Origin of the sequence: Pseudomonas fluorescens (assembly GCF_001648775.1) — a bacterium.
Lineage (GTDB): Bacteria > Pseudomonadota > Gammaproteobacteria > Pseudomonadales > Pseudomonadaceae > Aquipseudomonas > Aquipseudomonas fluorescens_M.
Genome location: NZ_LVEJ01000003.1, coordinates 112,650 through 227,992, shown reverse-complemented (window position 1 = coordinate 227,992; position 115,343 = coordinate 112,650). Strand labels below are relative to the sequence as shown.

Sequence of the window (115,343 nt, the reverse complement as noted above, 5' to 3'; positions counted from 1 at the left end):
CGCTGCTACCGGCCCTGATCGGCCTGCACAGCGCGCCTAAGAATCTGAAAAACCCTTTGCCCCGGAGCTCGCGTGCCAATCGTTGAAATGGAATCCCGTCAGGTCGTGATCATCGGCGCCGGCCCGTCCGGCGCCATCGCCGCCGCACTGCTCAAGCGCAAGGGCCACGATGTGCTGGTGATCGAGCGTCAGCATTTTCCGCGCTTTTCCATCGGTGAAAGCCTGCTCAGCCATTGCCTGGATTTCGTCGAAGAGGCTGGCATGCTCGACGCCGTCAACGCCGCCGGCTTCCAGCGCAAGACCGGCGCCGCGTTCGCCTGGGGCGAGCGTTACAGCGCCTTCGATTTCGGTGACACCTTTACCGGCGGCAAGCCGACCACGTTCCAGGTGCAACGCGCCGATTTCGACAAACTGCTGGCCGATCAAGCGGCGTTGCAAGGGGCTGAAATACGCTATGGCGATGCCATCGTCAGCGTCGATTTCGAGCGGGCGAAACCGCAGCTGGAGGTGCATCGCGAGGACGGCAGCGAGTATCGCGTCGAAGCGGATTTCGTCCTCGATGCCAGCGGCTACGGTCGCGTGCTGTCACGACTGCTGGACCTGGAAGCACCGTCGAATTTCCCGCTGCGCCAGGCAGTCTTCACCCACGTCGAAGATCACATCGACAACCCGACGTTCGACCGCGAAAAGATCCTCGTCACCACCCATCCGGAGCACCGTGATGTCTGGTTCTGGACGATCCCGTTCAGCAATGGCCGCTGCTCGGTGGGCGTGGTCGCGGCCGAGGAACACTTCAAGGGCCGTGACAGCGATCTGGATGCCTGCCTGCGCAGCTTCATCGCCGAAACCCCAAGCCTTGCCGGCGTGTTGAACAACGCTGTGTGGGACACTCCGGCACGCACTCTCGGCGGCTACGCGGCCAATGTGAAAACCCTACACGGCCCGGGCTTCGCGCTGCTGGGCAACGCCGCAGAATTTCTCGACCCGGTGTTTTCCTCCGGCGTGACCATCGCCATGCGTTCGGCGAGCATGGCCGCCGCGGTGCTGCACCGTCAGTTGCAGGGTGAAACCGTCGACTGGCAAAGCGAATTCGCCGAACCGCTCAAGCGCGGCGTCGACACCTTCCGCTGCTACGTCGAGGGCTGGTACGCCGGCACCTTTCAGGACGTGATTTTCTATGAAGACAGCCAGGCGGAAATCCGTCGGATGATCTGCTCGATCCTCGCCGGTTACGCCTGGGATGAACGCAACCCGTTCGTCAGCGAAGCGCGGCGCCGCTTGAAGATGATTTCCGAACTCTGTGCAAAGGACGCCCCATGAATTACTTGAGCGACAGCTACGTCGAGGAGACCCGCTTCGGTTTCTGGTTCCTGCGCAGCCACACCTGGCAGCACCATGTGTTGCGCGTGGCGATCAATGATTTGCGCGGACTGTTCAGTGACGCTCTGCCGGAAAATCCGGTGCTGCTGGACGCCGGTTGCGGACAGGGCAAGTCGTTCGGCCATCTGCGCCAGACCTTTGCGCCACAGCGTTTGATCGGCGTCGATGCCGATCCGCACAGCCTTGAATTGAGCGGCGAAGAAGCGACACGTCTGGACCTCGACGTGGAACTGATTGGCAGCGATTGCGCGACGCTCAATGTGCCGGACGCCAGTGTTGATCTGCTGTTCTGCCACCAGACGTTTCATCATCTGGTCGAGCAGGAAAAAGCCCTCGCCGAGTTTTACCGGGTGCTCAAGCCGGGCGGTTATCTGCTGTTCGCCGAATCCACCGAGGCTTACATTGATACCTGGGTGATTCGCTGGCTGTTCCGCCATCCGATGCAGGTGCAGAAGAGTGCGGCGCAGTACCTGGAGATGATTCGCGGACAGGGGTTTGAGTTTGGCGAGAAGAATGTCTCGTACCCGTATTTGTGGTGGAGCCGCTCGAAGGATTTTGGCTTGCTGGAGCGGTTTGGGTTGCGTAAGCCGAAACCGTTTGGCGAGCGTGAAGAGACGTTGGTGAACGTTGTTGCGCGCAAGCCGCTGGCAGAGGCTTCCAGATGCTACCAATAACCTGTGGGAGCGAGCTTGCTCGCGAAAGCGATGTGTCAGTCACTAGAACTGGTGAATGTGAGACCGCATTCGCGAGCAAGCTCGCTCCCACAGTGACCTCAGCGCTGCGACTTTTGATGATCGGCGTGATGGTGTTGTTAAGTGGATGCGCCAGCCAGGCGCCGTTGCCGGCGGGCAACCCGACGTTGCCCCTGCCGCTGCAACTGCACATCGAACGCCAGCAAGCCGAACAACGCCAGGACTGGCTGCTGGTGATCCAGCGCGAAGGCCCCGGCATCCGTTGGTCGATGATGGACCCGTTGGGCATCCCCCAGGCCCGTCAGCAATTGATCGACGGCCACTGGCAAGCCGATGGCCTGCTGCCGCCGAACCCGGAGGCGCGGGAACTGTTCGCCGCGCTGTTGTTTGCCCTGACCCCGTCCGGCGAGCTGCTGCGCAACTATCCCAGCGCGCAGCAACAGGCCGGGCAACGTTCCCTGCCGGCGCGTTGGGAGATCCACTATGCACAACCGTTGAGCTTCGAATTGAACCTGCCCCAAGGCCCGCACTATCGCGTTTCTCCACTCGGTGAGTCGACGCCATGACTGCTTACCTGAATGCCCTCGGCGTGATCTGCTCGCTGGGCCGCAACAAGTCTGAAGTCGCGCGCAACCTGTTTGCCGGCGACTGTTCGGGCATGCGCCGCGAATCCGGCTGGGTGGCGGAACGTGAAATACCGGTAGCGGCGGTACACGGTGATCTGGCGCCGATTCCCGCAGAGCTCGCCGAGCAAAGCAGCCGCAACAATCAGCTGTTGCTCGAAGCCGCACTGCAGATTCGCGATGACATCGATCAAGCGATCCGCACCTACGGCCGCGAACGCATCGGCGTGGTGCTTGGCACCAGCACTTCGGGTATCGATGAGGCCAGCCGAGGCCTGGCGCACTACATTCGTGACCAGCAGTTCCCGGCGCAATACGATTACCGTCAACAGGAGCTCGGTGCGCCGGCGAATTTCCTCGCCGACTGGCTGCAACTGAGCGGCCCGGCCTATGTGATTTCCACGGCCTGCACCTCCAGCGCCCGCGCCCTGATGAGCGCGCAGCGCCTGCTCGATCTGGGCCTCTGTGATGCCGTGCTGTGTGGCGGTGTCGACAGTCTGTGCAAGCTGACACTCAATGGGTTTTCCTCGCTGGAAGCCGTGTCGAGCGAGCGCTGCAATCCGTTCTCGGTCAATCGCAACGGCATCAACATCGGCGAAGCCGCGGTGTTGTTCGTGATGAGCAAGCAGCCCGGTGACGGCCCGGCCATCGCCCTGCTCGGGGCGGGCGCCAGTTCCGACGCGCATCATATTTCCGCCCCTGAACCTACTGGACGCGGCGCCCTGCAATCGATGCGCAAAGCCTTGAGCCGAGCGCAACTGCAAGCCGCGCAAATCGATTATCTGAACCTGCACGGCACCGCGACCCAACATAACGACGCCATGGAAAGCCTGGCGGTGGCCACGCTGTTCCCCGAAGGCGTGGCCTGTTCATCGACCAAACCGCTGACCGGCCACACCCTCGGTGCGGCCGGCGCGCTGGAAGCGGCGTTCTGCTGGCTGAGTCTGAGCGCCGACAACCCCGCTCGCGCCCTGCCGCCGCACGTCTGGGATGGCCAGGCCGACCCCGTCCTGCCGCCGCTGAAGTGGGTGACCACAAGCGAGCATCTGACGTCCATTGCACCCCGCTACCTGATGAGCAACTCGTTTGCCTTCGGGGGCAACAACGTCAGCCTGATTATCGGAGACGCCCCATGATCACTTGGCCGCTCGCCGAATTGCTGCCCCACGCCGGCGACATGATCCTGATCGACACGATCCTCAGTTTCGACGATGAGCAGATTTTCACCCGTCTCACGGTCAAGCCTGATGGCCTGTTCAATCTGCCCGACGGCAGTCTGCCCGCCTGGCTCGGCGTTGAGTTGATGGCGCAGAGCGTCGCCGCGTTCGCCGGTTGCCACGCGCGACTGAAAGGCAATCCGGTGGAGTTGGGTTTCCTCCTCGGTACGCGCAAGTTCGAGTGCAATGTCGAGGCTTTTCCCGTGGGCAGTGAATTGACCATTCATGGCATTCGCTCGCTGGAAGATGACAATGGCATGGGCGTATTCGAATGCCATATCAACGCACCCGGCATCGAAGCGACGGCCCGGTTGAATGTGTTCCGGCCGCCTGCAGCGGCTGATTATCTTGTGCAAAAAAAGGAGTCGAAGGATGACTGAGTCCGTACTGGTCACCGGCTCAAGCCGTGGCATCGGCCGCGCCATCGCCTTGCGTCTGGCTCAGGCCGGGCATGACATCGTCCTGCATTGCCGCAGCGGTGTGACTGAGGCGCAAGGCGTTCAGGCTGAAATCGAAGCGCTGGGGCGCAAAGCGCGCATCCTGCAATTCGACGTCGCCGACCGCGAAACCTGCAAAACCATTCTCGAAGCCGACGTCGAAAGCCATGGCGCCTATTACGGCGTGGTGCTGAACGCCGGGCTGACCCGTGACGGCGCGTTTCCGGCGCTGAGCGACGACGATTGGGACGTGGTGTTGCGCACCAACCTCGACGGTTTCTACAACGTCCTGCACCCGGTGATGATGCCGATGATCCGCCGCCGCGCTGCCGGTCGCATTGTCTGCATCACGTCGGTGTCGGGACTGATCGGCAACCGTGGCCAGGTCAATTACAGCGCCTCCAAAGCTGGCGTGATCGGCGCGGCAAAGGCGTTGGCGATCGAGCTGGGCAAGCGCAAAATCACTGTGAACTGCGTCGCACCGGGCCTGATCGACACGGCGATGCTCGATGAAAACGTGCCGGTGGAGGAGTTGATGAAAATGATCCCCGCGCAACGCATGGGCACACCTGAAGAGGTCGCCGCTGCGGTGAATTTCCTGATGTCGGCGGAAGCCTCGTACATCACCCGTCAGGTCCTGGCGGTCAACGGAGGCTTGTGCTGATGAAGCGCGTCGTCGTCACCGGCATGGCCGGTATCACTTCGCTGGGCAGCGACTGGCAGACCATCGCCGGCAACTTCGCGGCCAACCGCAGCGGCATTCGGCGGATGGACGAGTGGGATCGCTTCAGCGAACTCAACACGCGTCTGGCCGGGCCCATCGATGACTTTCTGGTGCCGGCGCACTGGACGCGCAAGCAACTGCGCAGCATGGGCCGGGTGTCGCGTCTTGCCGTTGGTGCGGCGGAACAGGCCCTCGCCGACGCCGGCCTGCTCGGCGATCCGTCGATCAAGGATGGCCGCATGGGCGTGGCCTGCGGCTCGTCCACCGGCAGCACCGACGAGATCAAAGCGTTCGGCAACATGCTGCTCAATTCGGTGGCTGAAGGCCTTAACGCCAACTCCTACGTGCGGATGATGCCGCACACCACCGCTGCCAATATCAGCATCTTTTTTGGCCTCACCGGGCGCTTGATCCCGACGTCCAGCGCCTGCACCAGCGGCAGCCAGGGCATCGGCTACGCCTACGAGGCGATCAAGTTCGGTCGTCTGCCATTGATGCTCGCCGGCGGTGCCGAAGAGCTCTGTCCGACCGAAGCCATGGTCTTCGATGCGCTGTACGCCACCAGTCTGAAGAACGATGCGCCACAGACCAGCCCACGTCCGTACGACAAGGGCCGCGACGGCCTGGTGATCGGTGAAGGCGGCGGCATGCTGGTGCTTGAAGAGCTGGAACATGCGCTGGCACGCGGTGCACACATCCACGCCGAGATCGTCGGTTTCGGCAGCAACGCCGACGGCCAGCACACCACCCGCCCGGAACAGGTGACCATGCGCCGCGCGATGGAACTGGCGCTGGAAGATGCCGGGCTCACGCCCGACGCAATTGGCTATGTGAACGGCCATGGCACCGCGACCGAACAGGGTGACATCGCCGAAACACTGGCCACCAGCAGCCTGTTCGGTGCCCGCATGCCGATCAGCTCGCAGAAGAGTTTCCTCGGCCACACCTTGGGTGCCTGCGGTGCGCTGGAGTCGTGGTTCAGCATCGAGATGATGAATCGCGACCTGTATGTGCACACGTTCAATCTCGACGAGGTCGATCCGCACTGCGGCCAGCTCGATTACCTGCGCGGCGAATTCCGCCAGATGCATCACGACTATGTGATGAACAACAATTTCGCCTTTGGTGGCGTCAACACCTCGTTGATTTTCCGCCGCTGGCCGCAACCGAATTAATCCAGGTCAAGGAGACCTCCATGCACTTCAACAAACTCGCTGCCGCCACCCTGCTGCTCTGCGCCCTGCCTGCGGTCAGCCAGGCCCGTGACACGGCGGTTTACCTGCCGTTCGACAAAGCCGTCGCCGAAGCGACCCGCTCGGGCAAAATCGATGGCAGCGTGAAGTTCTACCTGGCCGGCAACACCCCGGCCGGCAAAGTCACCGTGGTCAGCCCCGGCGCCGTGACCAACAAGAAAACCAACGCCTTCAACAAGTCCGACACAGAGGCCTGCGAGTGGGTCGTCCAGTCGGCCATCATCAGCCTGCATCAGGCCGCGAAAAACGCCGGCGCCAATGCGGTGACCAACATCGTCAGCTTCTACAAGAGCAACGAGCGCAAGGATGCGCAGACCTACGAATGCCACGCCGGCGCGATCATGGCCGGGGTTGCGTTGAAGGGTGATCTGGCGAAGGTTCAGTAACCGCCAGAAACGACAAAGGGCGCCATTCGGCGCCCTTTTCATTTGTGATCGCTGGCACTAATTCGCGTCCATCGGCCGTTCGCAAAAACTCACCCGTCGGAATATCCATTGGGAATGCGCTGACCTTGTGGTCCATCGCGATCACCCTAAGTCCGAGCACCGCCTTGGCATTAGCAATAACTCCTATCGTCAAACATTCTAAAAAACTGGTAGTTCTTACAGGTGCTTCTTTTATGGATCAGACGGACGATGGTTAAGCGAAGTGTTTCATTCCTGACTGGGTGATCATCATGGAAAGCTTTACTGGCGAACAGCTTATGCAGATGTCTGATGACCAGGCGAAAACCCTTACCCTCGAGCACAGTCAGCAGCGCGATATTCTCAAGCAATTACAACTTCCACAGCAGCAGGAGGAAAAAGCGCCGACCGGGCGTTCACTGTCGAAAAATCCGGAAGGCAGTAGTGACTTCATTCCGCGCGATTAAGGGCAATAAACCCTCTAGCTTAAGTTTCGCAGCCACGATGCATAAACACAGCAACCATTTAACCCACATAAATGAAGGGAGATAGTCATGCCTACCGACGAGCTAAAGCAGAGGATCTTATTGCTGATGACATCAGTGACAGAAAACCACACTCTCGATAGAACAATGGCAACCAATGTTGACTACCAAGAATACGGTGAAGATAAAACCGTAGTTATATCAGTCTCTGCCGGAGGAATGGGAGCGCCTATATCGCTTGATGAATTCATGATCTCCCTTGAGGAATATCTAGATGCCCGCGATGGTTCTAGTTCGCACACCAGGTTCGTCACAAACACACTTAACAATCTGAAAATCAACTGCACAGTTACGGCCACCTGGACCTATCCTACTTCAGCAATAGAGGCAGATTAAAACATCAGCAAGTACAGGACCGGAGCATGCGTCGAGAACCAACGAAGAAAAGCCACAACCGGTTAATGCCTCGCAGCATCGGCGCCCTGCTCATTTCAGCATCTACACTCGTCCTGTCAGGCCGTCACACGCGCCTGCCGGAGCGGCGAGCCCAGTCAGCCCCAGACTCGCGTTCTCTTTCACCGTCAAGGAGATGACCATGCAAGTGAAAGCCCTGATCGCCGCCGCGCTTTTCGCTCTGTTGCCGAGCGCCAGCCATGCCACCAACCTCATGTACATGCCCTTCGAAACCGTGCTGTCAGACGCGATTCGCGCAGGGCGGCTGGATGGCAGTGTTAAGTTTTATCTGCTCGGCAACGGGCCGCAGGGCACTCAGCAGTTGCTGCGTCGCGGTGTGGTCAGTGACCTGAGTACCAACGGTTTCAACAAGAGCGATCACGATTCCTGCGAATGGGTGTTGCAGTCGAATCTGATCAAGCTGCAGGCCGATGCCAAGCGGATCGGAGCGAATGCGGTGGTGAATATCGTCAGTTATTACGACCAGCATGTGCGCAAGGATTTGAATACCTACGAGTGCCGGGCGGGGATTTTTGTCACGCGGGTGGCATTGAAGGGGGATTTGGTGCGGTTGCCCTGAGGGCGGTGGTGTTTGAGCGGACGCCTTCGCGAGCAGGCTCGCTCCCACAGGGGGAACGCATTCCAGGGTGGGAGCGAGCCTGCTCGCGAATGACTGCGCAGCAGTCAGCTTTTCAGTGGGTCGACCTTGCGCGTAAGCAGGTCAACAAACGCCTTGGCCATCGGTGATTTCTGATCCTTGCGCTGCACCAGCCACACCGCCGTCACTGCCTCGGGATCGAGCAGCGGTCGATAGACCACCCCGTCGATGCGCATCCGTTGATACGACGCCGGCATCACCGAAACGCCCAAACCTGCCGCCACCAGTCCGATGATGGTCATCGCCTCGCCGGCCTCCTGGGCAAAGTGCGGGCTGAACCCGGCGTCACGGGCCAGGCTCAACAACTGCGCGTATAAACCACTGCCGTAACTGCGCGGAAAGAACACAAACGGCTCATGGGCCAGCGCCGCGAGAAACAATCCCTCTTCCGAACCCTGCGCCAGCGGATGCTTGGAACTGAGCACCGCGACCAACGGCTCGCGCATCAACTCGACCACGCTCAGCGAATCCGGCAGCCCCAGCGGGCGCATGATCCCCACCTCAATCGACCGATCGACCAAGGCATCCGCCACCATCGTGCTGCTCATTTCGCGCAGGTTCAGGTGCACCGCCGGAAAGCGCTGACGAAAAGCAAAAATCGCCTGCGGAATGGTCGAGTTGAACGGCGCCGACGAGGTAAAACCAATCTTCAACTCGCCCAGCTCACCGAGTTGCGCACGCCGGGCAACGTCCGCCGCCTTATCGACCTGCGCCAGCACCAGCCGCGCCTCTTCCAGAAACAGCCGACCAGCCTCGCTCAGTTCGACCCGACGATTGGTCCGTTCGAACAACCGCGCACCCACCTCATGCTCCAGTGCCTGAATCTGCTGGCTCAGTGGCGGCTGGGAGATGCCCAGCACCTGTGCGGCACGGCCGAAATGCAGTTCTTCGGCGACGGCGATGAAGTAGCGCAAATGACGAAATTCCATGGATATCCCATTAGGTCGTAAAAGCTATCAAACAGGTCGAACAATATATTGGATAGAAACATTAGCCAGCTATATGATTTTTTCATTGCCTGCCTGGCCGTGCCCTCCGAGGTCTGAAGTGAAAACTGCTGTCGCGCCCCTAGCTCATGAAGTCCCGCCTGCTGCGGTGGACGATGTCGTCGCCGAGCTGCAAGAGATTTACATCGAAAAAGGCACGCCGATGTTCATGCGCACGGTGCTGGCGTTGTTCAGCGGCGGCTTTGCGACGTTTGCCTTGTTGTATTGCGTGCAGCCGATGATGCCGCTGCTGTCCCACGAATATGGGATCAACGCGGCGCAGAGCAGCCTGATCCTTTCGGTGGCCACGGGCATGCTCGCCATCGGCCTGCTGATCACCGGGCCGATTTCCGACCGGGTCGGACGCAAACCGGTGATGGTGACCGCGCTGTTCGCGGCAGCGCTGTGCACCATGGCCAGTGCAATGATGCCGAGTTGGGAAGGTGTGCTGATCATGCGCGCACTGATCGGGCTGTCGCTGAGCGGCCTGGCAGCGGTGGCGATGACGTATCTGAGCGAAGAGATTCATCCGCAGCACATTGGCCTGGCGATGGGGTTGTACATCGGCGGCAACGCGATTGGCGGGATGAGCGGGCGTTTGATCACCGGTGTGTTGATCGACTTCGTCAGTTGGCACACGGCGATGCTGGTGATCGGCGGTCTGGCAATGATCGCGGCGGCGGTGTTCTGGAAGATCCTTCCGGAATCACGCAACTTCCGCTCGCGTTCACTGCACCCGCGCAGCCTGCTCGACGGCTTCACCATGCACTTTCGCGATGCCGGTCTGCCGCTGCTGTTCCTTGAAGCGTTCCTGTTGATGGGCGCGTTCGTCACACTGTTCAACTACATCGGTTATCGCTTGCTGGCGGCGCCGTACAACCTTGATCAGGTGTTCGTCGGTTTGCTGTCGGTGGTGTACCTGTCGGGGATCTACAGCTCGGCGAAGATCGGTTCGCTGGCGGACAAACTGGGGCGGCGCAAAGTGTTGTGGGCGACCATTGCACTGATGTTTGCCGGTCTCGCGCTGACGATGTTTACGCCGCTGTTGCTGGTGATCGTCGGCATGTTGATCTTCACCTTTGGCTTCTTTGGCGCGCATTCGGTGGCGAGTAGCTGGATCGGCCGTCGCGCGACCAAGGCCAAGGGGCAGGCGTCGTCGTTGTATCTGTTCAGCTATTACGCTGGGTCGAGCATTGCCGGCACGGCGGGCGGGGTGTTCTGGCATCTCGGCGGCTGGAATGGCATCGGCCTGTTTATTGGTGCGCTGTTGCTGATTGCGCTGCTGGTGGCGTTGAAGCTGGCGAAGTTGCCGCCATTGCAGGGTGTTAAGGCCTGATACAAAACCCGTGTAGGAGTGGGCCTGCTCGCGATAGCGTTTTATCAGTTAATGCAAATGTTGCTGATCCACCGCTTTCGCGAGCAGGCTCGCTCCCACATTTGATCTATGTCTGACTTTGGATTGTGGAAACAAAAACGCCCGGCATATGCCGGGCGTTTTTTATTGGATCGCGATCACTCGTGATACTGCGCCGACAGCTCATGCACTGCGCGCAGGAACGCACCGGCATGCTCCGGATCAACCTCAGGGGTGATGCCATGGCCGAGGTTGAACACATGCCCACTGCCCTTGCCGTAGCTGGCCAGAATGCGTCCGACTTCAGTGCGGATCGCTTCCGGTTTGGCGTAGAGCACGGTCGGGTCCATGTTGCCTTGCAGCGCAACCTTGTCACCAACGCGGGCGCGGGCATTGCCGATGTCGCAGGTCCAGTCCAGACCCAGTGCGTCGGCGCCTGCGTCGGCGATGCTTTCCAGCCACAGGCCGCCGTTTTTGGTGAAGAGAATCACTGGGACCTTGCGACCGTCGTGTTCGCGGATCAGGCCGCTGACGATTTTCTTCATGTAGGCCAGCGAGAATTCCTGGTACGCCGCCGCCGACAGGTTGCCGCCCCAGGTATCGAAGATCTGCACCGCTTGCGCACCGGCCATGATCTGGCCGTTGAGGTACGAGGTCACCGACTGCGCCAGTTTATCCAGCAGCAGGTGCATGGCTTGCGGGTTGTCGTAGAGCATCGCTTTGGTCTTGCGGAAGTCTTTCGACGAGCCGCCTTCGACCATGTAGGTCGCCAGGGTCCAAGGGCTGCCAGAGAAGCCGATCAACGGCACACGACCGTTGAGCTCGCGACGGATGGTGCTGACCGCGTCCATGACGTAGCCGAGGTCTTTGTGCGGATCCGGGATCGGCAGGGCTTCGATGTCTGCGAGGGTGCTGACGACTTTCTTGAAGCGCGGACCTTCACCGGTCTCGAAGTACAGGCCCTGGCCCATGGCATCGGGGATGGTGAGGATGTCGGAAAAGAGGATCGCCGCGTCCAGTTGTGGATAGCGGTCGAGCGGTTGCATCGTGACTTCGCAGGCGAACTCCGGATTCATGCACAGGCTCATGAAATCACCGGCCTGGGCTCGGCTGGCGCGGTATTCCGGCAGGTAGCGGCCGGCCTGGCGCATCATCCACACCGGGGTGACGTCAACGGGTTGCTTGAGCAGGGCGCGGAGGAAACGGTCGTTCTTCAGGGCAGTCATGTCGGCATCCGGAAAAAAAGTGCGGGCATTTTCTCAGAGCGCGAGGCAAAAGGCACGGATGCAGGTCAGCCTTTTGTCTATCGGGTCAATTTATTGCGTTGGAATACAGAATTTGCAGCCCCCAAAAACAACTGTGGGAGCGAGCCTGCTCGCGAAGAGGCCGGCACATCCAACATTTAAGTTGGCTGACAGACCGCTTTCGCGAGCAGACTTGCTCCCACATTTTTGATCGCATTTCAGCTTGAAATGTAATCAGACGCCCAGGTAATCAAGAATCCCTTCGGCGGCGTTGCGGCCTTCGAAGATCGCCGTCACCACCAGGTCGGAACCGCGCACCATGTCGCCACCGGCGAAGATTTTCGGGTTGCTGGTCTGGTGCTTGTACTGACCTTGCTCAGGCGCAACGACGCGGCCCTGGCTGTCGGTCTGGATTTCGAACTGTTCGAACCACGGCGCCGGGCTCGGGCGGAAGCCGAAAGCGATAACCACGGCGTCGGCCGGGATGATCTCTTCGGAACCCGGGATCGGTTCAGGGCTGCGACGGCCACGGGCATCCGGTTCGCCGAGACGGGTCTCGACCACTTTGACGCCTTCAACCTTGTCTTCACCGACGATAGCGATCGGCTGACGGTTGTAGAGGAATTTCACGCCTTCTTCCTTGGCGTTCTTCACCTCTTTGCGCGAGCCGGGCATGTTCGCTTCGTCACGACGATAAGCACAGGTCACCGACTTGGCGCCCTGACGGATCGAAGTACGGTTGCAGTCCATCGCCGTGTCGCCACCGCCGAGTACCACGACCTTTTTGCCTTTCATGTCGACGAAATCTTCCGGCGACTTTTCAAAGCCCAGGTTGCGATTGACGTTGGCGATCAGGAAGTCCAGCGCGTCATACACACCCGGCAGATCCTCACCGGCAAAACCGCCCTTCATGTAGGTGTAGGTGCCCATGCCCATGAACACTGCATCGTATTCGGCGAGCAGTTGTTCCATGGTCACGTCTTTGCCGACTTCGGTATTCAGACGGAACTCGATGCCCATGCCGGTGAAGACTTCGCGACGATTGCTCAGCACGGTCTTTTCCAGCTTGAACTCGGGGATGCCGAAGGTCAGCAAACCACCGATTTCCGGGTTCTTGTCGAACACCACCGGGGTCACGCCGCCGCGTACCAGCACGTCGGCACAACCCAGACCCGCCGGGCCCGCGCCGATGATCGCGACACGTTTGCCGGTCGGTTTGACCTTGGACATGTCCGGGCGCCAGCCCATGGCGAACGCGGTGTCGGTGATGTACTTCTCGACCGAACCGATGGTCACCGCGCCGAAGCCGTCGTTAAGGGTGCAGGCACCCTCGCACAGACGATCCTGCGGACAGACCCGGCCGCAGACTTCCGGCAGCGTGTTGGTCTGGTGCGACAGCTCGGCGGCCTGGAGGATGTTGCCCTCGGCCACCAGCTTCAGCCAGTTCGGAATGAAGTTGTGCACCGGGCACTTCCATTCGCAATACGGGTTGCCGCAACCCAGGCAGCGGTGGGCCTGATCGGCCGACTGCTGGGGTTTGAACGGTTCGTAGATTTCGACGAACTCTTTCTTGCGTTGACGCAACAGTTTCTTCTTCGGATCTTTGCGCCCGACATCGATGAACTGGAAGTCGTTATTCAGACGTTCAGCCATTGTTAAAACCTCATCAAACTCTTCAGGCGCATATCACTGCGGGTTGGCACGAGTGCTGGAAAGCAACGATTTCAGGTTGGCAGCCTTCGGCTTGACCAGCCAGAAACGGCGCAGGTAGTCATCGAGGTTTTCGGCGAGTTCACGACCCCACTCGCTGTCGGTTTCCGCGACATACTCGTTCAGCACGTTTTGCAGGTGGCTGCGATAGGCTTCCATCGCCTCGCCGCTGATCCGCTGGATTTCCACCAGTTCGTGGTTGACCCGGTCAACGAAGGCGTTGTCCTGATCGAGCACGTAGGCGAAACCACCGGTCATGCCAGAGCCGAAGTTGTAACCGGTCTTGCCCAAAACGCAGACAAAACCACCGGTCATGTACTCACAGCAGTGATCGCCAGTGCCTTCCACAACCGTGTGGGCACCGGAGTTACGCACGGCGAAACGCTCGCCTGCGGTGCCGGCGGCGAACAGCTTGCCGCCCGTGGCGCCGTACAGGCAGGTGTTGCCGATGATGGCGCTTTCCTGAGTCTTATAGACGCTGCCTTTCGGCGGCACGATGGTCAGCTTGCCACCGGTCATGCCTTTGCCGACGTAGTCGTTGGCGTCGCCTTCCAGGTACATGTTCAGACCGCCGGCGTTCCACACGCCGAAGCTTTGACCGGCAGTGCCCTTGAAGCGGAAGGTGATTGGCGCTTTCGCCATACCCTGGTTGCCGTGCTTGCGGGCGATTTCGCCGGAGATCCGCGCGCCGATCGAACGGTCGCAGTTGCAGATGTCCAGATCGAACTCGGCGCCGCTCATGTCGTTGATCGCCGACGAAGCCATCTCGACCATTTTCTCGGCCAGCAAACCTTTGTCGAACGGCGGGTTGCGCTCAACGCCGCAGAACTGAGGTTTGTCTGCCGGAATGTGATCGCTGCCCAACAGCGGCGTCAGGTCCAGGTGGTTTTGCTTGGCGGTCTGGCCTTCGAGGATTTCCAGCAGATCGGTGCGGCCGATCAGCTCTTCGAGGGAGCGTACGCCCAGCTTGGCCAGCCACTCACGGGTTTCTTCGGCGACGTAGGTGAAGAAATTCACCACCATGTCGACGGTGCCGATGTAGTGATCCTTGCGCAGCTTCTCGTTCTGAGTCGCAACGCCGGTGGCGCAGTTGTTCAGGTGGCAGATACGCAGGTATTTGCAGCCCAGCGCGATCATTGGCGCGGTGCCGAAGCCGAAGCTCTCGGCGCCGAGAATGGCTGCCTTGATCACGTCGAGGCCGGTTTTCAGGCCGCCGTCGGTCTGCACCCGGACTTTGCCGCGCAGGTCGTTGCCGCGCAGGGTCTGGTGGGTTTCGGCGAGGCCGAGTTCCCACGGTGCGCCGGCGTATTTGATCGAGGTCAGCGGCGAAGCACCGGTGCCACCGTCGTAGCCGGAGATGGTGATCAAGTCCGCATAGGCCTTGGCCACACCGGCGGCGATGGTGCCGACGCCTGCTTCAGCTACCAGTTTCACCGAAACCAATGCCTTCGGGTTGACCTGCTTGAGGTCGAAAATCAGCTGCGACAAATCTTCGATCGAATAGATGTCGTGGTGCGGCGGTGGCGAAATCAGGGTTACGCCCGGCACTGCATAACGCAGCTTGGCGATCAGACCGTTGACCTTGCCGCCCGGCAGTTGCCCGCCCTCACCCGGCTTGGCGCCTTGCGCGACCTTGATCTGCAGCACTTCGGCGTTGACCAGGTATTCCGGGGTTACCCCGAAACGGCCAGTCGCAACTTGCTTGATTTTCGAGCTCTTGATGGTGCCGTAACGCGCCGGGTCTTCACCGCCTTCGCCGGAGTTGGAACGCGCACCCAGGCGGTTCATGGCTTCGGCCAGGGCTTCGTGAGCCTCCGGCGACAGTGCGCCCAGCGAGATACCGGCGGAGTCGAAGCGCTTGAGCACCGATTCCAGCGGCTCGATTTCACTGATGTCCAGCGGCGTATCGAGGGTCTTGACCTTGAACAGGTCGCGGATCATCGACACCGGACGGTTGTCCACCAGCGAGGTGTATTCCTTGAACTTGGCGTAGTCGCCCTGCTGCACGGCGGCTTGCAGGGTGTTGACCACGTCCGGGTTGTACGCGTGATATTCGCCACCGTGGACGAACTTCAGCAGACCGCCCTGCTGGATCGGCTTGCGCGGACTCCAGGCTTCGCTGGCGAGTGCTTTCTGCTCGGCTTCGATGTCGACGAAACGCGCACCCTTGATGCGGCTCGGCACGCCACGGAAGCTCAGGTCGCAGACTTCTTCGGACAGGCCGATCGCTTCGAACAATTGTGCTCCGCGGTAGGAGGCGATGGTCGAGATACCCATCTTCGAGAGGATCTTCAGCAGGCCTTTGGTGATGCCTTTGCGGTAGTTCTTGAACACCTCATAGAGGTCGCCCAGCACTTCACCGGTACGGATCAGGTCGCCCAGCACTTCGTACGCGAGGAACGGATACACCGCCGAGGCGCCGAAACCGATCAGCACCGCAAAGTGATGCGGGTCACGGGCGGTCGCGGTTTCAACGAGGATGTTGGAATCGCAACGCAGGCCTTTTTCGGTCAGGCGGTGGTGCACCGCACCGGTCGCCAGCGAGGCGTGGATCGGCAGCTTGCCCGGGGCGATATGACGGTCGCTCAGAACGATTTGGGTACGACCGGCGCGCACGGCTTCTTCAGCCTGATCGGCAACATTGCGGATCGCCGCTTCGAGGCCAACGTTTTCGTCGTAGTTGAGGTCGATGATCTGCCGCTCGAAACCCGGGCGGTCGAGGTTCATCAACGAGCGCCACTTGGCCGGGGAAATGACCGGCGAGCTGAGGATCACGCGCGAGGCGTGTTCCGGCGACTCCTGGAAAATGTTGCGCTCGGCACCGAGGCAGATTTCCAGCGACATCACGATCGCTTCACGCAGCGGGTCGATCGGCGGGTTGGTGACCTGCGCGAACTGCTGGCGGAAATAGTCATACGGCGTGCGCACGCGCTGCGACAGCACGGCCATCGGCGTATCGTCGCCCATCGAGCCCACGGCTTCGTAGCCTTGCTCGCCGAGCGGACGCAGGACCTGATCGCGCTCTTCGAACGTGACCTGATACATCTTCATGTATTGCTTGAGCTGATCGACGTCGTAGAACGCCGAACCGTGGTCGTTGTCTTCCATGGTCGCCTGAATGCGCAGGGCATTCTTGCGCAGCCATTGTTTGTACGGATGACGGGATTTCAGACGGTTGTCGATCGCATCGGTGTCGAGGATCTGCCCGGTTTCGGTGTCCACCGCGAAGATCTGCCCAGGGCCGACGCGGCCCTTGGCAAGCACGTCTTCGGGTTGGTAGTTCCACACGCCGATTTCCGAGGCAAGGGTGATGAAACCGTTTTTGGTGGTGACCCAGCGCGCCGGGCGCAGACCGTTACGGTCGAGCAGGCACACCGCGTAACGACCGTCGGTCATGACCACGCCGGCCGGGCCGTCCCACGGTTCCATGTGCATCGAGTTGTACTCGTAGAACGCACGCAGATCCGGGTCCATGGTTTCGACGTTCTGCCACGCTGGCGGAATGATCATCCGCACGCCACGGAACAGGTCGATACCACCGGTGACCATCAACTCGAGCATGTTGTCCATGCTCGACGAGTCGGAACCGACACGGTTGACCAGCGGGCCGAGCTCTTCCAGATCCATCAGATCGTTGCTGAACTTGGTCCGACGGGCCTGCGCCCAGTTACGGTTACCGGTGATGGTGTTGATCTCGCCGTTGTGGGCGAGGAAGCGGAATGGCTGCGCCAGCGGCCATTTCGGCAGGGTGTTGGTGGAGAAGCGCTGGTGGAACACGCAAATCGCGGTTTGCAGGCGCTCGTCGCTCAGGTCTGGATAGAACGCAGCCAGATCGGCCGGCATCATCAGGCCTTTATAGATGATGGTCTTGTGCGAAAAGCTGCAGATGTAGTGGTCGGAGTCGACGGCGTTGGCCACCGACGAACGACGACGCGCACTGAACAGCTTCACGGCCATGTCCTGATCGCTCAGGCCTTCACCGCCGATGTACACCTGCTCGATCTGTGGCAGGCGCTCAAGGGCCAAGCGGCCGAGGACGCTGGTGTCGATCGGCACTTTGCGCCAACCGATCAACTGCAGGCCTTCAGCGAGGATCTCGCGGTTCATGTTCTCGCGAGCGGCTTCGGCCTTGACCGGATCCTGGTTGAAGAAAACCATGCCCACCGCATATTGCTTGGGCAGCTCAACGCTGAAGGTTTCCTGGGCAATGGCGCGCAGGAAGGCATCAGGCTTCTGAATCAGCAGACCGCAACCGTCACCGGTCTTGCCGTCGGCATTAATCCCACCGCGGTGGGTCATGCAGGTCAGGGCCTCAATGGCCGTTGTCAAAAGGGTATGACTGGGTTCGCCCTGCATATGGGCTATCAGGCCGAAACCGCAGTTATCCTTGAATTCATCTGGTTGGTACAGACCTGCTTTCATAGACACTTTCTCACCAGGCTGCCTCTTTTCGAGGCAAATTTCTTTTCAATTCAACCACTTGCATCCCGCGCCGAACGTACGCCGACTTAGCAGGGGCAAAAGGGTGGTCATTGTACACAGCGACACAGAGGCTCACAAATTTGACGACGAACTGTCGCAAATTCATGTCGCATTTGTGAAAGGTTTAAAGCGATATGCTGTGCTAGTCAAAACTTTTTTAATTTTGACCGCAACGACTCAAAGACTACTGTGACGCAGACACCACAAGGCACGCGGCCTGTGAAGGCGGCGCGCACTCGTAGAAATTTTGAGGTGCTTGGAGAGGCGGCCTGGGTAAGGCCGCCGAATCTTCAGCGAGTTGTTGCCAGTTCCTGTTGGACGCTGGCGACAGTGCGAGGCCAAGGTTTACCAGCCTGAACCTTCGCTGGCAAGGCCTTGATGGCAGAAACGGCTGCATCACGATTGGCGAAGTTGCCGTAGGTGATCACGTAGAGAGGCTTGCCGTTGAGGACTTTCTTGAAATAACGGTACTCGCCGCCCTGCTCCTTGACGAAGCTTTGCGCGGCCGTTTCCGAGCTGGTGCCGAGGATCTGCACCACGTAGTTGCTGGTCGGCTGACCGGCGTACCAGCTGCCACCGGCGGCTTTGGCGACGGTAACCGGCTTCTCGGCCGGTTTGGCCGCAGCAACTGGCTTGGCTGGCGCTGGAGCGGGTTTCGCCGCTGGCGCTGCCGGAGCAGGTTTGGCGGTGGCAACCTGAGTCGGAGCCGGGGTCGGTTTGGCCGCAGGGGCTGGGACCGGTGTCGGTGCAGGACCGGCCGGAACACCCGCCGGTGGCGCCGAAGTCGTTACGGTTGGCGGCGTTGCGCTGGAGCCTTCGAGCGGCACGCCGTCGTCACCTTCAGTGATGCCACCGGCCGCTTCAGCCAACGGGCCGCGCATCACCGGTTGCGAGTTGCCGACCAGCGGCAGCGGCATCGGTTGTGTATTACCGGCGAATTCGACGTTCGGCGCGCCGCCATTGGCTGCGCCCTGGCCCAACGGCAACTGCGCCTGTTCATTGGCCGGTGCGCCGGTGGTTGGCGCCTTGTTGCGACCCGGCATCAGCCAGGCGGCGGCGACCGCGACCACAACGACGGCGGAAATCGCCAATACGTGTTTCTTCGGCATGTTGAACCCCATACTTGGACGCTTGACCGCAGAGCGGCTGGCAATCATGACTTCGATCAGAGCATCGCGAGCGACCTGGTTGATGTTGCCCGGCCAACCCTCGGCGCTTTCGTGAATATCAGAGATCTGATCCGCGGTGAAAAGTTCGACACCCCGGCCTGCACCTTCGAGCCGTTGGTCGAGATACTCGCGGGTCTCTTCTTCGGTGTACGGCTGCAATTCGATGACGTGGAAGCGCTCTTCCTCAAGCTGCAAGGCCTCGAGCTGAGCAATCAACGACGACTCGCCGAACAGGAATACGTGCGGGCGACCTTCCGGCGCGCCGGCACCCAGCGCCATCAGCGCTTCGAGGGCGGACTCGTCGAGCTGCTCGGCGTCATCCACCAGCAGATAGACTTCCTGGCCGGTCAGCGCGAGTTGCACCACCTGATCCAGAATCGCGCCGACTTCGGCTTGCGCCACGTTGAGTGCCTGAGCCACTTGGCGCAGCACGCCAGCAGCATCGCCGGCGCCACGGGCGGAAACCACCACGCTCTGCACCGACTGCTTGTTGGTACTGGCCACCAGTGCCTGACGCAGCAACGTTTTGCCACTGCCTTGCGGGCCAGTGACGACCAGCAGCAACTGGCTATAACGCGCCAGATGATGCAGTTGCCCCAGCACCGGTTTACGCTGGGCCGGGAAGAATTTGAAGCCCGGCACCCGCGGCGCGAAGGGGTCGTGGCTTAACTGGAAATGGCCGAGAAACGCCTCGTCGGCATGCAAACTAGTCATCGGAATCTTATTAACCTTTAAGCTGAGCCAGGGCGCGGTAATCCGCTCCCAGCGTGGCCTGTAGAACCTCTTTCGGATAATCGTCGGTCACTACCGCTTCGCCCATCCGGCGCAGCAGCACCAGGCGCAGACGACCGTCGATCACTTTTTTGTCGATTGCCATGTGTTGAAGAAAATCGGCTTCGCTCATTTCAGACGGCGGCACCACCGGCAGACCGGCGCGCTGGAACAGACGGATGCCGCGATCGCGCTCCGCATCACTGATCCAGCCCAGACGCGCGGACATTTCCAGCGCCATCACGGTGCCAGCCGCAACCGCTTCACCATGCAGCCAGACACCATAGCCCATGTGGGTCTCGATGGCGTGGCCGAAGGTGTGGCCGAGATTGAGCGTGGCGCGCACGCCGGTTTCCTTCTCATCGGCGCCCACCACAGCAGCCTTGGCCGCGCAGGAGCGCTCGATCGCATAAGTCAGGGCCTTCTGGTCCAGCGCGCGCAGGGCATCGACGTTGTCTTCGAGCCAGCTCAGAAACGGCTCGTCGCAGATCAGCCCGTACTTGATGACTTCGGCCAGACCGGCGGACAGCTCGCGCTCTGGCAGGGTTTTCAGGGACGCCGTATCGATCAGCACCACGTTCGGCTGATAGAACGCGCCGACCATGTTTTTGCCCAGCGGATGGTTGATGCCGGTCTTGCCACCCACCGACGAATCGACCTGGGACAGTAACGTGGTAGGAATCTGGATGAAGTCGACGCCGCGCTGGTAGCAGGCCGCAGCGAAGCCGGCCATGTCGCCGATCACACCGCCGCCGAGGGCGATCACCGTGGTGCGGCGGTCATGACGGGCGGTCAGCAGACCGTCGAAGATCAGTTGCAGGGTTTCCCAGTTCTTGAAGGCCTCGCCGTCCGGCAACACTACGGAAATCACCGAGAACTGCGCCAGGCTGCGGGTCAGACGTTCGAGATAGAGCGGCGCAACGGTCTCGTTGGAGATGATTGCCACTTGCCGCCCATGGATATGCGGCGCCAGCAACTCAGGCTGATCCAACAAACCTTCGCCAATATGAATCGGGTAGCTGCGCTCGCCTAGATCGACCTTGAGTGTCTGCATGTGTCCCCACAGTGAAGATGGAAGCAGGCGTCCTGCCCTGAATTATTGGTTGTCTGCGGCCTATAGCGGGTATGACGCCGCTCGCACGCCATCCGCCACAACCGCTACGGCTGTGACAGGACGCCGAGGATAGCGCATTTCGGGCGAGGCTTTAACGGGGTGGCAGCTGCGCGAGGCGATCAAGAATGTCGAGCACCACCATGCGTGGCGGCCGTTCGTCGGTTTCCACCACCAGATCGGCGATTTCCCGATACAGCGGATCACGGATCGCCAGCAGATCACGCAGGGTTTTTTCAGGATTGGCGGTGCGCAGCAACGGCCGGTTGCGGTCGCGCGCGGTACGGCCGACTTGCTGTTCGACGGAGGCATGCAGGTACACCACGCGCCCGCCCTCATGGAGGGCCTTGCGATTGGCATCGCGCATCACCGCGCCACCACCGGTCGCCAACACCACGCCATCGAACGCGCACAGCTCGGCGATCATCGCCTGCTCACGGTCACGAAAGCCGGGCTCGCCTTCCTTGTCGAAGATCCACGGGATATTGGCGCCCGTGCGCAATTCAATTTCCTTGTCGGAATCTTTGAACGGCAGGCGCAGCTCTTTGGCCAGTAACCGGCCGATGGTGCTTTTGCCAGCACCCATCGGGCCTACAAGTATCAAATTTCGCACAGAATCAACGACTCACAGCAATCGCCTGGTTATTCATGATACGTGGTGTGAGAAATACCAGCAGCTCGGATTTTTTCTCCGAAACCACATCACGCCGGAAAAGGCGGCCAAGATACGGCACATCGCCAAGAAATGGCACCTTATCTACAACCTTGCTTTGAGTATTTGAGAAAACGCCCCCAATCACGATGGTTTCGCCGTCGTTGACCAGCACTTTGGCGTTGACCTCGTTTTTCTTGATCGGCGGCACATCCTGCACTTTGTTCAGGTAGTCCGGCTCGTCCTTGGTGACCTTGACCTCCATGATGATGCGGTTGTCGGGGGTGATCTGCGGGGTGACTTCCAGCGACAGCGAGGCTTCCTTGAACGACACCGAAGTCGCACCACTGGAGCTGGCTTCCTGATACGGAATCTCGGTGCCTTTGAGGATCTTCGCCGTTTCTTTGTCGGAGGTAACGACTTTCGGCTGCGAGACGATTTCGCCGTTACCGGTTTTCTCCATCGCCGTCAGCTCAAGATCGAGCAGCACGTTGTCAGTAATGAAAGCGATGCCAATCCCGGAAGTGTTGCCCACGGTGCCCATGTCGACGAACGGCGAGTTGGTACTGGTGCTGCCCGGCGTACCGATGGTGGTCGATGTGCCGTTGCTCACGCCTGAAGTGTTCCAGTTGCCCTTGTTCTGGATCGAGCCGCCCCAGCGCACGCCCAGGCTCTTGTCGTAATCGACGTTGGCTTCGACGATCCGCGCCTCGATCATCACTTGCCGCACTGGAATGTCCAGCTGCGCCACGATGCGCCGCAGTTCGTCGAGACGATCCTGAGTCTGGTAGGCAATGATGTTGTTGGTCCGTTCATCGACGGTGATCGAACCGCGCTCATCGATTTTCGCCTCGGCACTGGTGACCGACTGGAACAGTTTGGCGATGTCCGCTGCCTTGGCGTAGTTCACTTGCAGCAGTTCGCGACGCAGCGGCGCCAGTTCGGCGATCTGTTTCTGCGACTCGAGCTCCTGGCGTTCACGGGCGGCGATTTCATCCGCCGGTGCCACCAACAGCACATTGCCGATCTTGCGTTTATCCAGCCCTTTGGTTTTCAGCACCAGATCCAGCGCCTGATCCCATGGCACATTTTGCAGGCGCAAGGTGATGCCGCCCTGCACCGTGTCGCTGGCCACCAGATTGAGGTTGGTGAAGTCGGCGATCAGTTGCAGCACCGAACGCACATCGATGTCCTGGAAATTCAGCGAAAGCTTTTCACCGACGTATGCCTGACGGTCGGCATTGCGCTTTTGCAGGTCGTCGACCGTCATCGGACGAATGCTGACGGTGAGCTTGTTGTCGGTCTGGAACGTGGAGTACTCGTAGGTGCCGCTGGGTTCGACGCTGATGACCGTGCGATCAGCGCTCACACCGGCATTGACGAACTGCACCGGGGTGGCGAAATCCTTGACGTCGAGGCGCACGCGCAGTTTTTCCGGCAACTGTGTACGGCTGAAACTGAGGATGATCTTGCCGTCATGCTCCTGAATGTCCGGGGCGATGGTCGGGTCGGACAGATCGATGACCACATTGCCCTCGCCTGCCGTCCCGCGCTGAAAGTCCACGCCGCGAATGGCCCGGGTTTTCGGCACGAACGCCTTGGCCGGCGCCGCAGCCGCCGTGGCAGGGCGCGGCACTGCGGCGGCAGGTCGAGGCGCGGCTGCCGACGCGCCCTGCCCCACCACCACGAACAGGTTACTGCCCTCGACCCGCGTGTTGTAGGGCGCAAGCTGCGTAAGACTGACGATCAGCCGCGTGCGGTCCTTGGCTTCGACCACCGTGGCCGTGCGGGCATTACCACTGCCCAGATCGAAGTTCTTGCTCGCCAACTGGCTGGCGACACCGGGCAGATCCAGCGCAATCCGCGCCGGCGATTCGGTGGTGTAACCCTTTGGCTGCGGCGGCGGGCCGTCAAACGACAGCTTCAATTCGACGCGGTCACCCGGCAACGCTGCCACATCGAGCGCCTTCAGATTGGCCGCGAGTACCATCGGCGACATCAGCGCTATCCATAGCGAAAAACCGAGGCGGGAGAAAATCCTGTTCATTGTTCGACTTCCACTATGAGTGCTCTTTCAAAGGAATGGTGCGCGGACGCTCCAGCCAGGCGCCTTCGCCGTCGGGAACGATTTCGACCACATCGACCTGCGTTGCGCTGATGGCCACGATGCGGCCGTCGTTGCGCCCCAGGTAATCGCCGACCTTCAACCGATGAACCCCGCCTGCCCCGCGCAACAACGCGAAAGAGCCGGAGGCATTGGCAATCGTGCCGACCATCTCGAACTGCTCGATGTTGAAACCTTCGAGGTATTGCTTGACCCGATTGGGGTCCGGTTTGACGTTGCGCGAGCCGTGTCTTTGTCCGGCCAGATCGACACGCACCTGCCGCGAGAACGGGCTGCGCAAGTTGGCAGCGCTGTAGGTAAAGGTTGGGTAGGAGCGGAAAGTCGGAGTGGGTTCGATCTTGCCCGCCGGGCGCAGGCGCACTTCATTCATGTAGGCGTCGAGGTCGCCAAAGTCATTGCCGCCACCGCAGCCGCTCAATGCCAATAGGGTCATCGGCAAGATCAAATAACGGATCGGGGTCATTTCTGCAGCCCCTTGTCGTTATAGCGGTAGGTCTTGGCAAGGATGCTCATGCGCAGCTTCGGCCCGCCCTCTTTATTGGCCGGCGCCAGTTCGAAATCATGCAAGGTGACGATACGCGGCAGCCCGGCCACGCCGCTGACGAACGTTGCGAGGTCGTGATAGGCGCCGGTGACGGTGATCTGAATCGGTAGTTCGATGTAAAACTGTTGAGTGACCTCCGGCAGCAGTTTGATCTCTTCGAACTCCAGACCGCTGCCAAGCCCGGTGCGGGTGATGTCTTCGAGCAATCCCGGGACTTCGGTATCACTGGGTAACTGCCGCAACAGCACGCCAAAGGTGTTTTCCATCTCCTTCATTTGCTGGGTGTACAACTCAAGGTTGGCTGAAAGGCGCGCTTTGCTGGCAAATTGCTCCTTGAGTGTGGCCTCCTCTTCGCGCTTGGCTTCGAGCTGGTTTTCCATGTCGCTGATGAAAAAGTTATAGCCAAGCGCCAGGACCAGCAGCATCAACAGCGCGCCGGCGATGGCTTTCACCGCGGCCGGCCAGGAGCCGATGTTGCTGGTGTCGAGATCGTTGAAATCGATGGCGCGCAGACTATCCAGCCATTCGGACGGCTTCATTGGGCGTCCTCCAGGGTTGGCGGCTGGGTCTGCCGTACGGTCAGTTCAAACGTATTGGTCTGGTCAACCTGACCGGCGGTCGTCGCCTTCACCTCATTGAGGCTCGGCGCGTCGAACCAGTCAGAGGCATCCAGATTGCGCATCAGCTCGGAAACCCGATTGTTCGACTCGGCGGCACCGCTGATCGACAGGGTCTTGCCGGCCATTTTCACGTCGGTGAAATACACGCCATCCGGCAGCGTGCGCGCCAGTTGATCGAAGATCCGCCCACTGATCTGCCGGTTGCCCTGCAAGTCCTGAATGATGCGCATGCGTTCGACCAGTTGCTGGCGGCGCGCCTTGAGCTCGCTGATCTGCTTGATCCGTTCGTCGACCACGGCGATCTGCTTGCCGATGTAGTCGTTGCGCGTCACTTGCCGTTCAATCGCAGCGCTGATGATCTGATCAGCTATGAATACCGCCCCCACCGAACCGACCAGTACACCGGTCAGCGCCAGCAGAAAGCGTTTGCGCCGCTCTTCGCGACGCTCCTCGCGCCAGGGTAAAAGGTTGATCCGCGCCATCAGTCAAAACTCCTGAGCGCGAGCCCGCAGGCAATCATCAGGGCCGGCGCGTCGCTGGCCAGCGCCCCGGCATTGACCTTGCTGCTCAGGGCCATATGGGCAAACGGGTTGGCGACCTGGGTCGGGGTGTTCAGGCGCTGCTCGATCAGCCGATCCAGCCCCGGCACGGACGCCGTGCCGCCCGCCAGTAGAATGTGGTCGACCGCGTTGTACTGCCCCGAGGCGAAGAAGAACTGCAGCGAGCGCGACACTTGTTGCACCAGCGCTTCGCGAAACGGCTGCAAGACTTCACTGACATAGTCGTCGGGCAGACCGCCCTGTTTTTTCGCCAGCCCGGCCTGTTCGATGGTCAAGCCGTAACGGCGCTGGATTTCTTCGGTCAGTTGCCGGCCGCCGAACAGTTGCTCGCGGGTATAGATAATCTTGCCGTTGTGCAGCACGCTGAGGGTGGTCATGGTCGCGCCGATGTCGACCACCGCCACCGTCAGTCGCTCCTGAGAAGCCGCCAGTTGCGTGGCGAGCAGACCGAACGAACGCTCCAGGGCGTAGGCCTCGACATCGACCACACGGGCCGTCAAACCGGCGAGCGCAAGTGCCGCCTCGCGAACTTCGACGTTCTCCTTGCGACAGGCAGCCAGCAGCACGTTGACCCGCTCGGGATTGCGCGCAGATACGCCCTGCACTTCGAAGTCGATGGCGACTTCGTCCAGCGGATAGGGAATGTATTGGTCGGCTTCGATTTTGAGCTGGTTTTCCAGTTCGTCGTCGGACAGTCCCGCGTCCATTTCGATGATCTTGGTGATCACCGCGGACCCGGCCACAGCCACCGCTACGCTCCGGAGCCCGGTGCGCGCCTTGACCAGCACGCGGCTCAGGGCCTGGCCAACGCCTTCGAGCTCGGCGATGTTTTTCTCGACCACGGCATTCGCCGGCAACGGCTCCACCGCGTACGCCTCGACCCGGTAGCGATCACCCTGACGGCTCAGTTCCAGCAGCTTCACTGACGTGGAGCTGATGTCGATCCCCAGTAACGTATTGGTCTTTTTATTGAAGAGTCCCAGCACTACCAATTCCCTATGACTTTCCGTGAGTTACGGACTCTGTAATACGCATTGCGTTCCTTCACCCCGTCTTGACAGAAGCGCAAATGACGCCCCCAGCAGAAAAGTGCTTATAATGCCCAGCGTTTTTTTCTGCTTTTTACTGCCTGCGCGGCCGTTCTGTGTGTAGCCGGAACGCCGTCGCCAAATTCATTCTTTGCCCTGGATGTCCAAACGCCTTGATTCGTCTGCTGAAATTTTTCGGTTGGTCCATCGTCGCCGTTTTCTGCGGACTGCTTTTAGGTCTCAGCGGCGCGTTTCTTTACCTTAGTCCGGGTTTGCCGTCTGTGGAGGCTCTGCGAAGCATTCAGTTGCAGATTCCGCTGCGGGTGTACTCCAGCGACAACAAGTTGATCGCAGAATTTGGCGAAATGCGCCGTACGCCGATCCGTTTCGCCGACATTCCCCCCAATTTCATTAATGCGTTACTAAGTGCTGAAGACGACAATTTCGCCAACCACTATGGCGTCGATCCGAGCAGCCTGATGCGTGCCGCGACCCAACTGGTCAAAAGCGGACACATTCAGTCCGGCGGCAGCACCATCACCATGCAGGTGGCGAAGAACTTCTTCCTGACCAGCGAGCGCAGCTTCTCGCGCAAAACCACCGAAATTCTTTTGGCCCTGCAGATCGAACGACAGCTGACCAAGGACGAAATCCTTGAGCTGTACGTGAACAAAATCTACCTGGGTAACCGCGCCTATGGCATCGAGGCGGCGGCGCAGGTGTATTACGGCAAGTCGATCCGTGACGTCAGCCTGGCGCAGATGGCGATGATCGCCGGCCTGCCGAAAGCCCCGTCGCGCTTCAACCCGCTGGCCAACCCGGCACGCAGCAAAGAGCGTCGCGACTGGATCCTCGGGCGCATGTACAAGCTCGGCAAGATCACTGAGGCGGACTACACCGCCGCGATCAACGAGCCGCTCAACGCCAGCTATCACGTGCCGACGCCGGAAGTGAACGCACCGTATATCGCCGAAATGGCCCGCGCCGAAATGGTTGGCCGTTATGGCAGCGACGCCTACACCGAAGGTTTCCGCGTCACCACCACGGTGCCGAGCAACCTGCAGGAAATGGCCAACACCGCACTGCACGAAGGTTTGATGACCTACGACCAGCGTCACGGCTACCGTGGCCCCGAGTCGCGCCTGCCGGGCAAGACCCGCGAAGCCTGGGCCAGCGAGCTGACCAAACAACGCACCATCAGCAGCCTGGAGCCGGCCATCGTCACTCAGGTCGACAAGAACGGCCTGCAAGTGCTGACTCGCACGGGCGAAGAACACGTCGCCTGGGACACCATGAAATGGGCGCGCCCGTTCCTCAACACCAACAGCATGGGCGCCAACCCGCGCCAGCCGTCAGATGTCGCGCAGGTCGGCGATCTGGTTCGCGTGCAGCGTCAGAAAGACAATTCGCTGAAATTCAGCCAGATCCCGCAGGCGCAAGGTGCGCTGGTATCGCTGGATCCGCAGAACGGGGCGATCCGCTCGCTGGTCGGCGGTTTCGCCTTTGAGCAGAGCAACTACAACCGTGCCATGCAGGCCAAGCGTCAGCCGGGGTCGAGCTTTAAACCGTTCGTCTACAGCGCCGCGCTGGATAACGGCTACACCGCCGCGACCCTGGTCAACGATGCGCCGATCGTGTTCGTCGACGAGTACCTGGACAAGGTCTGGCGTCCGAAAAACGACACCAACACCTTCCTCGGCCCGATCCGCCTGCGTGAGGCGCTGTACAAGTCGCGCAACCTGGTATCGATCCGCTTGCTGCAGGCGATGGGCGTGGGCAAGACCATCGACTACATCACCCGCTTCGGCTTCAACAAGCAGGATCTGCCGCCGAACCTGTCGCTGGCGCTGGGTACCGCGACGCTGACGCCGATGGAGATCGCCACCGGTTGGAGCACGTTCGCCAACGGCGGCTACAAGATCACCCCGTACATCATCGACAAGATCGAAAGCCGCAATGGCGATACGCTGTTTGTGGCCAATCCGCCGACCGTACCGCAGGGTGGCGCGGCGACGGACGGTATCGCCGCGCCAGACGCTCAATCGTTCACAGTCAATGCCGCACCGGTTCCAGGCGAGGCACCGGGCAACGCGGCAGTGCCGCAAGCACCGGCCGTGGCTGAGCGGATCGTCGATGGTCGCACCACCTACATCCTCAACAGTATGTTGCAGGACGTGATCAAGCTCGGCACCGGTCGTCGTGCGCTGGCCATGGGCCGCAGCGACATCGCCGGCAAGACCGGTACCACCAACGAATCGAAAGATGCCTGGTTCTCCGGTTACAACGCCGATTACGTGACCACGGTCTGGACCGGTTTCGACCAGCCGGAAAGCCTCGGTCGCCGTGAGTTCGGCGGCACCGTGGCGCTGCCGATCTGGATGAACTACATGTCGGCAGCGTTGAAGGACAAGCCGCCGCACGTACAGCCTGAGCCGGAAGGCTTGCTGAGCCTGCGCGTGGACCCGGTCAGCGGCCGTGCAGCGACGCCGAGCACGCCGGGCGCGTACTTCGAGCTGTTCAAGTCTGAAGACACACCGCCGTCGGTGAATGAACTGGGCAATGGCACAGCGCCGGGCAGCCCGCTGCCGGCGGATGAGCAGGCGCCGATCGATCTGTTCTGATCCAGCGGTATAGAAAAGCCCCGCCTTCGTGAGAAGAGCGGGGCTTTTTATTACCTGAAAATCAAAAAACCCTCACCCTAGCCCTCTCCCAGAGGAAGAGGGGACTGACCGAGTTGTCTAGCGCTCTACATCGACCTGAGAGAGCTGTGTCGATTATGGATTCAAAACAATACGTTCAGGTCGGCGTAACTCCCGAACATCCCCCAATCAGTCCCCTCTCCCCCTGGGAGAGGGTTAGGGTGAGGGCCCTTGTCGATATGAAATGCGATCCTGAGAATTCCCGAAAACAAAAAAGCCCCGACTCTCACGAGCCGGGGCTTTCGGTTGAAGCGCTACAACGGCTTAGCCGTTGAACACGTCATCCACGCTTTTCAGCGGGTAGTTCTTCGGATACGGCAGGGTAGCCACACCGGTCTCGATTGCGGCTTTGGCCACAGCGTCGGAGATCAGGGTGATCAGACGCTTGTCCATTGGCTTCGGAATGATGTACTCACGGCCGAATTCCAGCGGCGCGCCACCGTAGGCATCGCACACGTCCTGAGGCACAGGCAGCTTGGCCAGTTCACGCAGGGCGTTGGCGGCAGCCACTTTCATTTCTTCGTTGATGCGCTTGGCGCGAACGTCCAGGGCACCACGGAAGATGAACGGGAAGCCCAGAACGTTGTTGACCTGGTTCGGGTAGTCCGAACGGCCGGTGGCCATGATCACGTCGCTACGGGTGGCGTGTGCCAGCTCCGGGGAGATTTCCGGATCCGGGTTCGAGCACGCGAACACGATCGGGTTGGCCGCCATCGACAGCAGGCCTTCAGCGCTCAGCAGGTTCGGACCGGACAGACCGACGAACACGTCAGCGCCTGCCAGTGCGTCAGCCAGGCTGCGCTTGTCGGTAGCGTGAGCGAACACGGCTTTGTACTGGTTCAGGTCGTCACGGCCGGAGTGGATCACGCCGGTACGGTCAACCATGAAGATGTTTTCGATGCGTGCGCCCATGCTCACCAGCAATTTCATGCAGGAGATGGCGGCAGCGCCGGCGCCCAGGCAGACGATTTTCGCTTCCGGCAGGGTTTTGCCGGCGATTTCGAGGGCGTTGATCATGCCTGCAGCGGTCACGATCGCGGTGCCGTGCTGGTCATCGTGGAATACCGGAATGTCGCACTGCTCGATCAGAGCACGTTCGATCTCAAAGCACTCTGGCGCCTTGATGTCTTCCAGGTTGATGCCACCGAAAGTGATGGAGATGCGTTTTACGGTGTCGATGAAGGCTTGCGGGCTTTCCGAGTCGACTTCGATGTCGAACACGTCGATGCCGGCGAAGCGCTTGAACAGTACGCCTTTACCTTCCATCACTGGCTTGGAAGCCAATGGGCCGAGGTTACCCAGGCCGAGAATCGCGGTGCCATCGGAAATGACTGCAACCAGGTTGCCCTTGCCGGTGTATTTGTAGGCCAGTTCAGGATCGCGAGCGATCTCACGCACTGGTTCAGCTACGCCGGGGCTGTAGGCCAGCGACAAGTCGCGAGCGGTAGCAGTGGCCTTGGTGAGCTCGACACTCAGCTTCCCTGGACGAGGATTGGCATGATATTCGAGAGCGGCAGTTTTCAGATCAGACATTTTGGCATTCCGCTTTTTACTGTTGGACAGACTGGTCAGCGAGGATACGCGCCTCGCAAAGTCCCTACAAGACTGAGCGGTCACCCCTGTCAAGCGCCCTGTCCTACGACTTTGGGCCAAGAGCCACGGCGCACAAGGGCTTGACTGTTCACAATCGACAGAAAAAATGTCTACAATTTTTATTCAGCGAGAAGTTTTCAGCATGCTCGGATCAGTCAACGGCAGTAACCAGCGCGACTGACCCGATTGCAATCCACCGCGCCGCGAGCGATCGACGATCCAGCCGCGCGCCTCAACCTGCTTGCCTTTCAGCGCCTGCAATCGGACATTGTCGAATTGTCCGACCAGATTGGGTGCAACGCGCAATACAAGCGCGTCCTGCAACTCGATCCAGATTCCGCCGCGATTGCGCTGAACCTTGCTCACACGCCCACTGATCACGGCGAAACCCGAGCGCTGGATCTGCCCCGCTTTCAGTACAGGAGATTGCCGCCAGATGCCTCGTCCGGCTCGTCGTGCGACGTTTTCAGCGGCTTGCTGACAGGCGACAAGATCGACATTCGGCGCCACCGCGACCTGAAAACCAAAGCCATCGGCGAGCATTTGCGCTTCGAGATTGACGCCGCTGGCACTGTAAATGTGCGCAAGCGTACGTCCGTAATGGTCTTTGGCTTGCTTGCCGGGGCGCAAACCGACACGTCCACCGCTGGCATCGACCAGGGCTTGCAGCCGTTGGCGCGCCGCCACCGCGAGAGGTTCGTCGCTGCGCCCCTGCTTGCCCAACTCAGGCGTATTAAGGCCGATCATGCGCACGCTGCGACCGTCGCTCAGACGCACCGTATCGCCATCGACCACCCGTTGCACCGCGACGCTAGTCAGCCGCGAAGGCGCGGGACAGAAGGCCTGCGCGCCGGACAGCCAAATCGCGGACACAAAAAAGGCGCCCGCGAGGGGCGCCTTTTTCAGCAACGAGGAAAAGCCCACCGGGCCCTTCAACCTTACTCTGCAGCAGCAGGTTTCTTGCCGAAAGCACCGAAACGGTCTGCGAACTTCTGAACGCGACCACCGGTGTCCAGAGTCTTCTGCTTACCGGTGTAGAACGGGTGGCATTCGTTGCACACGTCGATTGGCAGAGCTTTGCCGAAAGTCGAACGGGTTTCGAACTTGTTGCCACAGCTGCAGGTAACAGCGATGACTGGGTAATTCGGGTGGATATCAGCTTTCATGGTGTCTTCCTCAGCTAGCGTGCCGCCACCCAACACTATTGTTGAATACCGCACGTAATTAGGCCGCGGATTCTACCAGACCTTTTCAAACACGCAAGCTGTCACCGAGACCGACCGTCTGCTAGGCTCCCGGCCTTGAACGCATTCCCCTGTGGGAGCGAGCTTGCTCGCGAATGCGTTGTGTCAGTCAGTCTTTAAGCGCCTGATACACCGCCTTCGCGAGCAAGCTCGCTCCCACAATTGATCTGCGCTCAACCCTTCTTTTGCGTTTATAGAGATCCCCCCGCGTGCCCGACGCCATTCTGCGCCTCGCCTTGCCTTCGCCCTTGCGCCGCCTGTTCGACTATCGGGCGCCGGCCGGCGTGCTGCGCGAGCAATTGCAGCCGGGCATGCGTCTGCGAGTGCCGTTTGGCCGCCGCGAGATGATCGGCATTCTGGTCGAAGTCACGGACACCAGCGAAGTACCGGTGGAGAAACTGAAACCGGCGCTGGCCCTGCTCGATGCCACGCCGCCGTTGCCGCCAGCCCTGTTCAAGCTGTGCCTGTGGACGTCGCAGTATTATCAGCACAGCCTCGGCGACACCTTGAGCTGGGCGTTGCCGGTGCTGCTGCGCCAGGGTGAACTGGCCGAGGCGCGACAGGAGCGCTTCTGGTCGATCACTCCCGGCGCCAGCCTTGATGACCCGCGCATTGCCCGCGCGCCGCGCCAGCGCGAAGCACTGGCGACGCTGGCCCAGCACCCGCACGGCGTCGCCCATCAGTTGCTGAGCAAATTGATGCTGAGCAAGGACAGCCTTGATCTGCTGCTGGCAAAGAACCTCGTGCAAGTGGAAATCCGCCGCCATGCACCGGGCGCGCGCCACGAACACTGGCTGGCGCAACCGGAATTGCCGCTCAACGCTGAACAGCGCGCCGCCTACGAGGCCATCCGCGCCGGATTCGACAGTTATCACGCGTTCCTGCTGGCCGGGGTCACCGGCAGCGGCAAGACCGAAGTCTATTTGCAGCTGATCCGCGAAACCCTCGAAGCCGGCAAACAGGCACTGGTGCTGATCCCGGAAATCAACCTCGGCCCGCAGACACTCGCGCGCTTCGAACAGCGCTTCAATGCGCGCATCGCCCTGCTGCACTCGGCGGTCAATGACCGCGAGCGCCTCGACGCCTGGCTCGCCGCCCGAGATGGCGAGGCCGACATTATTATCGGCACGCGTTCGGCGCTGTTCACGCCGATGAAAAACCCCGGGCTGATCATCATCGACGAAGAGCACGACGGCTCTTATAAACAGCAGGAAGGCCTGCGTTACCACGCCCGCGATCTGGCGTTGGTACGTGCACGGCAGGAAAACATCCCGATCGTGCTCGGTTCCGCCACGCCATCTCTGGAAAGTCTGCACAACGCCTACACCGGCCGTTACGGCCTGCTGCGCCTGAATGAACGTGCCGGCGGCGCCAAGCAGCCACGTTTCCTGCGGCTGGACGTGAAAAGCCGTCCACTCGACAGCGGGATTTCCGGGCCGATGCAGCAAGCCATTGGCCAGACGCTCGCCAATGGCCAGCAAGTATTGGTCTTCCTCAACCGTCGCGGTTTCGCGCCGACGCTGTTGTGCCACGACTGCGGCTGGATGTCCGAGTGTTCGCGTTGTGACGCAAGGATGACCGTGCACCAACGCTATGGCGAATTGCGCTGCCACCACTGCGGCTACGTGGAACGTACGCCGCGCCAGTGTCCGAAGTGCAACAAGGTCGATCTGCGGCCCGTCGGCGCCGGCACCGAGCGCGCCGAAGAACGTTTGGCGATTTTGTTCCCGGATTACCCGGTGCTGCGCGTCGACCGCGACAGCACGTCGCGCAAGGACGCAATGAATCAGCTGTTCGCGACGATTCAGAAGGGCCAGCCCTGCATTCTGGTCGGCACACAGATGTTGGCCAAAGGGCACCATTTTCCACGGGTGACGCTGGTGTCGATTCTCGATGCCGACGGAGGCTTGTTCTCCGGCGACTTCCGCGCCAGCGAGCGCATGGCGCAGTTGATCGTGCAGGTCGCCGGCCGTGCGGGCCGAGCCGAAGAGCCGGGCAAAGTGATCATCCAGACCCACCTCGCCGACCATCCCCTATTGGTGCAACTGACCGAGCAGGGCTATTTCGCCTTTGCCGAGCAGGCCTTGAGCGAACGCCGCGCCGCCGGGCTGCCGCCGTTTGCGCATCTGGCGCTGTTGCGTGCCGAAGCGCACAAGCCAGGGCAGGCGGAAGGTTTTCTCGATGAGGCGTGCAGCGAGGCTGAGCGCTTGTTGGCCGAACAGAATTTGACCGGCATCGAGCTGCTCGGGCCAGTGCCGGCGCCGATGGAGCGGCGGGCCGGGCGGTATCGCGCACAGCTGTTGTTGCAGGCGACCGCGCGGGCGCCGCTGCACCGGTTGCTGGCCAGTTGGTTGCTGGTGCTGGAGCAGATGCCGAGTGGGCGCGCGGTGCGCTGGTCGCTGGATGTCGATCCCGTCGATTTGTATTGATAGAAGGATCGTCTTCGCGAGCAGGCTCGCTCCTACAGGAATTGCACCGCCCTCGCTCGCGAAAGTGATCTATTTGTCACCACACATCCACATCCTGCCTGCTAAGGTTGGCAAGCCCGTCTTCGCAACGGATAATGCCCAGTTTTTCCACCCGCGCATCGATGCGCCCGCCGCGCTTGCGGTCGAAAGAGAAGACCATGAAAGACACCATTCGCCAGCTGATCCAACAAGCCCTCACCCAACTCGTCAACGAAGGTGTGTTGCCTGAAGGCCTGACGCCGGCGATCCAGGTGGAGAACGCCCGCGACAAGACGCACGGCGACTTTGCCAGCAACATCGCCATGATGCTGGCCAAGCCTGCGGGCATGAAGCCGCGCGATCTGGCGGAAAAAATCATCGCCGCGCTGCCGGCTGACGAGAACGTCACCAAGGCCGAAATCGCCGGCCCGGGCTTCATCAACTTCTTCCAGAACACCCAGGCTTTGGCTTCGCGTCTCGACGCCGCACTGGCCGACGCCAACGTTGGCGTGCGCAAGGCTGGCCCGGCGCAGCGCACCGTGGTCGACCTGTCGGCTCCTAACCTGGCCAAAGAAATGCACGTTGGCCACTTGCGCTCGACCATCATTGGCGACGGCGTGGCCCGCGTCCTCGAATTCCTCGGCGACGAAGTGATCCGTCAGAACCACGTTGGCGACTGGGGCACCCAGTTCGGCATGCTGATGGCGTACCTGCAGGAAAACCCGATCACCAGCGACGAGCTGTCCGATCTGGAAAACTTCTACCGCGCCGCCAAGCAGCGTTTCGACGAATCCGCAGAATTCGCCGACCGCGCCCGTGGCCTGGTGGTCAAGCTGCAGGCCGGCGACGCCGAGTGCCTGGCGCTGTGGACCAAGTTCAAGGACATCTCGCTGTCGCACTGCCAGAAGATCTACGAACTGCTCAACGTCAAACTGACCATGGCCGACGTGATGGGCGAAAGCGCCTACAACGACGACCTGATCAATGTGGTCAACGACCTGAAAGCCGCTGGCATGCTGGTCGAGAGTAATGGCGCCCAGTGCGTGTTCCTCGACGAGTTCAAGAACGCCGACGGCGACCCGCTGCCAGTGATCATCGTCAAGGCTGACGGCGGCTACCTGTACGCCACCACTGACCTGGCCGCCGTGCGCTACCGCAGTGGCAAACTGAAAGCCGATCGCGCGCTGTACTTCGTCGATCAGCGTCAGGCCCTGCACTTCCAGCAAGTGTTCGCCGTGGCGCGCAAGGCCGGTTTCGTCACCCATCCGATGGAGATGGAACACATGGGCTTCGGCACTATGAACGGCGCCGACGGCCGTCCGTTCAAGACCCGTGACGGCGGCACCGTGAAGCTGATCGACCTGCTGACCGAAGCGCAGGAACGTGCATACAGCCTGGTCAAAGAGAAGAACCCTACGCTGGCCGAAGACGAACTGCGCAACATCGCCAAAGTCGTCGGCATCGGCGCGGTGAAGTACGCCGACCTGTCGAAGCACCGCACCAGTGACTACAGCTTCAACTTCGACCTGATGCTGAATTTCGAAGGCAACACTGCTCCATACCTGCTGTACGCCTACACCCGTGTGGCCGGTGTGTTCCGCAAACTGGGCAAGGACTTCAGCGAAGTCGATGGCCAGATCGTGCTGGAAGCCGCGCACGAGCAAGAGCTGGCGGCGAAACTGGCGCAGTTCGGCGAAGTGCTGAACAACGTGTCCGACAAAGGCACGCCGCACATTCTCTGCACCTACCTGTACGACGTTGCCGGTCTGTTCTCCAGCTTCTACGAGAACTGCCCGATCCTCGCTGCCGAAACCCCGGCCCAGATGCAGAGCCGTCTGCGCCTGGCCGCGCTGACCGGTCGCACCCTCAAGCAAGGCCTGGAGCTGTTGGGTCTGGAAACTCTGGAGCGTATGTAAGTTGGCTGCCAAGAAAAAACCTGCACCCAAGCGTGGCGCCAGCCGTTACCAAGCTCCTGCAAAGCAACCGATTCCGGGTTGGCTGTGGATGGCCATCGGCCTGACGGTCGGCGCGTTCATCGTGTTTCTGATGAAGCTGGAGCCGGGCAAGGGCAGCGACACGGTCAAGCGTGAGAAGGTCGAGCAGGCGCAACAGCAGAAAGCGTCGAAAATCGCCGAGGCCAACAAGACCCCGCCGAGCCCGACTCAACCGGTGAAGCCGAAGTACGACTTCTACACCCTGTTGCCGGAATCGGAAGTGATCGTGCCGCCGGACGCCGTGCCGGAGAAGACGTTGCCGACGCCACAAGTGCCGGCCATCCCGACCACGCCAGTGACCCCGGCGGAAGCGGCGAAGATCGACACCGCCCGTGCTCAGGCTGCTCTGGCCGGGATTACCCCGCCGCCAGCACCGCCGGTGAGCAAAGCGGCGCCAGTGACCAAGTTCTTCTTGCAGGCCGGTTCGTTCCGTAAGGAAACCGATGCTGACAAGGTCCGCGCGCAGATCATTCTGCTTGGCCAGGCGGTGGCGGTTGAGTCCGGCACGGTGAAGGATGAAACCTGGTACCGCGTCTTGGTCGGCCCGTTCAGTAACCGTGAACAACTGACCACGGCGCAGAAACAACTGGCCGGTGCTGGCTTCAGCAACCTGTTGTTACAACAACGCCAGAGCCGCTGATTTCGTCAGAGTCACCGTGTCACCGTGTCATCGTTCTTCGCGAGCAAGCTCGCTCCCACAGGCTATGCGCTGTCCCTGTGGGAGCGAGCCTGCTCGCGAAGGCGTCATAACCAGCACCACAAAATTCTGATCTGCCCTCCGCCGTTCGTCCCTCCGCACCCTGCCCGGTTGAAATCCTCTCCAGCACCCCCATATGAATGGGCATAAGGCACTTTCGCCCCGCTGTGTGGAGACTCTTCCCTTGACCACCATCGTTTCAGTCCGCCGTCACGGCAAAGTCGTCATGGGCGGCGACGGCCAGGTTTCTCTCGGCAATACCGTGATGAAAGGCAACGCGAAAAAAGTTCGTCGCCTGTACCACGGCCAGGTCATCGCCGGTTTTGCCGGTGCCACCGCCGACGCCTTTACCCTCTTCGAACGCTTCGAAGGCCAGCTTGAAAAACATCAGGGCCACCTGGTGCGTGCCGCTGTCGAACTCGCCAAAGAATGGCGCACCGACCGCTCCCTGAGCCGCCTCGAAGCGATGCTCGCGGTCGCCAACAAAGACGCCTCGCTGATCATTACCGGCAACGGTGACGTGGTCGAACCCGAAGATGGCCTGATCGCCATGGGTTCCGGCGGCGGCTACGCGCAGGCTGCGGCCAGCGCCCTGCTGAAAAAGACCGACCTGTCGGCCCGTGAAATCGTCGAAACCGCACTGGGCATCGCTGCCGACATCTGCGTATTCACCAACCACACTCAGACCATTGAGGAGCAGGATCTCGCTGAATAAGCCTGACGCGGCCCTGTGCCACGGCTTGTTTCTGCTTGAGGACCGTCAACTACTATGTCCATGACTCCCCGCGAAATCGTCCACGAACTCAACCGCCACATCATCGGCCAGGACGATGCCAAGCGCGCCGTCGCGATTGCCCTGCGCAACCGCTGGCGCCGCATGCAGCTGCCTGAAGAGCTGCGTGTTGAAGTGACCCCGAAGAACATCCTGATGATCGGCCCGACCGGTGTCGGTAAAACCGAGATCGCCCGTCGTCTGGCGAAACTCGCCAACGCGCCGTTCATCAAGGTCGAAGCGACCAAGTTCACCGAAGTCGGTTACGTCGGTCGTGACGTCGAATCGATCATCCGTGATCTGGCTGACGCTGCGATCAAAATGCTCCGTGAGCAGGAAATGACCCGCGTGCGTCACCGCGCCGAAGACGCTGCCGAGGATCGTATCCTCGACGCGCTGCTGCCGCCGGCCCGCATGGGCTTCAGCAACGAAGAAGCACCGAGCTCCGATTCCAACACCCGTCAGCTGTTCCGCAAGCGCCTGCGCGAAGGTCAGCTGGATGACAAGGAAATCGAGATCGAAGTCGCCGAAGTGGCCGGCATCGAAATCGCCACGCCGCCCGGCATGGAAGAAATGACCAACCAGTTGCAGTCGCTGTTCGCCAACATGGGCAAGGGCAAGAAGAAAGCGCGCAAGCTCAAGGTCAAAGAAGCGCTGAAGCTGGTGCGCGACGAGGAAGCCGGGCGTCTGGTCAACGAAGAAGAGCTGAAAGCCAAAGCGCTGGAAGCGGTTGAACAGCACGGCATCGTGTTCATCGACGAGATCGACAAAGTCGCCAAGCGTGGCAATGTCGGCGGCGCCGATGTCTCCCGTGAAGGCGTGCAACGCGACCTGCTGCCGCTGATCGAAGGCTGCACCGTCAACACCAAACTGGGCATGGTCAAGACTGACCACATCCTGTTCATCGCGTCCGGTGCGTTCCACCTGAGCAAGCCGAGCGATCTGGTGCCTGAGCTGCAAGGTCGTCTGCCGATTCGCGTCGAACTCAAGGCCCTGAGCCCGGAAGACTTCGAACGCATCCTCAGCGAACCGCACGCTTCGCTCACCGAGCAATATTGCGCGCTGCTGAAAACCGAAGGCCTGAACATCCAGTTCCAGCCCGAAGGCATCAAGCGTCTGGCGGAGATCGCCTGGCAGGTCAACGAGAAGACCGAGAACATCGGTGCCCGTCGTCTGCACACCCTGCTGGAGCGTCTGCTTGAAGAGGTGTCGTTCAGCGCCGGTGATCTGGCCAGCACCCACGATGAGAAGCCGATTCTGATCGACGCCGAATACGTCAACAGCCACCTCGGCGAATTGGCGCAGAACGAAGACCTGTCCCGTTATATCCTGTAAGCCATACTTACAGCGGTAGCGGACCCTGTGGGAGCGAGCTTGCTCGCGAAGAGGCCGTGTCAGTCGACATCAACGTCGTCTGACACACCGCTTTCGCGAGCAAGCTCGCTCCCACATTTGTTCAAGGGTCGCCCACACATCGGACGCCAGCCCATGACTCAAATCCCCACCGACATCAAACTGCACAAAGCCTCGAAAACCCTGACGCTCACTTACGCGTCCGGCGAGGAATACACCCTGCCCGCCGAATTCCTGCGCGTACATTCTCCCTCCGCCGAGGTCCAGGGCCACGGCAAACCGATCCTGCAATTCGGCAAGATCAACGTCGGTCTGAGCAAACTGGAACCGGCCGGTCACTACGCACTGAAACTGACCTTCGACGACGGTCACGACAGCGGCCTGTTCACCTGGGATTATCTCTACGAGCTGGGGCGACGTCATGACGCACTCTGGGCCGATTATCTGGCCGAGCTCAAAGCGGCGGGAAAAACCCGCGACCCGAACGAGTCCATCGTCAAGCTGATGCTCTAGCCCGAGCCTTGCGCTCATTAGAGGGCATTTTCTAAATTCATCTATTTGAATGCTCTGCTGTGTGGCCGAGGATCGGCCTGCTTGCGAAAAAAATTAAACTCGGGTAACCAATGGAGCTGGCAAGTTCCCTGCAGTGCTCTACGACTGTAAAGCAGCTATGCAGAATTAACGGTCACCCGAGCAGTAGTACCTGGCATTGGCTGTGGAACTGCACAGCAGAAAACCGGGTACTCGTCTCAGGACAATGGAGCGTCGTAGATGAGTAACAAGAATAACGATGACCTGAAGTACCAAGCCTCGGAAAACACCCTGGGGCTTAATCCCGTCGTTGGGCTACGCGGAAAGGATCTGCTGGCCTCTGCTCGTATGGTGCTGAAACAGGCCATTAAACAACCGATCCATAGCGTCAAACACGTCACCCATTTCGGCCTCGAACTGAAGAACGTGTTGTTCGGCAAATCCGAACTGCAACCGGCTGGCGATGACCGTCGCTTCGCCGATCCTGCGTGGAGCCAGAACCCGCTCTACAAACGTTATCTGCAAACTTACCTGGCATGGCGCAAGGAACTCCATTCCTGGATCGATGACAGTAGTCTGTCACCCAAAGATATCGCCCGCGGCCACTTCGTCATCAACCTGATGACCGAAGCCATGGCCCCGACCAACACCGCCGCCAACCCGGCTGCGGTGAAACGCTTCTTCGAGACCGGCGGCAAAAGCCTGCTCGATGGCCTCTCGCATCTGGCCAAGGATCTGGTGCACAACGGCGGCATGCCGAGTCAGGTCAACATGGGCGCGTTCGAGGTCGGCAAGAGCCTTGGTGTCACCGAAGGCGCGGTGGTGTTTCGCAACGACGTGCTGGAGCTGATCCAATACAAGCCGATCACCGAGCAAGTCCACGAGCGTCCACTGCTGGTGGTGCCGCCGCAGATCAACAAATTCTACGTATTCGATTTGAGCCCGGACAAAAGTCTGGCGCGTTTCTGCCTGCGCAATAACGTGCAGACGTTCATCGTCAGCTGGCGCAACCCGACCAAGGCCCAGCGCGAGTGGGGCCTGTCGACGTACATCGATGCGCTGAAAGAAGCGGTCGACGTGGTTACCGCGATCACCGGCAGCAAAGACGTGAACATGCTCGGCGCTTGCTCCGGTGGCATCACCTGTACCGCCCTGCTTGGCCACTACGCGGCGATCGGCGAGAAGAAGGTCAATGCCCTCACGCTGCTGGTCAGCGTGCTCGACACGACGCTGGACAGCGACGTCGCCCTGTTCGTCGACGAGCAGACCCTGGAAACCGCCAAGCGCCACTCGTACCAGGCCGGCGTGCTCGAAGGCAAAGACATGGCCAAGGTCTTCGCGTGGATGCGCCCCAACGACTTGATCTGGAACTACTGGGTCAACAACTACCTGCTCGGCAACGAGCCGCCGGTGTTCGACATCCTGTTCTGGAACAACGACACCACACGGTTGCCCGCTGCGTTCCACGGCGACCTGATCGAGATGTTCAAAAACAACCCACTGATCCGCCCGAATGCACTGGAAGTGTGCGGTACGCCGATCGACCTCAAGCAGGTCACCGCCGACATTTTCTCGCTGGCCGGCACCAACGACCACATCACACCGTGGAAGTCCTGCTACAAGTCGGCGCAGCTGTTTGGTGGCAAGGTCGAGTTCGTGTTGTCGAGCAGCGGGCATATCCAGAGCATTCTGAACCCGCCGGGCAACCCGAAATCGCGTTACATGACCGGCGAAGAAATGGCCGCGAATGCCGATGAGTGGCAGGAAAACTCGACCAAGCACACCGATTCCTGGTGGCTGTACTGGCAGACGTGGCAGGCCGAGCGCTCGGGCAACCTGAAAAAGGCCCCGCTGAAACTGGGCAACAAGGCATATCCGGCGGGTGAAGCCTCGCCGGGCACTTACGTTCACGAACGGTAAAACCTGTGGGAGCGAGCTTGCTCGCGAAAGCGTCGTGTCAGTCACCATCAATGTTGAATGATTGATCGTATTCGCGAGCAAGCTCGCTCCCACAGTTATAAATTTGAGAAACAGACTCCATCCACAGGGCCTGACGCATGCCGCAACCGTTCATATTCCGTACCGTCGATCTGGATGGCCAGACCATCCGCACCGCGGTGCGCCCCGGCAAGCCTCACTTGACGCCCTTGCTGATTTTCAATGGCATCGGCGCCAACCTGGAGCTGGTGTTTCCGTTTGTCGCGGCGCTGGACCCGGATCTGGAAGTGATCGCCTTCGACGTGCCCGGTGTCGGCGGCTCCTCGACGCCTAACCGGCCGTATCGCTTTCCCGGGCTGGCCAAGCTGACGGCACGGATGCTCGATTATCTCGACTACGGTCAGGTCAACGTCATCGGCGTGTCGTGGGGTGGCGCACTCGCGCAGCAATTTGCCTACGACTACCCCGAGCGCTGCAAGAAACTGGTGCTGGCGGCGACCGCTGCCGGTGCAGTGATGGTGCCGGGCAAACCGAAAGTGCTGTGGATGATGGCCAGTCCGCGGCGCTACATTCAACCCTCCCACGTGATTCGCATCGCGCCGCTGATCTACGGCGGCTCGTTCCGTCGCGACCCGACACTGGCGGCCAGTCACGCGGCGAAAGTACGTTCGGCCGGCAAGCTCGGTTACTACTGGCAACTGTTCGCAGGTTTAGGCTGGACCAGCATTCACTGGCTGCACAAGATCCATCAGCCGACGCTGGTGCTGGCCGGCGATGACGATCCACTGATCCCGCTGATCAACATGCGCATGCTCGCCTGGCGCATTCCCAACGCCCAACTGCACATCATCGACGACGGTCATCTGTTCCTGATTACCCGCGCCGAAGCGGTGGCGCCGATCATCATGAAGTTTCTCCAGGAGGAACGTCAGCGGGCAGTGATGCACCCGCATCCGACACCGCTCGGCGGTTAACCCCGGCGGCAGGCTTTATGCAGGCCTTTGGCAAAGAGTGCGCGGCAGGACGCCGCGCAGGCAGCAACCCGCAACAGCGTCTATGGTGTTCTGGTTCGGTGAGTGTGTTTTTGGCCTGAAGACGAAGGAGTGTTGAGTCATGCGCGACAAACCAGCGACGGGCGTGGTGCCCAGCCCCGCCGTGTTCATCAACGCACAAAGTGCGATCACCGGCCTGCGTGGGCGCGATTTGATCTCGACCTTGCGCAGCGTGGCGGCTCACGGTTTGCGCAACCCGATCCACAGTGCGAAGCACGCCTTGAAACTCGGCGGTCAACTGGGCCGCGTGCTGCTCGGCGAAACCCTGCACCCGACCAATCCGAACGACAGCCGCTTCGCCGATCCGGCGTGGAGCCTCAACCCGTTTTACCGGCGCAGCCTGCAGGCGTACCTGGCCTGGCAAAAGCAGGTCAAAAGCTGGATCGATGAAAGCAACATGAGCGATGACGATCGTGCCCGCGCGCACTTCGCCTTCACTCTGCTCAACGACGCCGTAGCGCCGTCCAACACCCTGCTCAACCCGCTGGCGGTGAAAGAGCTGTTCAACTCCGGCGGCCACAGTCTGGTGCGCGGTCTCAGTCATTTGTTCGATGACCTGCTGCACAACGACGGCCTGCCACGCCAAGTGACCAAGCAAGCTTTCGAGGTCGGCAAAACCGTTGCTACTACCACCGGCTCAGTGGTATTTCGCAACGAGATGCTTGAGCTGATCCAGTACAAGCCGATGAGCGAAAAGCAGTACGCCAAGCCGCTGCTGGTGGTGCCGCCGCAAATCAACAAGTACTACATTTTCGACCTCAGCCCGCAGAACAGCTTCGTCCAGTACGCGCTGAAAAACGGCTTGCAGACCTTCATGATCAGTTGGCGCAACCCGGATGTGCGCCATCGCGAATGGGGCCTGTCGACCTACGTCGAAGCCGTAGAAGAAGCGATGAACATCTGCCGGGCGATCACCGGCGCGCGCGAGGTCAACCTGATGGGCGCCTGCGCTGGCGGTCTGACCATCGCCGCCCTGCAAGGGCATTTGCAGGCCAAACGACAACTGCGGCGGGTCTCCAGCGCGACCTATCTGGTCAGCCTGCTCGACAGTGAAATCGAAACCTCAGCCACGCTGTTTGCCGATGAACAAACCCTCGAAGCGGCCAAGCGCCGTTCGTATCAAAAGGGCGTGCTCGACGGTCGCGACATGGCCAAAGTCTTCGCGTGGATGCGCCCCAACGATTTGATCTGGAGCTACTTCGTCAACAACTACCTGTTGGGCAAAGAGCCGCCGGCCTTCGACATCCTCTACTGGAACAACGACAACACCCGTCTGCCGGCTGCCTTTCACGGCGACTTGCTGGACTTTTTCAAGCACAACCCGCTGACCCATCCGGGCGGTCTGGAAGTGTGCGGCACGCCGATCGATCTGCAGAAAGTCACCGTCGACAGCTTCAGCGTCGCCGGCATGAACGACCACATTACGCCGTGGGACGCTGTGTACCGCTCGACCCTGCTGCTCGGTGGCGAACGACGTTTCGTGCTGTCCAACAGCGGCCATGTGCAGAGCATTCTCAACCCGCCGAGCAACCCGAAAGCCGCGTATGTCGAAAACGGCAAGATGAGCAGTGACCCGCGCGCCTGGTATTACGACGGCAAACACGTCGACGGCAGTTGGTGGCCGCAGTGGCTGGAATGGATTCAACAGCGTTCCGGCACGCAGCACGAAACCTCGTTCACCCTCGGCAACCCGAACTATCCACCGATGGAGGCCGCGCCCGGGACTTACGTGCGTGTGCGCTGACGCTTAACCGAACTTTTCTAAGAAGACTGGATGAAAACCCGCGACCGGATTCTCGAATGTGCTTTGCAACTGTTCAACGAAAAGGGCGAGCCGAACGTCTCCACCATGGAGGTGGCCAACGAAATGGGCATCAGCCCGGGCAACCTCTACTACCACTTTCATGGCAAGGAGCCGCTGATTCTCGGGTTGTTCGAACACTTTCAGAATGAACTGGCACCGCTGCTCGATCCGCCGTCGGATGTCGAGTTGGCGCCGGAGGATTACTGGCTGTTCCTGCATTTGATCGTCGAGCGGCTGGCGCAGTATCGGTTTCTGTTTCAGGACCTGTCGAACCTCGCTGGGCGCTTGCCGAAACTGGCCAAGGGCATTCGCAATCTGCTCAATGCATTGAAGCGCACGCTGGCGTCGTTGCTGGCGCGATTGAAGGCGGGGGGTCAGTTGGTCAGTGATACCCAGGCGCTAGGGCAGCTGGTGGAGCAGATCACCATGACGCTGCTGTTTTCGCTGGATTATCAGCGGATTCTGGATCGTGAGGGCGAGGTCAGATTGGTGGTTTATCAGATCATGATGCTGGTGGCGCCGCATCTGTTGCCGCCGGTGAAAGTGGCGACTGAGCGGATGGCCCTGCAATACCTTGAAGATCACGACTGAATCAAAAGCCCCTCACCCTAGCCCTCTCCCGGAGGGAGAGGGGACTGATCCGGGGATGCTGATGAGCTACGCCGACCTGAAATTTCTCTGTTGAATCCATAATCGACTCGGTCTTTCAGGTCGATGCATAGCGAAAGACACCTCGGTCGGCCCCCTCTCCCTCCGGGCGGTCCGACGTTTCGGGAGGGCTGGGGTGAGGGTCAGCTTCAAAAACGCCACAAACAAAAACGCCCGACCTTCACAGGCCGGGCGTTTTGTTTTGCCCTGATGAATCAGGACTGACTGGTTGGCGTCGACGGCGTCGATGCAACAGTCGGGGTAGCCACCGGAGTCGGTGCCGCGGCGGAGTTCGACGCGCTGACCGGTGCTGCCGGGGTGGCAGGTTTGGCTGCAGCAGGCGCTGCTGGCTTCGGCGCAGCGGCTTTCGGCGCGGCCGGTTTTTTCACTGCCGGCTTCTTCGCTGCAGCGGGTTTCGCTGCAGGCTTGGCAGCCGGTTTGGCGGCCGCAGTTTTCGCGGCTGGCTTGGCGGCAGGTTTCGCTGCAGTTTTGGCCGCAGGTTTTGCAGCCGGCTTGGCAGCGGCTTTGGCGGCAACCGGTTTGGCTGCAGCTTTGGCTGCTGGCTTGGCCGCTGCGGTTTTCGCTGCAGGCTTGGCCGCTGCTTTAGCTGCAGGTTTAGCCGCTGCTTTAGCCAATGGCTTGGCAGCGGATTTTGCCGCTGGTTTGGCCGCCGCAGTTTTCGCTGCAGGTTTTGCTGCTGCGGTTTTCGCCGCCACAGGCTGAGCTTTCAGACCGGTGAGTTTCTCGATCTGTTTGGTCAGTGTGTCGACCTTGCTGTTGAGTGCCTTGACCTCATTGCGGCTCGGTACACCAAGGCGCGAAATCGCGCTGTTCAGGCGCTTGTCGAAAGCCCCTTCCAGCTCGTCCCACTTGCCCAGTGCGCGATCTTTCACGCCGCTGATGCGCGACTTGGCCGACGAAGCAGAGTCCTTGGCGGCATCGACTGTTTTGCCAACTGCGGACTTGGTGAGCTTCTCGGCTTTCTCGCCGTCTTTGACCAATGCATCGAAGAGCTTGCTGCCGTCAGTGTCGATCTTCGAGTACACGCCTAAACCAGCCAGCCAGATTTTGCGGGAGTAGGATTCGACCTTCCCGACCCACGAGCTGCTATCTTTTTTATCAGTAGTCTTTTTGCCAGCCATCCCGTTCTCCTTAAGATTTACGCGCGACGCGTTCGAGCAATGCCGTCAGCTCATCGAGCTTAGCAGAGAGTGTCTCAACGTCATGTTTAGACGGAATGCCGATACGATTCAAGGCGCTTGCTACGCGGGAGTCGAACGCCTTCTCGACCTTGTCGAGCTGAACTTCGACGCGACCTTTGAAAGAGCTCACTTCGCCCTTCGCTTCATCGATCTCGGCGTTGGCCGCTTCGAGTTTTTCGGTGACGGCTTTTTTGCCTTTCTTTTCAACAGTTTGACCAGCTTTGATCAGCTCTTGAAAGTACTCGCCGCCCTCTTGGCCGACCTTGGCGTAGGCACCCAGGCCTGCCAGCCAGATCTTGCGGGCATAGGATTTGACGTCGCTCAGAGCAGAAGTCGAAGCGTCGATTTTTTTCTTCAAAATTACTTTGGCCATGGTGCACCTCACGCGCAGAAGGTTTGAGGAACTGCCCGCGAAAGTGTCGGGCTCAGGCACAAAGTAGGTAGAAAAATTAGAAACGGCACCCTAACAACTGACATGAACCTCTGGCCGTACACAAAACAAATGTGGGAGCGAGCCTGCTCGCGAAAGCGGTGTATCAGTCAATATTCGAGTCGATTGACGCACCGCTTTCGCGAGCAGGCTCGCTCCCACAGGGGATCTCGGGTTACCGCAAAGTCGTGATCAGACCAGGGCTTTATCGAGGGCCTTCTCGATCTCGGCTTTGATCATGCCGCTCATGGCCGACATCATGATGCCCAGCTCAACGTCGACCTTGATCGAATCGTCCGCCACCTGCACCGCGCCTTTGACGCCCGAGCGCTTGAGGTTCAGGGTGTCGCCGGACCATTGCGGCTCCAGGCCATATTGCTCGGAGAGTTTCTGCGCCAGTTTGTCGGCCTTCTCGCGGGCCGCTTCCTTGCCCAGATTGTGAGCACGCTCAACAGTGATTTTGGCCATTGCATGACTCCTGATTTTTTAATGGGTGTCGGTAAATCTTGACCGCTGCTGCGGCAAATCGTCCCGAAGGTCGCCCATCTTACCTTTAGCCATTCCAAGACAAAGCATGGCTTGGGGATTAGAATGTCGCGCATTCTCTTTTGGTGACAGCGATATGACTGATCAGCGCAAAGGCAGCGATGCCGAACCCACCACGCACTTCGGCTTCAAAAACGTTCCGGAAAGCCAGAAAGCGGAAAAAGTCGCTGAGGTTTTCCACTCGGTAGCCGCCAAGTACGACCTGATGAACGACCTTCTGTCGGGCGGCATGCACCGTCTGTGGAAGCGTTTCGCGATCGAACTGTCGGGCGTGCGCAGCGGTAACCGCGTGCTGGACATCGCCGGCGGTACCGGTGACCTGACCAAAAAATTCTCGCACCTGGTCGGCCCGACTGGTCAGGTGGTGCTGGCCGACATCAACGAATCGATGCTTAAGGTTGGCCGTGACCGCCTGCTCGATCTGGGTGTCGCCGGCAACGTCGAATTCGTTCAGGCGGACGCGGAAAAACTGCCGTTCCCGGACAACCATTTCGACTGCGTGACCATCGCCTTCGGCCTGCGCAACGTCACGCACAAAGAAGACGCCCTGCGTTCGATGCTGCGTGTGCTCAAGCCTGGCGGTCGTTTGCTGGTGCTGGAATTCTCCAAGCCGACCAACGCACTGATGTCGAAAGCCTACGACGCCTATTCGTTCGCCTTCATGCCGTTGATGGGCAAGCTGATCACCAACGACTCGGAAAGCTATCGCTACCTGGCCGAATCGATCCGCATGCACCCGAATCAGGAAACCCTGAAGTCGATGATGGTCGATGCCGGTTTCGACCGCGTGACCTATCACAACATGACCGCAGGCATCGTCGCCCTGCACCGTGGCATCAAGCCCTGATGTTGCTCACCGGGCTGCTCGCCAGCGTTGAACTCGGCCTCAACCGGGTGCTGCGTCTCGACAGCACGGCGCTGCCGCGGCTGGCGCATTTGACCGGCAAAGTAATTGCCGTCGACTGCCGCAGCCCGGCGCTGCAACTGTTCATCCTGCCGAGCGACGAAGGTCTGATGCTAGCCTCACACTGGGAAACCGGCGTCGACTGCACCCTGCGCGCGCCGGCCTCCAGCCTGATCAAACTGGCCGTGAGCAAAGACAAGACCGCGGTGTTGCACGCCCCGGAAGTCGAACTCGATGGCGACAGCGGCGTGCTGCTGGAGCTGGCCGGCGTGTTGCAGGATCTTGAGCTGGACTGGGAGTACGAACTCTCGCGCTGGCTGGGACCTGTCGCCACGCAACTGATCGGTGGCCATCTGCGCAGTCGCGCACGCTGGTATCAACAAGGATTTGCCAGCCTCAACCAGAACCTCGCCGAATACCTCGCCGAAGAATCGCGCACCCTCGTCGGGCAGCGCGAAGCCGAAGCACGGTTCAGCGAACTGGACCGGATCAAACTTGATCTGGAACGTCTCGAGGCGCGTTTCGAGCGCCTTTCCCGATCCCTCGACCCAAGCGATAACGCATGAAGCTGCTTGCCGTCCGCCGTCTGTTGCGCATCCAGCGCGTCGTGATCCGCTACCGCCTCGATGACCTGCTGTTCGATCTGCCGTTGCCGTGGTTTCTCCTCGCATTGCGCTATGTGTTGCCGTGGCGCTGGTTCCCGCGCAAGCCGCTGGACCTGAGCCGCGGTGCGCGTCTGCGCCTGGCATTGCAGGATCTCGGGCCGATCTTCATCAAGTTCGGGCAGATTCTTTCGACCCGCCGTGACCTGCTGCCGGAAGACATCGCCGATGAGCTGATGCACCTGCAGGACCGCGTGCCTCCGTTCGATTCGCAGCTGTCGATCAAGCTGATCGAAGAGCAGCTCGGCAAGAAAATCAGCGACGTGTTCAGCCGTTTCGACGTTGAACCGCTGGCTTCGGCTTCGGTGGCGCAGGTGCATGCCGCGCAGCTGAAAACCGGTGAAGAAGTCGTGGTCAAGGTGATTCGCCCGGGCCTGAAACCGATCATCGCGCAGGATCTGGCGTGGCTGTTCATCCTCGCCCGCGCCGCCGAGAAGGTGTCTGCCGACGCACGTTTGCTGCACCCGGTCGACGTGGTCCAGGACTACGAAAAAACCATCTACGACGAACTCGATCTGTTGCGCGAGGCGGCCAACGCCAGCCAGTTGAAACGTAACTTCGAAGGTTCGCCGCTGCTGTATGTGCCGCAAGTCTATTGGGACTGGTGCCGGCCGAAAGTGCTGGTGATGGAACGCATCTACGGCATTCAGGTGACGGATCTGGCGACCCTCGCCGATCAGCGCACCGACATGAAAATGCTCGCCGAGCGTGGCGTGGAGATTTTCTTCACCCAGGTGTTCCGCGACAGTTTCTTCCACGCCGACATGCACCCGGGCAACATCTTCGTCAGCACCGTCAATCCGTGGAGCCCGCAGTACATCGCGATCGACTGCGGCATCGTCGGCAGCCTGACCCCGGAAGACCAGGATTATCTGGCGCGCAACCTGTTCGCGTTCTTCAAGCGTGACTACCGGCGTGTGGCGCAACTGCACATCGATTCGGGCTGGGTGCCGGCAGAAACCAAACTCAACGAATTCGAAGCGGCGATCCGTACCGTGTGCGAACCGATCTTCGAAAAACCGTTAAAAGATATTTCATTTGGCCAGGTGCTGATGCGCCTGTTCCAGACTGCGCGGCGCTTCAACATGGAAGTGCAGCCGCAGCTCGTCCTGCTGCAAAAGACCCTGCTGAACATCGAAGGCCTCGGCCGTCAGCTGTATCCGGACCTGGATCTGTGGAACACCGCGCAGCCGTTCCTCGAACGCTGGATGCGCGAGCGCGTCAGCCCGAAAGCCTTGCTCGGCAACGTGCAGAGCCAGTTTGAACAGCTGCCGCATCTGGCCAACATGGCCCGCGATCTGCTCGAACGCATGTCGCAACCGCACGCCTACGACCCGCCACCACCGTGGCACAAACGCAAGGACGACTGGTTCCTGCGCCTGCTCGGTTGTGCGCATCTGGCCGGCGGGGTGATCCTCGCCATCGGTGGCCAGCTCAACGAGTTGGGGCATTGGCCGGCGGGAATCATGGTGGCAGTCGGCTTGTATCTGGTCGTTCGCCGATAGCCAGTTTCGTGATCGGCTGGCACACTGTTTCAATGCCTGAACCCGACTATTGAAGTGTGGGGTTCGCTGTCGGAGTCGAAAATGAACAACTGGCTGGACGAGATCAAATGGGACGCTGATGGCCTGGTGCCGGCGATTGCCCAGGATCACAAGACCGGACGCGTGCTGATGATGGCCTGGATGAACCGCGAAGCGCTCGAACTGACCGCCGCGGAAAACCGTGCCATCTACTGGTCACGTTCCCGTGGCAAGCTGTGGCGCAAGGGCGAAGAGTCCGGCCATGTGCAGACCTTGCATGAGATGCGTCTGGACTGTGACGCCGACGTGATCATCCTGATGGTTGAACAGATCGGCGACATCGCTTGCCATACCGGCCGTCAAAGCTGCTTTTACCGTGTCTTCGAAAACGGCGACTGGAAAACCGTCGATCCGGTGCTGAAAGACCCGCACGCTATCTATTCCGCAGGACACAAACATGAGTGACACCCTGACCCGCCTGGCCGAAGTGCTCGAAGAGCGCAAAGGCGCAGCCGCCGACAGCTCGTATGTGGCTAGTCTGTATCACAAGGGTTTGAACAAGATTCTGGAGAAAGTCGGCGAAGAGTCGGTCGAAACCATTATTGCCGCCAAGGACGCCGCCATCAGCGGCGACTGCAGCGACGTGATCTACGAGACCGCCGACCTGTGGTTCCACAGCATGGTCATGCTCGCCCAACTGGGGCAGCATCCGCAGGCCGTGCTGGATGAACTGGATCGCCGCTTCGGCCTGTCCGGACACGTCGAGAAAGCCTCGCGTCCGTCCGCCTGAACAATTTTTAGAGAGGAACAGCAACATGGGCATTTTTGACTGGAAACACTGGATCGTCATTCTGGTTGTCGTGGTGCTGGTGTTCGGCACCAAGAAACTGAAAAACCTCGGCACCGACGTCGGCGAGTCGATCAAGGGCTTTCGCAAAGCCATGAACGACGACGAGAAACCGGCCGCTGATCCAACCGTGACGCCTGCGCAGCCGGTGCCACCGGTGCAGCCGCAAGCCACCGCTCAGGCCAACCCGCCGCACACCATCGACGTGCAGGCGCAGAAAGTCGAAGAGCCGATCCGCAAAGACGTGTGAGCACTGACTAATGTTTGGTATCAGCTTCTCTGAACTGCTGCTCGTCGGCCTCGTTGCCCTGCTGGTGCTCGGCCCCGAGCGTTTGCCGGGCGCTGCGCGTACCGCTGGCCTGTGGGTCGGACGGCTGAAGCGCAGCTTCAACGCGATCAAACAGGAAGTTGAACGTGAAATCGGTGCCGACGAGATTCGTCGGCAACTGCACAACGAGCACATTCTGTCGCTGGAGCAGGAAGCGCGGAAGATCTTCAGCCCGGTTCAGCAAGAGCCGACGCCGGTTGAGCATGTGGGCGAGCAGACGATTCACAACGTCGCCGCTCCGACTGCACCTGCAACTGCAGCTGTTGTAGCGCCGACAGAACCGGCGCCTGTTGCCGCAGAAGCTTCGGTTGAACACGTAGCCCCAACCGCCGCGCCGATCACACCAGCGCCTCACGACCCTACTCTGCCGCCGCGAGCCCCATGAGCGATCTCCCCGAAAACGACCAGCACATGCCGCTGGTTTCGCACCTCACCGAGTTGCGCACCCGCCTGCTGCGTTGTGTGGCGGCGATCTTCATCATCTTCGCCGGGCTGTTTGCGTTTACCCAGCAGATCTACACCTTCGTCTCGACGCCGCTGCGCCAGTACCTGCCGGTCGGCGCGACGATGATCGCCACCGACGTGTCGTCGCCGTTCCTGACGCCGCTTAAGCTGACGATGATGGTCTCGCTGTTCCTCGCGATCCCGGTGATCCTGCATCAGATCTGGGGCTTCATCGCGCCGGGCCTGTACAAGCATGAGAAGCGCATCGCGGTGCCATTGCTGGTGTCGAGCATCCTGCTGTTCTACACCGGCATGGCGTTCGCCTATTACTTCGTGTTCCCGCTGATCTTCAAATTCTTCGCTGCGGCCACCCCGGCCGGCGTGGAAATGATGACCGACATCGCCAGTTACCTCGATTTCGTCATGACGCTGTTCTTCGCCTTCGGCGTGGCGTTCGAGATTCCGGTGGCTGTTGTGCTGCTGGTGTGGATCGGCGTGGTCGACGTCAAATACCTGAAGAAAATCCGCCCGTACGTGATCATCGGCTGCTTCGTGGTCGGCATGATCCTGACGCCGCCGGACATCTTCTCGCAGACCCTGCTGGCCGTGCCGATGTGGATGCTGTTTGAAATCGGCATTCTGTTCGGTGGCCTGATCAGCAAGCGCGAACGCCCGGACGAAAACCCGGCCGACGATCACAACGATCAGCCGCCAGCGACCCAGGCATGAACCTGCTGTTGCTCGAAGAGGCTGATTTCATTGCGGCCGACCGTGTGGTGCTGCGTGATCGCCGCTTGACACATATGCAGGAGGTTCACCGCTCGGAAGTCGGTGACAGCCTGCGCGTCGGCCGCATCAACGGGCTGATGGGCTCGGCTGAGTTGCTGCGCCTGGAAGCGGGTGAAGCCGAGCTGCGCGTTAGCCTCGATCAGCCACCGCCGGCCAAGCTGCCGCTGACCCTGGTGCTGGCCCTGCCGCGCCCGAAGATGCTCCGTCGTGTGTTCCAGACCGTGGCGACCATGGGCGTGCCCAAGGTGATTCTGGTCAACAGTTATCGGGTCGAGAAGAGCTTCTGGCAGACGCCGTTTCTTGAGCCTGAAGCCATTCGCGAAAATTTGATCCTCGGCCTCGAACAGGCCCGCGACACCGTGCTGCCGGAAATCATCATCGAGAAGCGCTTCAAGCCGTTTGTGGAAGATCGCTTGCCCGCCATCACCGAAGGCACTCTGGGCCTCGTCGGCCATCCCGGTAACTACCCGCCATGCCCGCGCGCCCTCAGCGAACCAGTCACTCTGGCCATCGGCCCTGAAGGCGGCTGGATCCCCTACGAAATTGATCTGCTGGCCAAGTCCGGCCTGCAACCGGTGCAACTCGGCGAACGCATCCTGCGCGTCGAAACCGCCGTCACCGCCCTGCTCGCCCGCCTGTTCTGATTCTCCGCACCAGATAAATGGTGTTACAGATTGCCATCATTCGGCCGATACCCTCCCCATAAGTCCAATTAGTGGTCGGGGAGTCGTCGCATGTACCGTTGGTTAGCCGAGAATCTTGGGAACGTCAGCGTCAAACGCAAGCTGGGAATCGGTTTCGGCCTGGTGCTGTTGCTGACACTGTTGATCACCTTCACCGGCTGGACCGGCATGAGCGGCATTATCAGCCGCGGGGACAAACTCGGTTTTATCTCCAGCCTTAACGAGCTGACCAAGGACCTGCGCCTGGCACGTCTGGACTATGAAGCGCGCCGTGGCGAACAAGGTCCGGGGGCGGTCACCGATCTGCTGAACAAACTCGACAGCGGCCTGCAAACTGCGCGCAGCCTGATTGAACAGCCGTCCGACGCGGCGATGGTCGATCAACAACTGGCCGCCGTTGCCGAATACAAGCGCGCCTTTGCCGACATGACCCAGGCCACGGTGCAACGCGAAGACGCCCGCAGCAAACTCGGCGCCAGTGCCGACAATGCCGTGGCAAAAGTCGCCGAAGTGGAAAAATCCATGCTGGCCGGTGACAGCGTCGCGCAGTTCAACAGCGTCATCGAGCTGAGCAAACTGCTGCAACAGGCGCGCTATCAGGTGCGCGGCTACACCTACAGCGGCAAGGCCGATGCCGAGCAACCGGCGCTGGACGCCATCGACAACGCCCTGAAAAACCTCGACAGCCTGCCGGCCAAATTGCCAGAGCAGCACATCGCCAACCTGCAACAGGCTACCGATTCGATCAAAGCCTATCGCGCCGCGGTGGCGCAGTTCCGCGACTCGCAGGTCAACAACGCCAAGGCTGCAGCGCGCATGTCGACGCAGGGCGACATCCTCATCGACGTCAGCAAGAAGCTCACCGAATCGCAAACCGTGGTGCGTGACACCGATGCCGCACATGCCAAGAACATGTTGATCATCGCCACTCTGCTGGCCGTGGCGTTCGGTCTGCTCGCCGCTTGGGCGATCACTCGCCAGATCATCATCCCGCTGAACCAGACCCTGAAAGTCGCCGAGCGCGTCGCCGCCGGCGACCTGACCCACAATCTGGTTTCGCAGCGTCGCGACGAACTCGGTCAGTTGCAACGCTCAATGCAAAGCATGACCCAAGGCCTGCGCGAGTTGATCGGCGGGATCAGCGATGGCGTCACGCAGATCGCCAGCGCCGCTGAAGAACTGTCGGCGGTGACCGAACAGACCAGCGCCGGGGTCAACAATCAGAAGATCGAGACCGATCAGGTCGCCACCGCCATGAACGAAATGGCCGCCACCGTGCAAGAAGTCGCGCGCAACGCTGAAGAGGCTTCCGAAGCCGCTGTCGCCGCTGACCAACAGGCCCGCGAGGGCGACAAAGTCGTCGGCGAAGCCATCGCGCAGATCGAGCGTCTGGCCGTTGAAGTCGGGCATTCCACCGAAGCCATGGGCGAACTCAAGCGCGAAAGCGACAAGATCGGCAGCGTCCTCGACGTGATCAAATCCGTGGCCCAGCAAACCAACCTGCTGGCCCTTAACGCGGCCATCGAAGCGGCGCGCGCCGGTGAAGCCGGCCGAGGTTTTGCGGTGGTTGCTGACGAAGTTCGCAGCCTCGCCCAGCGCACACAGAAGTCCACCGAAGAAATCGAACAACTGATCGTCGGCTTGCAGAACGGCACCCAGCAAGTCGCGACGATCATGGACAACAGCCGCACCCTGACTGACAGCAGCGTTGAACTGACCCGTCGCGCCGGTGGCTCGCTGGAGAGCATCACCCGTACCGTGTCGGCCATTCAGGCGATGAATCAGCAGATCGCGGCGGCCGCCGAGCAGCAGAGCGCGGTGGCTGAAGAGATCAACCGTAGCGTGCTGAATGTGCGGGACGTATCGGATCAGACATCGGCGGCGAGTGAAGAGACCGCGGCGTCCAGCGTTGAGCTGGCGCGGTTGGGCACTCACCTGCAGATGCTGGTGGGTCGATTCAAGGTTTGAGGTGATCCGAAAACCTCGATCCATTCAGAATCGAGGTGATGCCTTCGCGAGCAAGCTCGCTCCCACAGGATTTGTGTCGATCACAAAGGTTGTATTCGACCCATTCACTGTGGGAGCGAGCTTGCTCGCGAAGGCTTACTGACAGGCGCTGAAATTACAGAACCTGGCGCAGGAAGGCCTGCGCACGCGGATCCTTCGGCGCATCAAAGAACTCTGCCGGCGCCGCATCTTCCAGCAATTTGCCGTGATCGAAAAACAACACCCGATCCGCCACTTCCCGGGCGAAACCCATCTCATGGGTCACGCAGACCATGGTCATGCCTTCCACGGCCAGGTTCTTCATCACATCCAACACCTCGCCGACCATTTCCGGGTCGAGCGCCGAGGTTGGCTCATCGAACAACATCACCTTCGGCTCCATCGCCAGCGCCCGGGCAATCGCCACGCGCTGTTGCTGACCGCCGGACAGGCGTGACGGAAACTCGTTGGCCTTCTGCGCGATACCGACCTTTTGCAGCAACTCCATCGCCTTGGCCTCGCGCTCTTTCTTGCCGCGCTTGCGCACGACTTTTTGCGCCAGACAGAGGTTTTCCAGCACGGTCATGTGCGGAAACAGGTTGAAATGCTGAAAGACCATGCCGACTTCACGGCGGTAGGCATTGACGTCGGTTTTCGGGTCGGCCAGTTGCAGGCCATCGATGCTCACCGAGCCGGAGTCGAACTCTTCCAGGCCATTGAGGCAACGCAGGAAGGTCGACTTGCCGGAGCCGGACGGGCCGATCACCACCAGCACTTCGCCCTTGGCCACCGTGGTGCTGACGTTATCCACCGCGCGCACCACTTGCCCACGGGTGTCGAAGACTTTTACCAATTCGCGGACTTCAATCACTTTGCGCGAGCCTCCGCTCAAGCCGGCTGGCGATTTTCGACAGCGGCAGGTTGATCAACAGGTAGAGGCCGGCAACGCAGAACAGGATTTCGAACGGCGAAAACGACGTGGTGATGACTTCACGGCCGCTTTTCAGCAGCTCAGTGATGGCAATCACCGACACCAGCGAGGTGTCCTTGACCAGACTGATGAACTGCCCGGCAAGCGGCGGCAGCACGCGTTTCAGCGCTTGCGGCAGAACCACGTGGCGCATCGACTGACCGGCACTCAGGCCGAGCGAGCGCGCCGCTTCGTTCTGGCCACGGGCAATCGATTGCACGCCGGAACGGATGATCTCCGCCACGTAGGCGCCGGTGAACAGCGACAGCGCGGCGATCCCGGCAAACTCGCGGGACAGGTTCATCACCGTGCCGATGAAGAAGTAGAAAATGAAGATCTGTACCAGCAGCGGCGTGCCGCGCACCAGTTCGACGTAGATCGTCGACAGGTCGCGCAGGGTCGGGTTGTTCGACAGACGGCAGAGACCGGTGACCAGACCGATCAGCAATCCCAGAATCCCGGAAACAACTGACAGCCAAAGCGTTGTCCACAGCCCCCACAGCAGCGGTCCTGCCGCCCAATGTCGAGTGACACCCACGACGTCGCCTTCGGCCACATCGTCGCCCTGAGCGAATTGCAGACTGTTCTCGTCGACCGTCAGGTGCTGCTCGTCACCGGCGTCATTGCGCAGGGTGACTTGCGCGCTACTGCCCTTGCGCACCAGCTCAGTGACAGTGGAAATGTCGGTGGCACGCTGGGTTTCTTCGGCCTGGTAGGCGAAGTACTGCGGCACGCGGTTCCAGCGCCATTCGTAGGACATCAGCGACGTCGCGTAATACAACGCGCCGGCCAGGCCGACCAGCACCAGCACGGTGAGGACGTGCCAGGGCCATTGGGCTTTTTTCTGTTTCATTGCAGGTTCCGGATTTTGTGTTGCTCTGGAGGGCCCCTTCGCGAGCAAGCTCGCTCCCACAGGGGAATGCATTCCAATGTGGGAGCGAGCTTGCTCGCGAATGGGGCGACTCGGTCTATCTGACCGGGCTTATTCCATGTCCTTGAGCCACTCGGTGCTCTTGAACCACTTGTCATGGATGCGATCGTAGGTGCCGTCTTCGTGGATCTGGTGCAGGAAGTTGTTGATGAAGTTGAGGCTGTCGTAGTCGCCCTTCTTCAGACCAAACGCCAAAGGCTCGTAGGTAAACGGCTTGTCGAGGAACACCAGTTTGCCGGCGCCGACCTTGGTCACCGCGACCACGTTGTACGGGGCGTCGTAGATAAAGGCGTCAGCCTTGCCGTTAACCACGTCGAGCACGGCTTCCTGCTCGTTGTCGTAGCCGTGGTACTTGGCTTTGGAGATCAGCTTCTTGGCAACCATCTCGCCGGTGGTGCCGAGCTTGGAGGTGATGCGGTAGTCGGCGGTGTTCAGGTCTTTATACGACTTGATGGTGCCTTCCAGTTCCTTGCGGATCAGCAGGGTCTGGCCGACAACGATGAACGGTTCGCTGAAGTTCAGGCGCAGGTTGCGCTCCTGAGTCAGGGTCATGCCGCTGCCGATCATGTCGAACTTGTCGGTCATCAGCGCCGGGATGATGCCGTCGTAACCGGTGGAGACCAGCTCCAGCTTGACGCCCATGGCCTTGGACATGGCTTTGAGGATGTCGACTTCGAAACCGATGATTTCGCCGCGCTTGTTGGTCATTTCGAACGGCATGTAGGTCGGATCCATACCGACTTTCAACGTGCCACGCTTGACTGCGTCATCGATCGCGCCGGCCTGCGCCGCATTGACTGCAACCAGTGCCGTGACGCCGACCAGCAGCATCGACAGATACTTCTTCATCTTCAAGTCCCCAAAACCATTGCGTGTGCGGCGCGAAAACCAACAGTGACGGGCAAAAAAGCCCGGGTGCGCCAATTCGGGGACGGATGCTAACGCACTCGTTTTTTTGCACAAGGTTTAATGGACGATTTGTTTAACAATCAAGAGCTACCCCCTCACCCCAGCCCTCTCCCGGAGGGAGAGCGGGCCGACCGGGGGATGCTTCAGGGGTACGCCGACCTGAATCGGATTTGCCGAATCCATAATCGACTCGATGTTTCAGGTCGACGGATAGCGCCAGACACCTCGGTCGGTCCCCTCTCCCTCTGGGAGAGGGGTAGGCGGGCGGCGTTCCGATGAGGGGCTTTTCAGCAGGTCAAAAAAAACCCCGCAACATCGCGGGGTTTCTTTATCAGGCCGGTTGCGCCTGCAGGCTCACCGGTCGCAACGGCAACAACGGCGCATGCGGATCGGCTTTCACCGAAGCGCGCCAGGCATCCAGCCACTCGGCGTGACCTTCTGCCCAGACCTGCTCATGCAAACGCGCCAAGGCAACAGGATCGCTCAGCAATTGCAGACGATCATGGTTGTTCAACCCCGCAGGGCCAACCTTCAGCGCGTGACGCACACGTTCCTGACGCAGCCACTCGATCGGCTCGGCCTGACCGTGACGCGAGGTCGCCAGCGAGCACGCCAGAGCGTTCTGCTGTGGATCGACCACCGCGCGGACAAAGCCGTCGTTGAGGGCGTGGTAACGATTTTCGTGGGTGTACTGGTCGGTCGCCAGCAGCGCCTGTGGCGGATTGTATTCCTCAGGGATGAGAAACAGGCTCTCGTCACGGGATTTGAGGCCCAGGCCAACACGGCTGGAGATCACCGACACCGGAATCGACAGCATCAGCGAACCGACGATCGGCACCAGCCACCAGAGGAAACTCGGGTTCAGCCAGATCACCAGCAGCGCCCAGCAGAAGCCCAGCAGGGTCTGCGGGCCGTGGCGTTTGACCGCTTCGCTCCACGGCGTCGAGTCGTCGTCACGTTGCGGCGAGTTCCAGGTCGCGGCCCAGCCAAGGAATGCGGCCAGCACGAAACGGGTGTGGAAAATCATCCGCACCGGCGCCAGCAGCATGGAGAACAGCATCTCCAGCAGCATCGACAAGGTCACCTTGAACTTGCCGCCGAACTCTTTCGCGCCCTTGGCCCAGATCAGGATGATGCTCAACAGTTTCGGCAGGAACAGCAGCACGATGGTCGTCGAGAACAGCGCAATCGCTTTGTCCGGGTGCCATTGTGGCCACAGCGGATAGAGCTGACGCGGTTCAAGGAAGTACTGCGGCTCCATCAGCGTATTCACCGCCAACAGCGCGGTCGACAGCACCAGAAAGAAGAACCACAACGGCGCCGACAGGTACGACATCACGCCGGTCAGGAACACCGCGCGGTGCACCGGGTGCATGCCTTTAACCAGGAACAGACGGAAGTTCATCAGGTTGCCGTGGCACCAGCGACGGTCACGCTTGAGTTCGTCGAGAAGGTTAGGCGGCAGTTCTTCGTAGCTGCCCGGCAAGTCGTAGGCGATCCACACGCCCCAACCGGCACGGCGCATCAGCGCGGCTTCAACGAAGTCGTGAGACAGGATCGCACCGGAGAACGCGCCTTTGCCCGGCAACGGCGCCAAGGCGCAGTGGTCGATAAATGGCTTCATGCGGATGATCGCGTTGTGACCCCAGTAGTGGGATTCACCCAACTGCCAGAAGTGCAGACCGGCGGTGAACAGCGGGCCGTACACGCGGGTGGCGAACTGCTGCATGCGCGCATACAGGGTGTCCATGCCCGACGCACGCGGCGCGGTCTGGATGATCCCGGCGTCCGGCGTGGCTTCCATCAAGCGCACCAGACTGGTCAGGCACTCGCCACTCATCACCGAGTCGGCGTCGAGTACGACCATGTACTTATAGTCGCCGCCCCAGCGACGGCAAAAGTCGTCGAGGTTGCCGCTCTTGCGTTTTACGCGACGGCGACGGCGGCGATAGAAGATCTTGCCGAAGCCTTTGGCTTCACGGCAGACGTCCAGCCAGGCCTGTTGCTCGGCGACGCAGATGTCGGTGTCGTTACTGTCGCTGAGGACGAAGAAGTCGAAGCGATCCAGATCACCGGTGGCAGCCACCGATTCGAACGTTGCACGCAAACCGGCGAAAACGCGCGGCACGTCTTCGTTGCAGATCGGCATTACCAGCGCGGTACGCGCGTCTTTGGCAATCGGCTCGTTGCCGGCGCTTTTGCCGGAGATACGGTATTTATCGTGACCGGTGAGCAACTCGAGGAAGCCCATCAGCGCGGTCCAGAAACCGGCCGACACCCAGCAGAACAGAATCCCGAACAGAATCAGGATGCTGGTTTGCAGCGCATACGGCAGCACTTGTGTGGCGGTTTGCATCAGTGGCTGGTGCAGGACTTCGTCCAGATCGACGAACGACCAGCCCTGGTACGGCATGATGCCTTTCATGTACCAGCCGGCGACGATGGTCTGGCCGAGCATCAGCAACAACAGAATGTAGCGACGGATCGAACCGACGGTGCGCCAGCGCGCAGCCGGCAGGACATTCTCGTCCTTCGGCGGCTGCGGCGGGTTGGTGCGACCGGTCATACGGCGCCAGCCACGCACCAGAATATTGGTGCGCCATGGCTCCGGCACGACTTTGGTCCGACGGATCGGCGGCGTCGCCTTCAGGCTGACGCGACCGCTGGCGTCGAGCACCAGCATCTCCGCGTCTTCCAGCTGTTCGGCAGTGCTCAGGATCAGGCGCTTGCCCACCGAAGCCTGGGCGGCTTCGGCAGGGGCGTCGAATGTCGAGGACGACAGGCGTTCATGCAACTCGCTGAACGACTGGCAACCCGCGAGTTCCGCGCGCTGCTCGTCGGTCATCGGCAGATGCGCCAGATACTCGGACAGAGTCTCTGGCTGTACTTGAGAGTTACTCATCGGCAGGCAACTGATAGCTCCAGGTCTCGGTCAGGACTTCTTCAGTCGGTGCCGATTCCGGTGTGGCTGGGGCCGCGTCCGCAGCCACTGGCTGCTTGGCGTCTTTATTAGCCTTGTCCTTGGCCTCTGCGGCTGGCTTGGCGTCGGCCTGTTTGGCCTCGGCGGCCTTGGCTTCCTTGTCGATTTTCTCTTGTTGCTTGGCGGCAACCTTGTCGGCCTTGGCGACGGACGAGTTGGACGCCGGCACCGATTTCGCCAGATCAGCGGTCACGACTGGCTGCACCAGCGCGGCACGCATCTCGGTGGACTTGCTCGCGTCTTTGATCTTCATGCGCAAGGTCAAACGCCAGCCCTTGGTTTCCGGGTTGTAGCGCACGCTGTTCTCGACCAGCTCGGCGTTGTCGCCGACGCTGACCTGACTGCGTACGTCAGCATCCGGAGTCAGAGCAGCCAGCGATGGACCTTCGAAGTCGACCAGGTAGGCAACGCTGCCATCCGGCTGACGGATCAGGTTCGATTGCTTGACGTCACCGGTCGAACGCAGCGTCTGCGAAACCCAGGCGCTGTCCGGCGCGTGAATCGCCGCTTCGTCCATGGTCCAGTGCATGCGGTAGGCGAAGTCCAGTGGCTGGCCCGGCTCCGGCATTTTTTCCGGGCTCCAGAACGCAACGATGTTGTCGTTGGTTTCGTCGGCAGTCGGAATCTCTACCAGATCAACAGTGCCTTTGCCCCACTCGCCCTTCGGCTCGATCCAGGCGCTTGGGCGCTTGTCGTAGCGATCGTCGAGGTCTTCGTAATGGCTGAAGTCGCGGCCACGTTGCAGCAGACCGAAACCACGCGGGTTCTCGACGCTGAAGTTGCTCACGGCCAAGTGTTTCGGGTTGTTCAGTGGGCGCCAGATCCACTCGCCGTTGCCGGCATGGATCGACAGACCGCTGGAGTCGTGCAGTTCACGACGGTAGTTGAGGACTTTCGACGGCTGGTTGGCGCCGAACAGGAACATGCTGGTCAGCGGTGCGATGCCCAGTTTGCCGACCTTGTCACGCAGGAACATCTGCGCTTTGACGTCGACGATGGTGTCGCTGCCCGGACGCAGGATCAGACGGTAGGCACCGGTGGCGCGCGGCGAATCCAGCAGCGCGAAGATCACCAGGTGTTTGTCGCCCGGCTTCGGCTGTTGAATCCAGAACTCGCGGAAACGCGGGAATTCTTCGCCCGACGGCAGCGCGGTATCAATCGCCAGACCACGCGCCGAGAGGCCGTAGGTGTGCCCCTTGCCGACAACGCGGAAGTAACTCGCGCCGAGCATGGTCATGATTTCGTCTTGCTTGTCGGCCTTGTTGATCGGGTACAGCACACGGAAACCGGCATAGCCCAGTTGTTCAGTGGCTTTCGGATCGAATTTCAGGTCGCCGAAATCGAAGCGGGTCGGATCGTATTTGATCTCTTCGACGGTGTTCGCTGTGATTTCGTTGATTTTCACCGGCGTATCGAAGTGCATACCCTGGTGATAGAAGGAAAGTTTGAACGGGGTCTTCTGATCAGCCCACTCAGCCTTTTCGGTGAGGAAGCGGATTTTCTGATAGTCCGCGAACTTCATGTCGCGAAATTCGTTCGGCAGGTTGCTGCGCGGGGCTTCGAACTTCTGCCCGGCCAGCTCTTTGGCCTTGGCCGATACATCGTCAAGATTGAACGCCCAAAGCTGACCGGCGCTGAGCAGGCACAGGAGCGCCGAACCCGCTACCAGGGCACTTCGCATGCGTTTGGCAGACATTTTTGCTGCATTACAGGGACTAACAATCACGAGCAACCCTCGCCGAAAACAGATCAATAAACCAACGGCCAGCAAGCCGTCTGTGTGGCCATTTTTGTCAGCTTATTTCGGTTCCAGGGAGCCAGATACTGCGTTGCTGCTCCTCCCCATAGCAAGCTATGAGTCGTCGCAGCGCCTTGTCTCTGACTCCCTGGCCCTCGAAATAATGCTGGCAAAAATGGCCGTACAGACCGCTCATACCAGGTTGGCGAGCATTGTTCCGACTCCGCTGGGGCAAAATGATTCCCCAATCGGATCCGGACAAGTCTCTACCTAAGTGAAAAATGGATCAGCGAACGCTGATCCCAGTGCGCGCGATTATCTAGTAGCCCGCATGACAACGCATCAGGGGTAACAAAGTATTTATCGCGAAAACACCCTAAAAACAGTCGAAATTTCCCAAAAAGGTGTTTCAAGCGCTTTCAGGTCTGTAACAAAAAGGTAACCGGGCCATCGTTGACCAAATGCACCTGCATATCGGCGCCGAATCTACCTGATGCCACAGTGCCATGCACCTGTTTCGCTCTGCTTAATAGATAGTCGAACAGTTCCTCGCCCAAAGCCGGTGGCGCCGCCGTCGAAAAGCTCGGTCGCAACCCGCTTTTGGTGTCGGCAGCCAGGGTGAACTGAGAGACCAGCAGCAACCCACCGCCTACATCGGCGAGGGACAAGTTCATCTTGCCCTCCGCATCGCTGAATACCCGATAGTTAAGCAGCTTATGCAGAAGTTTGTCGGCGCTGACACGCGTGTCGTCGGGTTCGACCGCCACCAGCACCAGCAAACCGTGATCAACCGCGCCAACCACCTCGCCCGCGACTTCGACTCGCGCACCTCGCACGCGCTGTAACAGGCCCTTCATGCTTCTTCGGGCGGCAGGTCGAGCAGGCGCCGAGCCATGTTGCTCGCTGCGCGCACCAATGCATCGGTGATGCCCGGTTCAGACGCGGCGTGGCCGGCGTCGCGGATCACCTGCAGTTCGCTGTTCGGCCAGGCTTGATGCAATTCCCAGGCATTGTCGAGCGGGCAGATCACGTCATAACGGCCGTGAATGATCACCCCCGGCAGATGGGCGATCTTGCCCATGTCGCGAATCAGTTGGTTCGGCTCAAGGAAGGCGTTGTTGGTGAAGTAATGGCATTCGATCCGCGCAATCGACAGCGCGCGCTGCGGTTCGGAAAAGCGGTCAACCACCAGCGGGTTCGGCCGCAGGGTCGCGGTGCGCCCTTCCCAGGTCGACCAGGCTTTGGCCGCGTGCATCTGCGCAATCTGGTCGTTGCCGGTCAGGCGTTTGTGGAAAGCGCTGAGCAGGTCGTCGCGTTCGTCCAGCGGAATCGGCGCGATGTAGTCCTGCCAGTAATCAGGGAACAGACGGCTGGCGCCGGCCTGATAGAACCACTCGATTTCCTGCGGACGGCAGAGAAAGATCCCGCGCAGAATCAGCCCGTGGACACGCTCAGGGTGGGTTTGCGCGTAAGCCAGCGCCAGGGTCGAACCCCACGAGCCGCCGAACAGCACCCATTTGTCGATGCCCAGGTGTTTGCGGATGCGCTCAAGGTCGGCGACCAGATCCCAGGTGGTGTTGTTTTCCAGGCTGGCGTGCGGTGTGGAGCGCCCGCAGCCGCGCTGGTCGAAGGTGACAATGCGATAGAGGTTCGGATCGAAATAACGACGGCTTTGCGCGTCGCAACCGGCGCCGGGGCCGCCGTGAATGAACACAACCGGCAAACCCTCCGGTGAACCGCTTTCGTCGACGTACAGCGTATGGGTGTCATCGACAGCCAGATCGTGCCGGGCGTGAGGTTTGATCTGCGGAAACAAAGTCTGCATTGCGCGCTCCGTAAGGGGTCGAGGTCATCCCTGGGGGGACTTCTATTATTCTGCCGTTGGGCATCATAAACCCGATTTACGTCAATGAGCATGCCTGTCCGCTGTTACCGCTTGTCAGCCATAAACCAAAGCTGTCTGGCCTAGCAAACAAACCTGTGGGAGCGAGCTTGCTCGCGAAAGCGGTGCGTCATTCAGCTCAGATGTCGAATGACCCTACGCCTTCGCGAGCAAGCTCGCTCCCACAGGGAACTGCGTGATTACTCGCTGTAGTGTTTTTGGCCCCACGCCAGATAGCCTTGCAGCAATTCTTTGAGCACCACCCGTGTCGGCTCGGCCAGATCGGTGCGATAGCGGAACGGTTCGAACTCTTCCATGTACGTGCACTGGCCCAGTTCCAGTTGCACCGCGTGGATGTTCTGCGCCGGGTTGCCGTAATGACGGGTGATATGGCCGCCCTTGAAGCGCCCGTTGAGGACATGGCTGTAATCGCCGTGGCGTGCGCAGATCGCTTCCAGTTGTGCAGCCAATTGCGGATCACAACTGGCGCCATTGAAGGTGCCGAGGTTGAAGTCCGGCAGTTTGCCGTCGAACAGGTGCGGGATGATCGAGCGGATCGAGTGCGCATCGAACAGCAGCGCGTAACCGAATTCGGCCTTCAACCGCGCCAGCTCTTCCTGAAGCGTGCGGTGATACGGCGTCCAGATCTGCTCCAGATAGGTTGCGCGCTCTTCTTTCGATGGCTCGTGCCCTTCGCGGAACAACGGAATGCCGTCGAACAGCGTCGCTGGATACAGCCCGGTGGTTGCACCGGCGTACAGCGGTTTGTCATCGGACGGACGATTCAGATCGATAACAAACCGCGAATACTCGGCGGCCAAGGTACTGGCGCCCAGTTCTTCAGCGAAATCGTAGAGCTGGGGAATGTGCCAGTCAGTGTCCGGCAGGCTTTTCGCGTCCGCGATCAGCCCGGCTTCTACCGCAGGCGTCAACCGCACACCGGCATGCGGCATGCTGATCAGCAGCGGCACGCGACCTTGTTTGAAATTCAGAACCTTATCCACAACCGCCCTCCTACAGACTTGATTCGACGCCGTGACGCACGACGCGTTTGTCCAGATCGCCGCCGAGCCAATAGGCCAGATCCGCCGGACGATCAATATGCCAGGCCACGAAATCCGCGACCTTGCCGACTTCCAGCGAACCGTGAGTATCAGCCATGCCCAGCGCTTGCGCCGCATGGATGGTGGCGCCGGCCAAGGCTTCTTCCGGGGTCATGCGAAAGCAGGTGCAAGCCATGTTCAGCATCAGGCGCAACGACAGCGCCGGCGAAGTACCGGGGTTGAGGTCGCTGGCGATGGCGATTTTCACCTTGTGCTTGCGCAGGGCTTCCATCGGCGGCAACTGGGTCTCACGCAGGAAGTAGAACGCGCCCGGCAGCAGCACCGCGACGGTGTCGGACTCGGCCATGGCAATGGCGTCGGCCTCGTCCATGAATTCCAGATGATCGGCGGACAACGCTTTATAGCGCGCAGCGAGGCTGGAGCCGTGCAGCGATGACAACTGTTCAGCGTGCAGCTTCACCGGCAGACCGAGTTTTTGTGCGGCGATGAACACGCGCTCGACTTGCTCAGGCGAGAACGCCAGGTATTCGCAGAAAGCATCCACGGCATCGACCAGACCTTCGGCGGCCAGCGCAGGAAGCATCTCTGTGCAGATCAGATTGATGTAATCGTCGGCGCGATCCTTGTATTCCGGCGGCAACGCATGGGCGGCGAGGCAGGTGCTGCGCACGCTGATCGGCAGCTCCTTCTGCAGACGACGGATGACCCGGAGGATTTTGCGCTCGTTGGCCAGATCGAGGCCGTAACCGGACTTCATTTCGACCGTGGTGACGCCGTCGCGCATCAGGCTTTTCAGGCGTTTGGCGGCGCTGGCGAACAGCTCGTCTTCAGTGGCTTCGCGAGTCGCGCGCACGGTGCTGGCGATGCCGCCACCGGACGCGGCGATCTCCGCATAGCTGACGCCTTGCAGGCGTTTTTCGAACTCGCCGCTGCGGTTGCCACCGAACACCGTGTGGGTGTGGCAATCAATCAGGCCGGGGGTGACCCACGCGCCTTGCAGATCATTGACCGCCGGGTATTCGCCGGAGGGCAGTTGATTACGCGGGCCGATCCACTCGATGAGCGCACCGGACGTCACGATGGCCGCGTCCTCGATGATCGAGTAGACGCCTTGCGCCATGGTTGCGACGTGGCAGTGTTGCCAGAGGGTTTTCACTGTTGGCCTCCGTTTGGGCTGGTTTGGTGGGAGGCCTTGAAAAGCCCCTCACCCTAGCCCTCTCCCGGAGGGAGAGGGGACTGACCGTGTTGTTCTGTCGAGGTACATCGACCTGGAGTTTCGGTGTCGAACTCAGGCCTTGAAGCTTCCCGAGATCGGCGCCCTTTTCCCTCTCACGCCAGGAAGAAAAAGGACTGACCGGGTTGCTCTGTCGAAGTACATCGACCTGAAATTCCTGAGCCGAACTCAAATTCTGAAACCCCTGAAGATCGGCTCCCTTCCCCCTCTCCCCCTTGGGGGAGAGGGCTGGGGTGAGGGGGATCGATTTCACTAACAACAAAACTCCCCCTGAAAACACACTTACAAACTAGGCAGCAACTTCGCCGAAACCAGCTCACTCAAACACCGCGAAGCCAACAGTTCAGTCGCCGCGTTAATGTCCGGCGCAAAAAAGCGGTCCTTCTCATAGAACGGCACTTCCTTACGCAAAATCGCCCGCGCCTGTTCCAGCTTCGCCGAGGTCTTCAGACCATTGCGCAGATCCAGGCCCTGCACCGCCGCCAGCCATTCCACGGCAAGAATCCCGCGGGTATTTTCAGCCATTTCCCACAGACGCTTGCCGGCGGCCGGCGCCATAGAAACGTGGTCTTCCTGGTTGGCCGAGGTCGGCAGGCTGTCCACCGAATGCGGGTGCGACAATGCCTTGTTCTCGCTGGCCAGTGCCGCAGCGGTCACTTGAGCAATCATGAACCCGGAGTTCACCCCGCCATTGGCGACGAGGAACGGCGGCAGTTGCGACATGTGTTTGTCCATCATCAGCGAGATGCGGCGTTCGCTCAGCGAGCCGATTTCGGCGATGGCCAGCGCCATGTTGTCGGCGGCCATGGCCACCGGTTCGGCGTGGAAGTTGCCACCGGAAATCACGTCGCCTTCAGCGGCGAAGACCAGCGGGTTATCGGAAACGGCGTTGGCTTCAACCGCGAGCACTTCAGCCGCCTGACGGAACTGGGTCAGGCAAGCGCCCATGACTTGCGGCTGGCAGCGCAGCGAGTACGGATCCTGAACCTTCTCGCAGTTCTGATGCGAATCAGAAACTTCGCTGCGCTCACCGAGCAGATCGCGGTAAGCCGCGGCGGCGTCGATCTGACCTTTCTGGCCACGCGCCGCATGAATGCGCGCATCGAACGGCGAGCGCGAACCCAAAACAGCTTCAACCGTCAGACCACCCAGCGCCAAGGCACCGGCAAACAGATCTTCACCTTCAAACAGACCACGCAATGCAAACGCGGTGGAAACCTGCGTGCCGTTGAGCAGCGCCAGACCTTCTTTAGCCGCTAAAGTCAGCGGCGTCAGGCCGGCGACTTTCAGCGCTTCAGTAGCTTCCATCCACTCACCCTTGTAGCGCGCCTTGCCCTCTCCCAGCAGCACCAGCGACATGTGCGCCAACGGCGCCAGGTCGCCCGACGCGCCCACCGAACCTTTCAGCGGAATGTGCGGATAGACCTCGGCATTGATCAGCGCGATCAGCGCATCAATCACCACACGGCGAATGCCGGAAAAGCCACGGCTGAGGCTGTTGACCTTGAGCACCATGATCAAACGCACCAGCTCATCGCTGATCGGCACGCCAACACCGGCGGCATGGGACAACACCAGCGAGCGCTGCAGGTTTTCCAGGTCTTCGCTGGCAATGCGCGTCGAGGCCAGCAGGCCGAAACCGGTGTTGATGCCGTAGGCGATGCGGTTCTCGGCGAGGATCTGCTCGACGCAGGCGACGCTGGCTTCGATCTGCTGCGATGCGCTGTTGTCGAGCGTCAGCTTGACCGGGTTCTGGTAGACGTCACGCAGTTGGGCCAGGCTCAGTTGGCCGGGAATCAGGTTCAGCGCAGTCATTTTGTGCTCCTTTTGAGAGTTTGTTATTAACTCGCCAGACGCTCCGGAGATGTCCGTTGTCCGTCGCGTCTCGCCTTTTGGGGAGTCGCGCCTTGGCACGCTGGCGTGGGTATTTTTCAGTGCAAATTCGGTAAAACGTTGCGCAGCAGATTCGGGGCTTTCAACACGCTCGCAGCGGCAGCGATATCCGGCGCCAGCCAACGATCCTGATCATAGGCCGGGACTTTTTCGCGCAGCAGTCGCCAAGCGATATCGGTGCCCGCGCCGAAGCGTTGTTCCTTGAGGAATTCAAACGCCTGCGCCGCCAGCAAATATTCGATGGCGAGGATCTGCGTGCAGTTTTCCAAAGCGCGATGCAGTTTCAGCGCAGCGTTGGTGCCCATGCTCAGATGGTCTTCCTGCAGACCCGAAGTGATGTAGTTGTCGAGCACCGCCGGTTGCGCCAATTGGCGGTTTTCCGCGCACAGCGACGCGGCAACGTACTGGACGATCATCATCCCCGAGTTAACCCCCGGATTGGCCACCAGAAACGCCGGCAAACCACTGACGTGCGGGTTGACCAGACGATCGAGGCGACGCTCGGCAATCGAGCCGATTTCGGCCATGGCAATCGCCAGCAAATCGGCCGCCATCGCCACCGATTGGCCATGCGGGTTGGCTTGCGACATCACCCGGAAATTGCCCGGTGTCCCCAGCAACAGCGGGTTGTCGGTGCAGCCGTTGAGTTCGGCTTCGACCTGTTTGAGCGCATGCTCCAGTTGATCGCGCGCGGCGCCATGCACCTGCGGAATCGAACGGATGCTTAACGCATCCTGAGTGCGAATGCCTTTACTCGAGGCGATCACTTCGCTGCCATCGAGCAGCGCGCGCAAATTGATGCCGACGTGCTGCATGCCCGGGTGCGGTTTCAACGCGATGATCTCGGCGTCGAACGCGTCGATCTGACCGCGCTGCGCCTCGAAACTCATCGCACCGATGACATCGGCCCACTGCACCAGACGCGTGGCATCGGCAATCGCCAGACAGCTGAGGCCGGTCATGCATGGCGTGCCGTTGACCAGACACAAACCGTCCTTCGCGCCGAGCTGCACCGGTTGCAGGCCTTCTTCGGCCAGCGCCTGTTGCGCCGAAGTGATCTGCCCGCGATAGCTGACATTGCCAACGCCGAGCAGCGTGATGCCGATGTGCGCCATGTGCGTCAGATAGCCCACCGAACCTTGCGACGGCACTTGCGGGGTGATGCCGCGATTGAGCAGCGCCAGCAGCGCTTCGACGACCCGGCGATGAATGCCGGATTTGCCGTGGCTGTAGTTGTGGATCGCCGCGCAGATTATGGCGCGGGTCTGCTCTTCGGCGAGCACCGGGCCGACGCCGCAGGCATGGCTGAGCAAGGTGTTGCGCGAGAGCTGGCTGAGTTGTTCGTCTTTAAGCGAAACGTTGGACAAACCACCCAGGCCGGTATTGACGCCATAGGCGCGCTCGCCGCTTTCGACGATGCGCTGGACGATGCCTTGCGCGTTTTCGATGCGCGCCCAGGTGTCGCTCGACAGTTCGAGTTGAGCGCCGTGACGGGCGACGGCGACCACGTCCTGCCAACGCAGATGATCGCCGGTGATAACGATTTTTTCAGCCTGGGACATCTAAAACCTCAACCGTAGTATTGATGCAGGCCTGCCGGCCCCTTCGCGAGCAAGCTCGCTCCCACATTGGAATGCGGTCTCCTGTGGGAGCGAGCTTGCTCGCGAAGGGGCCGCCAGCCTCACCGCAAGTCTGTTAAACCACCGCCGCACGCCGTTGAACAAACCGGTCAACATACTCATCCGCCGGCGAATGCAGGATCTCGCGTGGCGTGCCGACCTGAATCAGTCGCCCATCCTTGAGAATCGCGATGCGGTTGCCGATACGCACCGCCTCGTCGAGGTCATGGGTGATAAAGACGATGGTCTTGTGCAATGTCTTCTGCAGCTCCAGCAACTGGTCCTGCATCTCGGCGCGGATCAGCGGATCCAGCGCACTGAACGCTTCGTCCATCAGGATGATGTCGGTGTCCGCCGCCAAAGCGCGGGCCAGACCAACACGCTGGCGCATGCCGCCGGAGAGCTGGTGCGGGTATTTGTTTTCGTAGCCCTTGAGGCCTACGGTGTTGATCCAGTGCAGCGCGCGTTCCGCGCACATTTGCTTGCTCTCGCCACGGACTTTCAGGCCGTAGGCGACGTTGTCGAGCACAGTCTTGTGCGGCAACAGGCCGAAGCTCTGGAACACCATGCTGATCTTGTGCCGACGAAATTCGCGCAGGGCATCCATGTCGTATTGCAGGATGTCGACGCCGTCGACAAGGATTGCGCCGCTGGTTGGGTCGATCAGCCGGTTGAAGTGGCGCACCAGCGTCGATTTGCCGGAACCGGACAGGCCCATGATCACGAAGATTTCGCCGGTGCCGATGCTCAGCGACAGGTCGTTAACGCCGACCACGCAACCGGTTTCGCTCAGCACCTGATCCTTGGTCTTGCCCTGACCAACCATGGCCAGCGCATCCTTGGCGCGGTTGCCGAAAATCTTGAAGACGTTTTTGACTTCGATCTTGCTCACGGTTGCGTTGCTCATTTGCTCACCTCATGCCGTGGCCGACCGTACGCCTGAGTAATGCGGTCGATGACCACTGCGAGAATCACGATCGCCAGACCGGCTTCGAGGCCCCGTCCGACGTTGAGGGTCTGAATCCCCACCAGCACATCTTCACCCAGACCACGGGCGCCGATCATCGAGGCGATCACCACCATCGACAGGGCCATCATGGTGGTCTGGTTGATCCCGGCCATGATGCTTGGCAGCGCCAGCGGCAGTTGCACGCCGAACAGCTGCTGCCAGCGGTTGGCACCGAAGGCGTTGATCGCTTCCATCACTTCGCCGTCAACCTGGCGAATGCCCAGATCAGTCAGGCGAATCAGCGGCGGCGCGGCATAGATAACGGTAGCGAAAATCGCCGGCACCTTGCCCAGGCCGAACAGCATCAGCACCGGGATCAGGTACACGAAACTTGGCATGGTTTGCATGATGTCGAGCAGCGGCATCAGCACCGAACGCAGGCGATTGCTGCGCGCCGAGAGAATCCCTAGCGGGATGCCGATCAGCACCGAAATGATCGTCGCGACCATCATCAGCGCCAGCGTTTGCATGAGCTTGTCCCACAGGCCAACGGCGCCAACCAGGAACAACAAACCGACGATGACCGCCGTGGTCACGACTTTGCGCGTGGCGTGCCAGGCAACCACACCGACGATCGCCAGCATCAGCCACCACGGCGCTGCGCGCAGCAGGCCTTCGAGGTTGACGATGGCCCACAGCAGCGTGTCGGAGATATGGCGGAACACATCACCGTAATTGGTGACCAGCGAATCGACCCAACCGTTGACCCAGTCGGCGATGGAAAAGGTAAAGCTTTCGGGAAACATAAGCGGCTCTCAATCAGAAATCTCAATCAAGCGTTTACGGCATATCTCCCGGCCTGCCTCACGGTTGACCGGGAGGTATCGACCTACAGCGCCGCGTCGATTTTCTTGGCTGCGTCGTCACTGACCCACGCATGCCAGACCTCAGGATGTTCCTTGAGGAAGATTTTCGCCAGTTTTGGCGACTCGATACGCTCCTTGGCCATGCGACCCAGGTTCTGGTTTAGCAGGTCGATCGGCAGGTTGACCTTTTCCAGCACGGCGACCAGTTCCGGCGCCTGTTCGTGGAAGGTCTTCGACAGGCCAACCTTGATGCTCACGGTCTTGTCGACGCCGGGTTTTTCTTCAAGCTTGACCAGATCCACCTGGCCCATCAGCGGGGTTGGCGACCAGTAGTAGAACAGGATCGGCTCGCCGCGCTTGTAGCTCGACAGCACTGCCGCATCCAGCGCCGGGCCGGTGCCCGGGCGGAAGTTGGTGTAGCTGCTTTCCAGGCCGTAGCTTTTCAGCATTTCGCTGTTGTCGAGTTCGCAGGTCCAGCCGGCCGGGCAGTTGTAGAAGCGACCCTTGGATGGCTCTTCGGCATCCTTGAACACGGCGGCGTATTTGCCCAGGTCAGCGATGTTTTTCAGGTCCGGGGCTTTCGGTTCCAGCTTGCGCTTGGCGTCGCCTTCGATCACGTAACGTGGCACGTACCAGCCTTCGACAGCGCCCACCACAGGTGCGCCGACACCGACGACCTTGCCGGCCTTCTCGGCCTTGTTCCAGACCTCGCTGCGGCCGACCCACTCTTCGGCGAACACTTGAATATCGTTGCTGCTCAGGGCGTTTTCCATGGTGATGGAGTTGCCCGGCAAACTGTCGGTCTTGCAGTCGTAGCCTTTCTCCAGCACCACTTGCAGGACGTCGGTCAGGAGCATGCCGCTTTCCCAGTTCAGCCCGGCGAATTTCACCGGTTTGCCCGATTCGCACCAGCCGGCGGCTTGCGTTGCACCGGCACTGGCCAACAGGCCCATGGACAGCAATGTGGTCAGCAGGGTCTTGTTCGATTTCATTGTTGTGACGCTCCTAATCATGAATTGGCTTACGGCAGTCAAGAGGCATCCAGCCCTGTCCACGTCCAATCAGGCCTGCGCCGCAGCGCGACCGGCCCCGCTTGTTTTAGGTTGTACAACGCTGTTCTGCTCGACCGGCAGAATCAGTTGATCGGGTACCGCGCTGTGCCATTTTTTTGCGCACACGTAATAGACGACGGCCGGCAGCACCAGACCGATGATCCAGGAGATATCCACATCACCGAGGGCCGCCACCAGCGGGCCGGTGTAGAACTTGGTGGAGATGAACGGCAGCTGCACCAGCACACCGAACACATAAACGCTGATGCCGAGCAGGTTCCAGCGACCGTAGCGGCCCTTCGGATCGGCCAGCGCCGGCACGTCGTAGCGCTCACGGGTGATGCAGTAGTAGTCGACCAGATTGATCGCGCTCCACGGTGTGAAAAACGCGAGCAGGAACAGGATGAAAGACTTGAACGCCCCGAGGAACGAATGCTGACCGAGCAACGCGATCAGGGTCGCTGCACCGACGATCACCAGCACGAACACCAGACGCTGCATGCGCGTAACGGTCAGGTGGCCTTTGAAACCACTGATGATGGTTGCGATGCACATGAAACTGCCGTAGGAGTTCAGCGTCGAGATGGTCACCTTGCCGAACGCGATGCTGAAGTACAGCAGCGCAGCGGTGGCACCAGTGCCGCCCAGACCGACGATGTAGGCGACTTCGTGACCGGCGAATTGACCGTTGGCCGAAGCGGCCGCGAAGACGCCGAGGACCATCGCCACCTGTGCGCCAATAACCGAACCGGCACCCGCAGCGAAGAAAGTTTTTACCGCCGACGTCTTGCTCGGCAGGTAACGGGAATAGTCAGCCACGTACGGGCCGAAAGCGATCTGCCAGGACGCGGCAAGCGATACCGCGAGCAGGAAGCTGCTCCAGCTGAAATGACGGATTTGCAGAAGTGCGCCGACGTCAACCTGACTGATCAGACGGCTGAACAGATAAACGAAAGCGATCACGCCGATGACACTGGCGACACGGCCGATCCAGTGGATCACCCGATAACCGAGCACCGTGACCACCACGATGACACTGGCGAAAAGCAGAATGCCGACGGTGTCGCTAACGCCAAACAACTGGCCCAGCGCCTGGCCGGAAAGTACCGTGCCCGTCGCGGTGAAACCGAGGTACATCAGGCACACCAGCACAATCGGGATCGCCGCGCCGTAAACTCCAAACTGCACGCGGCTTGAGATCATCTGCGGCAGACCGAGTTTCGGCCCTTGCGCGGCATGCAGCGCCATCACCCCGCCGCCGAGCAATTGACCGATCAACAGACCGATCAGCGACCAGAACACATCACCGCCCAGCACCACGGCCAATGCCCCGGTGACAATCGCGGTGATTTGCAGGTTGGCACCCATCCACAGGGTGAACTGGCTAAACAGACGACCGTGTCTTTCCGCTTCCGGGATGTAGTCGATCGAACGCCTTTCGATCAACGGTTTGTTGCCTGCACGATCGGTGTTAACAGCCATGATTCAACCTCTGTGGATTGTTATTCGAGTTCACTGAGCGTCTTGCGCACTACTGTGGGAGCGAGCCTGCTCGCGAAGGCGTCAGCACATTCAACAGATGTGTTGGCTGACAGACCGCATTCGCGAGCAGGCTCGCTCCCACAGGGTTGTGCGTTTATTTACCGGTAATCATCGGCAGGTTCAGCCCCTGTTCCTTGGCGCAGTCGATGGCGATCTGGTAACCGGCATCGGCGTGGCGCATGACACCGGTGGCCGGGTCGTTGTGCAGCACGCGGGCAATGCGCTCGGCCGCTTCGTCCGTACCGTCGCAGACAATCACCATGCCCGAGTGCTGCGAGAAGCCCATGCCGACGCCGCCGCCGTGGTGCAGCGAAACCCAGGTCGCGCCGCTCGCGGTATTCAGCAAAGCGTTAAGCAGTGGCCAGTCGGACACAGCGTCGGAACCGTCCTGCATCGATTCGGTTTCACGGTTGGGGCTTGCGACCGAGCCGGAGTCGAGGTGGTCGCGACCGATGACGATCGGCGCCGACAGCTCACCGCTGCGCACCATCTCGTTGAAGGCCAGGCCGAGCTTGGCGCGCAGGCCCAGGCCGACCCAGCAGATACGTGCCGGCAGACCCTGGAAGCTGATGCGCTCGCGGGCCATGTCCAGCCAGTTGTGCAGGTGGGCGTCGTCCGGGATCAGCTCTTTGACCTTGGCGTCGGTTTTGTAGATGTCTTGCGGATCGCCCGACAGTGCCGCCCAACGGAACGGGCCGATGCCACGGCAGAACAAAGGACGGATGTAAGCCGGTACGAAACCTGGGAAGTCGAACGCGTTTTCGACGCCTTCTTCCTGCGCCATCTGACGGATGTTGTTGCCGTAGTCGAAGGTTGGAATGCCTTGTTTCTGGAATTCCAGCATGGCTTTGACGTGCACGGCCATCGACTGCTTGGCGGCTCTGATCACAGCGGCCGGCTCGGTCTTGGCGCGGGCGCGGTATTCGTCCCAGGTCCAGCCGGCGGGCAGGTAACCGTTGAGCGGGTCGTGGGCGCTGGTCTGGTCGGTGACCATGTCCGGGCGCAGGCCGCGCTTGACCAGTTCCGGGAGAATTTCTGCGGCGTTACCCAGCAGGGCGATGGAGATCGCTTTGCCTTCTTTGGTGTATTTGTCGATGCGCGCCAGGGCGTCGTCGAGGTCTTTGGCTTGCTCGTCGACGTAACGGCTTTTCAGGCGGAAATCGATACTCACTTGTTGGCATTCGATGTTCAGCGAGCAAGCGCCGGCCAGGGTTGCCGCCAGCGGTTGTGCGCCGCCCATGCCACCGAGGCCAGCGGTCAACACCCACTTGCCGGTGAGGTTGTCGTTGTAGTGCTGGCGACCGGCTTCAACGAAGGTTTCGTAGGTGCCTTGAACGATGCCCTGGCTGCCGATGTAGATCCAGCTGCCGGCGGTCATCTGGCCGTACATGGCCAGACCTTTGGCGTCGAGTTCGTTGAAGTGCTCCCAGCTCGCCCAGTGCGGCACCAGGTTTGAGTTGGCGATCAGTACGCGTGGGGCGTTGCTGTGGGTCTTGAACACGCCGACCGGCTTGCCGGATTGCACCAGCAGGGTCTCGTCGTCGTTCAGATTGGTCAGGCTTTCGACGATCTTGTCGTAGCACTCCCAGTTACGCGCGGCGCGACCGATACCACCGTAAACCACCAGCTCTTTCGGGTTCTCGGCGACTTCCGGGTCGAGGTTGTTCATCAGCATGCGCAGCGGCGCTTCGGTCAGCCAGCTCTTGGCGGTCAGCTTGTTGCCGCGGGCGGCACGGATTTCGACGTCGCGAAACTTAGTCATTTTGTTATCAGTCACGAAAGAGACTCCTCAGCGATCAATTCAAACCAACCCTGGCGGTGGGCAAGCAGCCTGTGCGCTTCGATGCGCGACAAGCGAATCAGTGGACGCTGCGGAGAGTCTCGAGCGACTCATACGCATACGTCTTTACTTGTACATACAAGCATATGCAATCAAGCGGCCAACTTGTGGGAGGGGCGTTCAAGAAAAATTGCGTGCAGGGCTGGAGAGCGCCTGAATCAAGGGTTCTGGCGCGGATGAAATTTTTCGTGGGTATTGATCGATGAGGTTGGGGATGGTTACGAAGGCATGATTTTGCGCCACGCTGGGGCGTTCGGTAACAAGTTGGTGCGAGGATGGAAACAGGAAGTGTGAATGCAACTGTGGCGAGGGAGCTTGCTCCCGCTGGGCTGCGAAGCGGCCCCAAATCGGTGTGTACCGGAATTGGGAGTCCTTCGGCCTCCAGCGGGAGCAAGCTCCCTCGCCACAGAGGGTTGCGTTCAGTTTTGGAGGAGTTCGATTACGCAGCAAGCGGCATTGGTGGTGACTTCAACCAGTCCGGCGTTACCGTCCAGTTGCAGGCAATCATGGCGACCGAGTTGCGAAGTGGTGTCACCGACCTGCACTTCCAACAGCTCACTGACACTGAACACCAACACCGTCCCCGCCGAGCTGAAGAATCGCTGCTCACCGTCCAGCCACTGCAACCGCGCGCTGTAACGCTGTGGCGCGTAGATCAGGTTGAAGTCACGAATCGCACCGCCGAGCAGTGTGCAGGACACTTGGCTCTCGCCGCTGAAGGCAAACGGGTCGAGCGGTAACAGCGGCCGCGTATCGTCGCCATCGACGCACAGGGTCATGCCGTCACCCTGCAACACCGTAATCACTCGTTGATAACCGGCGAACGTCGAGAAACCGCCCGACTCGGCGATGTCGGCAATCGACAGGCGCCAGCCAAACCCGTCCAGCCCTGCCCCGGCATCACGGGTGATTTCTTCGGTGCTGCCGCCGCCGTTTTTCCACGGCATGCGCGGGTAGCCTTCGGCTCGTAAAACCTTGAGTGCACTCATTTATGAAAGCGCCCTTCCAGACGATGGCGGGAACCCGGGTGAATCAATCGAGCCGCCGTCACCGGCTGACGCCCCGACCACGTGCGGCGACGAATCAGCAAGCACGGCTCGCCCTTTTCAATCTGCAACAGCTTGCATTCAGACGATTCGGCGAGGATCGCTTCAACCACGTGCTCGCCTTCGGTCAGCGGCGCGACCTGGTTCAAATAGGCGTACGGCGTTTGCAGGGTGAAGTCCTGCTTGAGGTATTCCGGGGCGACCAGTGCATTGACGAAACGGTCTTCGATTTGCACCGGAATGTCGTTTTCGTAGTGCACGATCAGCGAGTGGAACACCTTCTGCCCTTCGCGCATGTCCAGCGCCAGCGCGCGCTCGGAACCGGCGGCCTCTTCTTCGAGGGTAATGACCTGGCAGGTGTGGCGATGGCCACGGGAGGCGATTTCGTCGGCGATGTTGTGCACTTCGAACAGCGCGGATTGGCTCTTCGGTTCGGCGACAAACGTGCCGACGCCCTGCATGCGCACCAGCAGGCCGTCGGCGGTCATCTCGCGCAAGGCGCGGTTGATGGTCATGCGGCTGAAACCGAGTTGATTGACCAGCTCGCTTTCGGACGGCACGCGGTAGTGCGGCGGCCAGTTTCCGCTGTCGATCTGCTGGGTGATCATCTGTTTGACGCGGGCGTACAAGGGCGCCGGACTGTCGCCCATGTTCGCGGCCAACGGGGAGACTGGAGGCGGAGTCGGCACGGTGGATCCCTGTTCATTGGATGAAAGTGGCTAGCTTGCCGGAGTTTACCGGGCAGGCAAACGTCTGTATATGTATATACAAATAACACACGATGGGGTGCTGAACCATGTCCGCCTTCTTTGCCGAACGCGCGCTGCTGCCTAACGGATGGGCCAACAATGTACGTCTTGAGGTCAGCGCCGAGGGCCTGCTGACCCAAATCCAGGCCGATTCCACCGCAGATGGCGCCGAGCGACTAAGCGGGCCGTTGTTGCCGGGGATGCCCAATCTGCACTCGCATGCTTTCCAGCGGGCGATGGCGGGGCTGGCTGAAGTGGCCGGCAATCCGAACGACAGTTTCTGGACCTGGCGCGATCTGATGTATCGGCTCGTCGGAAAAATCAGCCCGGATCAGCTCGGCGTGATCGCCCGTCAGCTGTACATCGAAATGCTCAAGGCCGGTTACACCTCTGTCGCCGAATTTCACTATGTGCACCACGACAGCAATGGCCAGCCTTACGCCGATCCGGCTGAACTGGCGTTGCGCATCAGCCAGGCCGCGAGCGAAAGCGGCATCGGTCTGACCCTGCTGCCAGTGCTCTACAGCCACTCCGGTTTTGGCGGCCAGACGCCGAATGACGGCCAGCGCCGCTTTATCAACAGCACCGAAAATTACCTGAATCTGCAATCACGTTTGCAGCCGTTATTGGCGCAGCAAAAGGCGCAATCGCTGGGTCTGTGTTTCCACTCGTTACGCGCGGTCACGCCACAGCAGATCAGCGAAGTCTTGGCGGCCAGCGACAAGCAATGCCCGGTGCATATTCACATTGCCGAGCAGCAGAAAGAAGTCGATGACTGCCTGAGCTGGAGCGGTCGTCGCCCGCTGCAATGGCTGTACGAAAATGCCGAAGTCGATCAGCGCTGGTGCCTGGTCCACGCGACCCACGCCAACCCGGAAGAAGTGACGCTGATGGCCAAGAGTCGCGCCATCGCCGGTCTGTGTCTGACCACCGAAGCCAATTTGGGCGACGGGATTTTCCCGGCGGTGGATTTCCTCGCGCAGGGCGGACGCATGGGCATCGGTTCCGACAGCCATGTGTCGCTCAGTGTGGTGGAAGAGCTGCGCTGGCTGGAATACGGTCAGCGTCTGCGCGATCAGCGGCGTAATCGCTTGTATGGCGCGGATCAGCCGATGGTCGGACGCACACTGTATGACGCAGCGCTGGATGGCGGTGCGCAAGCGATGGGTCAGCCGGTTGGTGCGCTGGAAGTTGGCAAGCGGGCGGACTGGATTGTGCTCGATGGCAGCGATCCGTATCTGGCGACCGCCAGCGGTGACGGGATTTTGAATCGCTGGTTGTTTGCCGGTGGCGATCGCCAAGTGCGCGATGTGCTGGTCAATGGCCAGTGGGTTGTGCGCGATGGTCGGCATGCAGGGGAAGAGGACAGTGCGCGCGCGTTCACCCAGGTCCTGCGCGACCTTTTAGGCTGACACAAAACAAAAATGTGGGAGCGAGCCTGCTCGCGAAAGCGGTGGTATCAGTCAACATTTTCGTTAACTGACACGCCCCCTTCGCGAGCAGGCTCGCTCCCACATTTGATTTGTGGCGATGCTTAATTCGAGGTCTTGGCCATCTGCCGATCCGATGCCCGCCAGATCAAGCGCGTGGTGTCATAGCCCTGCTGACGCGCCTTGCTCAGCAGTTCTTCACGCACCACACCATTAACGGTCGGCGTGCGCGACAACAACCACATGTACTTGCGACTCGGGTCGCCGACGATGGCGGTCTTGTAGTCATCGCTGACGTACAACACCCAGTATTCGCCTTTCGCCACACCCGGAATCAGACGCGAGAACCAGGTATCGAACTCGACCCACAATTTGTCGGTTTTACCCGGCACCTGTGGAGAAGCCGTGCCCTTCACTTCTTCCCATTGCCAGTCCGGGGTCAGGCAGCGATTGAGCACCGCGACATTACCGTCAGGCTTAAGGGTGTAATGAGCTTCGGACTGCGCGCAATTGCGCTGGAAATACATCGGCAAGCGCGCCAGCTCATACCAAGTGCCCTGATAGCGCTTGAGATTGACGCTGTTGACGGTTTTCGGCGCCAACGGGTCGACGCCGGAAGTGGCGCAGCCGGCCAGTACCAGGCCGGCAAAAAGGATCAGCAATAACCGCTTCATTTTTCTTCTCCGTGGGCGCGAAGCCCCGGTTTACTTCAGGCCTTGGCCGGAAAACATCAGCACTTTGTCACCGGCGTACTGCACGCTGATAAAGCTGTTCTTGTCGCCCCAGGTGCAACTGGACATGCCGAGCGCGCCCGAGCAATCAGTCGGTTTGCCGAGCAGGGTCTCGACTTCGGCCTTGGCCATGCCGGCCGAGAGCTTCGAATAGTTTTCCTGATTGACCTTGCTGCATGCGGCCAACAGCACGCAAAACGACAGAAGGGCGATAGATCGCAGCGACATGGTGTAACTCCTGGAACGAGGGGGGATGGCATGGTGCCAACCAGAAGCTTAGAAGAGAAAACCCTCATCTGGTTCCGTGGGTGAAGGGCTATTTATTAGCCCGCCCGTCCGGCTTTTGCCGATAAATCAGACACTTTGTAGGGCTATTGAGCATTTCGTCGCCTTTCGCAAAAGACGCCTAATCTTTGGCGCTCCGCGGTCGAAATAAGAGCAGCGCAAAGCCCCCGAGTGTGGCAAATTGCCGCCCTTTCTTGACCAGCCCCTTCGCGGTAGTTCATTCGATGACCAGAAACATGAAATTCAGCCACAAGATCTTGTTGGCTGCCGCCCTCGTGGTGGCCGTTGCGTTCGCCTGTTTCATTTTCTTCAACGACTATCGACAGCGCGAAGCCCTGAGCAGCAGCACCGAAGCGTCGATGCAGGAACTGGGCAGCCTGACCACCAGCAACATTCAGACCTGGCTGGAAAGCCGCATTCAGTTGCTGCAATCGCTGTCGCAACAAGTGACTGTCGACGGTAACGCCCCCGCCAGTCTGAAACGCATCATCGACCTGCCCGCTTACACCGGCAATTTCCAGCTCAGCTACTTCGGTGGTGCTGACGGCGTAATGTTCTCGGTACCGGCCGGCAACCGCGCGCCGGATTACGATCCACGCGCACGCGGCTGGTACAAAGCCGCCAACAGCGCGCAGCAGACCATCGTTACCGAACCGTATATCGCCGCGTCCTCGGGCAAACTGGTGATCACCGTCGCCACGCCGGTGCAGCGCCAGGGCCAGATGCTCGGCGTCGCCGGTGCCGACATCGATCTGACCAGCGTCAGCGCGATCATCAACTCGCTGAACTTCGGCGGCCACGGCCACGCGTTCATCGTCAGCAGCGAGGGCAAGATCCTGATCCACCCGGACAGCAAACTGGTGCTCAAGACTCTCGCCGAAGCCTATCCAAACGGTGCGCCGAAAGTCAGCCCGGGCCTGAAGGAAGTCGAGTTCGACGGCAAGACGCAGTTGATCTCCTTCACCCACGTCAACGGCGTGCCGTCGGCCAACTGGTATGTGGCGCTGGTGCTGGACAAAGACACCGCGTTTTCGATGCTCAGCGAGTTCCGCACCTCGGCGCTGATCGCCATGGTCATCGCGGTGGTGATCATCATCGCCCTGCTCGGCATGTTGATCCGCGTGCTGATGCAGCCGTTGCTGACCATGGGCCGCGCGATGCACGACATCGCTGAAGGCGAAGGCGACCTGACCAAACGTCTGGTGATTCACGGCAACGACGAATTCGGCGCGCTGGGCACTTCGTTCAACCGCTTCGTCGAGCGCATCCACACCTCGATCCGCGAAGTGTCCTCGGCCACCGGCCAGGTCAACGAAGTCGCCCTGCGCGTGGTCGCCGCGTCGAACTCGTCAATGTACAACTCCGACCAGCAAGCCACCCGCACCAACAGCGTCGCCGCCGCAATCAATCAGCTCGGCGCCGCCGCCCAGGAAATCGCCCAGAACGCCGCCCTCGCCTCGCAGCATTCCAGCGATGCGCGCAGCCTCGCGGTCGACGGTCAGCAGGTGGTGGATAAAACCATCCAGGCCATGCAGCAGCTGTCGGCGAAGATCAGCGATTCGTGTGGCAACATCGAAACACTGAACAGCAACACGGTGAACATCGGCCAGATTCTCGAAGTGATCACCAGCATTTCCCAGCAGACCAACCTGCTCGCGCTCAACGCCGCGATCGAAGCGGCGCGGGCGGGTGAAGCCGGTCGTGGTTTCGCCGTGGTCGCCGATGAAGTGCGCAACCTGGCGCACCGCACCCAGGATTCGGCGCAGCAAGTGCAGAAGATGATCGAAGAGCTGCAGGTCGGCGCGCGTCAGGCGGTCAGCATCATGACCGAGAGCCAGCGCGAAAGCGAAAACAGCGTCGGCATCGCCAACCAGGCGGGCGAGCGGTTGGGCAGCGTGACTCAGCGTATCGGCGAAATCGACGGGATGAACCAGTCGGTGGCCACGGCGACGGAAGAGCAGACCGCTGTAGTCGAGTCGATCAATGTCGATATCAACGAGATCAACACGCTGAATCAGGAAGGTGTGGAGAACTTGCAGGCGACGTTGCGGGCGTGCTCGGATCTGGAGCAGCAGGCGGCGCGCCTGAAGCAATTGGTCGGCAGCTTCCGCATCTGAAGATCAAGAGCCTTACCCCCTCACCCCAGCCCTCTCCCCCAGGGGGGCGAGGGGGAAAGGGAGCCGATCGGGGGATGTTCCAGACCTGAGTTCGACTCGATATCTCAAGTCGATGTACCTCCAACATCCACCTCGGTCAGTCCCCTCTCCCTCCGGGAGAGGGCTAGGGTGAGGGTAAGCCCTTAAAACCTTGACCCAGGTTCGGAAAGAAACACCAACTCCTCAGCCGTAGACTCCCGCCCCAACACCGCATTGCGATGCGGAAACCGGCCAAACCGTGCAATCACCTTTTGATGCCGCTCGGCATAATCCAGATTGTCGGCAAACACCGACCGCTCCGCTTCCGGCTGTTCAGCCACCAGTTCGATAAATCTGGAAACCGCCTCATTCTGCACCGCGAGGTTTTCGCAGTGTTCGAACACCAGATAAATGAACACACGCTGGATCGGTTTCAACTGCCGATCAAAATCCGCAGCAATACCTTGCGCGACGAGTTTCTGTGCGCGCAGATCGCCGGAGAAGGCTTTGGGGGTATCACGAAAAATCATTCGTGGCAGTTGATCGAGCAGCAGCACTACCGCCAGCCAACCTTCGGGACGTTGCGTCCACTCGGTCAATTCGCCGGCCAGGGCCTGATCGACAAAGACCCCGAAACGCGTCTGCGCTTCGAGGTCTTGGCTGTCTCGCTTACCGAACCACAACTTGCCCTTGTCAGCCGAAATGTCGTCCGGTGATTCGGCTTGTCCGAACCACCAGTCGAGCAACGGCTGCCAGGGCGCGGTCATGGTTTATTCCTTGTGGTAGGCCGTAGCGCGTGCGACTTCTTCTTTCGAGCCGAGGAACACCGCTACGCGCTGGTGCAGGCCTTCCGGCTGAATGTCGAGGATGCGCTGGTGACCGTCGGTGGACGCGCCGCCCGCTTGTTCCACCAGGAACGACATCGGGTTGGCTTCGTACATCAGACGCAGTTTGCCTGGCTTGGATGGCTCACGGCTGTCGCGCGGGTACATGAACAGACCGCCACGGGTCAGGATGCGGTGCACGTCGGCAACCATCGCCGCGACCCAACGCATGTTGTAGTTCTTTTTCAGCGGACCTTCTTCACCGGCCAGCAGCTCGCCGACGTAACGTTGTACCGGGGCTTCCCAGTGACGCTGGTTGGACATGTTGATGGCGAATTCCTGGGTCGATTCAGGAATGGTGATGTTTTCGTGAGTCAGCACGAAGCTGCCCATTTCACGGTCCAGGGTGAAGCCTTTGACGCCGTCGCCCAAGGTCAGGATCAGCATGGTCTGTGGACCGTAGATCGCGTAACCGGCGGCAACCTGTTGGGTGCCCGGCTGCAGGAACGCTTTCTCGTTCAGCGGCTCGTTCTGGCTCAGGTATTCATTCGGGCAACGCAGTACCGAGAAGATGGTGCCGACCGGGGCGTTGATGTCGATGTTCGACGAACCGTCCAGTGGGTCGAATACCAGCAGGTACGCGCCTTTCGGGTATTTGCCCGGGATCTGGTAGGCATTGTCCATTTCTTCGGACGCCATGCCGGCCAGGTGACCGCCCCATTCGTTGGCTTCGAGCAGGATCTCGTTGGAGATCACGTCGAGCTTCTTCTGCACTTCGCCCTGCACGTTTTCGGTGCCCATGCTGCCCAGAACACCACCCAGGGCGCCTTTGGACACGGCGTGGTTGATCTCCTTGCAGGCACGCGCCACCACTTCGATCAGGAAACGCAGATCGGCAGGAGTGTTATTGCTGCGGGTCTGCTCAATCAAATAGCGACTCAGGGTAACGCGGGACATGGACGGCTCCGGTGGAATGGGGGGCTAAAAACCCGCGCAGTTTACAGGGAGTCTGAAAACGTAGCGAGCGAAGACGCCCGGTAACGTGCGTTGGGGTGTATTTGCCTGCATGAGACGTGATTGTGGGTGGAGAGTTCAGGTAGCCGGTTTAGCGTAGTTGGAAATCGGACGAAGGTGATCAGCTTGGGATATGTATTGATTGAGAAGCCGCCTTCGCGAGCAAGCTCGCTCCCACATTGGATCTGCGTCGTTCACACATCCACTGTGGGAGCGAGCCTGCTCGCGAATGGCGCGCAGCGCCAGCCATTCTCAGGTGTTGGTCGGAGGCTTGCGCAACAAGCTAAACGCCATCGCCCCGAGAAACACCACACTTAGCAACAACACCGCCCACAAGCCGATCTTCTTCCAATTGGTCTCAGCCACCGCCGTCGTCGCCGTAGAAGTCTGCGTAACAACCGCCTCACCCTGAACCGACGCCTTGCCCAACGCCGCCAGTTTCTCTGGTTTGAAATCCGGAATCAGCGTCGTCAATGGCAAGTTCGCCGTTTTCACCGTCGGATTGCCCAGCGCCAGACTGTATGGCCCCTCCCCGCGCGCGAGGAAGATCACCTGCGTCGCCCGCACCGCATATTTCAGACTCGGCGCCTGTTCACCTAAACCACCGCCGCGCTCATCCACGCTCAGCTTCAACTGCTGCACGGTCTGGCCAAAGAGCTGCAATTCGTTCTGCACAACATCCTGACCATTCTGGGTCAGGCGATAGAGCAAACCGTTGCTCAGGGTCTGCCATGGCACACTGCTTTCACGACGGCCGACCAGCGTCACCGGCGCCAGACTGTTCGGCTGTTTCAGTTCAACCTGCACCCGCTCGACATTCAGCCCCATCGGCAACTGCCAGGTGTATTCCCCGGTCTTGCTGCTATTGCCGGCCAATGCCTGCGACCAGACCAACGGCAGCGGAACGTTGCGCGGATCACTGCTTTTCAATTGTGCCGCCGTCAGGATCGGTGCCGAATTCGGCGACTCCCACAACAACCGCACATAACGCGCCGATTGCCCCGGCAATGTCACTTCATGCTGCTCGATGCGCTCATCGGAAAAGGTCAGCCGCGCCACCTGCCCTTCGCCCCACGGCTGCCAGTGCTGCAAATCATCGCTGGCCTCAATGCTGAAACGCTGAAAGCCGTCGCGCTCGCTGGTCCAGTCGAGGATCAACTGCTGCAACGGCGCCTTGATCGCGCTCGCATCCAACAGCCAGCCGCGCAGCACTTCTTCGCCCGCCTCCAACTGGCTGGACGGCTGCACTTCAACCAGCGTGCCGTTGGTGGTCGCTTGCACGCGCACGTTCGGCGCGCGCTCGCTGGCGTCGGCGGCGTTGTACAGCGGGAACCACTTCACCTCGTGCAACTGGCCGTCGTCGCGGGTCTGCGCCGACTCGCGCGCCAAGGCGTAGGCCTGCGCTTCGCCGGCGGCGTTGAACACGCGCAGGTCGCTGAGATCAGTCTGGCGTGCCTGCAATTGCACGCTCAGCGGCAGTTCGAGGCGATACCACGGACCATTGCCGCTCACCGCCAGCGGCACTTGCGTGGCGAAGTCCGCCGGTTTTTCCTGGGCGCCGGCCGCCAGCACCACGCCCAACGCCAACCAACCCAGATTGCCCATGCGACTCAAGATGAAACTCCTTCGGTGTCCGGGGTCGGTTTGTCCGCCGCCGGTTCGGCGTCAACGCGTTTAGGCGGCAGCGGCGCGAAATAGCCGACCACCAGCAACAACACACCGACGCCGATAAACGAAACGATCCGGGCGAGGCCACCACGGTTGCTCAGTTCGACAAAAATCAGTTTGGCCACCACCAGCGCAATCAGCGCCGCGCCGATCAGCCACACTTCGCGACGATGACGCAGATGACCGCCGATCATCAGCCCAAGCGCCATCAGCGTCCAGACGATCGACAATCCGGCCTGCACCAGCATTGAGGCGAGCAGCGTATCCAGCTCGAACGGGATCCCCGCCCAATGGTGCGCGGCGCGGGTCACCAGCGCGGTGCAGAAAGCGAACAGCGAAACTCCGGCGATCAATTGCGTGGCGTTATCGGCGTAGTCCTGTCGAATCGACAACTGCGATATCGCACTGCGCGACCACACATAGACGCCAAACAAAGCGAACAACAAACCCAACTCCAGTGGATTGAGCAATGGCACGTACGGCAGCGGCTCGGCGTTGCCGTCGCTGACGCCATTCGCCAGCCAGAACCACGCCAGCATCAATACTGCCAACGGCGCGGCGACGTACAAGCGGTACTCGCGGGCAAACGCTGCGACCGGCCACGGCCAAGAGCGCGGGGCCGCCGCCAGTAGCAGATACAGGCTCGGCAAAATCGCCCAGCCCAGCCAACGCCAGGCGTTGTATTGCTCGGACAACAGCAGCAGGCCGTAGCGTAATTCCAGCGCCAGCACGCCGATCAGCAACCAGCAACCGAGCACATGCGCGGTACTCAAGGCCCGCGCCGGCAGCATCGGCGCCAAGCGACGCAGGCTGAAGAAATGCACGGCAAGCACCGCCGCCCACGCCAGCCAGCCGACATCGGCTGCCGGGTGATATCGCGAATGCCACGCGCCGAGCAGCACAAGTGCAGCCGCCGGAATCAACAACGTGCAGAGCAGGCCCAGTGCCGGCCATTTCAAGCGCAGCGACAGTAGTGTCCACAGCGCCACACTGAGCGCCGCGACTAATAGCAACAACGTGCCTTGCAAATTCGGTGCGGCAAAGCGCAGCACTTCACTGACCCACGCCAGCGCCCACCAACCCGCGCCCCACACCAGCAACACTTCGGACAGGCGCTGCAAACTCAACGCATCAAATGCCGAAGCATGATTGCCCAGTTGCAGGCGCCAGGCACCGATCATCGCTGCTAGCCCCAGCACCAGCGGCGTCCAGAAGCCGCCGTGGGCCAACGGCTTCAGACCTTCGCTGGACAGCGGCCCGAGCAGCTCGGGGCCTGCGAACAAGAACGCCACGCCGCCGATCACCTGCAACAACAGACCAAAAACAAAACTCACGCGCTGCTTGAGGTACAGGCTCAGCCAGATGATCAGCAAGCCACTCGCGGCCCATACCGCACTCGCGGTCTGCCACGGCAGCACAAACAACACCGCCAGATTGATCAGCACCAGACCGGCCAACAGCACCACTGACAAACCGCGCAACAGACGCACGTCGCCGCGCAACATGTCATCGCGAGCCGCCAGCAGCATGCCGGCGATCAACGCCAGACCGATCAGCGAAGCACTGAGCAAGCCGCTCCAACCGGCGCTGAACACCGCCGCTGAATCTTCGCCCGCCCCCTGCAGTCGCAGCAGAAACAACGCGCCACCGAGCAACTGCACGGCAAACGCGCTGAACAGGAAGGTGCGCGATTGAATCCGCAGGCCGACAAACAACGTCACCAACCCGGCCAGCGCCCAACTGATCGCCGTGCCTTGGGTAAACAAGAACAGCGGCGCCAGCAGATAAAGGAAAGTCAGGCCCAGACCCGCCAACACTGGCAAGCCCTGGCGCTCCCAAGGCGATGCCTGTTGCGGCGAGGCCTTGCGCAGTTGATGGAAGCTGAACAGCAACGCCATACCGAGCATCAGCGCCCCCAGCGGAGCGCCGTCGAGCAAACTGCTCTCGCCAATACGCAACTGACTGAGAAACGCCAACGCCGAACCGAGCTGCAGCAGCAACGCGAAGGCCCGGGCGAACGGTCGATGCTGACGCAGACCGAGCCAGAAAATCCCCGCACCTTCCACCGCCCATGCCGCCGAGGTCCAGCGCGCATCCAGCCCGAGCGGAATCGCCAGGCTGGCAAAAATCACCCCGAGCGCCAGACAGGTTTCGCCCAGCAGCACGGCGCGCCCGCCCATCAACACCCTGGCCAACGCCATGTAGATCATGCCCAGCGCCAGCGCACTGAACGCCGCAGCAAACTCCAGATGCTGGACCAGCGCAAACTGCAAACCGAAGCCAATGATCGGCGGGCCGAACAGCATTGTCCCGTCGACATAATCGCCTTTGCGCGCCGACCAGTGCAGCAGCGCTTCGCGATCGCCCTCCGCCGGGGCATCGGGCATGTCGAGCAATTTGCGCCGGGCGAACAGCAGGCCGATAGCGAGGTACATCAGGAAAAACAGAATCAGGAACGGCTCGGTGCTCCACAACAGCTCCGGCGCATACGAGCGCAGGCCCCAGGCAAAACCGATGCCGAAGGTGCCGACAAAGCCGATCAGGTTGAGCAGGCGCCAGGCCTTGAACCAGGCGATGGCGAGAATGCCGGCGTTGAGCAGCGCGAAATAACTGAACAGCGCGACGTGGTTGCCGGCGCCGGTCGAGGTCAGGATCGGCGCGGCGAATCCGCCCAGCGCGGCGACGGCGGCCAACGCCAGCGAGTCTTGCGTGACGGCCAGAATCGCCGAGAAAACCGTCACCGCGACGAGCAATCCCAACGCGGCAGATGGATCGAGCAACGGATGCAGACGCATCGCCGCAAACACCGTCAGGTACAGCACCGCAATCCCGGTGCCTTGCAGCATCAACGCATAACTGGCATTGCGTCGCCGCAGCCACCAGCCCAGCGCAAGCAAGCCCAGCGCGGCCGCCGCGACACCGGCGTAACGCAACTCGATCGGCACGACCATGCCTTCGGTGGCGTAGCGCAGCAGAAACGCCAGACCGAAGAACAGCAACACCACGCCGACCCGCAGCACAGTGTTGCCGCCGAACAACCAGTTACGCGCGGCGCTGATGCCACGATCGAAAAGGTTCGGGCCACGGGGTTCGGCAGGCTGTTGCGGTTCCTGGGTGACGGCGTCGAGGCGCCAGACATCGGCGGGCAGCGGTTGACTGGTTTCGCTGGCGACGGCGGAAAGCGGTTCGAGTTCGGGCGGCAGTTCCCAGACCAATTCAGCTGCTAACGCTTGTTCAGCGACTTTGATGGGCTCTACAACAGGTTCGCTGACAGGTACTGCGCTCGGTGGCGGCGCGGCATGCAGCGGCGCGCCCTCGAGTAGAAACAGACGCTGTTCGACGCCCTGCAAGGCAACCTTTGCCTGCTCAAGTTGACGTTGCTGCTCCATCGCCTGCGAGCCAAGCCGCGCGATGCGCAGCGTCTGCCCGATTACCAGCCCCAGCAACGCGCCCAACAGCGCAGCACTGAACGACTCGTCGAGCAGCCAGCCGAGCACCAGCCCGATCAACATGAACATCCATTGCATGGTCGATATCCCTAAGCGGCCCCGTGGCGGGGCGAGTCCGGCAATTGCTTCAGTCTAGGCACAAACCTTGTGGGAGCGAGCCTGCTCGCGAAAGCGGTTTGTCAGCCAACATTTCTGTTTAACAGGACAACCGTTTCGCGAGCAGGCTCGCTCCCACATTGGATTGGTGGTGACTGGAGCTACCGGTAACCGGCGCTCAGTATATCGATCCGGCCCAACAAACGTTGGGCCTTGCGCACATTTGTTGTGGAAAGTTATTCCAACGCTTTCCAGATATCCGTGGCGTACTCGCGAATCGTCCGGTCGGAGGAGAACCAGCCCATCCGCGCCGTGTTGAGCACCGCTGAACGCCACCAGTTGTTGGAATCATGCCAATGCGCTTCAACGCGTTTCTGCGCCTCCCAATACGAGTCGAAGTCGGCACAGACCAGGAAGCGGTCGTAATCCACCAGCGAATCGATCAGCCCGGTATAGCGCGAAGTATCGTCCGGCGAGAACACCCCACCGCGAATCGCTTGCAGCACATCGTTCAAACGATGCGAGGCCGCAATGTCCGGCAACGCGCTGAACTCGTGATTCTGTTTGCGCGCTTCCACCTGCTGCGCGCTGAGGCCGAAGATAAACATGTGCTCGGCACCGATGCGTTCGCACATCTCGACGTTGGCGCCGTCCAGGGTGCCGATGGTCAGTGCGCCGTTGAGGCCGAACTTCATGTTACTGGTGCCCGACGCTTCGAAGCCGGCAGTGGAAATCTGCTCGGACAAGTCCGCCGCCGGAATGATGCTCTCCGCCAGGCTGACGTTGTAGTTGGGCAGAAACACCACTTTCAGCAAGCCACGCACGGTCGGGTCGTTATTCACCACCCGGGCGATGTCGTTGGTCAGTTTGATGATCAGTTTGGCCTGGTGATAACTCGCCGCCGCTTTACCGGCGAAGATTTTCACCCGTGGCACCCAGTCGACTTCCGGCTCGGCGCGAATCGCCTGATACAGCGCCACGGTGTGCAGCAGGTTGAGCAACTGGCGTTTGTATTCGTGAATCCGTTTGACCTGCACGTCGAACATCGCCGCCGGATTGACCGCGATCCCCAGCCGTTCATGAATCAGATAAGCCAAGGCTTTTTTGCTGTGCAGACGTTGTTCAGCGAAGGCTTTGCGGAATGCGGTTTTTTCGGCGAACGGTTCGAGGTCGAGCAAGCGCTCTTCAGGGTTATCCAGTAAATCCGGCCCCAGCGCATCGACCAGCATCGAAGTCAGTTCAGAGTTGGCCTGATACAACCAGCGGCGGAAGGTAATACCGTTGGTTTTGTTGTTGATCCGCTCCGGGTAGAGCTTGTGCAATTCGGCAAACACGGTTTTGCGCATCAGTTGCGTGTGCAATCCGGACACGCCGTTGACGCTATGCGAGCCAAGGAACGCGAGGTTACCCATGCGCACGCGGCGACCGTTGTCTTCTTCGATCAAGGACACGGCACGGAGCACGTCGAAATCGTGAATGCCTTTGGCGCGCAGCGAATCGATGTGCTGGGCGTTGATCAGGTAAATGATCTGCATGTGTCGCGGCAGCATGCGCTCCATCAAACCCACGGGCCAGGTTTCCAGCGCTTCCGGCAACAACGTGTGGTTGGTGTACGACAGCGTGTCGACGGTGACTTGCCACGCCGCATCCCACGCCACGTCGTAGACGTCGACCAGCTGGCGCATCAGTTCGGCGACGGCGATTGAAGGGTGGGTGTCGTTGAGCTGGATCGCCGCGTGATCACCCAGGGTCAGCACCGAGGTGTGCATGTTGCGGTGACGCCGCAGCAGATCCTGCAAGGAGGCCGCGACGAAGAAGTATTCCTGACGCAGGCGCAGCTCTTGCCCTGCTTCGGTGCTGTCCGCCGGGTAAAGCACGCGGGAGATACTTTCGGCGCGGGCCACTTCGGCGACGGCGCCCAAGTGGTCACCGGCGTTGAAGCGCTCCAGGTGCAGATCTTCCATGGCGCGCGCACGCCACAACCGCAAGGTGTTGACGCTCGCCCCGCGCCAACCGACTACCGGGGTGTCATAAGCAATGGCGCGCACGGTTTCTGCCGGCGACCAGACTTGTTTGGATTTACCGGAAACATCGGTAACTGTTTCAACGCTACCGCCGAAGCCGATGGTGTAAACGACTTCCGGCCGTTCGAACTCCCACGGGTTGCCGAAATCCAGCCAGTGCTCGGTCTGTTCCTGTTGCCAGCCATCAACGATGGCTTGGCGGAACAAGCCGTGTTCATAACGAATGCCGTAACCGTGGCCGGCGATGCCGAGGGTCGACATGCTTTCCATGAAGCATGCGGCCAAGCGACCGAGGCCACCGTTGCCGAGCGCCGCGTCGGGCTCCAGCAAACGGATGCGTTCCAGGTCGACGCCAAGCTCGGTCAGCGCCTCACGGGCGACATCGAGCAGGCCGAGGTTGCTCAGGCTGTCGTAAAGCAAACGGCCGATGAGGAATTCCAGCGAGAGGTAATACACCCGTTTCTGACCTTTGCGATAGATCTGCCGGGTGTGGTCCATCCAGTGCTCGACCATGTGATCGCGCGCAGCCAGTGCGATGGCTTCGAACCAGTCATGGTCGAAGGCGTGATCGGGGTCTTTGCCCACCGCATAGGTGAGTTTGGTCAGGACGGCATCGCGGAATGCGGCCACCTCTGCTTCGCGAACTAGTGGTTCTTGAGTCATCGATAGGACCTCGAGCGAGCGGGGAATTGTCTGAGCCTAGACGGTCTGACCGACGGTAGCGGCGCAGGTTCGGCAGTTTTTCCTGAGACGGTGCGATGGCCCGGCATTACCCTGGCGGATGAGCTAATGAATGCAGGGGCCGTGCCGAATTGTCCGGCAAAATGCCTGCACACAGAAAAAATCTGGCGAAAGGTTGTTCAAAAATCCACCAGTCCCGGTATGATCGCGCGCCCTGATGCACACACGCCTGGTAACTCCCGATGATGAAGCCCAACCTGATTGCCGCCGCCGAGATCGATCGTCTCGATACGTGGGCGAAATACTCGGCCCCGATGTGCGGTTCCTGCATATCCAGCTGCTGCACGCTGCCGGTCGAGGTAAAGATCAAGGATCTGGTGCGCATCGGTGTGGTCGACGAGTTCGAACTGGGCGACCCGCCGAAGAACATCGCCAAGCGTCTGCAAAAGGAAGGTCTGGTCGAGCGCTTCAATCAGAAGTCCGGCATCTTCACCCTCCAGCGCATGAGCAACAACGATTGCTACTACCTGGATCGTAAGAGCCGCCTGTGCACCATTTATGACAAGCGCCCGGATACCTGCCGCAATCACCCGAAGATCGGCCCGCGGCCGGGGTATTGCGCTTACAAGCCGAAGGAAGTTGAGCGCGTGCAGAATTTCCGCGCTATCGAGAAGTTCTAAAAGCCAACCCTCACCCCAGCCCTCTCCCGGAGGGAGAGGGAGCCGACCGAGGTGTCTGGCGCCATGCATCGACCTGAAACACCCCGTCGATTATGGATTCGATAAAGCCCGCCAAATCGATTCTGGATTCGGCAGAATTCACTCAGGTCGATGCATCTCCTGAGCATCCCCCAATCAGTCCCCTCTCCCTCTGGGAGAGGGCTAGGGTGAGGGGCTTTTGATCTTCAACACACTTCCCCCAGACAAACAAAAACGCCCCCGGTCTCGCGACCGGGGGCGTTTTCATTCAGCCTGAACTAATGACTCAGTTCTTGGCTTTCTTGGCAGCGCGGGTACGCTCGCTTTCGTCCAGGATCTTCTTGCGAAGACGGATGGACTTAGGAGTGACTTCGCACAGCTCGTCTTCCTGGATGTATTCCAGAGCCTGTTCCAGAGTGAACTTCACTGGTGGAACCAGAGCGATGGTTTCGTCTTTACCCGAAGCACGCATGTTGTCGAGCTTCTTGCCTTTGGTTGGGTTTACACCCAGGTCGTTGTCACGGCTGTTCTGACCAACGATTTGACCGTTGTAGATCTCCTGGCCGTGTTCTACGAACAGCTTGCCACGGGCCTGCAGGGTTTCCAGCGAGTAGGTCAGTGCCTTGCCGGTTTCAACCGAAACCAGAACGCCGTTCTGACGGCCGGACATGTGGCCCGACTTGACGGTGTCGTAGCGATCGAAGATCGAGGTCAGGATGCCAGCACCGTTGGTCAGGGTCAGGAACTGGTTACGGAAACCGATCAGACCGCGAGCAGGGATGTTGTATTCCAGACGAACACGACCCTTGCCATCCGGCACCATGTTGCTCAGGTCGCCTTTACGCAGACCCATCTCTTCCATGACCTTGCCCTGAGCTTCTTCAGGGATGTCGATGGTGACGTTTTCGAACGGTTCTTGCTTGACGCCGTCAACTTCACGAATGATCACTTCAGGACGGCCCAGGGCCAGCTCGAAGCCTTCGCGACGCATGGTTTCGATCAGTACCGAGAGGTGCAGCTCACCACGGCCGGAAACCTTGAACTTGTCAGCGGTGTCGCCTTCTTCAACGCGCAGTGCAACGTTGTACAGCAGCTCTTTGTCCAGACGGTCCTTGATGTTACGGGACGTCACGAACTTGCCTTCTTTACCGCAGAATGGCGAGTCGTTTACCTGGAAGGTCATCGAAACGGTTGGCTCGTCAACGGTCAGAGGCTTCATCGCCTCGACGGTGTCCGGGTGGCACAGGGTGTCGGAGATGAACAGCGAGTCCATACCGCTGATGCAAACGATATCGCCTGCTGCAGCTTCTTCAACGTCAACGCGGTGCAGACCGTGGTGACCCATCAGTTTCAGGATACGGCCGTTGCGACGCTTGCCGTCGGCACCGATAGCCACAACCGGAGTGTTCGGCTTGACGCGGCCACGAGCGATACGGCCAACGCCGATAACACCCAGGAAGCTGTTGTAGTCCAGAGCGGAGATCTGCATCTGGAACGCGCCGTCACGGTCAACGGCCGGAGGCGGAACGTGGTCGACTACCGCTTGGTACAGCGGAGTCATGTCTTCCGCCATGGCGGTGTGGTCCAGACCGGCAATACCGTTCAGGGCCGAAGCGTAAACAACCTGGAAGTCCAGTTGTTCTTCGGTAGCACCGAGGTTGTCGAACAGGTCGAAGATCTGATCCAGAACCCAGTCCGGACGCGCGCCTGGACGGTCAACCTTGTTGATTACCACGATTGGACGCAGGCCGGCTTCGAAAGCCTTCTTGGTCACGAAACGGGTTTGCGGCATAGGGCCGTCTTGAGCGTCAACCAGCAGCAGAACGGAGTCAACCATCGACATTACGCGTTCAACTTCGCCGCCGAAGTCGGCGTGGCCCGGGGTATCCACGATGTTGATGTGGTAGCCGTTCCAGTTGATGGCGGTGTTTTTCGCCAGAATGGTAATACCGCGCTCTTTTTCCTGGTCGTTGGAGTCCATCACGCGCTCGTCGTTGAGCTCGTTGCGCTCCAGGGTGCCGGATTGACGCAGGAGTTTGTCTACCAGGGTGGTTTTACCATGGTCAACGTGGGCAATGATGGCGATGTTGCGTAGATTTTCGATCACTTGTGTATCTCGATCAGAGGATTCGGTTTGCTGACAAGTCTTGGCAGCGATTAGCAGTAGTGTCCGGCATGGCCGTTACAGCTTGACGGCGGTGTCGGGGGGCCGGTGACGCAGGCCACAGGCAAACAGCCCCGGGCACTTAGCTCGGTCGATAAACGCGCACATTGGCATGCCCCTCACTGAGCAAATGGTGAGCATGCAGGCGACTCATCACGCCTTTGTCGCAATACAGCAGGTACTGGCGAGTCGGATCCAGCTCCTTGAAACGAGCGTTCACTGCGTAGAACGGCATCGTCTGTACTTCTACGCCAGCGAGTTCCAGCGGCTCATCCTCGGCGGCATCCGGGTGACGGATGTCGATCACGATCTGGCCGGCCAGTGCTTCGCTGACTTCTTCAATCTGTACGTCCTGGCCCAATTCGTCGATCACCCGATCGATCGGCACCAGTTTGGCGTTTTCGAGCGCACGCTCGAGCACCGCCATGTCGAATTCTTTCTCTTCGTGTTCAACACGACCGCGTTTGGCGGCAGTCTTCGGATTGACCGAAATAACCCCGCAGTACTCCGGCATGTGCCGCGCGAAATCGGCGGTGCCGATCTCGTTGGCCGTGTCGATGATGTCCTGCTTGTGCGCCACGATCAGCGGACGCAGGACCAGCTTGTCAGTCACGCAGTCGATCACCGACAGGTTCGGCAAGGTCTGGCTCGACACCTGGGAGATCGCCTCGCCGGTGACCAGCGCTTCGATGTGCAGGCGGTCGGCGATGTTCGACGCCGCGCGCAACATCATACGCTTCAATACGACGCCCATATGACTGTTATCGACTTTGCCGAGAATTTCGCCCAGGACTTCTTCGAACGGAACACTGACAAATAGCACGCGTTGCGAGCTGCCGTACTTCTTCCAGATGAAATGCGCGACTTCCATCACGCCCAATTCGTGGGCACGACCGCCCAGATTGAAAAAGCAGAAGTGCGTCATCAGGCCGCGACGAATGATCTGATAGGCCGCAACGGTCGAGTCAAAGCCGCCGGACATCAATACCAGCGTCTGCTCCAGGGCACCGAGCGGGTAACCGCCGATGCCGTTGTGCTGGCTGTGAATGACGAACAACCGTTTGTCGCGAACTTCGATACGGACTTCGATTTCCGGCGCTTTCAGGTCGATACCGGCAGCACCGCACTCGCGGCGCAGCTTGCTGCCGACGTATTTTTCGACGTCCATCGAGCTGAAGGTATGCTTGCCGGCCCGCTTGCAGCGCACCGAGAAAATCTTCCCGGCCAGCGCAGCACCGTAGTGCTGTTTGCACTTCTCGGTGATGTCGTCGAAGTCGCCCAGCGGGTACTCGTCGATCTGCAGGAAGTGCGCGATGCCCGGCATGCAGGTCAGGCGCTCACCCATCTCTTTCAAGGCTTTGGCGTCGGTAACGCGGGTTTCCAGCTCGAGATTGTCCCACACACCGTTCACCACCACGGCCGGGTCCAGGTCGCGGAGCACGGTGCGGATGTTCTTGGCCAGCTGGCGGATGAACTTCGTCCGGACAGGTCGGCTTTTGATGGTGATCTCGGGGAAGACTTTTACGATTAGTTTCATGAAAACAGCGCGCGAACGGCCAGCCGAAAAAGGGGGGCGCGGATTATAGCGGAAATTGCTCAAGGTTTAACCAGTTAATGTGCAGAAGGTTTTGCGCGCACCAAAACGGGTCATTTATGGATTATGACGCTACATTAAAGGGCGAGATTTTCAGCTTTCAGACGCTTTGCACCTTAATAAGCGTGAATTTGGGGCAAAAAACCCATGCTGGGGCACTGGCATGCAATTTGCTCCCTTGTGAGGCAGGTTGCCTTGGCAGAGTATTCGCGCCGGCATCACCACTATTAAGGGCATCCACTACCAGCCCTAATTCACCCGGAGGACACTATGTCGAAGTCGGTTCAACTCATCAAAGATCATGACGTCAAGTGGATTGATCTGCGCTTCACGGACACCAAAGGCACTCAGCACCACGTGACCATGCCGGCTCGCGATGCGCTGGAAGACGACTTCTTCGAAGTCGGCAAGATGTTCGACGGTTCCTCCATCGCTGGCTGGAAAGGCATCGAAGCCTCCGACATGATCCTGCTGCCGGACGACGAAACTGCCGTGCTCGACCCGTTCACCGAAGACGCCACCCTGATCCTGGTGTGCGACATCATCGAACCGTCGACCATGCAAGGCTACGATCGCGACCCGCGCGCCATCGCCCACCGTGCCGAGGAATACCTGAAGACCACCGGTATCGGTGACACCGTGTTCGCCGGTCCAGAGCCTGAGTTCTTCATCTTCGACGAAGTGAAGTTCAAGTCCGACATCTCCGGTTCGATGTTCAAGATCTACTCCGAACAAGGTTCGTGGATGTCCGACCAGGACATCGAAGGCGGCAACAAAGGCCACCGTCCAGGCGTCAAAGGTGGCTACTTCCCGGTTCCGCCGTTCGACCACGACCACGAAATCCGTACTGCCATGTGCAACGCACTGGAAGAAATGGGCCAGACCGTTGAAGTTCACCACCACGAAGTGGCAACTGCCGGTCAGAACGAAATCGGTGTCAAGTTCAACACCCTGGTGAAGAAAGCTGACGAAGTTCAGACGCTGAAATACGTTGTCCACAACGTGGCTGACGCTTACGGCCGCACCGCTACCTTCATGCCGAAGCCACTGTACGGTGACAACGGTTCGGGTATGCACGTGCACATGTCCATCGCCAAAGATGGCAAGAACACCTTCGCTGGCGAAGGCTATGCCGGCCTGTCCGAAACCGCTCTGTACTTCATCGGCGGCATCATCAAGCACGGCAAGGCACTGAACGGCTTCACCAACCCGGCCACCAACTCCTACAAGCGTCTGGTGCCAGGCTTCGAAGCTCCAGTGATGCTGGCCTACTCGGCTCGCAACCGTTCCGCCTCGATCCGTATTCCTTACGTCAACAGCCCACGTGGCCGTCGTATCGAAGCACGTTTCCCGGATCCGGCTGCCAACCCGTACCTGGCTTTCGCAGCACTGCTGATGGCCGGCCTGGACGGTATCCAGAACAAGATTCACCCAGGCGACGCTGCCGACAAAAACCTGTACGACCTGCCGCCTGAAGAGGCGAAGGAGATCCCACAAGTTTGCGGCAGCCTGAAAGAAGCTCTGGAAGAGCTGGACAAGGGCCGCGCGTTCCTGACCAAGGGCGGCGTGTTCTCCGACGACTTCATCGACGCTTACATCGCGCTGAAATCGGAAGAAGAAATCAAGGTTCGCACCTTCGTACACCCACTGGAATATGAGCTGTACTACAGCTGCTGATCCGGTAGCGCTGCTCTACGTGGCGTGAGTGAAAGAGGCCTCCTTCGGGAGGCCTTTTTTATTGCCTGCGATTAATGGCGCAACACAAATCCCTGTGGGAGCGAGCTTGCTCGCGAAAGCGGCGGGTCATTTATAACAATGTTGACAGACACGACGCCTTCGCGAGCAAGCTCGCTCCCACAGGGGGATTTGGATGTCTGAATGATCTCTGGATGTGTGCAAGGTTGGGCCAACCGCCGCACCTGGCCTATGCTGCACCCCATCGCTTTCAATCCCGGTCGATTTCATGGGTCGCACCTTTCTCTACATTCTGCTGCTGATCGCCGTGCCCGCCACCGCGCAGATCTACAAATACACCGATGCCAACGGCAACACGGTCTACAGCGATCATTCTCCCGATGGCGTGCAAGCGCAGCCGGTGGAGTTGCCGCCGCTCAACCGCGTCGAGCCGCAAGCACCCAGCGCACCACCCGCGCCCGAAGCCGACAACCGTGAACCACCGCGCAATGCCTACGACATCCTCGAACTCGCCGGCCTGCCCAGCGAAGAAGCCCTGCGCGCCAACAACGGCACGTTCACCGTCAATGTGCTGATCAAACCGCGCCTGCAACCGCCGCATCAATTACGGCTGGTGCTCGACGATGAGCCTTACGGCCAGCCGAGCAATGTGCCGATTCTGCAGTTGGTGAATATTGATCGCGGCGAACATCGACTCGCGGTGCAGGTGATTGATGGGCAGACGATCATCCAGCAAAGCCCGCCAGTGACCCTTAGCGTGCAGCGAGTGCACAAGCCATGACCCGCGCATGGCTGATCACTGTGTTGGCGCTGCTGACGCTGCAAGCCTCAGCCGAGGTCTTCACTTATACCGACGCACAGGGCAATCGCGTTTACACCGATCAGCCACGCGGCAACGCCAAGCGCGTGCCGATCGCCACCAGCAATCGCATGTCGGCCAATCCCACGGCGGCTGCACCGATAACCACGGCAAAAAAATCGCCGGAACAACCGCTGTTCCACTACGACATGCTGCGCATTCTGGTACCCGAGCCCGATGCCACGATTCGCAGCAGTGCCGGCGAAATCATCGTCAGCGTCACCAGCGAACCTGGCCTGCAAACAGGCCACCGCTATCGCCTGCTGCTGGATGGCCAAGCCACCGGTGAACCCGGCCTGAGTCCGGTGTTCCCGCTGAACAACATCGACCGTGGCAGCCACAATCTGTCCGTGGAAATCCTCGATGCCGAGGGGCGCACTGTCGAGCGCACGGCCAATCAGCCCTTCCACATGTTGCGCATCTCGCTGGCGCAGAAACGCCAGGTCAAACCCTGCACCAAGGACGACTATGGCGTTCGTCCGGAATGCCCGCTGAAAGACAAACCCGAAGAGCCGAAAAACCCCTTCCTGCGTTTCTTCTAACGCCGTTCAGCTTTGCGCACTATATTGGTGCAACAGACTGCACCGTACCCACATTCCAACCCATTTTGGTTCGAAACTTCCCGTTCGAGCGGACCGGCTGCCACGCAAGCGAGCGTCAAACGCCTGTTTCAGGCGACGAACGCTTCTTTTCGGAGCCTTGGTTTGGTTTTTGCATTTTCCCGCTACCGACGCTTGCTTGTTGCGCACGCTCCGCCCCCAAAAGAGGCTCCGATGACCATTAGCGACGCAATCCACCGTTTGCTGCTCGACAACCTGACCACCGCCACCATTCTGCTCGACGCCGAATTGCGCCTTGAGTACATGAACCCGGCGGCGGAGATGCTGCTCGCCATCAGCGGGCAGCGTAGCCACGGGCAATTCATCAGCGAGCTGTTCACCGAATCCACCGAGGCGCTGAATTCCCTGCGCCAGGCGGTGGAACAGGCGCATCCGTTCACCAAGCGCGAAGCCATGCTCACCGCCCTCACCGGCCAGACCTTGACCGTGGATTACGCGGTGACACCGATTCTCAGCAACGGCGCGACCATGCTCCTGCTCGAAGTGCATCCGCGTGACCGTTTGCTGCGGATCACCAAGGAAGAGGCGCAACTGTCCAAGCAGGAAACCAGCAAGATGTTGGTGCGCGGCCTCGCCCATGAGATCAAGAATCCGCTCGGCGGCATCCGCGGCGCCGCGCAACTGCTGGCCCGCGAACTGCCGGAAGACAGCCTGCGCGATTACACCAACGTGATCATTGAAGAGGCCGACCGCCTGCGCAATCTGGTCGACCGCATGCTCGGCTCGAATAAATTGCCGTCGCTGGCCATGTGCAACGTCCACGAAGTGCTCGAACGCGTCTGCCAACTGGTCGAAGCCGAAAGTCAGGGCTGCATCACCTTGGTGCGCGATTACGACCCAAGCATTCCCGATGTATTGATCGACCGCGAGCAAATGATTCAGGCGGTGTTGAACATCGTGCGCAACGCGATGCAGGCAATCAGCAGCCAGAATGAGCTGCGTCTGGGCCGCATCAGCCTGCGCACCCGCGCCATGCGCCAGTTCACCATCGGCCACATCCGCCATCGCCTGGTGACCAAGATCGAAATCATCGACAACGGCCCGGGGATCCCGGCGGAACTTCAGGAAACCATTTTCTTTCCGATGGTCAGCGGACGTCCGGACGGTACCGGACTCGGCCTGGCCATTACCCAGAACATCATCAGCCAGCACCAGGGCCTGATCGAGTGTGACAGCCATCCAGGCCACACCACGTTCTCGATCTTTCTGCCACTGGAACAAGGAGCCACATCGACATGAGCCGTAGTGAAACCGTGTGGATCGTCGATGACGACCGTTCTATCCGTTGGGTTCTGGAAAAGGCCCTGCAGCAGGAAGGCATGACCACCCAGAGCTTCGACAGCGCCGACGGTGTGATGAGTCGCCTGGCCCGGCAGCAACCGGACGTGATCATTTCCGACATCCGCATGCCGGGTGCCAGCGGTCTGGATTTGTTGGCGCGGATTCGCGAGCAGCATCCACGGTTGCCGGTCATCATCATGACCGCTCACTCCGATCTGGACAGCGCTGTCGCCTCGTATCAGGGCGGCGCTTTCGAATACTTGCCGAAGCCGTTCGACGTTGATGAAGCGGTGTCGCTGGTCAAGCGTGCCAATCAACATGCGCAAGAACAGCAGGGCCTGGAAGTGGTGCCTGCGCTGACCCGCACCCCGGAAATCATCGGCGAAGCGCCGGCGATGCAGGAAGTGTTTCGCGCCATCGGTCGCTTGAGCCACTCCAACATCACCGTGCTGATCAACGGCGAATCCGGCACCGGTAAAGAACTGGTCGCCCACGCCCTGCACCGACACAGCCCGCGCGCGGCTTCGCCGTTCATTGCATTGAACATGGCGGCAATCCCCAAGGACCTGATGGAGTCCGAGCTGTTCGGCCATGAGAAAGGCGCATTCACCGGCGCGGCGAATCTGCGTCGCGGCCGCTTCGAACAGGCTGATGGCGGCACGCTGTTCCTCGATGAAATCGGCGACATGCCGGCAGATACGCAAACCCGTTTGCTGCGCGTTCTGGCCGACGGCGAGTTCTATCGCGTGGGCGGACATGTGCCGGTCAAGGTCGATGTGCGCATCATCGCCGCGACGCACCAGAATCTGGAAACCCTGGTGCACGCCGGCAAATTCCGTGAGGACTTGTTCCATCGCCTCAACGTGATCCGTATCCACATTCCACGTCTGTCGGACCGTCGCGAAGACATCCCGACCCTGGCCAAGCACTTCCTCAGCCGCGCCGCGCAGGAACTGGCGGTCGAGCCGAAGCTGTTGAAAAGCGAGACCGAGGAATACCTGAAGAACCTGCCGTGGGGCGGCAACGTACGTCAGTTGGAGAACACCTGCCGCTGGATCACGGTGATGGCGTCCGGGCGCGAAGTGCACATCAGCGACTTGCCGCCGGAACTGCTGAACCTGCCGCAGGACTCGGCGCCAGTGACCAATTGGGAGCAGGCGTTGCGTCAGTGGGCGGATCAGGCCTTGGCACGTGGTCAGTCGAGCCTGCTCGACAGCGCAGTGCCGGCGTTTGAGCGGATCATGATCGAGACGGCGCTGAAACATACCGCCGGGCGCCGGCGTGATGCGGCGGTGTTGCTGGGTTGGGGACGTAATACCCTGACGCGCAAGATCAAGGAATTGGGGATGAAGGTTGATGGCGGGGATGATGAGGAGGGGGATGAGGGTTAAACCTTGTTCGCTTGAGAGTTGTTGTGTACTCAGGAACCGTCCCCCTCACCCCAGCCCTCTCCCCCATGGGGGAGAGGGGGAAAGGGAGCCGATTTGTGTGATGTTAAAGGCCTGAGTTCGGCTCGGTATTTCAAGTCGATGTAATTTGACCGGGCAACTCGGTCAGTCCCCTCTCCCTCTGGGAGAGGGCTAGGGTGAGGGCCACTGTGCACCGCATCAATGCACGATGACCCGCGATTGAGCACAGTCGGATCCCCGCATCCGCTTGTGAAAACACTGAAAAATAAACTTTTCAAATGCGCGAAAGCCCCGAATTCCGGGGCTTCCGTGTTTCCGGGCAACTTTTTTGTTTCAACAGATGAAAACCTGGCACGCGCCCTGCAATACCTCTCACAGGTGATTCGATTCACCACCCGTTTCGGGGACCTTGGTACAGGCAGGCCGGGGATTCCCCTCTTTACATCGGGCGCCCACCGCAACGCGATGCGCCCACCCTTTTGGGATCCTTGGTACAGGCAGGCCGGGGGTTCCCTCTTTACACCGGACCGACGCGTCACGCGCAGTCCACCCCGTTTTGGGAACCCTGATACAGGCAGGTCAGGGATTCCCGCTTTTATTGCTCGCGGAGATGGATCTCCAGCCGCCAGCGGTCCTCGACCTCGCTGCCGGCCCAGTCACCCTGCAGCGGCCGCGCCGCCAGCACCGTCAGCAACAAGCCGCCATCACTCGCTCGCGTCCGCCAGTTCACGTCCCTGCCGTTGAGCTTGAGCTGGCCTTTCTGCGCCGGGCCCTCAGCCTGAAACAATAACGCCACGGTGCCATCGATGATTTCGCCGTGCAGCTTGGGTTCGTTGTTGAACCACACCACCAACCCTTGATCCGTCACCTCGACCTGTTGCAGCACGGTCGGATCCGGCGTGGTGAGGCGGCCGATCATCAACCCGATCATCACACCGACAATCGCCAGCGAACCGATCACGCGCGGGAATAGTTTCGAACGGTTGTCCACAGGCGGCGTAGAATGCCGCTCATCTTTACCTTCGGAGCCGTGCATGTTTCACGTCATCCTTTTTCAACCAGAAATTCCGCCGAATACCGGCAACGTTATCAGGCTGTGCGCCAACAGCGGCTGCCACCTGCATTTGATCGAACCGCTGGGTTTCGAGATGGACGACAAACGCCTGCGCCGTGCCGGCCTCGACTACCACGAATATGCCACGCTACAGCGTCATGCGGACCTCGCCAGCTGCCTGGAAAGCCTGGGCAACCCACGGTTATTCGCGTTCACCACCAAGGGCTCGCGGCCGTTTCATGATGCAGCATTTGTTCCTGGCGATGCGTTCATCTTCGGCCCGGAAAGCCGTGGCCTGCCGCCGGAAGTACTCGACGCCCTGCCCGCCGATCAACGCTTGCGCCTGCCGATGCGCGAAGGCTGTCGCAGCCTGAACCTGTCCAACACCGTCGCAGTCGCCGTGTACGAAGCCTGGCGCCAGAACGACTTCAAGTAACAGCACAAAACAAATGTGGGAGCGAGCCTGCTCGCGAAAGCGGTGTATCAGTCGACCAATCAGTCATCTGACACTCCCTCTTCGCGAGCAGGCTCGCTCCCACATGGGGTGTTGCCGAACTATTTACTGAACGGTTGGCGTCTCGCCGCTTTCCTGCATGCGCTGCAGTTCTTGCGCGTACAGAGCGTCGAAGTTCACCGGGGCCAGCATCAGTGCCGGGAACGAACCACGGGTCACCAGGCTGTCGAGGGTTTCGCGCGCGTACGGGAACAGTATGTTCGGGCAGAACGCACCCAGCGTGTGGCTCATCGAAGCCGCGTCGAGGTTCTTGATCAGGAAGATACCGGCCTGTTGCACTTCAGCAATGAAGGCCACTTCTTCACCGTTTTTCACGGTAACGGACAGGGTCAGCACGACTTCGAAGAAATCACCTTCCAGCGCTTTCTGGCGAGTGTTCAGATCCAGCGCAACAGCTGGATCCCACTGCTGGCGGAAGATCGCCGGGCTTTTCGGGGCTTCAAAGGACAGGTCGCGTACGTAGATGCGCTGCAAGGAGAATTGCGGTGCGGTTTCTTCTTCGCTGGCTGCAGTGTTCTGTTGGTCAGTCATCTCAGATCCTTATCGATCTTGGGTCTTTTAGGGAGTGCTGTACGTGGGTGCAGCCGTTCAGGCCTTGAGCAGCGCGTCGAGCTTGCCGGCACGCTCCAGGGCATACAAATCGTCACAACCGCCGATGTGCTTGCTGCCGATCCAGATCTGCGGCACGGACGTGCGTCCGGCTTTCTGGGTCATTTCAGCGCGCACCTGCGGCTTGCCATCGACCTTGATCTCTTTGAAGGCCACGCCTTTGTTCTCAAGCAGGTATTTGGCTCGCGAGCAGTAAGGGCAGTAATCACTGGAGTAGACGATGACTTCGCTCATATCACTTCACCAACGGCAGGTTGTCGCCTTTCCAGCTGGAAATCCCGCCGGACAGCTTGGCGGCGGTGAAGCCGGATTTCATCAGCTCGCGGGCGTGGGTGCCGGCGGTCTGGCCCAGGGCGTCGACCAGAATAATGGTCTTGGCCTTGTGCTTTTCCAGCTCGGCGGTGCGCGCAGCCAGTTTGTCCTGGGGAATGTTGATCGCGCCAACGATGTGGCCGGCAGCGAAATCCTTGGCCGGACGGATGTCCACCACCACGCCTGCATCTTTATTGACCAGTGCAGTCAGCTCACCGGTGCTCAGGCTTTTACCGCCGCCCTGCATCGTGTGCGCCAGCAGCAGAGCCAGCAGTACGACGAAGATACCGACAAGAATGTAGTGGTTAGTGGCAAATTCAATCAGGTGAGCAACCATCGAAGGAGGTTCCAGGGCGTTAAAATGTCGGCCAGTATACACAGCCACTATGGTCGGCCAAACCCCGTCCGGCGGTGACGCGGTCGGAACTTAGCTTTAAACTCCAACTCCCTTTTCCATCGCCCTCTTCTTTATTAGCCACGAGTGGATTCCATGACTACCACGCCTAAACCTTTGGTCCTGATGATTCTCGACGGCTTCGGTCACAGCGACAGCCCCGAATCCAACGCCGTTTTTGCGGCGAAGAAGCCTGTTCTTGATCGCCTGTGGGCCACCGTGCCCAACGGCTTGATCTCGGGCAGCGGCATGGACGTCGGTCTGCCGGACGGCCAGATGGGTAACTCCGAAGTCGGCCACATGAACCTCGGCGCCGGCCGCGTGGTGTATCAGGACTTCACCCGCGTGACCAAATCGATCCGTGACGGCGAATTCTTCGAAAACCCGACCATTTGCGCCGCTGTGGATAAAGCCGTGGCCGCCGGCAAGGCCGTGCATTTCATGGGTCTGCTCTCCGATGGCGGCGTACACAGCCACCAGGATCACCTGATTGCCATGGCCGAACTGGCCTTCAAGCGCGGCGCCGAAAAAATCTACCTGCACGCCTTCCTCGATGGCCGCGACACGCCGCCGAAAAGCGCAGCGTCGTCGATCGAACTGCTCGACGCGACCTTCCAGGCACTCGGCAAGGGCCGCATTGCCAGCATCATCGGCCGCTACTTCGCCATGGACCGTGACAACCGCTGGGACCGCGTCGCCCAGGCCTACAACCTGATCGTCGACGGCAACAGCGAATTCAATGCCGCCACGGCGCAGGAGGGTCTGGACGCCGCTTATGCTCGTGGCGAGAGCGACGAATTCGTCAAAGCCACTACCATTGGCGAGCCGGTCAAAGTCGAAGACGGCGACGCCGTGGTGTTCATGAACTTCCGCGCCGACCGTGCCCGCGAGCTGACTCGCGTGTTCGTCGAAGACGATTTCAAGGATTTCCAACGCGCACGCCAGCCGAAACTGGCCGGTTTCGTCATGCTGACCCAATACGCGGCAAGCATTCCGGCACCGTCGGCGTTCGCGGCGGGCAGTCTGGAAAACGTCCTCGGCGACTACTTGGCGAAGAATGGCAAAACTCAATTGCGTATCGCCGAAACCGAGAAGTACGCGCACGTGACCTTCTTCTTCTCCGGTGGCCGTGAAGAACCGTTCCCGGGCGAAGAGCGCATCCTGATCCCGTCGCCGAAAGTCGCTACTTATGACCTGCAGCCGGAAATGAGCGCACCAGAGGTCACCGACCGCATCGTCGAGGCCATCGAAAACCAGCGTTTCGACGTGATCGTGGTCAACTACGCCAACGGCGACATGGTCGGCCACAGCGGCGTGTTTGACGCGGCAGTGAAAGCGGTTGAATGCCTCGATACTTGCGTCGGTCGCATCGTTGAAGCGCTGGAAAAGGTTGGCGGCGAAGCGCTGATCACCGCTGACCACGGCAACGTCGAAAAAATGGCCGATGAAGAAACCCACCAAGCGCACACCGCGCACACCACTGAGCCGGTGCCGTTCATTTATGTCGGCAAGCGTGATTTGAAAGTCCGTGAAGGCGGCGTGCTGGCTGACGTGGCGCCGACCATGCTGAAACTGCTGGGCCTGGAAAAACCGGCGGAAATGACTGGCACCTCTATCTTGGTGTAAACCACACCTAACCTTGTGGGAGCGAGCCTGCTCGCGAATACGGTGGATCAGTCGACAGCGATGTCGCCTGACACACTGCTTTCGCGAGCAGGCTCGCTCCCACATTGGTTTTGTGGTGTTTTTCAGGCCAGTTATCACACAGCCCCAATTGGGCGTTTTTTTTGCAGCCTCGGGCGGGCATACTAGGCCGTCCATTACCCTGGTGCCGCCCGCCCCTATGCTTCGCGTCCTGATCGCCCTTGCTCTGACCTGCCTGCTCCAACCGGCCTTCGCTGACGAGCGCGCGCAAACCCAACAGCAGTTGGACGCCACGCGTCAGGACATTGCCGAGCTGAAAAAGCTGCTGAACAAAGTTCAGGAAGAAAAATCCGGCGTGCAGAAAGAGCTCAAGGGCACCGAAACCGAGATGGGCAAGCTGCAGAAGCAGGTCGACGCGCTGCAGAAAGAACTGCAGAAAAGCGAATCCGAGCTACAGCGACTCGATGCAGAGAAAAAAAAACTCCAGAGCGCGCGCACTGAACAGCAACGACTGATCGCCATCCAGGCCCGTGCGGCCTACCAGAACGGTCGCCAGGAATATCTCAAACTGCTACTCAACCAGCAGAATCCCGAGAAATTCGCCCGCACCCTCACCTATTACGATTACCTGAGCCAGGCCCGCCTGGAGCAGCTCAAGAGTTTCAACGAAACCCTGCGCCAATTGGCCAATGTCGAAAAAGACATCGCCGCGCAGCAAGCGCAATTGCTGGTACAGAAAAGCAGCCTCGACACCCAGCGCGACGAGCTCGACAAAGTTCGCAAGGAACGCCAGCAGGTGCTCGCCAAGCTCAACGACGACGTAAAGGCCCGCGACCAGAAACTCGCCGCTCGCGAGCAGGATCAGGCAGACCTGTCTAAAGTCCTTAAAACCATTGAAGAAACCCTGGCCCGCCAGGCCCGTGAGGCAGAAGAAGCGCGACAGAAAGCGCTGATCGCCCAGCAGGAAGCGGAAAAAAAGCGATTGCGTGAGGCGCAGGCTGAAACCAGCGACGCCCCACGAAAACCCGCCAGATCCACTCCCGGCGCGCTGGTATCCAGCAGCGGCGAGACCTTCGGTGGCCCTTTTGCTGCTACCCGGGGAAAACTTCCTTGGCCGGTTGATGGTCGATTGCTGGCACGCTTTGGCGAAAGCCGTGGCGACGATGCCCGGACCAAATGGGACGGCGTGATGATCAGCGCCTCCGCCGGCAGCCAGGTGCACGCCGTGCACGGTGGTCGCGTGGTGTTCGCCGATTGGTTGCGTGGCGCCGGGTTGCTGGTGATCCTCGATCACGGCAACGGTTTTCTGAGTCTTTACGGTCACAACCAGACGCTGCTCAAGTCGGCCGGTGACGTGGTAAAAGCCGGTGAGTCCATCTCCACTGTCGGTAACAGTGGCGGCCAGGACACACCAGCGCTGTATTTCGCAATTCGTCAGCAGGGTCACCCGAGTGATCCGGCGCAATGGTGTCGTGCGCAAGGATAAGCGCACCGCCTAATTAAGGAGTTCGTTCGACATGCTGCATTTGTCCCGCCTTACCTCGCTGGCCCTGACGATCGCTCTGGTGATCGGCGCGCCTCTGGCGTTCGCCGCGCAACCGGCCCCGACCGTCGCTCCGGCAGGCACTGCCGCGACCTCCAAGGCACCGTTGCCGCTGGAAGAGTTGCGCACCTTTGCCGAGGTCATGGACCGGATCAAAGCCGCTTACGTCGAACCGGTGGACGACAAGACCCTGCTCGAAAATGCGATCAAAGGCATGCTCAGCAACCTCGATCCGCACTCGGCCTATCTCGGCCCTGAAGACTTCACCGAATTGCAGGAAAGCACCAGCGGTGAGTTTGGCGGCTTGGGTATCGAAGTCGGCGCTGAAGACGGCTTCATCAAGGTTGTCTCGCCAATCGACGACACCCCGGCGTCGAAGGCCGGCATTCAGGCCGGCGACTTCATCGTCAAGATCAACGGTGCGCCGACTCGCGGCCAGACCATGACCGAAGCCGTCGACAAGATGCGCGGCAAGATCGGCCAGAAAATCACCCTGACCCTGGTGCGCGATGGCGGCACGCCGTTCGACGTGACCCTGGCGCGCGCGGTGATTCAGGTGAAGAGCGTCAAGGCGCAACTGCTGGAAACCGGCTATGCGTACATCCGCATCACCCAGTTCCAGGTCAAGACCGGCGAAGAGGTTTCCAAAGCCCTGGCCAAGCTGCGCAAGGACAACGGCAAGAAGCTCAACGGCATCATTCTCGACCTGCGCAACAACCCGGGCGGCGTGTTGCAGGCGGCGGTGGAAGTGGTCGACCACTTCATCACCAAAGGCCTGATCGTCTACACCAAAGGCCGCATAGCCAATTCCGAACTGCGTTTCTCTGCCACCGGCAAAGACGAAAGCGAAGCGGTGCCGATGGTCGTGCTGATCAACGGTGGCAGCGCCTCGGCTTCGGAAATCGTCGCCGGCGCTCTGCAGGATCAGAAACGCGCCGTGGTCATGGGCACCACCAGTTTCGGCAAGGGCTCGGTACAGACCGTGCTGCCGCTGAACAACGACCGCGCCCTCAAAATCACCACGGCGCTGTATTTCACGCCCAATGGCCGTTCGATTCAGGCGCAAGGCATTGTTCCGGACATCGAAGTGCGCAAGGCCAAGATCACCAATGAGGCCGATGGCGATTACTTCAAGGAAGCCGATCTGCAAGGTCACTTGGGCAACGGCAACGGCGGCGCGGACAAACCGACCGGCTCCGGCGCCAAGCCTAAAGCCATGCCGCAGGATGACGACTACCAACTGGCCCAGGCCCTGAGCCTGCTCAAAGGGCTGAGCATCACGTCCGGCCGTTGAGCATGTCTCTGCGTTTCGTCTTCGTTCTGTTGTGCTGTCTGGCGGGTGCTGCTCACGCAGAGCCCGTCAGCCCAAAGCCACACAAAGCCTATCTGACACTGATCATCGACGACCTGGGGCAGAACCTGCCCCGGGATCGCCGCGTGCTGGCCCTGCCCGGCCCGGTGACCACGGCAATCATGCCCGACACCCCGCACGCCACCGAATTTGCCCGCGAGGCTCATCGCGCCGGCAAGATCGTCATCCTGCACATGCCAATGGATCCGGCCACCGGGCCCTACGCCTGGCACCCCGATCTGCCTATCGAAGAACTGGAAAAACGCCTGAACGCCGCGTTCAAAATGGTCCCCTACACCGCTGGCATCAATAACCACATGGGCAGCCGCATGACGGCGCAACCAGTGGCAATGGCGTGGTTGATGGGCGAGTTGCAGCGCCGGCACAAGTTCTTTGTCGACAGCCGCACCAGCGCGCAGACCGTGGCGGCGCAACAGGCGCAGAAGATCGATTTGGCCAGCGTCTCGCGCGATGTGTTTCTCGACGATGAGCGTACTGAAGCGGCAATCTACACGCAGTTGCAGACCGCGATCAGCCTGGCGCACAAACAGGGTTCGGCAGTGATGATCGGGCATCCGTATCCGCAGACACTGGCGGTGCTTGCGCGCGAATTGCCCAAGCTGAAGGCCCAGGGCATCGACTGGATCGACATCAAGCAGATGATCAGCGTGCGCAGCAATCGCGCTATGGCGGGTCATGGCAAAGACGGGATCTATCGGTAATAACTTTTCCCGGTCCGATACATAGTTACCGCCAGACGCCCGGCCCACATCCGGATAGTGAGACCTGTAACAGGTCGCGACTCCCCTGAGTCGCCATTCAACTATCAGGATTTACCATGACGACATATGACCCCATTGCTGTGCCTGTCGGGCCAGCGCAAGCCATGCGCCACGACAACCTGCTGATCAGCTTCACCACCGAGTTTTTGCGCATCTGGGACACCGCCGGTTCGCGGGCAAAACCGGGAGCCTTCTGGCGCCCCATCCCCGCCGCCGATGTGCTGCCCGGCTATTTTCCGCTGGGGGATGTGGCCAATGATGGCCACGGCAACATCAGCGGTAGACACGTGGTGGCGGTGGTTTGCGAGGCTGAAACAGCCAGTGCAGACCCTGCCAAAGGCAAAGCACTGCGCCGCCCTGAAGATTACGAACTGATCTGGAAAGATTCCGGCTCTGGCGCAAAGAGAAATGGTGCCATCTGGCGCCCGGTTCCTCCCGCGGGCTACGTGGCACTGGGTTCGGTGTGTTCAGACGGCCACGAAAAGCCTTCGCTCAACGCTGTCCGCTGCGTGCGTATGGACCTGGTCAGCGCCTCAGGTCTCGCCGAACCTGTCTGGAACGACAAGGGCAGCGGTGCACGACAGAGTATCAGCACCTGGAGTGCCGTTCCGCCAGCGGCCTCGTCAGATGAAATTCATCTGGCACCCGGCACTTTTGTCGGCTGCAGCGGATATGCCAGAGCGGCGGAACTCACCGTCTATTCGCTCTGCATGCCGATCTCGCTTCAGGCGGGTCCGCGCCCAGTCGCGCCCGTCCTCGACAGTGACACACCGGCCACCGTGCAGGCGTCCGAGCAACCTGCTTACACCGCCCGATTGCCTTGGTTCACGGTCAAAGATCCGCAACTTGCGCCACCGCAACAATTGCTTCAGTCGCCGTACTATTTACTGCAGCGCACCGATCATTATCAGCTCGTCGGCCATTGCCACAATAGCGAGAACGACAGCAGGACGTTCCGCTGGACCGCGCCCCGCGCACAGCAATCCGAAAGCCTGCGCACCTTCACCGACACCACCTCGATCGAGTTCGGCGTCCAGTGGCAAAAAAATCTGCCGCGTCCTTTTCTGTTTTCGGCGCGCTTGAACAACGACTTTAGCCAGTGCGAATTCCACTCCAACGAATGGCGCAACCCCGCGCCCATTGACGTCGCCGCCGTCATCGCCGGTAACCGTTCAGTGGCGGTGTATCTACTTCAGAGTGATTATTCGCTGCTGCGCGCGGACGGCACACGCGTCACCAGCGATATCAGTTACACCGACAGCAACAGCTTGCACTTCAGCGAGTACATGGCGCCGCAACCGGACTCGATTATCCCGCGGCAAGAGCAACCACAGCGGCAAGACGATATCGGCACTTCTGCTGCGCAAAGCGAAATCGTCAATGAGCCAGAGCAGGCGTCATTACCGGCCGTTACAGATAACGCCCCATGATTTCGTCGACAACGCCGTCCTTGCGCATTTGATCCAGCGCAGCCTGCAACTTGCTGACAACCGCGTCTGACACGTCCTTGTTCAGCGCAAGGTAAAGTTCGGCGCTGTTGAAGCGCAGCACGGTTTTGAGCCCGGTGACGCCATCCTGACGTGCCAGATAGCGTCCAGCGGGGTCACCGGTGGCCCACAGATCGATCTGCCCGCTGACCAGCTTCTTCGCGTTGTCCTGATCGCGCAGCACCACAATCGGCTTCAGGCCCTGCTTGGCCAGCGTCTCGGCAATCGCATCGCCCTTGTAGGCGCCGATTTTGTACTTGCGCGCGTCGTTGAGGGTGTCGAGGGTGATCTTGCTGTCAGCCTTGGCCAACATGATCCAGTCGTCGGGGCCGATCGGGCCGACCCATTTGAAGAGTTTTTCGCGGTCCGGCAGGCGCGCCATCACGAAGGCGCCGTAACCGGGGTTTTCCAGGGCGAGTTTGTAGACGCGCTCCCAAGGGAAACGCAGGGTCAGGCTGTAAGTGATGCCGGCACGCTGGAACATTTCCCGAACGATGTCGGTGGCAATGCCGTTGATGTTCTCGCCCTGGGCGAAATTCTTGCCGTTCTTCGCCATGTTGTACGGCGGGAAGTTTTCGGTGAGCAGCACCAGATCGGTGTCGGGACTGGTTTCGGCGCGGGCGGTGTTGATGAGCAACATCGAGGCGCTGGCGAGAACAAGAAGCAGGCGTTTGATCATGTCGGGCTACCGAAATCCATGGCGTGCCCAAGAGTGCCTTGGGTGCGCCATGGTGTCCACTGGCCTGTATCGATTTTGACGCTTAACGCATCGTGATGCCGCGTTTGGCCATGTAGGCCTTGGCTTCCTGCACGGTGTATTCGCCGAAGTGGAAAATACTCGCCGCCAATACCGCGCTGGCGTGACCTTCGAGAATGCCGTCAGCCAAATGCTGCAAGTTGCCGACGCCGCCGGAAGCGATCACCGGAATGCCCAGCGCATCGCTGATCGCACGGGTTACGCCGAGGTCAAAACCGTTTTTCATGCCGTCCTGATCCATGCTGGTCAGCAGGATCTCGCCGGCACCGAGGCCTTCCATTTTCTTCGCCCACTCGACGGCGTCGAGGCCGGTTGGCTTGCGCCCGCCGTGGGTAAAGATTTCCCAGCGCGGAGTTTCGCCAGGTCCCGAGACTTTTTTCGCGTCGATGGCGACGACGATGCACTGCGAGCCGAAATGTTGCGCGGCTTCACCGACGAATTCCGGGTTGAACACGGCCGCGGTGTTGATCGACACCTTGTCCGCGCCGGCATTGAGCAGGTTGCGAATGTCCTGCACGGTACGCACACCACCGCCAACGGTCAGCGGGATGAACACCTGACTGGCCATGCGCTCGACGGTATGCAGCGTGGTGTCGCGGCCATCGACGCTGGCGGTGATGTCGAGAAAGGTAATCTCGTCAGCGCCCTGCTCGTCATAGCGACGGGCGATTTCCACCGGGTCACCGGCGTCGCGGATGTTTTCGAACTTCACACCTTTGACGACCCGGCCGTTGTCCACGTCCAGGCAAGGGATGATGCGTTTGGCCAGCGCCATGGTCAGTCCTCAGCCTTTATACGAATCGCAGAAAGCTTGCGCTTCGGCGACGTCGAGGGTGCCTTCGTAAATCGCGCGGCCAGTGATGGCGCCGATGATGCCCGGCGCCTTGGCGTCGAGCAGCGACTTGATGTCACCCAGATTGTGGATACCGCCGGAAGCGATCACCGGGATCTTGGTGGCCGCGGCCAGCGCAGCGGTGAACGGCACGTTGCAGCCCTGCATCATGCCGTCTTTGGCGATGTCGGTATAAACGATCGAAGAGACGCCGTCGGCTTCAAACTGCTTGGCCAGATCGATGACCTGCACGGTGCTGATTTCAGCCCAGCCATCGGTGGCGACGAAACCGTCTTTGGCATCCAGACCAACGATGATCTTGCCCGGGAACGCGCGGCAGGCTTC

Annotated in this window: 101 protein-coding genes and 2 pseudogenes (2 of these 103 cut by a window edge); 50 read left to right on the top strand and 53 right to left on the bottom strand. The window is 60.3% G+C overall.

Going from position 1 to position 115,343, the window contains the following annotated elements:
* The 12 genes from A8O26_RS05490 to A8O26_RS05440 form a co-directional block, all read left to right on the top strand.
* Positions 1 to 86: the final stretch of a hypothetical protein gene (locus tag A8O26_RS05490; RefSeq protein WP_064117111.1), read on the top strand. 1,078 nt of this gene lie to the left of the window's left edge; 86 of the gene's 1,164 nt are visible here — the last part of the coding sequence; the start codon falls outside the window, past its left edge; its stop codon occupies positions 84 to 86.
* A complete protein-coding gene (locus A8O26_RS05485; protein ID WP_064117110.1) occupies positions 73 to 1,320 on the top strand; it encodes an NAD(P)/FAD-dependent oxidoreductase in 1,248 nt (415 codons plus the stop codon). Before A8O26_RS05490 ends, A8O26_RS05485 begins: the two co-directional genes overlap by 14 nt.
* A complete protein-coding gene (locus tag A8O26_RS05480) occupies positions 1,317 to 2,054 on the top strand; it encodes a class I SAM-dependent methyltransferase (protein ID WP_064117109.1) in 738 nt (245 codons plus the stop codon). Before A8O26_RS05485 ends, A8O26_RS05480 begins: the two co-directional genes overlap by 4 nt.
* A complete protein-coding gene (locus A8O26_RS05475) occupies positions 2,042 to 2,638 on the top strand; it encodes a hypothetical protein (protein WP_172828121.1) in 597 nt (198 codons plus the stop codon). The genes A8O26_RS05480 and A8O26_RS05475 overlap by 13 nt, the downstream gene beginning before the upstream one ends.
* Positions 2,635 to 3,831, top strand: a complete 1,197-nt coding sequence (locus A8O26_RS05470; protein ID WP_064117107.1) for a beta-ketoacyl-[acyl-carrier-protein] synthase family protein — start codon at positions 2,635 to 2,637, stop codon at positions 3,829 to 3,831. The genes A8O26_RS05475 and A8O26_RS05470 overlap by 4 nt, the downstream gene beginning before the upstream one ends.
* On the top strand, positions 3,828 to 4,292 hold the full coding sequence (locus tag A8O26_RS05465) for a hotdog family protein (protein WP_064117106.1): 465 nt from the start codon (positions 3,828 to 3,830) through the stop codon (positions 4,290 to 4,292). Before A8O26_RS05470 ends, A8O26_RS05465 begins: the two co-directional genes overlap by 4 nt.
* A complete protein-coding gene (gene fabG / locus A8O26_RS05460) occupies positions 4,285 to 5,013 on the top strand; it encodes a 3-oxoacyl-ACP reductase FabG (RefSeq protein WP_064117105.1) in 729 nt (242 codons plus the stop codon). The genes A8O26_RS05465 and fabG overlap by 8 nt, the downstream gene beginning before the upstream one ends.
* Entirely contained in the window at positions 5,013 to 6,248 is a 1,236-nt protein-coding gene (locus tag A8O26_RS05455) for a beta-ketoacyl-ACP synthase (RefSeq protein ID WP_064117104.1), read from the top strand. Before fabG ends, A8O26_RS05455 begins: the two co-directional genes overlap by 1 nt.
* Positions 6,249 to 6,268: 20 nt before the next feature.
* Positions 6,269 to 6,712 carry a hypothetical protein gene (locus A8O26_RS05450; RefSeq protein WP_064117103.1) on the top strand — a complete coding sequence of 148 codons (444 nt, stop codon included), beginning with the start codon at positions 6,269 to 6,271 and terminating at the stop codon, positions 6,710 to 6,712.
* A gap of 290 nt (positions 6,713 to 7,002) precedes the next feature.
* The gene (locus tag A8O26_RS29750; protein ID WP_155740642.1) at positions 7,003 to 7,197 is read left to right on the top strand and encodes a hypothetical protein; all 195 of its coding nucleotides are present in this window, start codon (positions 7,003 to 7,005) and stop codon (positions 7,195 to 7,197) included.
* A gap of 87 nt (positions 7,198 to 7,284) precedes the next feature.
* On the top strand, positions 7,285 to 7,611 hold the full coding sequence (locus tag A8O26_RS05445) for a hypothetical protein (RefSeq protein WP_064117102.1): 327 nt from the start codon (positions 7,285 to 7,287) through the stop codon (positions 7,609 to 7,611).
* 199 nt (positions 7,612 to 7,810) lie between these two features.
* The gene (locus tag A8O26_RS05440) at positions 7,811 to 8,248 is read left to right on the top strand and encodes a hypothetical protein (RefSeq protein WP_064117101.1); all 438 of its coding nucleotides are present in this window, start codon (positions 7,811 to 7,813) and stop codon (positions 8,246 to 8,248) included.
* A 104-nt stretch (positions 8,249 to 8,352) separates the two neighbouring features.
* On the opposite strand, the gene A8O26_RS05435 is transcribed toward A8O26_RS05440, so the two are convergent.
* Positions 8,353 to 9,255 (bottom strand): LysR family transcriptional regulator, encoded by a 903-nt coding sequence (locus A8O26_RS05435; protein WP_064117100.1) that lies wholly within the window; start codon positions 9,253 to 9,255, stop codon positions 8,353 to 8,355.
* 166 nt (positions 9,256 to 9,421) lie between these two features.
* Between A8O26_RS05435 and A8O26_RS05430 the strand changes: the two genes are divergently transcribed.
* Positions 9,422 to 10,648, top strand: coding sequence for an MFS transporter (locus A8O26_RS05430; RefSeq protein WP_437339876.1), 1,227 nt, complete (start codon positions 9,422 to 9,424; stop codon positions 10,646 to 10,648).
* Positions 10,649 to 10,824: 176 nt separating this feature from the next.
* Here A8O26_RS05430 and hemE read toward each other — a convergent pair whose 3' ends face one another.
* The 11 genes from hemE to A8O26_RS05375 form a co-directional block, all read right to left on the bottom strand.
* Entirely contained in the window at positions 10,825 to 11,892 is a 1,068-nt protein-coding gene (gene hemE / locus A8O26_RS05425; RefSeq protein WP_016983859.1) for a uroporphyrinogen decarboxylase, read from the bottom strand.
* A gap of 252 nt (positions 11,893 to 12,144) precedes the next feature.
* Positions 12,145 to 13,563 carry an FAD-dependent oxidoreductase gene (locus A8O26_RS05420; RefSeq protein WP_007909438.1) on the bottom strand — a complete coding sequence of 473 codons (1,419 nt, stop codon included), beginning with the start codon at positions 13,561 to 13,563 and terminating at the stop codon, positions 12,145 to 12,147.
* 33 nt (positions 13,564 to 13,596) lie between these two features.
* Entirely contained in the window at positions 13,597 to 18,042 is a 4,446-nt protein-coding gene (gene gltB / locus A8O26_RS05415; protein ID WP_064117098.1) for a glutamate synthase large subunit, read from the bottom strand.
* Positions 18,043 to 18,392: 350 nt separating this feature from the next.
* A complete protein-coding gene (locus tag A8O26_RS05410; protein WP_064117097.1) occupies positions 18,393 to 19,985 on the bottom strand; it encodes an AAA family ATPase in 1,593 nt (530 codons plus the stop codon).
* A 10-nt stretch (positions 19,986 to 19,995) separates the two neighbouring features.
* On the bottom strand, positions 19,996 to 21,096 hold the full coding sequence (aroB, locus tag A8O26_RS05405; protein ID WP_064117096.1) for a 3-dehydroquinate synthase: 1,101 nt from the start codon (positions 21,094 to 21,096) through the stop codon (positions 19,996 to 19,998).
* Positions 21,097 to 21,247: 151 nt separating this feature from the next.
* Complete coding sequence (gene aroK / locus A8O26_RS05400) at positions 21,248 to 21,766, bottom strand: shikimate kinase AroK (RefSeq protein WP_025110261.1); 519 nt, start codon at positions 21,764 to 21,766, stop codon at positions 21,248 to 21,250.
* A gap of 4 nt (positions 21,767 to 21,770) precedes the next feature.
* Positions 21,771 to 23,852: a type IV pilus secretin PilQ gene (pilQ, locus tag A8O26_RS05395; protein ID WP_064117095.1), complete on the bottom strand. Its 2,082-nt coding sequence runs from the start codon at positions 23,850 to 23,852 to the stop codon at positions 21,771 to 21,773.
* Between the two features lie 13 nt (positions 23,853 to 23,865).
* Positions 23,866 to 24,393: a pilus assembly protein PilP gene (locus A8O26_RS05390; RefSeq protein ID WP_064117094.1), complete on the bottom strand. Its 528-nt coding sequence runs from the start codon at positions 24,391 to 24,393 to the stop codon at positions 23,866 to 23,868.
* Positions 24,390 to 25,013 carry a type 4a pilus biogenesis protein PilO gene (gene pilO / locus A8O26_RS05385; protein WP_064117093.1) on the bottom strand — a complete coding sequence of 208 codons (624 nt, stop codon included), beginning with the start codon at positions 25,011 to 25,013 and terminating at the stop codon, positions 24,390 to 24,392. The genes A8O26_RS05390 and pilO overlap by 4 nt, the downstream gene beginning before the upstream one ends.
* Complete coding sequence (locus A8O26_RS05380; protein WP_064117092.1) at positions 25,010 to 25,576, bottom strand: PilN domain-containing protein; 567 nt, start codon at positions 25,574 to 25,576, stop codon at positions 25,010 to 25,012. Before A8O26_RS05380 ends, pilO begins: the two co-directional genes overlap by 4 nt.
* On the bottom strand, positions 25,576 to 26,640 hold the full coding sequence (locus A8O26_RS05375) for a pilus assembly protein PilM (RefSeq protein ID WP_064117091.1): 1,065 nt from the start codon (positions 26,638 to 26,640) through the stop codon (positions 25,576 to 25,578). The genes A8O26_RS05380 and A8O26_RS05375 overlap by 1 nt, the downstream gene beginning before the upstream one ends.
* 215 nt (positions 26,641 to 26,855) lie before the next feature.
* Here A8O26_RS05375 and A8O26_RS05370 point away from each other — a divergent pair, with 215 nt between their 5' ends.
* Positions 26,856 to 29,303, top strand: coding sequence for a penicillin-binding protein 1A (locus A8O26_RS05370; RefSeq protein WP_064117090.1), 2,448 nt, complete (start codon positions 26,856 to 26,858; stop codon positions 29,301 to 29,303).
* Between the two features lie 342 nt (positions 29,304 to 29,645).
* Here A8O26_RS05370 and A8O26_RS05365 read toward each other — a convergent pair whose 3' ends face one another.
* The 3 genes from A8O26_RS05365 to rpmE all read right to left on the bottom strand — a co-directional run bounded on the left by A8O26_RS05365 (position 29,646) and on the right by rpmE (position 32,140).
* The gene (locus tag A8O26_RS05365; RefSeq protein WP_064117089.1) at positions 29,646 to 30,914 is read right to left on the bottom strand and encodes a malic enzyme-like NAD(P)-binding protein; all 1,269 of its coding nucleotides are present in this window, start codon (positions 30,912 to 30,914) and stop codon (positions 29,646 to 29,648) included.
* Between the two features lie 183 nt (positions 30,915 to 31,097).
* Positions 31,098 to 31,898 carry a thermonuclease family protein gene (locus tag A8O26_RS05360; protein ID WP_064117308.1) on the bottom strand — a complete coding sequence of 267 codons (801 nt, stop codon included), beginning with the start codon at positions 31,896 to 31,898 and terminating at the stop codon, positions 31,098 to 31,100.
* Between the two features lie 14 nt (positions 31,899 to 31,912).
* Positions 31,913 to 32,140, bottom strand: coding sequence for a 50S ribosomal protein L31 (rpmE, locus tag A8O26_RS05355; RefSeq protein WP_007909403.1), 228 nt, complete (start codon positions 32,138 to 32,140; stop codon positions 31,913 to 31,915).
* Positions 32,141 to 32,427: 287 nt separating this feature from the next.
* On the opposite strand from rpmE, the gene A8O26_RS05350 reads away from it, so the two are divergent.
* On the top strand, positions 32,428 to 34,647 hold the full coding sequence (locus A8O26_RS05350; protein WP_064117088.1) for a primosomal protein N': 2,220 nt from the start codon (positions 32,428 to 32,430) through the stop codon (positions 34,645 to 34,647).
* Between the two features lie 76 nt (positions 34,648 to 34,723).
* On the opposite strand, the gene A8O26_RS30430 is transcribed toward A8O26_RS05350, so the two are convergent.
* Complete coding sequence (locus A8O26_RS30430) at positions 34,724 to 34,846, bottom strand: hypothetical protein (protein WP_301336272.1); 123 nt, start codon at positions 34,844 to 34,846, stop codon at positions 34,724 to 34,726.
* Here A8O26_RS30430 and argS point away from each other — a divergent pair.
* The 9 genes from argS (at position 34,845) to A8O26_RS05305 (ending at position 45,397) form a co-directional block, all read left to right on the top strand.
* Positions 34,845 to 36,581: an arginine--tRNA ligase gene (gene argS, locus A8O26_RS05345; protein ID WP_064117087.1), complete on the top strand. Its 1,737-nt coding sequence runs from the start codon at positions 34,845 to 34,847 to the stop codon at positions 36,579 to 36,581. The genes A8O26_RS30430 and argS overlap by 2 nt on opposite strands.
* 1 nt (position 36,582) lies before the next feature.
* Positions 36,583 to 37,299 (top strand): SPOR domain-containing protein, encoded by a 717-nt coding sequence (locus A8O26_RS05340; protein ID WP_007909385.1) that lies wholly within the window; start codon positions 36,583 to 36,585, stop codon positions 37,297 to 37,299.
* Positions 37,300 to 37,540: 241 nt separating this feature from the next.
* Complete coding sequence (gene hslV, locus A8O26_RS05335; RefSeq protein WP_064117086.1) at positions 37,541 to 38,071, top strand: ATP-dependent protease subunit HslV; 531 nt, start codon at positions 37,541 to 37,543, stop codon at positions 38,069 to 38,071.
* Positions 38,072 to 38,125: 54 nt separating this feature from the next.
* Positions 38,126 to 39,463: an ATP-dependent protease ATPase subunit HslU gene (gene hslU / locus A8O26_RS05330; RefSeq protein WP_064117085.1), complete on the top strand. Its 1,338-nt coding sequence runs from the start codon at positions 38,126 to 38,128 to the stop codon at positions 39,461 to 39,463.
* 153 nt (positions 39,464 to 39,616) lie between these two features.
* Positions 39,617 to 39,994, top strand: coding sequence for a gamma-butyrobetaine hydroxylase-like domain-containing protein (locus A8O26_RS05325; protein WP_064117084.1), 378 nt, complete (start codon positions 39,617 to 39,619; stop codon positions 39,992 to 39,994).
* A 258-nt stretch (positions 39,995 to 40,252) separates the two neighbouring features.
* The gene (gene phaC, locus A8O26_RS05320; protein WP_064117083.1) at positions 40,253 to 41,932 is read left to right on the top strand and encodes a class II poly(R)-hydroxyalkanoic acid synthase; all 1,680 of its coding nucleotides are present in this window, start codon (positions 40,253 to 40,255) and stop codon (positions 41,930 to 41,932) included.
* A gap of 137 nt (positions 41,933 to 42,069) precedes the next feature.
* Positions 42,070 to 42,924, top strand: a complete 855-nt coding sequence (phaZ, locus tag A8O26_RS05315; protein WP_008080635.1) for a poly(3-hydroxyalkanoate) depolymerase — start codon at positions 42,070 to 42,072, stop codon at positions 42,922 to 42,924.
* A gap of 139 nt (positions 42,925 to 43,063) precedes the next feature.
* The gene (gene phaC / locus A8O26_RS05310) at positions 43,064 to 44,746 is read left to right on the top strand and encodes a class II poly(R)-hydroxyalkanoic acid synthase (protein WP_064117082.1); all 1,683 of its coding nucleotides are present in this window, start codon (positions 43,064 to 43,066) and stop codon (positions 44,744 to 44,746) included.
* Between the two features lie 30 nt (positions 44,747 to 44,776).
* Positions 44,777 to 45,397, top strand: coding sequence for a TetR/AcrR family transcriptional regulator (locus A8O26_RS05305; RefSeq protein WP_064117081.1), 621 nt, complete (start codon positions 44,777 to 44,779; stop codon positions 45,395 to 45,397).
* Between the two features lie 272 nt (positions 45,398 to 45,669).
* Here the strand turns inward: A8O26_RS05305 and A8O26_RS05300 are convergent, their stop codons facing one another.
* From A8O26_RS05300 to A8O26_RS05290, 3 genes are all read right to left on the bottom strand, one after another.
* Positions 45,670 to 46,596 (bottom strand): phasin family protein, encoded by a 927-nt coding sequence (locus A8O26_RS05300; RefSeq protein WP_064117080.1) that lies wholly within the window; start codon positions 46,594 to 46,596, stop codon positions 45,670 to 45,672.
* A 10-nt stretch (positions 46,597 to 46,606) separates the two neighbouring features.
* Positions 46,607 to 47,029: a phasin family protein gene (locus A8O26_RS05295; protein ID WP_064117079.1), complete on the bottom strand. Its 423-nt coding sequence runs from the start codon at positions 47,027 to 47,029 to the stop codon at positions 46,607 to 46,609.
* A gap of 249 nt (positions 47,030 to 47,278) precedes the next feature.
* Entirely contained in the window at positions 47,279 to 47,554 is a 276-nt protein-coding gene (locus tag A8O26_RS05290; protein WP_064117078.1) for a polyhydroxyalkanoic acid system family protein, read from the bottom strand.
* A 154-nt stretch (positions 47,555 to 47,708) separates the two neighbouring features.
* Here A8O26_RS05290 and ubiE point away from each other — a divergent pair, with 154 nt between their 5' ends.
* The 11 genes and pseudogenes from ubiE to A8O26_RS30555 all read left to right on the top strand — a co-directional run bounded on the left by ubiE (position 47,709) and on the right by A8O26_RS30555 (position 55,780).
* The gene (ubiE, locus tag A8O26_RS05285) at positions 47,709 to 48,479 is read left to right on the top strand and encodes a bifunctional demethylmenaquinone methyltransferase/2-methoxy-6-polyprenyl-1,4-benzoquinol methylase UbiE (RefSeq protein ID WP_008080626.1); all 771 of its coding nucleotides are present in this window, start codon (positions 47,709 to 47,711) and stop codon (positions 48,477 to 48,479) included.
* Entirely contained in the window at positions 48,479 to 49,102 is a 624-nt protein-coding gene (locus A8O26_RS05280; RefSeq protein WP_064117077.1) for a ubiquinone biosynthesis accessory factor UbiJ, read from the top strand. Before ubiE ends, A8O26_RS05280 begins: the two co-directional genes overlap by 1 nt.
* A complete protein-coding gene (ubiB, locus tag A8O26_RS05275) occupies positions 49,099 to 50,703 on the top strand; it encodes a ubiquinone biosynthesis regulatory protein kinase UbiB (protein WP_064117076.1) in 1,605 nt (534 codons plus the stop codon). The genes A8O26_RS05280 and ubiB overlap by 4 nt, the downstream gene beginning before the upstream one ends.
* An 81-nt stretch (positions 50,704 to 50,784) precedes the next feature.
* Positions 50,785 to 51,186 carry a phosphoribosyl-AMP cyclohydrolase gene (gene hisI, locus A8O26_RS05270; protein WP_064117075.1) on the top strand — a complete coding sequence of 134 codons (402 nt, stop codon included), beginning with the start codon at positions 50,785 to 50,787 and terminating at the stop codon, positions 51,184 to 51,186.
* The gene (locus A8O26_RS05265; RefSeq protein ID WP_007909355.1) at positions 51,179 to 51,511 is read left to right on the top strand and encodes a phosphoribosyl-ATP diphosphatase; all 333 of its coding nucleotides are present in this window, start codon (positions 51,179 to 51,181) and stop codon (positions 51,509 to 51,511) included. The genes hisI and A8O26_RS05265 overlap by 8 nt, the downstream gene beginning before the upstream one ends.
* Before the next feature lie 25 nt (positions 51,512 to 51,536).
* Complete coding sequence (locus A8O26_RS05260; protein ID WP_003220847.1) at positions 51,537 to 51,818, top strand: twin-arginine translocase TatA/TatE family subunit; 282 nt, start codon at positions 51,537 to 51,539, stop codon at positions 51,816 to 51,818.
* Positions 51,819 to 51,828: 10 nt separating this feature from the next.
* Positions 51,829 to 52,281, top strand: coding sequence for a Sec-independent protein translocase protein TatB (gene tatB, locus A8O26_RS05255; RefSeq protein WP_064117074.1), 453 nt, complete (start codon positions 51,829 to 51,831; stop codon positions 52,279 to 52,281).
* A complete protein-coding gene (tatC, locus tag A8O26_RS05250; protein WP_016984605.1) occupies positions 52,278 to 53,069 on the top strand; it encodes a twin-arginine translocase subunit TatC in 792 nt (263 codons plus the stop codon). Before tatB ends, tatC begins: the two co-directional genes overlap by 4 nt.
* Positions 53,066 to 53,773, top strand: coding sequence for a 16S rRNA (uracil(1498)-N(3))-methyltransferase (locus tag A8O26_RS05245; protein ID WP_064117073.1), 708 nt, complete (start codon positions 53,066 to 53,068; stop codon positions 53,771 to 53,773). The genes tatC and A8O26_RS05245 overlap by 4 nt, the downstream gene beginning before the upstream one ends.
* A gap of 90 nt (positions 53,774 to 53,863) precedes the next feature.
* Positions 53,864 to 54,925, top strand: a pseudogene (locus tag A8O26_RS30560) (methyl-accepting chemotaxis protein); the annotation flags it as partial.
* Positions 54,908 to 55,780, top strand: coding sequence for a methyl-accepting chemotaxis protein (locus tag A8O26_RS30555; RefSeq protein WP_437339875.1), 873 nt, complete (start codon positions 54,908 to 54,910; stop codon positions 55,778 to 55,780). The pseudogene A8O26_RS30560 and the gene A8O26_RS30555, both read left to right, overlap by 18 nt.
* A gap of 154 nt (positions 55,781 to 55,934) precedes the next feature.
* Here the strand turns inward: A8O26_RS30555 and A8O26_RS05235 are convergent, their stop codons facing one another.
* From A8O26_RS05235 to hutC, 18 genes are all read right to left on the bottom strand, one after another.
* The gene (locus tag A8O26_RS05235; protein ID WP_064117071.1) at positions 55,935 to 56,669 is read right to left on the bottom strand and encodes an amino acid ABC transporter ATP-binding protein; all 735 of its coding nucleotides are present in this window, start codon (positions 56,667 to 56,669) and stop codon (positions 55,935 to 55,937) included.
* Positions 56,662 to 57,621, bottom strand: a complete 960-nt coding sequence (locus tag A8O26_RS05230; RefSeq protein ID WP_034152979.1) for an amino acid ABC transporter permease — start codon at positions 57,619 to 57,621, stop codon at positions 56,662 to 56,664. Before A8O26_RS05230 ends, A8O26_RS05235 begins: the two co-directional genes overlap by 8 nt.
* A 129-nt stretch (positions 57,622 to 57,750) precedes the next feature.
* Positions 57,751 to 58,548 (bottom strand): transporter substrate-binding domain-containing protein, encoded by a 798-nt coding sequence (locus A8O26_RS05225; RefSeq protein ID WP_034152980.1) that lies wholly within the window; start codon positions 58,546 to 58,548, stop codon positions 57,751 to 57,753.
* A 391-nt stretch (positions 58,549 to 58,939) separates the two neighbouring features.
* Positions 58,940 to 61,510, bottom strand: a complete 2,571-nt coding sequence (mdoH, locus tag A8O26_RS05220; RefSeq protein ID WP_064117070.1) for a glucans biosynthesis glucosyltransferase MdoH — start codon at positions 61,508 to 61,510, stop codon at positions 58,940 to 58,942.
* The gene (locus A8O26_RS05215; RefSeq protein WP_172828120.1) at positions 61,503 to 63,284 is read right to left on the bottom strand and encodes a glucan biosynthesis protein G; all 1,782 of its coding nucleotides are present in this window, start codon (positions 63,282 to 63,284) and stop codon (positions 61,503 to 61,505) included. Before A8O26_RS05215 ends, mdoH begins: the two co-directional genes overlap by 8 nt.
* 461 nt (positions 63,285 to 63,745) lie before the next feature.
* Complete coding sequence (gene dtd, locus A8O26_RS05210; RefSeq protein WP_064117069.1) at positions 63,746 to 64,183, bottom strand: D-aminoacyl-tRNA deacylase; 438 nt, start codon at positions 64,181 to 64,183, stop codon at positions 63,746 to 63,748.
* Complete coding sequence (gene pip, locus A8O26_RS05205) at positions 64,180 to 65,151, bottom strand: prolyl aminopeptidase (protein ID WP_064117068.1); 972 nt, start codon at positions 65,149 to 65,151, stop codon at positions 64,180 to 64,182. Before pip ends, dtd begins: the two co-directional genes overlap by 4 nt.
* Before the next feature lie 257 nt (positions 65,152 to 65,408).
* On the bottom strand, positions 65,409 to 66,212 hold the full coding sequence (gene hutG / locus A8O26_RS05200) for an N-formylglutamate deformylase (protein WP_064117067.1): 804 nt from the start codon (positions 66,210 to 66,212) through the stop codon (positions 65,409 to 65,411).
* Between the two features lie 10 nt (positions 66,213 to 66,222).
* Positions 66,223 to 67,428, bottom strand: coding sequence for an imidazolonepropionase (hutI, locus tag A8O26_RS05195; RefSeq protein WP_064117066.1), 1,206 nt, complete (start codon positions 67,426 to 67,428; stop codon positions 66,223 to 66,225).
* 360 nt (positions 67,429 to 67,788) lie between these two features.
* On the bottom strand, positions 67,789 to 69,321 hold the full coding sequence (gene hutH, locus A8O26_RS05190) for a histidine ammonia-lyase (protein ID WP_064117065.1): 1,533 nt from the start codon (positions 69,319 to 69,321) through the stop codon (positions 67,789 to 67,791).
* A gap of 116 nt (positions 69,322 to 69,437) precedes the next feature.
* The gene (gene hutH / locus A8O26_RS05185) at positions 69,438 to 70,961 is read right to left on the bottom strand and encodes a histidine ammonia-lyase (RefSeq protein ID WP_064117064.1); all 1,524 of its coding nucleotides are present in this window, start codon (positions 70,959 to 70,961) and stop codon (positions 69,438 to 69,440) included.
* Positions 70,962 to 71,094: 133 nt separating this feature from the next.
* Complete coding sequence (locus A8O26_RS05180) at positions 71,095 to 71,925, bottom strand: quaternary amine ABC transporter ATP-binding protein (RefSeq protein WP_064117063.1); 831 nt, start codon at positions 71,923 to 71,925, stop codon at positions 71,095 to 71,097.
* Entirely contained in the window at positions 71,922 to 72,773 is an 852-nt protein-coding gene (locus A8O26_RS05175; protein ID WP_007949591.1) for an ABC transporter permease, read from the bottom strand. The genes A8O26_RS05180 and A8O26_RS05175 overlap by 4 nt, the downstream gene beginning before the upstream one ends.
* A gap of 83 nt (positions 72,774 to 72,856) precedes the next feature.
* Positions 72,857 to 73,825 carry an ABC transporter substrate-binding protein gene (locus tag A8O26_RS05170; protein ID WP_064117062.1) on the bottom strand — a complete coding sequence of 323 codons (969 nt, stop codon included), beginning with the start codon at positions 73,823 to 73,825 and terminating at the stop codon, positions 72,857 to 72,859.
* A gap of 69 nt (positions 73,826 to 73,894) precedes the next feature.
* Positions 73,895 to 75,367 carry a purine-cytosine permease family protein gene (locus tag A8O26_RS05165; RefSeq protein WP_064117061.1) on the bottom strand — a complete coding sequence of 491 codons (1,473 nt, stop codon included), beginning with the start codon at positions 75,365 to 75,367 and terminating at the stop codon, positions 73,895 to 73,897.
* 154 nt (positions 75,368 to 75,521) lie between these two features.
* The gene (gene hutU / locus A8O26_RS05160; protein WP_172828119.1) at positions 75,522 to 77,189 is read right to left on the bottom strand and encodes a urocanate hydratase; all 1,668 of its coding nucleotides are present in this window, start codon (positions 77,187 to 77,189) and stop codon (positions 75,522 to 75,524) included.
* 497 nt (positions 77,190 to 77,686) lie between these two features.
* Entirely contained in the window at positions 77,687 to 78,256 is a 570-nt protein-coding gene (locus tag A8O26_RS05155) for a HutD/Ves family protein (protein WP_064117059.1), read from the bottom strand.
* Complete coding sequence (hutC, locus tag A8O26_RS05150; RefSeq protein WP_162130175.1) at positions 78,253 to 78,963, bottom strand: histidine utilization repressor; 711 nt, start codon at positions 78,961 to 78,963, stop codon at positions 78,253 to 78,255. Before hutC ends, A8O26_RS05155 begins: the two co-directional genes overlap by 4 nt.
* Positions 78,964 to 79,109: 146 nt before the next feature.
* Here hutC and A8O26_RS05145 point away from each other — a divergent pair, with 146 nt between their 5' ends.
* The gene (locus A8O26_RS05145; RefSeq protein WP_064117058.1) at positions 79,110 to 80,474 is read left to right on the top strand and encodes a formimidoylglutamate deiminase; all 1,365 of its coding nucleotides are present in this window, start codon (positions 79,110 to 79,112) and stop codon (positions 80,472 to 80,474) included.
* A gap of 122 nt (positions 80,475 to 80,596) precedes the next feature.
* On the opposite strand, the gene A8O26_RS05140 is transcribed toward A8O26_RS05145, so the two are convergent.
* Both A8O26_RS05140 and A8O26_RS05135 read right to left on the bottom strand, forming a co-directional pair.
* Positions 80,597 to 81,166: a lipocalin family protein gene (locus A8O26_RS05140; RefSeq protein WP_064117057.1), complete on the bottom strand. Its 570-nt coding sequence runs from the start codon at positions 81,164 to 81,166 to the stop codon at positions 80,597 to 80,599.
* Positions 81,167 to 81,196: 30 nt separating this feature from the next.
* Entirely contained in the window at positions 81,197 to 81,451 is a 255-nt protein-coding gene (locus A8O26_RS05135) for a hypothetical protein (protein ID WP_007952486.1), read from the bottom strand.
* Between the two features lie 281 nt (positions 81,452 to 81,732).
* On the opposite strand from A8O26_RS05135, the pseudogene A8O26_RS30550 reads away from it, so the two are divergent.
* Positions 81,733 to 82,767 (top strand): annotated as a pseudogene (locus A8O26_RS30550) (HAMP domain-containing protein); the annotation flags it as partial.
* Positions 82,768 to 82,860: 93 nt separating this feature from the next.
* Entirely contained in the window at positions 82,861 to 83,625 is a 765-nt protein-coding gene (locus A8O26_RS30545; RefSeq protein WP_401218698.1) for a methyl-accepting chemotaxis protein, read from the top strand.
* A gap of 182 nt (positions 83,626 to 83,807) precedes the next feature.
* Here the strand turns inward: A8O26_RS30545 and A8O26_RS05125 are convergent, their stop codons facing one another.
* The 5 genes from A8O26_RS05125 to A8O26_RS05105 form a co-directional block, all read right to left on the bottom strand.
* Positions 83,808 to 84,410 (bottom strand): DUF924 family protein, encoded by a 603-nt coding sequence (locus tag A8O26_RS05125; protein WP_064117055.1) that lies wholly within the window; start codon positions 84,408 to 84,410, stop codon positions 83,808 to 83,810.
* A 3-nt stretch (positions 84,411 to 84,413) separates the two neighbouring features.
* Entirely contained in the window at positions 84,414 to 85,424 is a 1,011-nt protein-coding gene (locus A8O26_RS05120; protein WP_008080580.1) for a class 1 fructose-bisphosphatase, read from the bottom strand.
* A 309-nt stretch (positions 85,425 to 85,733) separates the two neighbouring features.
* Positions 85,734 to 87,095, bottom strand: a complete 1,362-nt coding sequence (locus A8O26_RS05115; protein WP_064117054.1) for a DUF3999 domain-containing protein — start codon at positions 87,093 to 87,095, stop codon at positions 85,734 to 85,736.
* Complete coding sequence (locus A8O26_RS05110) at positions 87,092 to 90,676, bottom strand: DUF2339 domain-containing protein (protein WP_064117053.1); 3,585 nt, start codon at positions 90,674 to 90,676, stop codon at positions 87,092 to 87,094. The genes A8O26_RS05115 and A8O26_RS05110 overlap by 4 nt, the downstream gene beginning before the upstream one ends.
* Before the next feature lie 254 nt (positions 90,677 to 90,930).
* A complete protein-coding gene (locus tag A8O26_RS05105) occupies positions 90,931 to 93,381 on the bottom strand; it encodes a glycogen/starch/alpha-glucan phosphorylase (RefSeq protein WP_064117052.1) in 2,451 nt (816 codons plus the stop codon).
* Between the two features lie 260 nt (positions 93,382 to 93,641).
* Between A8O26_RS05105 and A8O26_RS05100 the strand changes: the two genes are divergently transcribed.
* Positions 93,642 to 94,079 (top strand): YkgJ family cysteine cluster protein, encoded by a 438-nt coding sequence (locus A8O26_RS05100; RefSeq protein ID WP_064117051.1) that lies wholly within the window; start codon positions 93,642 to 93,644, stop codon positions 94,077 to 94,079.
* Between the two features lie 304 nt (positions 94,080 to 94,383).
* Here the strand turns inward: A8O26_RS05100 and typA are convergent, their stop codons facing one another.
* Together typA and thiI are read right to left on the bottom strand one after the other, a co-directional pair.
* Entirely contained in the window at positions 94,384 to 96,204 is a 1,821-nt protein-coding gene (typA, locus tag A8O26_RS05095; protein WP_064117050.1) for a translational GTPase TypA, read from the bottom strand.
* A gap of 139 nt (positions 96,205 to 96,343) precedes the next feature.
* Positions 96,344 to 97,798, bottom strand: coding sequence for a tRNA uracil 4-sulfurtransferase ThiI (thiI, locus tag A8O26_RS05090; protein ID WP_064117049.1), 1,455 nt, complete (start codon positions 97,796 to 97,798; stop codon positions 96,344 to 96,346).
* Between the two features lie 327 nt (positions 97,799 to 98,125).
* On the opposite strand from thiI, the gene glnA reads away from it, so the two are divergent.
* The 5 genes from glnA (at position 98,126) to ntrC (ending at position 103,701) form a co-directional block, all read left to right on the top strand.
* Positions 98,126 to 99,532 (top strand): glutamate--ammonia ligase, encoded by a 1,407-nt coding sequence (gene glnA / locus A8O26_RS05085; RefSeq protein WP_064117048.1) that lies wholly within the window; start codon positions 98,126 to 98,128, stop codon positions 99,530 to 99,532.
* A gap of 286 nt (positions 99,533 to 99,818) precedes the next feature.
* Positions 99,819 to 100,331: a DUF4124 domain-containing protein gene (locus tag A8O26_RS05080; RefSeq protein ID WP_064117047.1), complete on the top strand. Its 513-nt coding sequence runs from the start codon at positions 99,819 to 99,821 to the stop codon at positions 100,329 to 100,331.
* A complete protein-coding gene (locus A8O26_RS05075) occupies positions 100,328 to 100,951 on the top strand; it encodes a DUF4124 domain-containing protein (protein WP_064117046.1) in 624 nt (207 codons plus the stop codon). The genes A8O26_RS05080 and A8O26_RS05075 overlap by 4 nt, the downstream gene beginning before the upstream one ends.
* A gap of 231 nt (positions 100,952 to 101,182) precedes the next feature.
* On the top strand, positions 101,183 to 102,268 hold the full coding sequence (glnL, locus tag A8O26_RS05070) for a nitrogen regulation protein NR(II) (RefSeq protein WP_064117045.1): 1,086 nt from the start codon (positions 101,183 to 101,185) through the stop codon (positions 102,266 to 102,268).
* Positions 102,265 to 103,701: a nitrogen regulation protein NR(I) gene (ntrC, locus tag A8O26_RS05065; RefSeq protein WP_064117044.1), complete on the top strand. Its 1,437-nt coding sequence runs from the start codon at positions 102,265 to 102,267 to the stop codon at positions 103,699 to 103,701. The genes glnL and ntrC overlap by 4 nt, the downstream gene beginning before the upstream one ends.
* Positions 103,702 to 104,314: 613 nt before the next feature.
* On the opposite strand, the gene A8O26_RS05060 is transcribed toward ntrC, so the two are convergent.
* On the bottom strand, positions 104,315 to 104,755 hold the full coding sequence (locus tag A8O26_RS05060; RefSeq protein WP_064117043.1) for a hypothetical protein: 441 nt from the start codon (positions 104,753 to 104,755) through the stop codon (positions 104,315 to 104,317).
* Between A8O26_RS05060 and A8O26_RS05055 the strand changes: the two genes are divergently transcribed.
* On the top strand, positions 104,754 to 105,209 hold the full coding sequence (locus tag A8O26_RS05055; protein ID WP_064117042.1) for a tRNA (cytidine(34)-2'-O)-methyltransferase: 456 nt from the start codon (positions 104,754 to 104,756) through the stop codon (positions 105,207 to 105,209). The genes A8O26_RS05060 and A8O26_RS05055 overlap by 2 nt on opposite strands.
* Before the next feature lie 123 nt (positions 105,210 to 105,332).
* On the opposite strand, the gene secB is transcribed toward A8O26_RS05055, so the two are convergent.
* Genes secB through A8O26_RS05040 form a run of 3 tightly spaced genes read right to left on the bottom strand, consistent with a single transcriptional unit; the run spans position 105,333 to position 106,545 of the window.
* A complete protein-coding gene (secB, locus tag A8O26_RS05050; protein WP_064117041.1) occupies positions 105,333 to 105,818 on the bottom strand; it encodes a protein-export chaperone SecB in 486 nt (161 codons plus the stop codon).
* Positions 105,819 to 105,875: 57 nt separating this feature from the next.
* Positions 105,876 to 106,130 carry a glutaredoxin 3 gene (gene grxC, locus A8O26_RS05045; RefSeq protein ID WP_038359971.1) on the bottom strand — a complete coding sequence of 85 codons (255 nt, stop codon included), beginning with the start codon at positions 106,128 to 106,130 and terminating at the stop codon, positions 105,876 to 105,878.
* Between the two features lies 1 nt (position 106,131).
* Entirely contained in the window at positions 106,132 to 106,545 is a 414-nt protein-coding gene (locus A8O26_RS05040) for a rhodanese-like domain-containing protein (protein WP_008080560.1), read from the bottom strand.
* A gap of 153 nt (positions 106,546 to 106,698) precedes the next feature.
* On the opposite strand from A8O26_RS05040, the gene gpmI reads away from it, so the two are divergent.
* The 5 genes from gpmI to A8O26_RS05015 all read left to right on the top strand — a co-directional run bounded on the left by gpmI (position 106,699) and on the right by A8O26_RS05015 (position 113,352).
* Positions 106,699 to 108,228: a 2,3-bisphosphoglycerate-independent phosphoglycerate mutase gene (gene gpmI / locus A8O26_RS05035; RefSeq protein WP_064117040.1), complete on the top strand. Its 1,530-nt coding sequence runs from the start codon at positions 106,699 to 106,701 to the stop codon at positions 108,226 to 108,228.
* A 217-nt stretch (positions 108,229 to 108,445) separates the two neighbouring features.
* Positions 108,446 to 109,732, top strand: a complete 1,287-nt coding sequence (locus A8O26_RS05030; RefSeq protein WP_064117039.1) for a murein hydrolase activator EnvC family protein — start codon at positions 108,446 to 108,448, stop codon at positions 109,730 to 109,732.
* Between the two features lie 31 nt (positions 109,733 to 109,763).
* Positions 109,764 to 111,083: a S41 family peptidase gene (locus tag A8O26_RS05025; protein WP_034153013.1), complete on the top strand. Its 1,320-nt coding sequence runs from the start codon at positions 109,764 to 109,766 to the stop codon at positions 111,081 to 111,083.
* Between the two features lie 2 nt (positions 111,084 to 111,085).
* Positions 111,086 to 111,862, top strand: coding sequence for a divergent polysaccharide deacetylase family protein (locus A8O26_RS05020; protein WP_064117038.1), 777 nt, complete (start codon positions 111,086 to 111,088; stop codon positions 111,860 to 111,862).
* Between the two features lie 116 nt (positions 111,863 to 111,978).
* Positions 111,979 to 113,352 carry a Vps62-related protein gene (locus A8O26_RS05015; RefSeq protein ID WP_064117037.1) on the top strand — a complete coding sequence of 458 codons (1,374 nt, stop codon included), beginning with the start codon at positions 111,979 to 111,981 and terminating at the stop codon, positions 113,350 to 113,352.
* Here A8O26_RS05015 and A8O26_RS05010 read toward each other — a convergent pair.
* The 3 genes from A8O26_RS05010 to hisA form a co-directional block, all read right to left on the bottom strand.
* Positions 113,333 to 114,088, bottom strand: coding sequence for a substrate-binding periplasmic protein (locus tag A8O26_RS05010; RefSeq protein ID WP_064117036.1), 756 nt, complete (start codon positions 114,086 to 114,088; stop codon positions 113,333 to 113,335). The two genes, A8O26_RS05015 and A8O26_RS05010, sit on opposite strands and share 20 nt — an antisense overlap.
* Before the next feature lie 82 nt (positions 114,089 to 114,170).
* Positions 114,171 to 114,941, bottom strand: a complete 771-nt coding sequence (gene hisF / locus A8O26_RS05005) for an imidazole glycerol phosphate synthase subunit HisF (RefSeq protein ID WP_053116590.1) — start codon at positions 114,939 to 114,941, stop codon at positions 114,171 to 114,173.
* A gap of 9 nt (positions 114,942 to 114,950) precedes the next feature.
* A protein-coding gene (gene hisA / locus A8O26_RS05000; RefSeq protein WP_007909210.1) for a 1-(5-phosphoribosyl)-5-[(5-phosphoribosylamino)methylideneamino]imidazole-4-carboxamide isomerase crosses the window boundary here: on the bottom strand, positions 114,951 to 115,343 show its 3' portion. It continues 345 nt past the right edge of the window; the window shows 393 of its 738 coding nt (coding positions 346-738); its start codon lies beyond the right edge, outside the window; it ends in the stop codon at positions 114,951 to 114,953.

Excerpts from the sequence above, each read along its gene's own strand:
- A8O26_RS05290 (WP_064117078.1), bottom strand. The coding sequence starts at position 47,554 with ATGGCCAAAATCACTGTTGAGCGTGCTCACAATCTGGGCAAGGAAGCG.
- A8O26_RS05080 (WP_064117047.1), top strand. The coding sequence starts at position 99,819 with ATGGGTCGCACCTTTCTCTACATTCTGCTGCTGATCGCCGTGCCCGCC.
- hutU (WP_172828119.1), bottom strand. The coding sequence starts at position 77,189 with ATGACTAAGTTTCGCGACGTCGAAATCCGTGCCGCCCGCGGCAACAAG.
- A8O26_RS05015 (WP_064117037.1), top strand. The coding sequence starts at position 111,979 with ATGACGACATATGACCCCATTGCTGTGCCTGTCGGGCCAGCGCAAGCC.
- A8O26_RS05180 (WP_064117063.1), bottom strand. The coding sequence starts at position 71,925 with ATGAGCAACGCAACCGTGAGCAAGATCGAAGTCAAAAACGTCTTCAAG.
- A8O26_RS05265 (WP_007909355.1), top strand. The coding sequence starts at position 51,179 with ATGAGTGACACCCTGACCCGCCTGGCCGAAGTGCTCGAAGAGCGCAAA.
- hutC (WP_162130175.1), bottom strand. The coding sequence starts at position 78,963 with ATGGGCGACAGTCCGGCGCCCTTGTACGCCCGCGTCAAACAGATGATC.
- A8O26_RS05060 (WP_064117043.1), bottom strand. The coding sequence starts at position 104,755 with ATGCACGGCTCCGAAGGTAAAGATGAGCGGCATTCTACGCCGCCTGTG.
- A8O26_RS05215 (WP_172828120.1), bottom strand. The coding sequence starts at position 63,284 with ATGTCTGCCAAACGCATGCGAAGTGCCCTGGTAGCGGGTTCGGCGCTC.
- gltB (WP_064117098.1), bottom strand. The coding sequence starts at position 18,042 with ATGAAAGCAGGTCTGTACCAACCAGATGAATTCAAGGATAACTGCGGT.
- A8O26_RS05055 (WP_064117042.1), top strand. The coding sequence starts at position 104,754 with ATGTTTCACGTCATCCTTTTTCAACCAGAAATTCCGCCGAATACCGGC.
- A8O26_RS05280 (WP_064117077.1), top strand. The coding sequence starts at position 48,479 with ATGTTGCTCACCGGGCTGCTCGCCAGCGTTGAACTCGGCCTCAACCGG.
- A8O26_RS05175 (WP_007949591.1), bottom strand. The coding sequence starts at position 72,773 with ATGTTTCCCGAAAGCTTTACCTTTTCCATCGCCGACTGGGTCAACGGT.
- pilO (WP_064117093.1), bottom strand. The coding sequence starts at position 25,013 with ATGAAGCCGTCCGAATGGCTGGATAGTCTGCGCGCCATCGATTTCAAC.
- A8O26_RS05435 (WP_064117100.1), bottom strand. The coding sequence starts at position 9,255 with ATGGAATTTCGTCATTTGCGCTACTTCATCGCCGTCGCCGAAGAACTG.
- A8O26_RS05110 (WP_064117053.1), bottom strand. The coding sequence starts at position 90,676 with ATGCAATGGATGTTCATGTTGATCGGGCTGGTGCTCGGCTGGCTGCTC.
- A8O26_RS05445 (WP_064117102.1), top strand. The coding sequence starts at position 7,285 with ATGCCTACCGACGAGCTAAAGCAGAGGATCTTATTGCTGATGACATCA.
- A8O26_RS05260 (WP_003220847.1), top strand. The coding sequence starts at position 51,537 with ATGGGCATTTTTGACTGGAAACACTGGATCGTCATTCTGGTTGTCGTG.
- hisF (WP_053116590.1), bottom strand. The coding sequence starts at position 114,941 with ATGGCGCTGGCCAAACGCATCATCCCTTGCCTGGACGTGGACAACGGC.
- A8O26_RS05165 (WP_064117061.1), bottom strand. The coding sequence starts at position 75,367 with ATGGCTGTTAACACCGATCGTGCAGGCAACAAACCGTTGATCGAAAGG.
- ntrC (WP_064117044.1), top strand. The coding sequence starts at position 102,265 with ATGAGCCGTAGTGAAACCGTGTGGATCGTCGATGACGACCGTTCTATC.
- A8O26_RS05420 (WP_007909438.1), bottom strand. The coding sequence starts at position 13,563 with ATGGCTGAACGTCTGAATAACGACTTCCAGTTCATCGATGTCGGGCGC.
- hslU (WP_064117085.1), top strand. The coding sequence starts at position 38,126 with ATGTCCATGACTCCCCGCGAAATCGTCCACGAACTCAACCGCCACATC.
- A8O26_RS05305 (WP_064117081.1), top strand. The coding sequence starts at position 44,777 with ATGAAAACCCGCGACCGGATTCTCGAATGTGCTTTGCAACTGTTCAAC.
- A8O26_RS05025 (WP_034153013.1), top strand. The coding sequence starts at position 109,764 with ATGCTGCATTTGTCCCGCCTTACCTCGCTGGCCCTGACGATCGCTCTG.
- tatC (WP_016984605.1), top strand. The coding sequence starts at position 52,278 with ATGAGCGATCTCCCCGAAAACGACCAGCACATGCCGCTGGTTTCGCAC.
- A8O26_RS05380 (WP_064117092.1), bottom strand. The coding sequence starts at position 25,576 with ATGGCGCGGATCAACCTTTTACCCTGGCGCGAGGAGCGTCGCGAAGAG.
- A8O26_RS05140 (WP_064117057.1), bottom strand. The coding sequence starts at position 81,166 with ATGAAGCGGTTATTGCTGATCCTTTTTGCCGGCCTGGTACTGGCCGGC.
- A8O26_RS05020 (WP_064117038.1), top strand. The coding sequence starts at position 111,086 with ATGTCTCTGCGTTTCGTCTTCGTTCTGTTGTGCTGTCTGGCGGGTGCT.
- A8O26_RS05230 (WP_034152979.1), bottom strand. The coding sequence starts at position 57,621 with ATGAAACAGAAAAAAGCCCAATGGCCCTGGCACGTCCTCACCGTGCTG.
- hisI (WP_064117075.1), top strand. The coding sequence starts at position 50,785 with ATGAACAACTGGCTGGACGAGATCAAATGGGACGCTGATGGCCTGGTG.
- A8O26_RS05155 (WP_064117059.1), bottom strand. The coding sequence starts at position 78,256 with ATGAGTGCACTCAAGGTTTTACGAGCCGAAGGCTACCCGCGCATGCCG.
- A8O26_RS05245 (WP_064117073.1), top strand. The coding sequence starts at position 53,066 with ATGAACCTGCTGTTGCTCGAAGAGGCTGATTTCATTGCGGCCGACCGT.
- A8O26_RS05365 (WP_064117089.1), bottom strand. The coding sequence starts at position 30,914 with ATGTCTGATCTGAAAACTGCCGCTCTCGAATATCATGCCAATCCTCGT.
- hutH (WP_064117065.1), bottom strand. The coding sequence starts at position 69,321 with ATGACTGCGCTGAACCTGATTCCCGGCCAACTGAGCCTGGCCCAACTG.
- A8O26_RS29750 (WP_155740642.1), top strand. The coding sequence starts at position 7,003 with ATGGAAAGCTTTACTGGCGAACAGCTTATGCAGATGTCTGATGACCAG.
- A8O26_RS05120 (WP_008080580.1), bottom strand. The coding sequence starts at position 85,424 with ATGTCCCGCGTTACCCTGAGTCGCTATTTGATTGAGCAGACCCGCAGC.
- mdoH (WP_064117070.1), bottom strand. The coding sequence starts at position 61,510 with ATGAGTAACTCTCAAGTACAGCCAGAGACTCTGTCCGAGTATCTGGCG.
- phaC (WP_064117083.1), top strand. The coding sequence starts at position 40,253 with ATGAGTAACAAGAATAACGATGACCTGAAGTACCAAGCCTCGGAAAAC.
- ubiB (WP_064117076.1), top strand. The coding sequence starts at position 49,099 with ATGAAGCTGCTTGCCGTCCGCCGTCTGTTGCGCATCCAGCGCGTCGTG.
- A8O26_RS05125 (WP_064117055.1), bottom strand. The coding sequence starts at position 84,410 with ATGACCGCGCCCTGGCAGCCGTTGCTCGACTGGTGGTTCGGACAAGCC.
- fabG (WP_064117105.1), top strand. The coding sequence starts at position 4,285 with ATGACTGAGTCCGTACTGGTCACCGGCTCAAGCCGTGGCATCGGCCGC.
- gpmI (WP_064117040.1), top strand. The coding sequence starts at position 106,699 with ATGACTACCACGCCTAAACCTTTGGTCCTGATGATTCTCGACGGCTTC.
- aroB (WP_064117096.1), bottom strand. The coding sequence starts at position 21,096 with ATGCAGACACTCAAGGTCGATCTAGGCGAGCGCAGCTACCCGATTCAT.
- A8O26_RS05135 (WP_007952486.1), bottom strand. The coding sequence starts at position 81,451 with ATGTCGCTGCGATCTATCGCCCTTCTGTCGTTTTGCGTGCTGTTGGCC.
- thiI (WP_064117049.1), bottom strand. The coding sequence starts at position 97,798 with ATGAAACTAATCGTAAAAGTCTTCCCCGAGATCACCATCAAAAGCCGA.
- A8O26_RS05390 (WP_064117094.1), bottom strand. The coding sequence starts at position 24,393 with ATGACCCCGATCCGTTATTTGATCTTGCCGATGACCCTATTGGCATTG.
- pip (WP_064117068.1), bottom strand. The coding sequence starts at position 65,151 with ATGCAGACTTTGTTTCCGCAGATCAAACCTCACGCCCGGCACGATCTG.
- hutH (WP_064117064.1), bottom strand. The coding sequence starts at position 70,961 with ATGTCCCAGGCTGAAAAAATCGTTATCACCGGCGATCATCTGCGTTGG.
- A8O26_RS05480 (WP_064117109.1), top strand. The coding sequence starts at position 1,317 with ATGAATTACTTGAGCGACAGCTACGTCGAGGAGACCCGCTTCGGTTTC.
- phaZ (WP_008080635.1), top strand. The coding sequence starts at position 42,070 with ATGCCGCAACCGTTCATATTCCGTACCGTCGATCTGGATGGCCAGACC.
- A8O26_RS05100 (WP_064117051.1), top strand. The coding sequence starts at position 93,642 with ATGATGAAGCCCAACCTGATTGCCGCCGCCGAGATCGATCGTCTCGAT.
- rpmE (WP_007909403.1), bottom strand. The coding sequence starts at position 32,140 with ATGAAAGCTGATATCCACCCGAATTACCCAGTCATCGCTGTTACCTGC.
- A8O26_RS05465 (WP_064117106.1), top strand. The coding sequence starts at position 3,828 with ATGATCACTTGGCCGCTCGCCGAATTGCTGCCCCACGCCGGCGACATG.
- A8O26_RS05225 (WP_034152980.1), bottom strand. The coding sequence starts at position 58,548 with ATGAAGAAGTATCTGTCGATGCTGCTGGTCGGCGTCACGGCACTGGTT.
- A8O26_RS05295 (WP_064117079.1), bottom strand. The coding sequence starts at position 47,029 with ATGGCCAAAGTAATTTTGAAGAAAAAAATCGACGCTTCGACTTCTGCT.
- A8O26_RS05075 (WP_064117046.1), top strand. The coding sequence starts at position 100,328 with ATGACCCGCGCATGGCTGATCACTGTGTTGGCGCTGCTGACGCTGCAA.
- A8O26_RS30430 (WP_301336272.1), bottom strand. The coding sequence starts at position 34,846 with ATGGTCTTCTCTTTCGACCGCAAGCGCGGCGGGCGCATCGATGCGCGG.
- A8O26_RS05105 (WP_064117052.1), bottom strand. The coding sequence starts at position 93,381 with ATGACTCAAGAACCACTAGTTCGCGAAGCAGAGGTGGCCGCATTCCGC.
- A8O26_RS30545 (WP_401218698.1), top strand. The coding sequence starts at position 82,861 with ATGTACAACTCCGACCAGCAAGCCACCCGCACCAACAGCGTCGCCGCC.
- A8O26_RS05170 (WP_064117062.1), bottom strand. The coding sequence starts at position 73,825 with ATGAAATCGAACAAGACCCTGCTGACCACATTGCTGTCCATGGGCCTG.
- pilQ (WP_064117095.1), bottom strand. The coding sequence starts at position 23,852 with ATGAACAGGATTTTCTCCCGCCTCGGTTTTTCGCTATGGATAGCGCTG.
- grxC (WP_038359971.1), bottom strand. The coding sequence starts at position 106,130 with ATGAGCGAAGTCATCGTCTACTCCAGTGATTACTGCCCTTACTGCTCG.
- argS (WP_064117087.1), top strand. The coding sequence starts at position 34,845 with ATGAAAGACACCATTCGCCAGCTGATCCAACAAGCCCTCACCCAACTC.
- A8O26_RS05010 (WP_064117036.1), bottom strand. The coding sequence starts at position 114,088 with ATGATCAAACGCCTGCTTCTTGTTCTCGCCAGCGCCTCGATGTTGCTC.
- A8O26_RS30555 (WP_437339875.1), top strand. The coding sequence starts at position 54,908 with ATGCAAAGCATGACCCAAGGCCTGCGCGAGTTGATCGGCGGGATCAGC.
- glnL (WP_064117045.1), top strand. The coding sequence starts at position 101,183 with ATGACCATTAGCGACGCAATCCACCGTTTGCTGCTCGACAACCTGACC.
- secB (WP_064117041.1), bottom strand. The coding sequence starts at position 105,818 with ATGACTGACCAACAGAACACTGCAGCCAGCGAAGAAGAAACCGCACCG.
- A8O26_RS05040 (WP_008080560.1), bottom strand. The coding sequence starts at position 106,545 with ATGGTTGCTCACCTGATTGAATTTGCCACTAACCACTACATTCTTGTC.
- dtd (WP_064117069.1), bottom strand. The coding sequence starts at position 64,183 with ATGAAGGGCCTGTTACAGCGCGTGCGAGGTGCGCGAGTCGAAGTCGCG.
- A8O26_RS05440 (WP_064117101.1), top strand. The coding sequence starts at position 7,811 with ATGCAAGTGAAAGCCCTGATCGCCGCCGCGCTTTTCGCTCTGTTGCCG.
- A8O26_RS05450 (WP_064117103.1), top strand. The coding sequence starts at position 6,269 with ATGCACTTCAACAAACTCGCTGCCGCCACCCTGCTGCTCTGCGCCCTG.
- A8O26_RS05410 (WP_064117097.1), bottom strand. The coding sequence starts at position 19,985 with ATGACTAGTTTGCATGCCGACGAGGCGTTTCTCGGCCATTTCCAGTTA.
- A8O26_RS05300 (WP_064117080.1), bottom strand. The coding sequence starts at position 46,596 with ATGGCTGGCAAAAAGACTACTGATAAAAAAGATAGCAGCTCGTGGGTC.
- A8O26_RS05455 (WP_064117104.1), top strand. The coding sequence starts at position 5,013 with ATGAAGCGCGTCGTCGTCACCGGCATGGCCGGTATCACTTCGCTGGGC.
- phaC (WP_064117082.1), top strand. The coding sequence starts at position 43,064 with ATGCGCGACAAACCAGCGACGGGCGTGGTGCCCAGCCCCGCCGTGTTC.
- glnA (WP_064117048.1), top strand. The coding sequence starts at position 98,126 with ATGTCGAAGTCGGTTCAACTCATCAAAGATCATGACGTCAAGTGGATT.
- A8O26_RS05475 (WP_172828121.1), top strand. The coding sequence starts at position 2,042 with ATGCTACCAATAACCTGTGGGAGCGAGCTTGCTCGCGAAAGCGATGTG.
- tatB (WP_064117074.1), top strand. The coding sequence starts at position 51,829 with ATGTTTGGTATCAGCTTCTCTGAACTGCTGCTCGTCGGCCTCGTTGCC.
- A8O26_RS05470 (WP_064117107.1), top strand. The coding sequence starts at position 2,635 with ATGACTGCTTACCTGAATGCCCTCGGCGTGATCTGCTCGCTGGGCCGC.
- A8O26_RS05145 (WP_064117058.1), top strand. The coding sequence starts at position 79,110 with ATGTCCGCCTTCTTTGCCGAACGCGCGCTGCTGCCTAACGGATGGGCC.
- A8O26_RS05030 (WP_064117039.1), top strand. The coding sequence starts at position 108,446 with ATGCTTCGCGTCCTGATCGCCCTTGCTCTGACCTGCCTGCTCCAACCG.
- ubiE (WP_008080626.1), top strand. The coding sequence starts at position 47,709 with ATGACTGATCAGCGCAAAGGCAGCGATGCCGAACCCACCACGCACTTC.
- hemE (WP_016983859.1), bottom strand. The coding sequence starts at position 11,892 with ATGACTGCCCTGAAGAACGACCGTTTCCTCCGCGCCCTGCTCAAGCAA.
- A8O26_RS05325 (WP_064117084.1), top strand. The coding sequence starts at position 39,617 with ATGACTCAAATCCCCACCGACATCAAACTGCACAAAGCCTCGAAAACC.